The organism is Streptomyces sp. NPDC088794 (assembly GCF_044750545.1).
In the GTDB taxonomy this organism is placed as follows: domain Bacteria; phylum Actinomycetota; class Actinomycetes; order Streptomycetales; family Streptomycetaceae; genus Streptomyces.
In genome coordinates this window covers 1-112,054 of sequence record NZ_JBIVKB010000025.1, presented here as the reverse complement: position 1 = coordinate 112,054, position 112,054 = coordinate 1, and the positions used below count along the sequence as shown (strand labels likewise).

Annotated in this window: 103 protein-coding genes; 59 read left to right on the top strand and 44 right to left on the bottom strand. The window is 70.3% G+C overall.

The window, feature by feature from the left end; all coding sequences use genetic code 11:
• The first annotated feature begins 215 nt into the window (after positions 1-215).
• The 3 genes from ACIP6U_RS45400 to ACIP6U_RS45390 all read left to right on the top strand — a co-directional run bounded on the left by ACIP6U_RS45400 (position 216) and on the right by ACIP6U_RS45390 (position 2,829).
• Positions 216-854, top strand: coding sequence for a DUF3043 domain-containing protein (locus ACIP6U_RS45400; RefSeq protein ID WP_401729089.1), 639 nt, complete (start codon positions 216-218; stop codon positions 852-854).
• 47 nt (positions 855-901) lie between these two features.
• On the top strand, positions 902-1,639 hold the full coding sequence (locus tag ACIP6U_RS45395; protein WP_401729088.1) for a class I SAM-dependent methyltransferase: 738 nt from the start codon (positions 902-904) through the stop codon (positions 1,637-1,639).
• Between the two features lie 92 nt (positions 1,640-1,731).
• Positions 1,732-2,829 (top strand): S1C family serine protease, encoded by a 1,098-nt coding sequence (locus ACIP6U_RS45390; protein ID WP_401729069.1) that lies wholly within the window; start codon positions 1,732-1,734, stop codon positions 2,827-2,829.
• Positions 2,830-2,881: 52 nt separating this feature from the next.
• On the opposite strand, the gene ACIP6U_RS45385 is transcribed toward ACIP6U_RS45390, so the two are convergent.
• On the bottom strand, positions 2,882-3,094 hold the full coding sequence (locus ACIP6U_RS45385) for a hypothetical protein (protein ID WP_280877427.1): 213 nt from the start codon (positions 3,092-3,094) through the stop codon (positions 2,882-2,884).
• A gap of 114 nt (positions 3,095-3,208) precedes the next feature.
• On the opposite strand from ACIP6U_RS45385, the gene ACIP6U_RS45380 reads away from it, so the two are divergent.
• Complete coding sequence (locus ACIP6U_RS45380) at positions 3,209-4,414, top strand: bifunctional adenosylcobinamide kinase/adenosylcobinamide-phosphate guanylyltransferase (RefSeq protein WP_401729067.1); 1,206 nt, start codon at positions 3,209-3,211, stop codon at positions 4,412-4,414.
• On the opposite strand, the gene ACIP6U_RS45375 is transcribed toward ACIP6U_RS45380, so the two are convergent.
• On the bottom strand, positions 4,403-5,065 hold the full coding sequence (locus tag ACIP6U_RS45375) for a methyltransferase domain-containing protein (protein ID WP_401729065.1): 663 nt from the start codon (positions 5,063-5,065) through the stop codon (positions 4,403-4,405). The two genes, ACIP6U_RS45380 and ACIP6U_RS45375, sit on opposite strands and share 12 nt — an antisense overlap.
• A gap of 138 nt (positions 5,066-5,203) precedes the next feature.
• Here ACIP6U_RS45375 and cobT point away from each other — a divergent pair, with 138 nt between their 5' ends.
• The 3 genes from cobT (at position 5,204) to ACIP6U_RS45360 (ending at position 8,898) form a co-directional block, all read left to right on the top strand.
• Complete coding sequence (gene cobT / locus ACIP6U_RS45370) at positions 5,204-6,358, top strand: nicotinate-nucleotide--dimethylbenzimidazole phosphoribosyltransferase (RefSeq protein ID WP_401729064.1); 1,155 nt, start codon at positions 5,204-5,206, stop codon at positions 6,356-6,358.
• Positions 6,359-6,439: 81 nt separating this feature from the next.
• The gene (locus ACIP6U_RS45365; RefSeq protein WP_401729063.1) at positions 6,440-8,176 is read left to right on the top strand and encodes a phosphatidylglycerol lysyltransferase domain-containing protein; all 1,737 of its coding nucleotides are present in this window, start codon (positions 6,440-6,442) and stop codon (positions 8,174-8,176) included.
• Entirely contained in the window at positions 8,173-8,898 is a 726-nt protein-coding gene (locus ACIP6U_RS45360; RefSeq protein WP_401729061.1) for a hypothetical protein, read from the top strand. The genes ACIP6U_RS45365 and ACIP6U_RS45360 overlap by 4 nt, the downstream gene beginning before the upstream one ends.
• A 39-nt stretch (positions 8,899-8,937) precedes the next feature.
• On the opposite strand, the gene ACIP6U_RS45355 is transcribed toward ACIP6U_RS45360, so the two are convergent.
• The gene (locus ACIP6U_RS45355) at positions 8,938-9,702 is read right to left on the bottom strand and encodes a hypothetical protein (protein WP_401729060.1); all 765 of its coding nucleotides are present in this window, start codon (positions 9,700-9,702) and stop codon (positions 8,938-8,940) included.
• A gap of 60 nt (positions 9,703-9,762) precedes the next feature.
• Here ACIP6U_RS45355 and ACIP6U_RS45350 point away from each other — a divergent pair, with 60 nt between their 5' ends.
• Positions 9,763-10,548, top strand: coding sequence for an adenosylcobinamide-GDP ribazoletransferase (locus tag ACIP6U_RS45350; RefSeq protein WP_401729058.1), 786 nt, complete (start codon positions 9,763-9,765; stop codon positions 10,546-10,548).
• Between the two features lie 21 nt (positions 10,549-10,569).
• Here the strand turns inward: ACIP6U_RS45350 and ACIP6U_RS45345 are convergent, their stop codons facing one another.
• Complete coding sequence (locus ACIP6U_RS45345) at positions 10,570-11,352, bottom strand: endo alpha-1,4 polygalactosaminidase (RefSeq protein ID WP_401729087.1); 783 nt, start codon at positions 11,350-11,352, stop codon at positions 10,570-10,572.
• Positions 11,353-11,608: 256 nt separating this feature from the next.
• On the opposite strand from ACIP6U_RS45345, the gene ACIP6U_RS45340 reads away from it, so the two are divergent.
• From ACIP6U_RS45340 to ACIP6U_RS45310, 7 genes are all read left to right on the top strand, one after another.
• On the top strand, positions 11,609-13,135 hold the full coding sequence (locus ACIP6U_RS45340; RefSeq protein WP_401729057.1) for a leucyl aminopeptidase: 1,527 nt from the start codon (positions 11,609-11,611) through the stop codon (positions 13,133-13,135).
• Between the two features lie 269 nt (positions 13,136-13,404).
• Positions 13,405-14,793 carry a dihydrolipoyl dehydrogenase gene (gene lpdA, locus ACIP6U_RS45335; RefSeq protein WP_401729056.1) on the top strand — a complete coding sequence of 463 codons (1,389 nt, stop codon included), beginning with the start codon at positions 13,405-13,407 and terminating at the stop codon, positions 14,791-14,793.
• 60 nt (positions 14,794-14,853) lie between these two features.
• Positions 14,854-16,674 (top strand): 2-oxoglutarate dehydrogenase, E2 component, dihydrolipoamide succinyltransferase, encoded by a 1,821-nt coding sequence (sucB, locus tag ACIP6U_RS45330; RefSeq protein WP_401729054.1) that lies wholly within the window; start codon positions 14,854-14,856, stop codon positions 16,672-16,674.
• Positions 16,675-16,861: 187 nt separating this feature from the next.
• A complete protein-coding gene (locus ACIP6U_RS45325; protein ID WP_401729053.1) occupies positions 16,862-17,485 on the top strand; it encodes a GntR family transcriptional regulator in 624 nt (207 codons plus the stop codon).
• A gap of 285 nt (positions 17,486-17,770) precedes the next feature.
• Positions 17,771-20,473: a pyruvate dehydrogenase (acetyl-transferring), homodimeric type gene (aceE, locus tag ACIP6U_RS45320; RefSeq protein ID WP_401729052.1), complete on the top strand. Its 2,703-nt coding sequence runs from the start codon at positions 17,771-17,773 to the stop codon at positions 20,471-20,473.
• 211 nt (positions 20,474-20,684) lie between these two features.
• Positions 20,685-21,659, top strand: a complete 975-nt coding sequence (locus ACIP6U_RS45315; RefSeq protein WP_401729050.1) for a helix-turn-helix transcriptional regulator — start codon at positions 20,685-20,687, stop codon at positions 21,657-21,659.
• 56 nt (positions 21,660-21,715) lie between these two features.
• The gene (locus ACIP6U_RS45310; protein ID WP_401729086.1) at positions 21,716-22,234 is read left to right on the top strand and encodes a DUF4240 domain-containing protein; all 519 of its coding nucleotides are present in this window, start codon (positions 21,716-21,718) and stop codon (positions 22,232-22,234) included.
• A gap of 238 nt (positions 22,235-22,472) precedes the next feature.
• Here the strand turns inward: ACIP6U_RS45310 and ACIP6U_RS45305 are convergent, their stop codons facing one another.
• On the bottom strand, positions 22,473-22,703 hold the full coding sequence (locus ACIP6U_RS45305; RefSeq protein WP_401729049.1) for a hypothetical protein: 231 nt from the start codon (positions 22,701-22,703) through the stop codon (positions 22,473-22,475).
• 272 nt (positions 22,704-22,975) lie between these two features.
• Between ACIP6U_RS45305 and ACIP6U_RS45300 the strand changes: the two genes are divergently transcribed.
• Positions 22,976-24,106 (top strand): lipid II:glycine glycyltransferase FemX, encoded by a 1,131-nt coding sequence (locus ACIP6U_RS45300; RefSeq protein ID WP_401729048.1) that lies wholly within the window; start codon positions 22,976-22,978, stop codon positions 24,104-24,106.
• A gap of 118 nt (positions 24,107-24,224) precedes the next feature.
• On the opposite strand, the gene ACIP6U_RS45295 is transcribed toward ACIP6U_RS45300, so the two are convergent.
• On the bottom strand, positions 24,225-25,025 hold the full coding sequence (locus ACIP6U_RS45295) for a peptidoglycan recognition protein (RefSeq protein WP_401729046.1): 801 nt from the start codon (positions 25,023-25,025) through the stop codon (positions 24,225-24,227).
• A gap of 190 nt (positions 25,026-25,215) precedes the next feature.
• On the opposite strand from ACIP6U_RS45295, the gene ACIP6U_RS45290 reads away from it, so the two are divergent.
• Positions 25,216-26,400, top strand: coding sequence for a MarP family serine protease (locus ACIP6U_RS45290; protein WP_401729045.1), 1,185 nt, complete (start codon positions 25,216-25,218; stop codon positions 26,398-26,400).
• A gap of 12 nt (positions 26,401-26,412) precedes the next feature.
• On the opposite strand, the gene ACIP6U_RS45285 is transcribed toward ACIP6U_RS45290, so the two are convergent.
• Positions 26,413-26,901, bottom strand: a complete 489-nt coding sequence (locus ACIP6U_RS45285) for a GNAT family N-acetyltransferase (RefSeq protein ID WP_401729043.1) — start codon at positions 26,899-26,901, stop codon at positions 26,413-26,415.
• Positions 26,902-26,972: 71 nt separating this feature from the next.
• Here ACIP6U_RS45285 and ACIP6U_RS45280 point away from each other — a divergent pair, with 71 nt between their 5' ends.
• Together ACIP6U_RS45280 and ACIP6U_RS45275 are read left to right on the top strand one after the other, a co-directional pair.
• Positions 26,973-27,869: a TIGR01777 family oxidoreductase gene (locus ACIP6U_RS45280; protein WP_401729041.1), complete on the top strand. Its 897-nt coding sequence runs from the start codon at positions 26,973-26,975 to the stop codon at positions 27,867-27,869.
• Positions 27,870-28,052: 183 nt separating this feature from the next.
• Positions 28,053-29,396, top strand: coding sequence for an NAD(P)/FAD-dependent oxidoreductase (locus ACIP6U_RS45275; protein WP_401729039.1), 1,344 nt, complete (start codon positions 28,053-28,055; stop codon positions 29,394-29,396).
• A gap of 117 nt (positions 29,397-29,513) precedes the next feature.
• On the opposite strand, the gene ACIP6U_RS45270 is transcribed toward ACIP6U_RS45275, so the two are convergent.
• A complete protein-coding gene (locus ACIP6U_RS45270) occupies positions 29,514-30,950 on the bottom strand; it encodes a regulator (RefSeq protein WP_401729037.1) in 1,437 nt (478 codons plus the stop codon).
• Between the two features lie 253 nt (positions 30,951-31,203).
• Between ACIP6U_RS45270 and lipB the strand changes: the two genes are divergently transcribed.
• The 4 genes from lipB (at position 31,204) to ACIP6U_RS45250 (ending at position 34,307) form a co-directional block, all read left to right on the top strand.
• Entirely contained in the window at positions 31,204-32,001 is a 798-nt protein-coding gene (gene lipB, locus ACIP6U_RS45265; RefSeq protein ID WP_401729035.1) for a lipoyl(octanoyl) transferase LipB, read from the top strand.
• A 104-nt stretch (positions 32,002-32,105) separates the two neighbouring features.
• On the top strand, positions 32,106-33,095 hold the full coding sequence (lipA, locus tag ACIP6U_RS45260) for a lipoyl synthase (protein ID WP_401729034.1): 990 nt from the start codon (positions 32,106-32,108) through the stop codon (positions 33,093-33,095).
• Positions 33,096-33,321: 226 nt separating this feature from the next.
• Positions 33,322-33,522: a hypothetical protein gene (locus ACIP6U_RS45255; protein ID WP_401729033.1), complete on the top strand. Its 201-nt coding sequence runs from the start codon at positions 33,322-33,324 to the stop codon at positions 33,520-33,522.
• Between the two features lie 80 nt (positions 33,523-33,602).
• The gene (locus tag ACIP6U_RS45250) at positions 33,603-34,307 is read left to right on the top strand and encodes a DUF4191 domain-containing protein (protein ID WP_401729032.1); all 705 of its coding nucleotides are present in this window, start codon (positions 33,603-33,605) and stop codon (positions 34,305-34,307) included.
• Positions 34,308-34,320: 13 nt separating this feature from the next.
• Here ACIP6U_RS45250 and ACIP6U_RS45245 read toward each other — a convergent pair whose 3' ends face one another.
• The 3 genes from ACIP6U_RS45245 to ACIP6U_RS45235 form a co-directional block, all read right to left on the bottom strand.
• Positions 34,321-34,827, bottom strand: a complete 507-nt coding sequence (locus ACIP6U_RS45245) for a flavin reductase family protein (RefSeq protein ID WP_401729031.1) — start codon at positions 34,825-34,827, stop codon at positions 34,321-34,323.
• 142 nt (positions 34,828-34,969) lie between these two features.
• Complete coding sequence (locus ACIP6U_RS45240) at positions 34,970-36,139, bottom strand: acyl-CoA dehydrogenase family protein (protein ID WP_401729030.1); 1,170 nt, start codon at positions 36,137-36,139, stop codon at positions 34,970-34,972.
• A gap of 169 nt (positions 36,140-36,308) precedes the next feature.
• On the bottom strand, positions 36,309-36,776 hold the full coding sequence (locus tag ACIP6U_RS45235; RefSeq protein WP_401729028.1) for an RDD family protein: 468 nt from the start codon (positions 36,774-36,776) through the stop codon (positions 36,309-36,311).
• 197 nt (positions 36,777-36,973) lie between these two features.
• Here ACIP6U_RS45235 and glnA (ACIP6U_RS45230) point away from each other — a divergent pair, with 197 nt between their 5' ends.
• Positions 36,974-38,383 (top strand): type I glutamate--ammonia ligase, encoded by a 1,410-nt coding sequence (glnA, locus tag ACIP6U_RS45230; protein ID WP_401729026.1) that lies wholly within the window; start codon positions 36,974-36,976, stop codon positions 38,381-38,383.
• Positions 38,384-38,475: 92 nt separating this feature from the next.
• Here glnA (ACIP6U_RS45230) and ACIP6U_RS45225 read toward each other — a convergent pair whose 3' ends face one another.
• The 13 genes from ACIP6U_RS45225 to ACIP6U_RS45165 form a co-directional block, all read right to left on the bottom strand.
• Positions 38,476-39,717 carry a tyrosine-type recombinase/integrase gene (locus tag ACIP6U_RS45225; protein ID WP_401729025.1) on the bottom strand — a complete coding sequence of 414 codons (1,242 nt, stop codon included), beginning with the start codon at positions 39,715-39,717 and terminating at the stop codon, positions 38,476-38,478.
• A gap of 83 nt (positions 39,718-39,800) precedes the next feature.
• The gene (locus ACIP6U_RS45220) at positions 39,801-40,043 is read right to left on the bottom strand and encodes a helix-turn-helix domain-containing protein (RefSeq protein WP_401729023.1); all 243 of its coding nucleotides are present in this window, start codon (positions 40,041-40,043) and stop codon (positions 39,801-39,803) included.
• A 443-nt stretch (positions 40,044-40,486) separates the two neighbouring features.
• Entirely contained in the window at positions 40,487-41,971 is a 1,485-nt protein-coding gene (locus ACIP6U_RS45215) for an ATP-binding protein (protein WP_401729021.1), read from the bottom strand.
• A gap of 1 nt (position 41,972) precedes the next feature.
• Positions 41,973-42,821 (bottom strand): bifunctional DNA primase/polymerase, encoded by an 849-nt coding sequence (locus tag ACIP6U_RS45210; protein WP_401729020.1) that lies wholly within the window; start codon positions 42,819-42,821, stop codon positions 41,973-41,975.
• Positions 42,818-43,558 (bottom strand): DNA methylase, encoded by a 741-nt coding sequence (locus ACIP6U_RS45205; RefSeq protein ID WP_401729018.1) that lies wholly within the window; start codon positions 43,556-43,558, stop codon positions 42,818-42,820. The genes ACIP6U_RS45210 and ACIP6U_RS45205 overlap by 4 nt, the downstream gene beginning before the upstream one ends.
• Before the next feature lie 91 nt (positions 43,559-43,649).
• Positions 43,650-44,117: a hypothetical protein gene (locus ACIP6U_RS45200; RefSeq protein WP_401729016.1), complete on the bottom strand. Its 468-nt coding sequence runs from the start codon at positions 44,115-44,117 to the stop codon at positions 43,650-43,652.
• A gap of 207 nt (positions 44,118-44,324) precedes the next feature.
• A complete protein-coding gene (locus ACIP6U_RS45195; RefSeq protein WP_401729014.1) occupies positions 44,325-46,448 on the bottom strand; it encodes an FtsK/SpoIIIE domain-containing protein in 2,124 nt (707 codons plus the stop codon).
• A 112-nt stretch (positions 46,449-46,560) separates the two neighbouring features.
• The gene (locus ACIP6U_RS45190) at positions 46,561-47,115 is read right to left on the bottom strand and encodes a hypothetical protein (RefSeq protein WP_401729012.1); all 555 of its coding nucleotides are present in this window, start codon (positions 47,113-47,115) and stop codon (positions 46,561-46,563) included.
• Positions 47,112-47,510 carry an RRQRL motif-containing zinc-binding protein gene (locus ACIP6U_RS45185; RefSeq protein WP_401729011.1) on the bottom strand — a complete coding sequence of 133 codons (399 nt, stop codon included), beginning with the start codon at positions 47,508-47,510 and terminating at the stop codon, positions 47,112-47,114. Before ACIP6U_RS45185 ends, ACIP6U_RS45190 begins: the two co-directional genes overlap by 4 nt.
• Positions 47,510-48,385 (bottom strand): protein spdB, encoded by an 876-nt coding sequence (locus ACIP6U_RS45180; protein WP_401729010.1) that lies wholly within the window; start codon positions 48,383-48,385, stop codon positions 47,510-47,512. Before ACIP6U_RS45180 ends, ACIP6U_RS45185 begins: the two co-directional genes overlap by 1 nt.
• Complete coding sequence (locus tag ACIP6U_RS45175; protein WP_401729008.1) at positions 48,382-48,717, bottom strand: hypothetical protein; 336 nt, start codon at positions 48,715-48,717, stop codon at positions 48,382-48,384. The genes ACIP6U_RS45180 and ACIP6U_RS45175 overlap by 4 nt, the downstream gene beginning before the upstream one ends.
• A complete protein-coding gene (locus ACIP6U_RS45170) occupies positions 48,714-49,124 on the bottom strand; it encodes a hypothetical protein (RefSeq protein ID WP_401729007.1) in 411 nt (136 codons plus the stop codon). The genes ACIP6U_RS45175 and ACIP6U_RS45170 overlap by 4 nt, the downstream gene beginning before the upstream one ends.
• Positions 49,121-49,387, bottom strand: coding sequence for a DUF6284 family protein (locus ACIP6U_RS45165; protein WP_401729006.1), 267 nt, complete (start codon positions 49,385-49,387; stop codon positions 49,121-49,123). The genes ACIP6U_RS45170 and ACIP6U_RS45165 overlap by 4 nt, the downstream gene beginning before the upstream one ends.
• 575 nt (positions 49,388-49,962) lie before the next feature.
• On the opposite strand from ACIP6U_RS45165, the gene ACIP6U_RS45160 reads away from it, so the two are divergent.
• On the top strand, positions 49,963-50,355 hold the full coding sequence (locus ACIP6U_RS45160) for a GntR family transcriptional regulator (protein ID WP_401729005.1): 393 nt from the start codon (positions 49,963-49,965) through the stop codon (positions 50,353-50,355).
• Positions 50,356-50,571: 216 nt separating this feature from the next.
• Here ACIP6U_RS45160 and ACIP6U_RS45155 read toward each other — a convergent pair whose 3' ends face one another.
• Together ACIP6U_RS45155 and ACIP6U_RS45150 are read right to left on the bottom strand one after the other, a co-directional pair.
• Complete coding sequence (locus ACIP6U_RS45155; RefSeq protein WP_401729084.1) at positions 50,572-51,081, bottom strand: flavoprotein; 510 nt, start codon at positions 51,079-51,081, stop codon at positions 50,572-50,574.
• A gap of 50 nt (positions 51,082-51,131) precedes the next feature.
• Positions 51,132-52,367 carry a helix-turn-helix domain-containing protein gene (locus tag ACIP6U_RS45150; RefSeq protein ID WP_401729004.1) on the bottom strand — a complete coding sequence of 412 codons (1,236 nt, stop codon included), beginning with the start codon at positions 52,365-52,367 and terminating at the stop codon, positions 51,132-51,134.
• Positions 52,368-52,571: 204 nt separating this feature from the next.
• Here ACIP6U_RS45150 and ACIP6U_RS45145 point away from each other — a divergent pair, with 204 nt between their 5' ends.
• The 5 genes from ACIP6U_RS45145 to ACIP6U_RS45125 all read left to right on the top strand — a co-directional run bounded on the left by ACIP6U_RS45145 (position 52,572) and on the right by ACIP6U_RS45125 (position 56,154).
• The gene (locus tag ACIP6U_RS45145; protein WP_401729002.1) at positions 52,572-53,354 is read left to right on the top strand and encodes a hypothetical protein; all 783 of its coding nucleotides are present in this window, start codon (positions 52,572-52,574) and stop codon (positions 53,352-53,354) included.
• Positions 53,355-53,443: 89 nt separating this feature from the next.
• Positions 53,444-53,965 carry a hypothetical protein gene (locus ACIP6U_RS45140; RefSeq protein WP_401729001.1) on the top strand — a complete coding sequence of 174 codons (522 nt, stop codon included), beginning with the start codon at positions 53,444-53,446 and terminating at the stop codon, positions 53,963-53,965.
• A gap of 299 nt (positions 53,966-54,264) precedes the next feature.
• On the top strand, positions 54,265-54,522 hold the full coding sequence (locus tag ACIP6U_RS45135) for a hypothetical protein (RefSeq protein WP_401729000.1): 258 nt from the start codon (positions 54,265-54,267) through the stop codon (positions 54,520-54,522).
• A 127-nt stretch (positions 54,523-54,649) separates the two neighbouring features.
• Positions 54,650-55,567, top strand: a complete 918-nt coding sequence (htpX, locus tag ACIP6U_RS45130; RefSeq protein ID WP_401728998.1) for a zinc metalloprotease HtpX — start codon at positions 54,650-54,652, stop codon at positions 55,565-55,567.
• A gap of 2 nt (positions 55,568-55,569) precedes the next feature.
• Entirely contained in the window at positions 55,570-56,154 is a 585-nt protein-coding gene (locus ACIP6U_RS45125) for a hypothetical protein (protein WP_401728996.1), read from the top strand.
• A gap of 5 nt (positions 56,155-56,159) precedes the next feature.
• On the opposite strand, the gene ACIP6U_RS45120 is transcribed toward ACIP6U_RS45125, so the two are convergent.
• A complete protein-coding gene (locus ACIP6U_RS45120) occupies positions 56,160-56,438 on the bottom strand; it encodes a hypothetical protein (protein WP_401728994.1) in 279 nt (92 codons plus the stop codon).
• Between the two features lie 224 nt (positions 56,439-56,662).
• A complete protein-coding gene (locus tag ACIP6U_RS45115) occupies positions 56,663-58,003 on the bottom strand; it encodes a DUF2252 domain-containing protein (RefSeq protein WP_401728993.1) in 1,341 nt (446 codons plus the stop codon).
• 248 nt (positions 58,004-58,251) lie between these two features.
• Here ACIP6U_RS45115 and ACIP6U_RS45110 point away from each other — a divergent pair, with 248 nt between their 5' ends.
• Positions 58,252-59,436 carry a winged helix DNA-binding domain-containing protein gene (locus ACIP6U_RS45110; protein WP_401728991.1) on the top strand — a complete coding sequence of 395 codons (1,185 nt, stop codon included), beginning with the start codon at positions 58,252-58,254 and terminating at the stop codon, positions 59,434-59,436.
• A 178-nt stretch (positions 59,437-59,614) separates the two neighbouring features.
• Here ACIP6U_RS45110 and ACIP6U_RS45105 read toward each other — a convergent pair whose 3' ends face one another.
• On the bottom strand, positions 59,615-59,929 hold the full coding sequence (locus ACIP6U_RS45105) for a hypothetical protein (RefSeq protein WP_401728989.1): 315 nt from the start codon (positions 59,927-59,929) through the stop codon (positions 59,615-59,617).
• A gap of 237 nt (positions 59,930-60,166) precedes the next feature.
• On the opposite strand from ACIP6U_RS45105, the gene ACIP6U_RS45100 reads away from it, so the two are divergent.
• Positions 60,167-60,526 carry an arsenate reductase family protein gene (locus ACIP6U_RS45100; RefSeq protein ID WP_401728987.1) on the top strand — a complete coding sequence of 120 codons (360 nt, stop codon included), beginning with the start codon at positions 60,167-60,169 and terminating at the stop codon, positions 60,524-60,526.
• A gap of 129 nt (positions 60,527-60,655) precedes the next feature.
• Positions 60,656-61,354 (top strand): hypothetical protein, encoded by a 699-nt coding sequence (locus tag ACIP6U_RS45095; protein ID WP_401728985.1) that lies wholly within the window; start codon positions 60,656-60,658, stop codon positions 61,352-61,354.
• Positions 61,355-61,357: 3 nt separating this feature from the next.
• Here the strand turns inward: ACIP6U_RS45095 and ACIP6U_RS45090 are convergent, their stop codons facing one another.
• Entirely contained in the window at positions 61,358-62,245 is an 888-nt protein-coding gene (locus tag ACIP6U_RS45090; protein ID WP_401728983.1) for an alpha/beta fold hydrolase, read from the bottom strand.
• A 73-nt stretch (positions 62,246-62,318) separates the two neighbouring features.
• On the opposite strand from ACIP6U_RS45090, the gene ACIP6U_RS45085 reads away from it, so the two are divergent.
• The 7 genes from ACIP6U_RS45085 (at position 62,319) to ACIP6U_RS45055 (ending at position 69,845) form a co-directional block, all read left to right on the top strand.
• Complete coding sequence (locus ACIP6U_RS45085; RefSeq protein ID WP_401728982.1) at positions 62,319-62,780, top strand: MarR family winged helix-turn-helix transcriptional regulator; 462 nt, start codon at positions 62,319-62,321, stop codon at positions 62,778-62,780.
• A gap of 263 nt (positions 62,781-63,043) precedes the next feature.
• Positions 63,044-64,072 (top strand): glutamine synthetase, encoded by a 1,029-nt coding sequence (gene glnII, locus ACIP6U_RS45080; protein WP_401728981.1) that lies wholly within the window; start codon positions 63,044-63,046, stop codon positions 64,070-64,072.
• A gap of 347 nt (positions 64,073-64,419) precedes the next feature.
• Entirely contained in the window at positions 64,420-64,986 is a 567-nt protein-coding gene (locus ACIP6U_RS45075; protein ID WP_401728980.1) for a winged helix-turn-helix domain-containing protein, read from the top strand.
• An 81-nt stretch (positions 64,987-65,067) separates the two neighbouring features.
• Complete coding sequence (locus ACIP6U_RS45070) at positions 65,068-66,069, top strand: SDR family oxidoreductase (protein ID WP_401728979.1); 1,002 nt, start codon at positions 65,068-65,070, stop codon at positions 66,067-66,069.
• A 120-nt stretch (positions 66,070-66,189) separates the two neighbouring features.
• Entirely contained in the window at positions 66,190-67,455 is a 1,266-nt protein-coding gene (locus tag ACIP6U_RS45065; RefSeq protein WP_401728977.1) for a sensor histidine kinase, read from the top strand.
• Positions 67,440-68,093: a response regulator transcription factor gene (locus ACIP6U_RS45060; protein ID WP_124004146.1), complete on the top strand. Its 654-nt coding sequence runs from the start codon at positions 67,440-67,442 to the stop codon at positions 68,091-68,093. The genes ACIP6U_RS45065 and ACIP6U_RS45060 overlap by 16 nt, the downstream gene beginning before the upstream one ends.
• Positions 68,094-68,285: 192 nt before the next feature.
• Positions 68,286-69,845, top strand: a complete 1,560-nt coding sequence (locus tag ACIP6U_RS45055) for a DUF1996 domain-containing protein (protein ID WP_401728976.1) — start codon at positions 68,286-68,288, stop codon at positions 69,843-69,845.
• A 110-nt stretch (positions 69,846-69,955) separates the two neighbouring features.
• On the opposite strand, the gene ACIP6U_RS45050 is transcribed toward ACIP6U_RS45055, so the two are convergent.
• A complete protein-coding gene (locus tag ACIP6U_RS45050; RefSeq protein ID WP_401728975.1) occupies positions 69,956-70,363 on the bottom strand; it encodes a hypothetical protein in 408 nt (135 codons plus the stop codon).
• A gap of 115 nt (positions 70,364-70,478) precedes the next feature.
• On the opposite strand from ACIP6U_RS45050, the gene ACIP6U_RS45045 reads away from it, so the two are divergent.
• From ACIP6U_RS45045 to ACIP6U_RS45025, 5 genes are all read left to right on the top strand, one after another.
• A complete protein-coding gene (locus tag ACIP6U_RS45045) occupies positions 70,479-70,988 on the top strand; it encodes a tetratricopeptide repeat protein (protein WP_401728974.1) in 510 nt (169 codons plus the stop codon).
• Between the two features lie 74 nt (positions 70,989-71,062).
• Positions 71,063-72,985 (top strand): hypothetical protein, encoded by a 1,923-nt coding sequence (locus tag ACIP6U_RS45040; RefSeq protein ID WP_401728973.1) that lies wholly within the window; start codon positions 71,063-71,065, stop codon positions 72,983-72,985.
• A 112-nt stretch (positions 72,986-73,097) separates the two neighbouring features.
• On the top strand, positions 73,098-73,964 hold the full coding sequence (locus ACIP6U_RS45035) for a metal-dependent hydrolase (RefSeq protein WP_401728972.1): 867 nt from the start codon (positions 73,098-73,100) through the stop codon (positions 73,962-73,964).
• On the top strand, positions 73,964-75,007 hold the full coding sequence (locus ACIP6U_RS45030) for a PDR/VanB family oxidoreductase (protein WP_401728971.1): 1,044 nt from the start codon (positions 73,964-73,966) through the stop codon (positions 75,005-75,007). Before ACIP6U_RS45035 ends, ACIP6U_RS45030 begins: the two co-directional genes overlap by 1 nt.
• A gap of 56 nt (positions 75,008-75,063) precedes the next feature.
• Positions 75,064-75,753, top strand: coding sequence for a TetR/AcrR family transcriptional regulator (locus tag ACIP6U_RS45025; RefSeq protein ID WP_401728968.1), 690 nt, complete (start codon positions 75,064-75,066; stop codon positions 75,751-75,753).
• 6 nt (positions 75,754-75,759) lie between these two features.
• Here ACIP6U_RS45025 and ACIP6U_RS45020 read toward each other — a convergent pair whose 3' ends face one another.
• The 3 genes from ACIP6U_RS45020 to pulA all read right to left on the bottom strand — a co-directional run bounded on the left by ACIP6U_RS45020 (position 75,760) and on the right by pulA (position 83,229).
• Positions 75,760-76,116: a 5-carboxymethyl-2-hydroxymuconate Delta-isomerase gene (locus tag ACIP6U_RS45020; RefSeq protein WP_401728966.1), complete on the bottom strand. Its 357-nt coding sequence runs from the start codon at positions 76,114-76,116 to the stop codon at positions 75,760-75,762.
• A gap of 33 nt (positions 76,117-76,149) precedes the next feature.
• Positions 76,150-77,772, bottom strand: coding sequence for a SpoIIE family protein phosphatase (locus tag ACIP6U_RS45015; RefSeq protein ID WP_401728964.1), 1,623 nt, complete (start codon positions 77,770-77,772; stop codon positions 76,150-76,152).
• Between the two features lie 69 nt (positions 77,773-77,841).
• Positions 77,842-83,229, bottom strand: coding sequence for a pullulanase-type alpha-1,6-glucosidase (gene pulA, locus ACIP6U_RS45010; RefSeq protein ID WP_401728963.1), 5,388 nt, complete (start codon positions 83,227-83,229; stop codon positions 77,842-77,844).
• Between the two features lie 220 nt (positions 83,230-83,449).
• Here pulA and ACIP6U_RS45005 point away from each other — a divergent pair, with 220 nt between their 5' ends.
• Positions 83,450-84,067 (top strand): DUF4232 domain-containing protein, encoded by a 618-nt coding sequence (locus ACIP6U_RS45005; protein ID WP_401728961.1) that lies wholly within the window; start codon positions 83,450-83,452, stop codon positions 84,065-84,067.
• Positions 84,068-84,094: 27 nt separating this feature from the next.
• On the opposite strand, the gene ACIP6U_RS45000 is transcribed toward ACIP6U_RS45005, so the two are convergent.
• The 5 genes from ACIP6U_RS45000 to ACIP6U_RS44980 form a co-directional block, all read right to left on the bottom strand.
• Positions 84,095-85,486, bottom strand: coding sequence for an alpha-amylase family protein (locus ACIP6U_RS45000; RefSeq protein ID WP_401728959.1), 1,392 nt, complete (start codon positions 85,484-85,486; stop codon positions 84,095-84,097).
• A gap of 121 nt (positions 85,487-85,607) precedes the next feature.
• Positions 85,608-87,287, bottom strand: a complete 1,680-nt coding sequence (locus ACIP6U_RS44995) for a glycoside hydrolase family 13 protein (RefSeq protein ID WP_401728958.1) — start codon at positions 87,285-87,287, stop codon at positions 85,608-85,610.
• Positions 87,288-87,467: 180 nt separating this feature from the next.
• The gene (locus ACIP6U_RS44990; protein ID WP_401728956.1) at positions 87,468-88,364 is read right to left on the bottom strand and encodes a sugar ABC transporter permease; all 897 of its coding nucleotides are present in this window, start codon (positions 88,362-88,364) and stop codon (positions 87,468-87,470) included.
• Positions 88,365-88,377: 13 nt separating this feature from the next.
• A complete protein-coding gene (locus tag ACIP6U_RS44985; protein WP_401728954.1) occupies positions 88,378-89,373 on the bottom strand; it encodes a carbohydrate ABC transporter permease in 996 nt (331 codons plus the stop codon).
• A gap of 85 nt (positions 89,374-89,458) precedes the next feature.
• On the bottom strand, positions 89,459-90,727 hold the full coding sequence (locus ACIP6U_RS44980; protein ID WP_401728953.1) for an extracellular solute-binding protein: 1,269 nt from the start codon (positions 90,725-90,727) through the stop codon (positions 89,459-89,461).
• Positions 90,728-91,035: 308 nt separating this feature from the next.
• Here ACIP6U_RS44980 and ACIP6U_RS44975 point away from each other — a divergent pair, with 308 nt between their 5' ends.
• Both ACIP6U_RS44975 and ACIP6U_RS44970 read left to right on the top strand, forming a co-directional pair.
• Entirely contained in the window at positions 91,036-92,070 is a 1,035-nt protein-coding gene (locus tag ACIP6U_RS44975) for a LacI family DNA-binding transcriptional regulator (protein WP_401728952.1), read from the top strand.
• Between the two features lie 131 nt (positions 92,071-92,201).
• Complete coding sequence (locus ACIP6U_RS44970; protein WP_401728950.1) at positions 92,202-93,065, top strand: phosphatase PAP2 family protein; 864 nt, start codon at positions 92,202-92,204, stop codon at positions 93,063-93,065.
• A 48-nt stretch (positions 93,066-93,113) separates the two neighbouring features.
• Here ACIP6U_RS44970 and ACIP6U_RS44965 read toward each other — a convergent pair whose 3' ends face one another.
• On the bottom strand, positions 93,114-94,025 hold the full coding sequence (locus tag ACIP6U_RS44965; RefSeq protein WP_401728949.1) for a LysR substrate-binding domain-containing protein: 912 nt from the start codon (positions 94,023-94,025) through the stop codon (positions 93,114-93,116).
• 71 nt (positions 94,026-94,096) lie between these two features.
• Here ACIP6U_RS44965 and ACIP6U_RS44960 point away from each other — a divergent pair, with 71 nt between their 5' ends.
• Positions 94,097-95,095 carry a DMT family transporter gene (locus tag ACIP6U_RS44960; protein ID WP_401728947.1) on the top strand — a complete coding sequence of 333 codons (999 nt, stop codon included), beginning with the start codon at positions 94,097-94,099 and terminating at the stop codon, positions 95,093-95,095.
• On the opposite strand, the gene ACIP6U_RS44955 is transcribed toward ACIP6U_RS44960, so the two are convergent.
• Together ACIP6U_RS44955 and ACIP6U_RS44950 are read right to left on the bottom strand one after the other, a co-directional pair.
• Complete coding sequence (locus ACIP6U_RS44955; RefSeq protein WP_401729083.1) at positions 95,074-98,085, bottom strand: bifunctional [glutamine synthetase] adenylyltransferase/[glutamine synthetase]-adenylyl-L-tyrosine phosphorylase; 3,012 nt, start codon at positions 98,083-98,085, stop codon at positions 95,074-95,076. The two genes, ACIP6U_RS44960 and ACIP6U_RS44955, sit on opposite strands and share 22 nt — an antisense overlap.
• Positions 98,086-98,271: 186 nt before the next feature.
• Positions 98,272-99,186: a hypothetical protein gene (locus tag ACIP6U_RS44950; protein WP_401728946.1), complete on the bottom strand. Its 915-nt coding sequence runs from the start codon at positions 99,184-99,186 to the stop codon at positions 98,272-98,274.
• Positions 99,187-99,365: 179 nt separating this feature from the next.
• On the opposite strand from ACIP6U_RS44950, the gene ACIP6U_RS44945 reads away from it, so the two are divergent.
• From ACIP6U_RS44945 to ACIP6U_RS44920, 6 genes are all read left to right on the top strand, one after another.
• Entirely contained in the window at positions 99,366-100,106 is a 741-nt protein-coding gene (locus tag ACIP6U_RS44945; protein ID WP_401728944.1) for a response regulator transcription factor, read from the top strand.
• 83 nt (positions 100,107-100,189) lie between these two features.
• On the top strand, positions 100,190-100,702 hold the full coding sequence (locus tag ACIP6U_RS44940; protein ID WP_401728943.1) for a pyridoxamine 5'-phosphate oxidase family protein: 513 nt from the start codon (positions 100,190-100,192) through the stop codon (positions 100,700-100,702).
• A 52-nt stretch (positions 100,703-100,754) separates the two neighbouring features.
• Positions 100,755-101,195: a VOC family protein gene (locus tag ACIP6U_RS44935; RefSeq protein ID WP_401728941.1), complete on the top strand. Its 441-nt coding sequence runs from the start codon at positions 100,755-100,757 to the stop codon at positions 101,193-101,195.
• A gap of 139 nt (positions 101,196-101,334) precedes the next feature.
• Positions 101,335-102,234 carry an alkaline phosphatase family protein gene (locus tag ACIP6U_RS44930; RefSeq protein ID WP_401728940.1) on the top strand — a complete coding sequence of 300 codons (900 nt, stop codon included), beginning with the start codon at positions 101,335-101,337 and terminating at the stop codon, positions 102,232-102,234.
• 1 nt (position 102,235) lies between these two features.
• Positions 102,236-103,597, top strand: coding sequence for an MFS transporter (locus ACIP6U_RS44925; protein ID WP_401728939.1), 1,362 nt, complete (start codon positions 102,236-102,238; stop codon positions 103,595-103,597).
• Positions 103,594-104,613: a TolB family protein gene (locus tag ACIP6U_RS44920; protein ID WP_401728938.1), complete on the top strand. Its 1,020-nt coding sequence runs from the start codon at positions 103,594-103,596 to the stop codon at positions 104,611-104,613. Before ACIP6U_RS44925 ends, ACIP6U_RS44920 begins: the two co-directional genes overlap by 4 nt.
• Here the strand turns inward: ACIP6U_RS44920 and glnA (ACIP6U_RS44915) are convergent.
• Both glnA (ACIP6U_RS44915) and ACIP6U_RS44910 read right to left on the bottom strand, forming a co-directional pair.
• Positions 104,610-105,971, bottom strand: coding sequence for a type I glutamate--ammonia ligase (gene glnA / locus ACIP6U_RS44915; protein ID WP_401728936.1), 1,362 nt, complete (start codon positions 105,969-105,971; stop codon positions 104,610-104,612). The genes ACIP6U_RS44920 and glnA (ACIP6U_RS44915) overlap by 4 nt on opposite strands.
• Before the next feature lie 24 nt (positions 105,972-105,995).
• Positions 105,996-106,145 (bottom strand): hypothetical protein, encoded by a 150-nt coding sequence (locus ACIP6U_RS44910; RefSeq protein WP_401728934.1) that lies wholly within the window; start codon positions 106,143-106,145, stop codon positions 105,996-105,998.
• A gap of 160 nt (positions 106,146-106,305) precedes the next feature.
• Here ACIP6U_RS44910 and ACIP6U_RS44905 point away from each other — a divergent pair, with 160 nt between their 5' ends.
• The 4 genes from ACIP6U_RS44905 (at position 106,306) to ACIP6U_RS44890 (ending at position 111,952) form a co-directional block, all read left to right on the top strand.
• Positions 106,306-106,983, top strand: a complete 678-nt coding sequence (locus ACIP6U_RS44905) for a DUF3105 domain-containing protein (RefSeq protein WP_401728933.1) — start codon at positions 106,306-106,308, stop codon at positions 106,981-106,983.
• Positions 106,980-107,603, top strand: a complete 624-nt coding sequence (locus ACIP6U_RS44900) for a DUF305 domain-containing protein (RefSeq protein ID WP_401728932.1) — start codon at positions 106,980-106,982, stop codon at positions 107,601-107,603. The genes ACIP6U_RS44905 and ACIP6U_RS44900 overlap by 4 nt, the downstream gene beginning before the upstream one ends.
• A 238-nt stretch (positions 107,604-107,841) precedes the next feature.
• Positions 107,842-109,800 carry a protease pro-enzyme activation domain-containing protein gene (locus ACIP6U_RS44895; RefSeq protein ID WP_401728930.1) on the top strand — a complete coding sequence of 653 codons (1,959 nt, stop codon included), beginning with the start codon at positions 107,842-107,844 and terminating at the stop codon, positions 109,798-109,800.
• A 115-nt stretch (positions 109,801-109,915) separates the two neighbouring features.
• Positions 109,916-111,952: an NAD(+) synthase gene (locus ACIP6U_RS44890; RefSeq protein WP_401728929.1), complete on the top strand. Its 2,037-nt coding sequence runs from the start codon at positions 109,916-109,918 to the stop codon at positions 111,950-111,952.
• Positions 111,953-112,054: the final 102 nt, after the last annotated feature.

The window sequence follows — 112,054 nt, the reverse complement described above, 5'->3', positions numbered from 1 at the left end:
TGCATCCATTGACGCACTGTTCCGGGACGGATGCGGTCATCCCCAAGGACGACTGCGCTCGCTCCCGCTCCGGCGTAGGGAGTAGGTGTCCCCCCAGGGTGACCCCCGAGAAGTACCCAAGAGGTACCCGCCAAGGACCCGGGGCCGGAAGTACGTGCAACGTCCCCTCTGTCCCTTACAGGACGACTGGTGTTGCCGGATCGTTCCCCGCCGGGCTGGGGTCCAACCCCGGCCACCCCTTACCCTTGGGTTTTGTGTTCCGAAGCCGCGCCAAGGAAGAGAAGGCCGCGCCCGCCGACAAGGCGTCGCTGACCGACTCCAAGCAGACCCGTGACCCGCAGGCCCCCAAGGGCCGCCCGACGCCCAAGCGCAATGAGGCCCAGTCCCAGCGCCGCAGCGTCGCCAGTACGTCGATGACGCGCAAGGACGCCTCCAAGCGTCAGCGCGAGGAGCGGCGTACCGCGATGCAGCGTCAGCGCCAGGCGCTGGCCAGTGGCGACGAGCGCTACCTGCCCGCGCGGGACAAGGGCCCGGTGCGCAAGTTCGCGCGCGACTGGATCGACTCGCGGTTCAACGTGGCCGAGTTCTTCCTGCCGATGGCCGTGGTCATCCTGGTGCTGAGCATGGTGCGCGTGGGCGCGCTGCAGAGCATCGCGCTGCTGCTGTGGCTGGTCGTGATCGTGCTCATCCTGGTCGACGCGTTCGTCAACGCCTTCCGGCTGAAGAAGCGGCTCGCCGAGCGCTTCCCGGACCAGAACCGCAGGGGTGCCGTCGCCTACGCGTTGATGCGCTCCCTCCAGATGCGCCGTCTCCGGCTGCCGAAGCCGCAGGTCAAGCGCGGAGAGCGGCCCTGAGCGCGGATTCCTTCTCCGGGGGCGCGGCGGATGCCTGGCTGAGCAAGCTGGGCGGGCTGCGGGATGTCGTACGACAGGAGCTTGTCGCTCGGCAGCTAGAGGCTCAGATAACCGGGCGGTTCCCGGTCGGGCAGCGGCTGCGCGTGCTCGACGTGGGGATGGGCCAGGGCACCCAGGCGCTGCGGCTGGCCCGGGCCGGACATCAGGTGACCGGGGTCGAGCAGGACCCCACGATGATCTCCGCGGCCCGCGAGGCCGTCGCCGCCGAGCCGGAGGGCATCCGGGAACGGGTGCGCCTGGTCCAGGGCGACGGGCGGGACACGGGGGTGCACTTCCTGCCGGGCAGCTTCGACGTGGTGCTCTGCCACGGGGTGCTCATGTACGTCGGTGATCCGGACGCCCTGCTGGCGGGGCTGGCCCGGATGCTCGCGCCGGGCGGACTGCTGTCGCTGCTCGTGCGCAACGGCGACGCCCTGGCGATGCGGCCGGGGTTGTCGGGTGACTGGGCCGGCGCCCTCGACGCCTTCGACACCGTCTCGTACACGAACCGGCTCGGACTCGACGTGCGTGCCGACCGGCTGGACACCCTCACGGCCACGCTCGCGGGCATCGGGGCACCGCTGCACGCCTGGTACGGCGTCCGGGTCTTCACGGACACGGCGGCCGACGGGGTGCTCGCGCCGGACGACGTGGAGACGCTGCTGGCGGCCGAGGAGCGGGCCGGGCGAACGGATCCGTACCGGCGGGTGGCGGCGCTGCTGCATCTGTGCGGCGTGCGCGGCTGACGGCACGGGGCCCGGTCCCGGCGCGGGCACCGGTCAGCTCGTTCGGGTGAACCGGGCAAGCCGGACAATCACCCCGAAGAGACACTCGGGGCATGGATGCTTCCCGTAACCGTGCCGTCCGGCTGCTCGCTCCCGTCGCCGTGCTGTCCTGTTCGCTCGCCCTGCTGAGCGGGTGTTCCGGGTCCGGTTCGGCGGGCGAGGGCGGGACGTCGAAGGCGCGGACCGAGCAGGCCGCGCAGGCCGCCGAGGTCGCCGCGCCCGCGTCCGGCGACGATCTCCAGAACGACTACCTCAAGGTGATCAAGGACGTTCTGCCGTCGGTGGTGCAGATCCAGGCCAGCAGCGATCTGGGCTCCGGGGTCGTGTACGACGACCAGGGGCACATCGTCACCAACGCGCACGTCGTCGGGGACGAGACGACGTTCAAGGTGACGACCGCCAACAGCGAGGACGTGCTCAGCGCCAAGCTCGTGTACTCCTACCCCGAGCAGGACCTCGCCGTGGTGAAGCTGGACAAGGTGCCGGACGGGCTCAAGGCGGCCTCCTTCGCCGACTCCTCGAAGGTCGACGTCGGGCAGATCGTCCTGGCGATGGGCTCGCCGCTCGGGCTGTCGTCCAGCGTGACGCAGGGCATCGTCTCGGCGACCGGACGGACCGTCAGCGAGGGCAGCAGCGGCGGGGGTACGGGCGCGACCATCGCCAACATGGTGCAGACCTCGGCCGCGATCAACCCCGGCAACAGCGGAGGCGCGCTCGTCAACCTCGACGGGCAGGTCATCGGCATCCCGACCCTCGCGGCCACCGACCCCGACCTCGGGGGCAGCGCGGCGCCGGGTATCGGGTTCGCGATCCCGTCCTCGATGGTGAAGACGGTCGCCGACCAGATCATCAAGGACGGCAAGGTGACCGACTCGGGCCGGGCCGCGCTCGGCATCACCGGCCGTACGGTCGTGGACGGCACCTACCGGGCCGCCGGGGTCGCCGTCGTCGAGGTGAAGAGCGGCGGGGCCGCGGACAAGGCGGGCATCGAGGCCGGCGACATCATCACCAGGCTGGGTGACACGGACATCACCACCATCACGTCACTCTCGGAGGCACTGGCCGAGGACAGGCCCGGTCAGAAGACGACCGTGACGTACACACGTGACGGAGACGAGGACAAGACGGACGTGACGCTGGGCGAACAGTGACCGAGGGGGCGGCCGGTACGCCGCCCCCCTGTGTCCATGTCCCGCGGAGCCCCTACGCGTCCTGGGCGTGCAGGCTCATCGGACCGTAGATCTCCGTGGTGTCCTCGAACAGCCGCACCTGGTCCGCGCCGCCTTCGAGGAGTGCCTTCCAGTGCTCCCCGATCCACGACTCGGCGTCCCCCTGCGTGGTGAACTCCTCGGGCTGCACCGCGGGCGGGACCTCCGCCCCGTCGGTCTTCTCGAACCGCCACGTCCATGCCGCCATGTACGCCTCCCGTGTCTGAGCACCTGCAGAGCGAGAGCCGGATCTTGGTCCGGCTCCTGCTGTGCAGACTAGTCGGACGGGCAACACCTGCGCAGACACGCGAAAATCACTTCTGTGGAAGTAACACTGCTCGGCACCGGTGCCCCGGCGGGTCTGCCCCGCCCCGACTGTTCCTGCGCGACCTGCGCCACCTCCCTCGGGGAGCACGCGCGCGCGGCGACCGCGCTGCTCATCGACGGCACGTTGCTGCTGGACCTGACGCCGGGTGCGGCCTTCGCGGCGGCGCGGGCCGGGCGTTCGCTCAGCGGCGTACGGCAGGTGCTGTTGTCGCATCCGCACGACGGGCCCGCCGTCGAGGTGCCGGTGGGGCTGCCGCAGCCCGGTCGGGTGCCGGACGGGCGGGAGTTGGCGCTGCTGACGGGGCATCGGGTGCGGGCGGTGTCGATGGACGCGCCGGGCACCGGGTACGCGGTGACCGGTCCGGACGGACAGCGGCTGCTGTATCTGCCGCCGGGGGGCGCGCCGGCCGGCCTTGACGGCAACGGGGCCGTGGAGTCGTACGCCATGGTGCTCGCCGATGTCGTGGGGCGGCCGGACGCGCTCGCCAGGCTGCGGGCGGTGGGGGCGCTGGGGCCGACCACGGACGTCGTCGCCGTCCATCTGGACCATGACGTGCCGCCCGGCGCCGAGCTGCGGCGACGGCTGGCCGCGGCGGGCGCGCGGGCCGTGCCGGACGGGACGACCCTGACCGTGGGGGTGTACGAGGACGTGCCCGACGTACCGCGGCGGACGCTGGTGCTCGGTGGGGCCCGGTCCGGGAAGTCGGTGGAGGCCGAGCGGCGGCTCGAGGCCTTTCCGGACGTGCTCTACGTGGCCACCGGCGGCACGCGCGGCGGGGACACCGAGTGGGCGTCCCGGGTCGCCGTGCACCGGGAGCGCCGCCCGGGGTCGTGGCGGACCACCGAGACCTGCGACCTGGTGCCCCTCCTGAAGGACGACGGCGCGCCGCTGCTCATCGACTGTCTGTCCCTGTGGCTGACGGACGCCATGGACTCCGTGGGGGCGTGGGACGACGCCGTATGGGCGGACGGCGGTGAACGGGCGCTGCGCGAGCGGATGCGGGAGCTGACGGACGCGGTGCGCGCGAGCAGGCGGACCGTGGTCGCCGTCTCGAACGAGGTCGGCTCGGGGATCGTGCCGGCCACCGCGTCGGGACGGCGCTACCGGGACGAGCTGGGCCGGCTGAACGCCGCGTTCGCGAGCGAGTGCGAGCAGGTGGTGCTGCTGGTGGCGGGCCAGGCGCTGGTGCTACGGGGCTGAGGGCGCCCGGCGGGCGACGATTCGGGCGGTGGGGCGGAGGCGGTCCGACAACGGGCCGTTGAGGAAGGAGCCGTCGAGGAACGGGCGGTCGAGGAGTCTGCGGGGCTTCGGCGGGACGATCTCGCAGCCCTGGGACTCCAGTTCGGTGCGCAGGGCGTCCACGCGGGGGCGGGGCGTCTCCAGGAGGAGGAGGCCGCCGGGGCGCAGGAGGGTGAGGGCCGCCCGGAGGTCCTCGTCGGGGGTCGGGGGGTGGAGGAGGGTGACCACGTCGTAGCGGGCGCGCAGGGCTCGGGTGAGCTGCGGGTCCGTCAGGTCGCCCACGTACGCCTCCTCGACGCGCTCCTCCTCGCGGGCCGCCAGGACGCGCGCGGTGGGGTCGATGCCGTCGAAGGACGTGTAGGGGAACAGCTCCTTCGCCGTCGCCGGGAACTGCGCGTCGCCGGTGCCGACGTCCAGCCAGCTCTCGGGTTCGGGCTCGACTCGCAGCAGCGCGCGGGCGGTTGAGCGGTGACGGCGGCGCCGGTCGAGGTCGTCGGCACGCGCGCGTAGGACGCCGGCCCGGGCGCGCAGGGCGGTGAGAGCCGATCCGGCGGAGCGGAAGGACCGGACGGAACGTGCGGAGAGTAGGGAGAGTGCGGCGAGTGGTGACATGTGCGGCTCCCGAAGACGTATGACAATCCGCTGCAAAGCGGAACATATGGGGTCTTGATCTTGGGAGCAACGACGTCACGTGCGCGTGGTGCCCATGTGGCGCGGAACCGTTCGATCGGTGCCGGTACTGTTCGGCGAATGAGCTCGCTTAATCTCGACGACTTCTCCGATCTGATCGAGCGCCCCGACGGCGGAGTGCGCCGCGACGCCGAGGCCCGCCGGGAGCGTCAGATCGTGCCGCCCGGGTCGCTGGGCCGCCTCGACGAACTGGGTGAGTGGCTGGCCGCGGCGCAGTCCGCCGTACCGGTGCGGCCGATCGGACAGCCGCGGGTCGTGCTCTTCGCCGGTGACCACGGAGTGGCCGGACTCGGCGTCTCCGCGCGCCCCGCGGGCAGCGCCGGACAGCTGGTGCGGGACGTCCTGGAGGGCGGCCGGCCGGTGTCGGTCCTGGCGCGCCGACTGGGCGTGCCGGTGCGGGTCGTCGACATGGCCCTGGACTGCGACCCCGAGACGCTGCCGGACGAGGTCGTACGGCATCGGGTGCGGCGCGGCAGCGGGCGGATCGACATCGAGGACGCGCTGACCGCCGAGGAGGCGGAGGCCGCGTTCCGTGCCGGGATGGCGGTGGCCGACGAAGAGGCCGACTCCGGTACGGATCTGGTGGTGCTCGGCGATGTGAGCGTGGGCGGGACGACGGCGGCGGGCGTGCTGATCGCCGCGCTGTGCGGGACCGACGCGTCGGTGGTGACCGGGCGGGGCGGCCTGGCGATCGACGACCTGGCGTGGATGCGCAAGTGCGCGGCGATCCGCGACGCGCTGCGCCGGGCCCGGCCGGTGCTCGGGGAGCAGTTGCAGCTGCTGGCGACCGTGGGCGGGGCCGACCTCACCGCGATGACGGGCTTCCTGCTCCAGAGCGCGGTGCGCAAGACGCCGGTGATCCTGGACGGGGTGGTGGCCGCCGCCTGTGCGCTGGTGGCCCAGCGGATCGCGTTCCGGGCGCCGGACTGGTGGCTGGCCGCGCACGACAGCGGGGAGCCGGGCCAGGCGAAGGCCCTGGACCGGATGGCACTGGAACCGCTGCTGGCACACGGGGTGACGGTGGGCGAGGGCGCGGGAGCCCTGCTGGCGCTGCCCCTGGTCCAGGCGGCGGCCGCGCTGGCCGCCGAACTGCCGGAGAAGCCCGCGGAGCCCGAGGAGACGGAGAAGCCGGAGGAGCCGGCGACCGTCGAGGGGGCCGAGGCGTCCGGTGAGCCGGAGGTCTCCGGCGAACTGGCGAAAGAAGAGACCGAGTAGGCCTCAAAGAGCCGAAAGTCGACCGCACGTCAGACGAAAGAAGGACGGTTCGTCAGGGCATCGCCCATATGATCCTTCTCCATGGGAGATGCCCGAATTGCCTCGCGGCGGGCCGCCGCTTTCGCCGTCTGGTACCTGCGGCTCGTCGCGTTCGTCAACTTTCTGAGCGCGATCTGGGTCTCCCTCGGACAGGACGTGCGGCGGCACAACCAAGAGGACTTCTTCACCCCGTACCTGCTCACCGCCGGCTTCGCGTCCGGGGTGTTCACCGTCTTCCTGGCCATCACCATGCGGCGCCGCAAGCGCGCCGCATGGATCCTGAACCTCGCGCTGGCCGGACCCTTCCTCGCGCTGTTCTCCCTCGCGATGGCGTTCCCGGAGATGCGCGGGCACGCGCAGAACTGGATCTCGCTGGCCCTCACCGCCGCCTTCGTCGTCGCCCTCGTGGTCGGGCGGCGGGAGTTCTACGCGAAGGGCGACCGGTCCAACCCGAGGCTCGCCGCCGCCGTCGCGGTCGGCGGCACCCTGGCCTGCTCGCTGCTCGCCGCGCTGCTGGTGACGGTCACCAACCAGGCGTCGGACGCGGCCCGTTCGACGTTCCTGGAGCGCTGGCACTACGGCACCTTCCGGCTGGTGTCGGTCGCCGCGAGCGAGGCCCGCTTCCCCGGCATCGAGACGCCGAACTGGGTGAACGTCGGCATCAACGTGCTCAGCACGGCCCTGGTCCTCGCCGTCTTCTACGCCGCCTTCCGCTCCCGGCGCGCCGTCGACCCGCTCACCGAGGACGACGAGAAGCGGCTGCGCGAGCTGCTGGAGCGGCAGGGCGAGCGGGACTCGCTCGGCTACTTCGCGCTGCGCCGGGAGAAGAGCGTGGTGTGGTCGCCGACCGGCAAGGCGGCCGTCGCCTACCGGGTCGTGGGCGGTGTCTCGCTGGCCTCCGGCGACCCGATCGGCGACCCCGAGGCGTGGCCCGGCGCCATCGATCCGTGGCTGGCCGAGGCCCGCGCGCACGGGTGGATCCCGGCGGTGATGGGGGCCGGCGAGGAGGCCGGCACGGTGTACGCCCGGCACGGCCTGGACGCGCTCGAACTGGGCGACGAAGCGCTGGTCGAGGTCGCCGAGTTCACCCTGGAGGGGCGGGCCATGCGGACCGTGCGGCAGGCCTACAACCGGGTGAAGCGGGCTGGGTACACGGTGCGTATCCGGCGTCACGAGGACATCCCCGCCGACGAGTTGGCGTATCTGCTGAAGCGGGCGGACGACTGGCGGGACGGGGCCACCGAGCGCGGGTTCAGCATGGCGCTCGGCCGGCTCGGGGATCCCGAGGACGGGCGCTGCGTGATGCTGGAGTGCACGGACGCGGAGGGGCGGCTGCGGGCGCTGCTGTCCTTCGTGCCGTGGGGGCCGCGCGGGCTCTCGCTCGACCTCATGCGGCGCGACCGTGACTCCGAGAACGGGCTGATGGAGTTCATGGTGATCGAACTCCTGCGCAGGGGCCGCGAGATCGGGATCACCCAGGTCTCACTCAACTTCGCCATGTTCCGATCGGTCTTCGAACGTGGGGGGCGCCTCGGCGCCGGCCCGGTGCTGCGGCTGTGGCGGTCACTGCTGAGCTTCTTCTCGCGGTGGTGGCAGATCGAGTCGCTGTACCGGGCCAACGCCAAGTACCGGCCCATCTGGGAGCCACGGTTCCTGCTCTTCGAGAAGAGCGCGGACCTCCCGCGCATCGGCATCGCCTCGGCTCGCGCGGAAGGTTTTCTGGAGGCGCCGGGGTTGCCGAAGTGGCTGCATCGCAAGCACCTGGAGACGCACAGATGACCCACCTCGCCCGCTGGGCCCGCGCCGAATGGGGACTGCTCCACGTCACCGTGCGCGAGCCGCTGCTGAAGCGGCGTTGGCGGGCGATCCCGATGACCCTCGGGGCGGTGGGTCTCACGGCGGTCGTGCAGATCGTGCAGAACCAGTCCTGGGGCTACCAGCTCGTGCAGGACATCGGCGCGGTCCGGGCCCAGGACCCGCTGTGGCTGGCGCTGCTGCGCACCCCCTTCTCGCTCTTCGTGCCGGCCCTGGACCTGCCCGTGTGGGGCGCGCTCGCGCAGGTGCTGTTCGTCTTCGGCATCGCGGAGATCTGCCTCGGCTGGTGGCGCACGCTCGTCATCGCCTACGCGGCCACCCTCGCCGGCACGCTGTACGCGCGCGTGGGCATCTCCCTGGGCCCGGGCAGCCCGTTCGGCCTGCCCGCCTCGGACGCCCAGGTCGTCGACACCGGCCCCTCGGCGGCGGTGGTGGGCCTCGCGATCTTCCTCGGCTGGCGCTACGGCGCCTACGTCACCGCCGGCGCGGTCGCCCTGGCGATGGGGGTCGAGGTGGTGCTCAAGGACAACCTCGCCGGCAAGGAGCACCTCGCGGCGATCGTGACGGTGGCGATGCTGTGCGGGATCTCGGCGCTGCGGCACCGGAAGCGGGGGCCCGGGGCGCGGGGCCCGACGACACGAGGGCCGAGGGCGCGGGGTCCGGAGCCGGGCTCCCCGCCCCCTTGAAGCCCGCACGCCCCCTCGCCGGCGCCGATGGCGACACCGTCATCCCCGAGGCAGCGCCCGCTGCGGCTCCGGATCCGGCTTGCCGCCGATCCAGTCCTGGAACCGGCGGCTGGGGCCCGCCCAGCGGCGGTCGTGGTGGTAGGCGCGGAGCCGGGAACGGGCGCGGGCTCGCGGGCGGCGGCGGTAGAAGCGGCGGGCCCAGGGGGAGCCGGGGCGGGCCAGGCGGATCAGCCCGATCAGGCCGACCAGCGGGACGATCACGCTGAAGATCGCCATGCGGGTCTTGCCCTTGGCGAGGACGGCCAGCGCGAACACGAAGTTGACCACCACCGTCGTGATCACGCCGCCCCGGTCCTGAAGCTCCTCCTGGCTCAGGTCGTTGACCCCGAAGGGCGCGAAGCCGGAGAGGACGAGGCCGACCAGGGCCGCCGTCAGGACCACGACCTCGACGCTCTGACGACCCTCCTCGCTCCAGTACACGTCGTCGAGGTGGAGGATCAGCGCGAACTCGTCGAGGACCAGACCCGCGCCCATCCCGAAGATGACCGCGCAGACGGCCGAGCCGAACCCGTGCCGCCCGCCGGCCACCGCCCCGAAGCCGCCGATGATGGTCAGCACGATGCCCGGCACGACGTGGTGGATGTGCAGCCCGCCCGCCTTGACGTTGCCGAACGGCCCCTTGCCCGCCCGGATGAGACGGGTGATCAAGCGGGTGATCAGGAACGTCAGGACGAAGGCCGCCAGAGCGAGGAGCAACGGCAGCTTGCCGGGCTCGATGATGTTCCGATGCAACCAATGTCCCATATGTGAACTTTATCCATGCCACCCGCTTCCGCCCGCGCGACCGCCGGGTAACCTGCGCCGGTGCCCAGAACCCCCTGGCCGGACGGCCTCCGCTTCGCCTTCGGCACCCTGACCGCGCTCCCGGTCGAGGTGACCCGCTGGGACCGGGACGCGGCGCGCGCCGGCATGCTCTGCGCCCCGGCGGCCGGACTGGTGGTCGGCGCGGGCGCGGCCCTGCTCGGGGTCCTGCTGCTGGCTCTGGGCGCGGGCGCGCCGCTCGCCGCCGTCGCCTCCGCCGCCGTCCCCGCCGTACTCACCCGTGGTCTGCATCTGGACGGGCTCGCGGACACCGCGGACGGGCTCGGCAGCGGGAAGCCCGCCGAGGACGCGCTGCGGATCATGAAGCAGTCGGACATCGGGCCTTTCGGTGTGGTCACGCTGGTGTTCGTGCTGCTGGCGCAGGTGGCCGCGCTGGCGCAGGCCTTCGGCGACTCGTGGGGCCGGGGCGCGCTCGCCGCCGTCGTCTCGGCGGCCACCGCCCGGCTCGCGCTCACCCTGGCCGCCCGGACGGGTGTGCCTGCGGCGCGGCCCGAGGGGCTGGGGGCGGCGGTCGCGGGGGTCGTGCCGGTGCGGGGCGCGGTGGGTGCGGGCGTTGTCGTGGTGGCGCTCGCGGCGGCCGGGGGCGCGTTGTTCGGGACGTACGACGTGGTCCGTACGGCGGTCGCGGTGGTCGTCGGGCTGGGTGGGGCCGAACTCCTTCTGCGGCACTGCACGCGGCGGTTCGGCGGGGTGACCGGGGATGTGTTCGGGGCGCTGGCCGAGACGGCCGCGACCCTCGCGCTGCTGGTGTTGTGCCTGGGGAACTGACGGCGAGGACAGGGCCGTTGATCAGCAGGCCCGGCGCCAGGCCCCCAGTTCGTACTTCTTGAGCATCGAACTCAGCTTCAGGCGGCGGGAGTCGGCGCAGAAGCGGCTGGTGGGCAGCTCGTACTCGACGTGGAAGACCGCCTTGCCGGCCTTGACGAACGGCGTCAGGTCGGCGCATTCGCCGTACTGGGCGCACTGCTCGTTGACCGCGAAGTCGAAGTCCCCGACCAGCTGCGGGATCTGGTCGAGGTCGTTCTTCAGGCCGACCGACATGCCGCGGTCGTGGGCGAGTTTCGCGATCAGGCGGTTGTAGCGGAGCTGGTCGGCGGCCTTGAGGGGGAAGCCGGTGCGGTTCTTGTAGCCGTCCATGTTGTCCGGCTCCACCGCGTCGAAGCCCTTGTCGTGGCACATGTCGATTCGGGCCGCCATCAGCGGTTCGAGGACGTCGGTGCGGCGGATGTCGAGCCAGCGCTCACCGTCCCAGCCGTTGCCCTTGCCCAGCACCGACTTCGGGAACTTCTTCGCGTCGGGGCGCCAGTCCTCGTACGCACCGGTGGAGAGGTAGCAGATGACCTTGCGGCCCTTGGCGTGCAGCGCGGAGACGGTGGCCTTGGGCTGGTCGAAGCCGTCGATGTCGTAGACCGGCACGTCGACCGAGGTGTCGAGGCGGCCGCTCAGCTGCCACTGCCAGGCCACTCCGGGGCGCGGCTGCCAGCGGGCCGCGGCGGGGGACTCGTCGTCGGGCGCGGAGGCGCAGCCCGCCAGGAGCGCGAGCAGGGCGAGCAGCAGGGGCGGGCGGGTCAGTGTGCGGGACAAGGTGCCGGCTCCAGGGCTGGGGTGAGGTGGCCCAGGAATGATCTCCGATGCACAGGACAGGTGAACGCCCGGGGGAATGAGTGAACGCACACACGCGCGTAGGCTCGTCCCGACTGTTCGCCGCACCGGGGAAGGCCCCGCTCAAGCCGCGTTCCTAGGCCGGATCTAGGGTCGGCTGTCGGGCCCGGTCGACCCACACAGTTCGACCACCGCAACTTCACATCGGAAGCGAGATTTCACCACCGTGACTGCTCTCACTCTCAGCACCGCCGCGGCGCCCGGTCTGCGTGCCGACGCGATCGTGCTCGGTGTCGCCAAGGGCGACAAGGGGCCGGTCGTCGCCCCGGGCGCCGAAGCCGTCGACAAGGCCTACGACGGCGGGCTCGCCGGGATCCTGGAAACCCTCGGTGCCTCCGGTGCCGAGGGCGAGGTGACGAAGCTGCCGGCACCGTCCGGCTTCAAGTCCCCGCTCGTGGTGGCGGTCGGCCTGGGCGCCGAGCCCCAGAAGGACTCCGCGTACGACGCCGAGGCGCTGCGCAGGGCCGCCGGTGCGGCAGCCCGTGCGCTCACCGGGGCCAAGAAGGCCGTCTTCGTCCTGCCGATCGGCGACGCCGCCGACGTCGGCGCGATCGGCGAGGGCGTGCTGCTCGGCGCCTACTCGTTCGACACGTACAAGGAGAACGGGAAGGACGCCAAGGGCAAGAACGGCAAGGCGCCGCTCGCCGAGGCCGCCCTGCTCGGCGCCAAGCCCCGCGACAAGGACCACAAGGCGGCCGTCGAGCGCGCCACCGCCGTCGCCGAGGAGCTCAACCGCGCCCGCGACCTGATCAACACCCCGCCGAACGACCTCAACCCCGAGTCGTTCGCGGCGATCACGCAGGCCGCCGCCAAGGAGCACGGCATCAAGGTGCAGGTGCTCGACGTGAAGGCGCTGGAGAAGGGCGGCTACGGCGGCATCCTCGGCGTCGGCGCCGGCTCCGCGGCGGGCCCGCGGCTGGTGAAGCTGTCGTACACCTCGTCCAAGGCGAAGAAGCACCTCGCGTTCGTCGGCAAGGGCATCACGTACGACTCGGGCGGCATCTCGCTGAAGCCGGCCGGGCACAACGAGACGATGAAGTGCGACATGAGCGGTGCGGCGGCGGTCTTCGCGGCCGTGGTCGCCGCCGCGCGTCTGGGTCTTGAGGTCAACGTCACCGGCTGGCTGGCGCTGGCCGAGAACATGCCCTCCGGTTCCGCGACCCGTCCCGGTGACGTGCTGCGCATGTACAGCGGCAAGACGGTCGAGGTCCTCAACACGGACGCCGAGGGCCGGCTGGTCCTGGCGGACGCCCTGTGGGCCGCCTCGGCGGAGAAGCCGGACGCGATCGTCGACGTGGCGACGCTCACCGGCGCGATGATGCTGGCGCTGGGCAGCCGGACGTTCGGGATCATGGCGAACGACGACGCGTTCCGCTCCGCGCTGCACGAGGCGGCGGAGGAGGTCGGCGAGCCGGCCTGGCCGATGCCGCTGCCGGAGCACCTGCGCAAGGGCATGGACTCCCCCACGGCCGACATCGCGAACATGGGCGAGCGGATGGGCGGCGGCCTGGTCGCCGGTCTCTTCCTGCGCGAGTTCGTGGGCGAGGGCATCACCTGGGCGCACCTGGACATCGCGGGTCCGGCCTTCAACGAGGGCGGGCCGTTCGGCTACACGCCCAAGGGCGGTACGGGTACGGCGGTACGGACGCTGGTCCGGCTGGCCGAGCTGGCGGCTTCGGGCGACCTCGGCTGAGGTGACCGACGGTGAGGGGGCTCCGCGCGCGGGTAGGGCGGAAGCCCCCTCTTCCGTACCCTCCGGCGGCCGCTCAATTGAACGTGGGACGTCTCACACACCGCCCTGGCGTCTCGTCCACCCCCGACAAGTGCGAAGATGGGGCTCGGCAGGACAGGGCCCCCACCACAGGGCCGAAGAAAGAGCGGCCGGACACCAGCCGCCGACCGGTCAACCGCCCGCACGGGACAAGGCTGACCGGCGTGGCGCACATGCATGGAGGACGTGACGTGGCGAACGACGCCAGCACCGTTTTCGACCTAGTGATCCTCGGCGGTGGCAGTGGCGGTTACGCCGCGGCCCTGCGCGGGGCGCAGCTGGGACTGGACGTCGCCCTGATCGAGAAGGACAAGGTCGGCGGCACCTGCCTGCACAAGGGGTGCATCCCCACCAAGGCCCTGCTGCACGCGGGCGAGATCGCCGACCAGGCCCGTGAGAGCGAGCAGTTCGGCGTCAAGGCCACCTTCGAGGGCATCGACGTCCCCGCGGTCCACAAGTACAAGGACGGCGTCATCGCCGGTCTGTACAAGGGTCTTCAGGGTCTGATCGCCTCCCGCAAGGTGACGTACATCGAGGGCACGGGCCGTCTGTCGTCCCCGACCTCCGTCGACGTGAACGGCCAGCGCGTCCAGGGCCGCCACGTCCTGCTGGCGACCGGCTCCGTGCCGAAGTCGCTGCCGGGCCTGGAGATCGACGGCAACCGGATCATCTCCTCCGACCACGCCCTCGTCCTGGACCGCGTACCGAAGTCCGCGATCATCCTGGGCGGCGGTGTCATCGGCGTCGAGTTCGCCTCGGCGTGGAAGTCCTTCGGCGCCGACGTGACGATCATCGAGGGCCTCAAGCACCTCGCCCCTCTCGAGGACGAGAACTCCTCCAAGCTTCTTGAGCGCGCGTTCCGCAAGCGCGGCATCAAGTTCAACCTGGGCACCTTCTTCTCCAAGGCCGAGTACACGGCCGACGGCGTCAAGGTCACCCTCGCCGACGGCAAGGAGTTCGAGGCGGAGATCCTCCTCGTCGCCGTCGGCCGCGGTCCCGTCTCCGCCGGCCTCGGCTACGAGGAGCAGGGCGTCGCGATCGACCGCGGCTACGTCACGGTCGACGAGTACATGCGGACGAACGTCCCGACCATCTCCGCCGTCGGCGACCTGGTCCCGACGCTCCAGCTCGCGCACGTCGGCTTCGCCGAGGGCATCCTGGTGGCGGAGCGACTGGCCGGTCTCAAGACCGTTCCGATCGACTACGACGGTGTCCCGCGGGTGACGTACTGCCACCCCGAGGTCGCCTCCGTGGGCATCACCGAGGCCAAGGCCAAGGAGATCTACGGTGCGGACAAGGTCGTCGCTCTGAAGTACAACCTCGCGGGCAACGGCAAGAGCAAGATCCTCAACACCGCGGGCGAGATCAAGCTCGTCCAGGTGAAGGACGGTGCCGTGGTCGGCGTCCACATGGTCGGCGACCGCATGGGCGAGCAGGTCGGCGAGGCCCAGTTGATCTACAACTGGGAAGCGCTGCCCGCCGAGGTCGCCCAGCTCATCCACGCCCACCCGACGCAGAACGAGGCGCTCGGCGAGGCCCACCTGGCCCTGGCCGGCAAGCCCCTGCACTCGCACGACTGACCCTCGGTCGGCACAAGCGACGACTCAGACTTCCGCAATTCGTAAGGAGCAACCGAAACCATGGCGGTTTCCGTAACCCTTCCGGCGCTCGGCGAGAGCGTCACCGAGGGCACTGTCACCCGCTGGCTGAAGGCCGAGGGCGAGCGCGTCGAGGCCGACGAGCCGCTGCTGGAGGTGTCGACCGACAAGGTCGACACCGAGATCCCGGCCCCTGCCGCGGGCATTCTGGCCTCGATCAAGGTCGCCGAGGACGAGACCGTAGAGGTCGGCGCCGAGCTGGCGATCATCGACGACGGCACGGGTTCGCCCGCTGCCGCCGCCCCTGCCCCGGCCGCCGAGCCCGCCCCGGCTCCGGCCGAGGCTCCGGCTCCGGCCGCCGCCCCGGCCGCCCCGTCCACCGAGCAGGCGGCCCCGGCTCCGGCCCCGACCGCCGAGGCCACCACGGGTGCCTCCGGCGCCGAGGGCACGGACGTGGTCCTGCCCGCGCTCGGCGAGTCCGTCACCGAGGGCACCGTCACCCGCTGGCTGAAGGAGGTCGGCGAGGAGGTCGCGGAGGACGAGCCCCTGCTCGAGGTCTCCACCGACAAGGTCGACACCGAGATCCCCGCACCGGTCGCCGGTGTGCTCCTGGAGATCGTGGTCGGCGAGGACGAGACCGCGGAGGTCGGCGCCAAGCTGGCCGTCATCGGCGCCCCGGGCGCGGCTCCGGCCGCTGCTCCGGCCCCCGCCGCCCCGGCCCCGGCCCCCGCCGCCGCTGCCCCCGTGGCTCCGCCGGCTCCGGCTCCGGCCGCTCCGGCTCCCACGCCCGCCCCGGCGCCGGCGCCCACCCCGGCTCCGGCCCCCGCCCCGGTCGCCGCCGCTCCGGCTGCTCCGGCCCCCGCGCCGGCCGCCCCGGCCCCGGTCACCCCGGCCCCCGCCGCTCCGGCCTCCGCCGCGGTCTCCGGTGACGACGGCGCCTACGTCACCCCGCTGGTGCGCAAGCTCGCCGCCGAGAACGGCATCGACCTGGGCACCGTCAAGGGCACCGGCGTCGGCGGCCGTATCCGCAAGCAGGACGTCATCGCCGCCGCCGAGGCCGCGAAGGCCGCCGCGGCTGCTCCGGCTCCGGCCGCGGCCGCCGCACCGGCCGCCAAGAAGGCGCCGACCCTGGAGGCCTCTCCCCTCCGCGGCCAGACCGTCAAGATGCCCCGCATCCGCAAGGTCATCGGCGACAACATGGTCAAGGCGCTGCACGAGCAGGCCCAGCTGTCGTCGGTCGTCGAGGTCGACGTCACCCGCCTGATGCGCCTGCGGGCGCAGGCCAAGGACTCCTTCGCCGCGCGCGAGGGCGTCAAGCTCTCCCCGATGCCGTTCTACGTCAAGGCCGCGGCCCAGGCGCTGAAGGCCCACCCGGCCGTCAACGCCCGGATCAACGTCGACGAGGGCACGATCACCTACTTCGACACCGAGAGCATCGGTATCGCGGTGGACTCGGAGAAGGGCCTGATGACCCCGGTCATCAAGCACGCGGGCGACCTGAACATCGCCGGCATCGCGAAGGCCACGGCCGATCTGGCCGGCAAGGTCCGCGCCAACAAGATCACTCCGGACGAGCTGTCCGGCGCGACCTTCACCATCTCCAACACCGGTTCGCGCGGCGCGCTCTTCGACACGATCATCGTGCCGCCGAACCAGGTCGCGATCCTCGGCATCGGTGCCACGGTCAAGCGCCCGGCGGTCATCGAGACCGAGGAGGGCACGGTCATCGGCGTCCGCGACATGACGTACCTGACCCTCTCCTACGACCACCGTCTGGTGGACGGTGCCGACGCGGCCCGCTACCTGACCGCGGTCAAGGCGATCCTGGAGGCGGGCGAGTTCGAGGTCGAGCTCGGCCTCTGAGTCCCAGCGGTACGTATGGTGCCCCCGCCCGGAACCTCCGGGCGGGGGCACCGTCGTATGCGTGTAAGTCTCGTCTCACCTGCATGAAAGCGCCCCCGTGCGCCCCTCCCGAACGGGCCCTCGGCCTTATTGTCTAAACGTCAAACGCCCCAGGGGCCGATGGGCGGCCCCTCCCTAAGGAGCCCTCATGACCGCGCCCGTCGTCCACTCGCTGCGCGAACAGATCCGCGAGCACATCGTGGAGGGGATCGTCAGCGGGCGCTGGAAGCCGGGCGAGCGGATCGTGGAGCGGCGGATCGCGACCGAGCTGGAGGTCAGCCAGACGCCGGTGCGGGAGGCGCTGCGCGAGCTGGAGTCGCTGCGGCTGATCGAGTCCGCGCCGAACAAGGGCGTCCGGGTACGCAACCTCACGGCGGCCGACCTGGAGGAGAGCTACCCGGTCCGGGCCGGTCTGGAGGCGATCGCCGCGGAGCTGGCGGCCGCGCGCCTCGCGGAGGACTGCTCGGCGCTGGAACCGCACGTCACCGCGCTCTACGAGGCCGACCGCAATGCCGACGGCACCGGCCAGGTGCGGCACACGGTCGCCTTCCACCGTGAGCTGGTGCGGGCGGCCGGGAACTCGGTGCTGCTGCACACCTGGGAGGGCCTGGGCATCGAGGTGTTCACGGCGCTGTCGATCCGCTGGCTGGGGACGGTCCAGCAGTCGTACGCGGAGGAGCACGAGGAGCTGGTGGCGGCTTTCCGGCGGCGGGATCCACGGATCGCGGAGATCGTGAAGGCGCATGTGCTCGGTTGCGCTCCGCGTCCGTGAAGCAGTCGAGCGTCACCTCGCTCACCTGCGAGAACAGGTCAATGGAACGGCACCCGGTGCCTTTTCGCAGGGCACTCTGTGCCGACTTTCTCGGTATCAAGATATTTTGCCCTGGGAACCTTTGATCGATCATCGATCAGGGAGTTACAGTCGCCGGTGGGCCACACGGCGGAAGCCGCGCGGTGTCACAGCACCACGGCCCACCGCCCTGTCCTGCCAAAGACAAAGGGCAACCCCGAACCCTTACCGATGAGGGAACCCCCTTCGACTGAGGAAGGCGGCGACATGACCGACCCCCAGGCCATCCAGCCGAGCGAGCTCGACCAGCTCCCGGACCGCGACCCCGAGGAGACCGCCGAATGGCAGGCCTCCCTGGACGCCGTCACCAAGGCGGCAGGGCCGCACCGTGCCGCGTACCTGATGCGCCGCACACTGGAGCGAGCCGAGGGCAACGGCATCGCGCTGCCCAAGCTTCTCGAGACCGACTACGTCAACACCATCCCCACCGCCGCCGAGCCCGCCGTGGACGGCGACGAGGCGATGGAGAACCGGATCACCGCCTGGAACCGCTGGAACGCGGCGGCGATGGTGACCCGGGGCGCGAAACACGGCGTCGGCGGCCACATCGCCACCTTCGCCTCCGCGGCCTGGCTGTACGAGACCGGCTTCAACCACTTCTTCAAGGGCAAGGAGGCCGACGGCTCGGGCGACCAGCTCTACATCCAGGGCCACGCCTCCCCCGGCATCTACGCCCGCGCCTTCCTCGACGGCCGCCTCACCGAGGCGCACCTCGACAACTTCCGCCAGGAGTCGGGCGGCAACGGCCTCCCGTCGTACCCGCACCCGCGCCGGCTGCCCTGGCTGTGGGAGTTCCCGACGGTGTCGATGGGCCTCGGCCCGCTGTCGGCGATCTACCAGGCGCGCTTCAACCGCTACCTCACCGCGCGCGGCATCAAGGACGTCTCCGACTCGCACGTCTGGGCATTCCTCGGTGACGGCGAGATGGACGAGCCCGAGTCGACGGCGGCCCTCGCACTGGCGAGCCGCGAGGGTCTGGACAACCTGACCTTCGTCATCAACTGCAACCTCCAGCGCCTCGACGGCCCGGTCCGCGCGAACTTCAAGATCGTGCAGGAGCTGGAGGCCCAGTTCCGCGGCGCCGGCTGGAACGTCGTCAAGTCGCTGTGGGGCAACGCCTGGGACGAGCTGTTCCAGCTCGACACCACGGGCGCGCTCGTACGACGGCTGCGCGAGGTACCCGACGCGCAGGTGCAGACGTACCAGACGCGTGACGCGGCCTACATCCGCGCGGACTTCTTCGGCAAGGACCCGGCGCTCGTCGAGCTGGCGAAGCTGCTGAGCGACGACAAGATCCTGGAGTGTTTCCACCTCTCGCGCGGCGGTCACGAGGCCCGCAAGGTGTACGCGGCGTACCGTGCGGCCCTGTCCCACAAGGGCGCGCCGACCGTGATCCTGGCGCAGACGGTCAAGGGCCACACCCTCGGTGCGGGCTTCGCCTCGAAGAACGCCAACCACCAGATGAAGAAGCTGTCGACGGACGAGTTCAAGCAGATGCGTGACCTGCTCGAACTCCCCATCAAGGACAGCGACTTCATCGACGGGGTCGTGCCCTACGGCCACCCCGGCGCCGACTCCCCCGAGGTCCGCTACCTCCAGGAGCGCCGCGCGGCCCTCGGCGGTCCGGCCCCGGCCCGCCGCACGCACGCGATCGCTCCGCTGCCCTCCGCCTCGGAGAAGACGTTCGCGTCCTTCGACAAGGGCTCGGGCTCGCAGAACGTGGCGACCACGATGGCCTTCGTCCGCCTCGTCAAGGACCTGGTCCGCGACAAGGAGACGGGCAGGCGCTGGGTGCCGATCGTCCCCGACGAGGCGCGCACGTTCGGCATGGAGAGCCTGTTCCCGTCCCTCGGGATCTACTCCCCCAAGGGCCAGACGTACGAGCCCGTCGACCGCGACCAGCTCATGTACTACAAGGAAGCCAAGAACGGCCAGATCCTCAACGAGGGGATCACCGAGGCGGGCTCCATGGCGGACTTCATCGCCGCGTCGACGTCGTACGCGACGCACGGCGAAGCGATGATCCCCTTCTACATCTTCTACTCGATGTTCGGCTGGCAGCGCACGGCCGACCAGATGTGGCAGCTCGGCGACCAGCTCGGGCGCGGCTTCCTGGTCGGTGCGACGGCGGGCCGTACGACGCTGACGGGCGAGGGCCTCCAGCACGCGGACGGTCACTCGCCGGTGATCGCGGCGACGAACCCGGCGGCGCTGTCGTACGACCCGGCGTTCGCGTACGAGGTGGCGACGATCGTGCGGGACGGCATCCGCCGGATGTACGGCGAGTCGGCGCCCGGCGAGGACCCGAACGTCTTCTACTACCTCACCGTCTACAACGAGCCGATCCCGCAGCCCGCGAAGCCCTCCGGGCCGGGCATCGACGAGGGCATCGTCAAGGGCCTGTACCGCTTCAACACGGCGGAGTCGGCGGGGCTTTCGCCCGTTGCCAACGCGGCGCGGATCCAGCTCCTCGGTTCCGGTACGGCGATTCACTGGGCGCTCAAGGCGCAGCAGTTGCTGGCGGAGGAGTGGGGTGTGGCGGCCGACGTCTGGTCGGCGACGTCCTGGACCGAGCTGCGGCGGGACGCGCTGGAGGCGGATGCGGCGTTGCTGCGGGGCGAGGAGCGGGTGCCGTACGTGCGGCAGGCGTTGCAGGGTGCCGAGGGTCCGGTGCTGGCGGTCTCGGACTACATGCGGCAGGTGCCGGACCAGATCGCGCAGTGGGTCGAGCAGGACTACTCGTCACTGGGCGCGGACGGCTTCGGTCTCTCCGACACCCGTGACGCGGCCCGCCGTTACTTCGGCGTCGACGCGGAGTCGATCGTGGTCGCGGCGCTCGCCCAGCTGGCGCGGCGCGGGGAAGTAAAGGCGACGGCGGTGAAGGAGGCGCGCGAGCGCTACGGGCTCTAGGGCCTGTTCTCGCCCCCGCCGCCCCTACCCGTCCCATCCTTCTGGGGGCTGCCGCCCCCAGACCCCCGCTTCGGCCTGAACGGCCTCGTCCTCAAACGCCGGACGGGCTGGGTGACTCAGCCCCTCCGGCGTTTGAGGAGCGGGGTCTGGGGCGGAGCCCCAGGATGGGACGGGTAGGGGCGGCGGGGGCGAGATCCCTCATCATGAAGGCATGCGCGCTGCCCGTCTCATCAAAATGGTGCTGCTGCTCCAGTCCCGCGCCTCCATGACCGCCGCCGAGCTGGCCAGTGAGCTGGAGGTCTCCGAGCGGACCGTCACAAGGGACGCGCAGGCGCTGTCCGAGGCAGGGGTCCCCGTGTACGCCGACCGGGGGCGGGCCGGCGGGTATCGGCTCATCGGTGGGTACCGGACCCGCCTCACCGGACTGGCCCGCAGCGAGGCCGAGGCGCTCTTCCTGAGCGGGGTGCCAGGGGCCCTGCGCGAGATGGGCCTGGAAGACGCCGCATCCGCCGCCCGGCTGAAGGTGTCCGCCGCCCTCCTCCCCTCCCTCTCCGACGCCTCCCGGTCGGCGTCCCAGCGCTTCCACCTGGACGCCCCCAACTGGTTCGCCGAGCCCAAGGCCCCCGAGCTCCTCCCGACCGTCGCCGACGCCGTGTGGGACGACCGCCGGGTGACCGCGCGCTACCGGAGCCGGGAGAGCGAGGTGGAGCGCGTGCTGGAGCCGTACGGGCTCGTACTGAAGGCCGGGGTCTGGTATCTCTGCGCCCGCATCCCCGACGCGGACACCTTCCGGGTGTACCGGATCGACCGGTTCACGGAGATGGACGCCGGCGCGGAGCGCTTCGTACGGGACGAGGAGTTCGATCTGCCGGCCTTCTGGGCGGAACGGGCCGAACAGTTCGCGCGGTCCATCCTGCGGACGGAAGTGGTGGTGCGGTTGTCCCCGGACGGGGTGCGCGCGCTTCCGTACGCCGTCGATCCCGTCTCCGCCCGGGACGCGCTGGCCGCCGCGGGTCCCCCGGACGAGGACGGCACGCTGACCGTGACGCTCCCGGTGGAGTCCGAGAAGGTCGCCCACTCCCAGCTGCTCGCGCTGGGGCCGGAGGCCGAGGTGCTGGCGCCCGAGAGTCTGCGGGCGCGTTTCACGGACGACGCGACTCGGCTCGCGCGCCTGTACGGGACATAACAATCCGCCTCACTCCACGTGCGCCCCACCCGCACAGGCCCGATGCTTGACCCGTGATGGACGAGACGGAGTTCTGGGAGCTGGTGGACGCCTCCCGCGAGGCCGCGGAGGGCGACCCCGAGGAGCAGGCCGACCTGCTCGTGGACCGGCTCCTCCAGCTGGACCCCGAGCTGGTCCTCGACTTCGCCCGTCACTTCGAGGCCCGCTACAACCGCGCCTACACCTGGGACCTGTGGGGCGCGGCCTGGGTCCTGCTGGACGGCGCGAGCGACGACGCCTTCGACTTCTTCCGCTGCTGGCTGATCGGCCAGGGGCGGGAGGTCTACGAGGGTGCCGTGCACGACCCCGACTCGCTGGCCGATCTCATCGACGACTTCGACGAGGAGATCGACGGCGACGGGGAGGAGCTCGGGTTCGCGGCGGACGAGGCGTACGAACAGCTCACCGGCGCCGTCGCCGCCGACCTCGGCATCCCGCCCGCCCCCGCGGAGCCGACGGGCACGCCCTTGGACCTGGAGAACGAGGGCGTCCTGGCCGAGCGGTACCCCAAGCTGTGGGAGCGCTTCAGGGGCTAGGGCCTGTCCGGCGGATCAGGTCGGCTGTGAGGTGCTGTGATTCTTGGCCGAGTCGAGCGGGGTCTGGTGCGTGCAGCTGCAAGGCGGAGGAGGGAGTCATGGCGGAGCCATGGCGAGTGACGACAACGCCGCTGGGGGTCCCCCCACGCCTTTAAGGCAGTGGGGGAGGGCGTGCCAGACCCCGCGACGCCGGACTGATCCGCCGGACAGGCCCTCGCCCCGCCGCGCCCGCCGAGACTCAGGCCGCCTGCCTGCGGCGACTGGTGTCCGTCGGGATGTAGGCCTGGTTCTGGTCCACCCGTACCGCGTGGTGCATCGGGGCCGCGTTGGCCTGGTCCAGGGCGGACGCGGTGACGGCGGCCGGGCCGAGGACCACCGCGGCGACGGCGCAGACCACCGCCCAGGGGCCGCGCGCCGACCTGGTCCAACCGGCCGACTTCTCCGTGGTGTTGACGTGGCTGCTGGTCATTTTCCCCACCCTCCGGTCAGTGCGTGTGCATGACGATAGGGAGGCCGCCTCGGGGGACCCGATGAGCCGCCTGCGAGAAACCTGTGAGCGCCGCGCGGGTGATGGCGTTCGGGCGGCCGTCGCCGCTCGTTCGCCTGAACTGCCCGTCCGGTACACCGGACCCGACTGGGATACGGGGAGCGGGTGGGGGCGGAGTTCACAGTCGTGACGTCTTGACCCGTCCGGTGCGCCCCGGCTTACGGTGGCCGCCGCCGAACAGGAGCGTCGTGCCCATGACCAGCCCGTACGTGAAGGGGATAACCCGCCGGGAGCACCTCGACCATCTCTGGCTGCACCCGGACGCGAGCCATCTCCAGATCCCCGAGTGGGCCGATGCGAAGCCCGACTGGACGGCGGAGAGCGTCGGTTGGTTCGAGGACGACGAGATGGTCGCCGTCGCGCTCGTGCTGTACCGGGCGTTCCCCGGGACCGGGCGCTGTCTCGCCTACCTCCCCGACGGGCCCGCGATCGACTGGCACAGCCAGCGCCCGGAACGGTACCTGGACCCGCTGATCGAACACCTGGAGAAGCAGGGCGCGTTCTCCGTCCGGATCGGCCCGCCGCTCGTCGTCCGGCACTGGGACGCGGCCACCGTGGCGGCGGGCATCGCCGACCCCGCCGTACGGCATCTGCGGGACCTGCCGACGGACGGGATCGACGGGTACGCGCTGGACACCGCCGAGCGGCTCGGGCGGCTGGGGTGGCGGCGGTGCAAGGAGAACCACGGGAGCGGGTTCGGGCTCGGGCAGCCGCGGTACGGCTGTCGGATCCCGTTGGCGGGACGGTCGGTGGAGGATCTGCGCGAGGGTCTCGCCCCGCGCTGGCTACAGGCCCTGCGGACCGCCGAGGGAGGCGGGGTCGGGGTCTTCTGGGGCTCGGCCGACGATCTGGCCTCCTTCCACCGCCTGTACCGCGCGACGGCCGAGCGCGACGGCTTCAAGGCCCGCCCGCTGGACTACTTCCGGCGCATGTGGCAGGCGCTGAACGCCGAGGAGGCCGACCGCCTGCGCATCTATCTCGCCGTCCACGACGACGAGGTCCTGTCGGCCGCACTCATGATCAGCGTCGGCACCCACGTCTGGCACTCCTACCCCGCGTCCGGCCGCCGCGGCCGCGAACTCCGCCCCAGCAGCGTCCTGTTGTGGCGCATGCTGTGCCAAGCACTGGACTCCGGCGCGGAGACATACGACCTACGCTCCATCACCCCCTCCCTCGTCCAGGAGGACCGCCTCTTCGGCCGCCTCCTCTTCAAGACCGGCACGGGCGGCCGGGCAGTGGAGTACCTGGGGGAATGGGAACGCCCGGTGGGCAGCCAAGGAAAGGCCCTGCAAAGGGCGTTGGGGATCTATCTCGCCCGTAGATAAGGCCAGGGGCGCGGGGAACTGCGCGACCAGCCCCCACCGCCCCGCACCCGACACACAACCGAGCGGGGGTCCGGGGGCGCAGCCCCCGGGATGGGACGGGTAGGGGCGGCGGGGGCGATCAACGCCCTTGAAGACGAGCCGCTTCCTCCCGGATGAACGGAAGTTCGAGATACAGAGCGGCCCCGGGGCAACTCGTCATGTACCCGTCCTTGTGCCCCGCCAACACGGGAAGCCTCGCAGCCGTGCCGGAGGCATACCGGCTGAGACTGTTGCTGGACACCAGCCGGGCCATGGCCCGCGGGTCGACATCCGCCAGCCCCAACTTCCACGCGGCCACCGCCGCGATCGCCCGCGTCATCGCCGCCGGCACCTCCACCCCCGCCGTGAACGTCCCGATCGCCGCGATCCCCGCCGTACGGTGGTTGAAGCCCTGCGTGTGCGCACCGGTGACCGGCCGGTCGACACCTCCCGCGCGGCCCTCGTACACCGTGCCGCACCGGTCGACGAGGAAGTTGTAGCCGATGTCGTCCCAGTCGCGAACGCCCGTCTGGCCCGCGTAGAGGTAGCGGATGATGCGGGGCGCGTCCGCGCAGTCGTAGCCGTTGGGCGAGTCGGTGTGGTGGACGAAGACGGCGACGACCTTGTCGTCGTAGCGCGGCGGCGGCTGCGCGTGCCGGGAGAGCGCGTCCAGCCAGGCCGAGCGCGGCACGATGTGCGGCCGGACCGCGGCGTGCAGGGTGACGGGCCGGGCCGCGACCGGGTGCGGGGGCACCGACCGCCCGTGGCCGATGCCGTCGGCGCACAGCACGAGGCCCACGACGGCGGCCAGTCCCGGCACACAGGCGAGCGCGAGCCGCACGGCACGGGGTATCCGGGCCGCGACCGCCCGCCGGGTTCCCGGCGATCTTCGGACACGCATGACCTCACTCTCGGCCGGATCCGCTCCGCCCGCGATGTGTGCTGTGCCACCCGGTGGAACCATCGTCCTGGTCCGGGGCGTTTTCCGGAGTGCACGCACGCGTGAGGGCTTCGCGGCCGGTACGCGTGCGCGTGGCTGATCATCGGGACCGTCCCGCCCGTAATAGGGGGTCCGACAGAAAGGCGGCTCCGTGGACCTGCTCGACATCGTGCTGTTGCTGGTCGTGGTGGCCTACGCGGCCTCCGGCTACCGGCGTGGCCTCGTGGCCGGCTGTGTCTCGTTCGCCGGGTTCGTGGGCGGCGCGGTCATCGGCGTGTGGGTGCTGCCCTGGATGATGGATCTCGCGGACCCGGGGACCACGGCGGCGACGGTGACGGCGGTGCTGACCGTGCTGGTCCCGGCCGTGGTGGGGCACGAGCTGGCGGGGCGGCTCGCGCTGCTGCTGCGCAAGGAACTGGACCAGGGGCCGCTCCGGATCGCGGACGGGGTCGGCGGGGCGGTGGCCAACTCGGTGGCGGTGCTGATCGTGGCCTGGGTGGCCGCGAGCGTCCTGGGCGCGTCCTCCTCGTCCCTGCTGACGACGGCGATCCGGGACTCCCGGGTGCTGGGCACGGTGCAGGACGCCATGCCGGACACCACCCCGGGCTGGTTCTCCCGGGCCACCTCCGCGCTCACCGAGGCGGGTTTCCCCCAGGTCTTCAACCCGTTCGAGAACGAGTCGACGGCCGAGGTCGCCAAGCCCACCGGCGACAGCGTCACGGCGAGCGCCACGAACGCGGCCAAGCGCAGCACGGTGAAGATCGAGGGCGTCTCCGGCGACCAGGGCCGCGAGGGCAGCGGTTTCGTGTTCTCGGACGAGCACGTGATGACCAACGCGCACGTGGTGGCCGGCATCGACGACCCGACCGTGCGGATCGGCGGGGTGGGGCGGTCGTACGACGCCCGGGTGGTGCTCTTCGACCCGCAGAAGGACGTGGCGGTGCTCTATGTGCCGGAGCTGAGCGCCCCGGTGCTGCGTTTCGACGACAGTGCCGCGCGCGGGGACTCGGCGGTCGTCGCGGGCTATCCGCAGGACGGCGATCTGAACCTTCAGGCGGCGACGGTCGCGAACCGGGTGCACGCGACCGGCCAGAACATCTACAACGACGGCACGGTGACCCGCGAGATCTACTCGATCCGCTCCACCGTCCGCCCCGGCAACTCCGGCGGCCCGCTGCTCACCACCGACGGCCAGGTCTTCGGCGTCGTCTTCGCCCGCTCCACCTCCGACGACGAGACGGGCTACGTCCTGACGGCGGACGAGGTCGCCTCGGACGCCCAGCGCGCCGCCAACGCGACGGCACCGGTGGACACGGGCGACCTGGTCACCTCGTAGCGCGCCGGTCCCTCAGAGCGAGCAGCCCATGAGTACGTCGTCCACGTACTCCCCCGCCAGCAGGAACTCCCCGGGCAGGATCCCCTCCACCACGAAGCCCTCGGCCTCGTAGAGCCGGCGGGCGGGCGTGTTGTGCCCGAGCACCCGCAGGGTCAGCCGGCGTGCGCCCTGGCGGCGGGCCTCGTCGCGTACGGCCCGCAGCAGCGCCCGTCCGACGCCCGCGCCGCGCGCCTCCTCGGCGACGGCGAGACCCTGGATCTGACGGACATGGGCGTTGCAGACCAGCGGGGTCGGGTATCCGAGCCGTATGTAGCCGACGACCGTGCCGTCGAGTTCGGCGACCAGATGGTCGCGCGGGCCGAACCGCTCGTTGTAGAAGGGCTCGTAGGGCGGTTGGGGGCGCGGCTGGACGGAGTGCAGAGGGGACCAGGTGGCTCGGTCGAGGCGGCCCAGTGCCTCCTCGTCGTCGAGGGTGGCGCGGCGTATGTGCGGAACGGGCATGACGGCCACCCTACGGTGGGGCACCGGTTCCAGACCGGGACCTTATGTACGCACCGGGCAGAATGGGAATCATGGAAAGTTCAAGAATCTTGGTGGCCGGCGCGTCCGGTCTCATCGGCAGCGCCCTGGTCACGTCCCTGCGGGCCGACGGGCACGAGGTGGTGCGTCTGGTGCGCCGGGCGGCCCGCGGCGCGGACGAGGTCTGCTGGGACCCGGACGGGCGGTACGTGGACACCGCGGCGCTCGGCCGGGTCGACGCCGTGGTCAACCTGGCGGGCGCGGGTGTGGGCGACCGGCGCTGGACGGACGCGTACAAGAAGAAGATCCGCGACAGCAGGTTGCTCGGCACCTCGGCGCTGGCCGAGGCGGTCGCCTCGATGGACGTGAAGCCGCGGGTGTTCGTGAACGGCAGCGCGCTCGGCTACTACGGCGAGACCGGTGACCGGGTCGTCGACGAGAGCGCGCCGCCCGGGACCGGTTTCCTGCCGGAGCTGTGCGTGGAGTGGGAGGGCGCGACGGCCGCCGCGCGGGAGGCGGGCGTACGGACCGCGTTCGTGCGCACGGGACTGGTGGTGGGCAAGCACGGCGGCGCCTGGGGGAAGCTGTTCCCGCTGTTCAAGGCGGGGCTCGGCGGGCGGCTGGGCGACGGGCGGCAGTACTGGTCGTACATCGCGCTGCACGACGAGGTGGCCGCGATCCGGCATCTGATCGAGACCGACGGTCTTGAGGGGCCGTTCAACCTGACCGCCCCGAATCCGCTGACGAACCGTGAGATCACCGCCGCGATGGGGCGGGTGATGCACCGGCCGACGCTGTTCGCGGTGCCGGCGCCGGTGCTGAAGGCCGCGCTCGGCGAGATGTCCGGGGACATCCTGGGCAGTGCGCGGGTGGTGCCCAAGCGACTGCTGGAGTCGGGGTTCACCTTCGCGTTCCCGGACATCGAGGGGGCCATCCGGGCGGCCCTCTGAATCCCCGCACGACCGTATGCGACCGCCACGCGGCCGTCATGCGACCGCCGTGCGACCGTGCCCTGTCTCTGCGCGACTTCCCTTGACCGATCTCAGCCCTACCCTCGACCCGAACTCGGGTATTTCTGGGGCTTGTTGGGGGCATGACGTCTCCACCGGCCGCGCAACCGCGAGGAGGGGCACGTGCTTGATCCCGTGTACCAGGCGGACGTCGTCATCGTGGGAGCCGGGGTCGCCGGTCTGTCGGCGGCACATCGGCTGAGCAGGGCTGGAGTAACGACCGCCGTCCTGGAGGCCGCTCCTTACGTGGGCGGTCGGATGTCCACCGAGAAGGTCGACGGGTTCCGGCTCGACCGCATCGGCCAGCTGCTCTCCACGGCCTACCCCGAACTGCGCCGGACCCCGGGCCTGGACGCGCTCGCGCTGCGTCCCTTCGCGCCGGGCGTCCTGCTGCACAGCGACGGACGCCGGCACCACGCGGGCGCCCAGATGAGCGCGGGGGGCGCAAGGGGCGCACTCCACGCCGTACGCGCCCTGGCGAGCGCCCCCGCCAAGAGCACGCCCCGGTCGGGCTCCCCCCTGGGCACCGCCATCGACCAGGCCCGACTGGCCGCGTCCCTCGCACGACTGGCCGGCACCCCCGTCCAACGGCTCCTCGCCCGCCCGGAGTCGCCCGCCGCCCAGGCCCTCGCGGCACGAGGCGCGGCCGCCCGTACCGTCGACGGCTTCCTGCGCCCGCTGCTGGCCGCCCTGCTCTGCGACCCGGAGCTGACGACGTCCAGCCGCTGCGCGGACCTCGCCCTGCGTTCCTTCGCGGCCGGCCGCCTGTGCCTGCCGGAGGGTGGCGCCGAAGCACTGCCCGAACTGCTCGCGCGCACGCTCCCGCCGGGCACCGTGCACACCGGCGTCCGGGTCACCTCGATCGCCACGAACACGGTGACGACCGCAGAACACGGCGAGATCCACTGCCGGGCCGTCCTCCTCGCCACCGACGCCCGAGCCGCCGCCGATCTCCTGCCCGGCCTGCGCGTACCGGCCTTCCACCCGGTGACGGTGGTCCACCACGCGACGGACGAGCCCCCGCGGACGGGCGCGGCCCTGCTCCTGGACGCCGACCGCGGCGGCCCGGTGGCCCACACGGCGGTGGTCAGCGCGGTCGACCCGTCCCGCGCCCCCGAGGGCCGCGTACTCGTCTCCTCCACGGTCCTGGGCGAACCGCCCCAGTCCGTCGACACCGCGGTCCGCATCCACCTCGCCCGCCTCTACGGCACCTCCACCGCCCGCTGGGAAACCCTCGCCGTCCACCACACCCCCGAGGCGGTCCCCACCATGCGCCCACCCCACGACCTCCACCGCCCGGTCCGCCTCCTGGCCGGCCTCTACGTCTGCGGCGACCACCGGGACACGAGCACGGTCCAGGGAGCCCTGCATTCGGCCCACCGGGCAACGGCGGCAATTCTGAGGGACTTGGGAGCGGCGGGCTCGATGCACAGGGCCGACCCGATGCCGACAACGCGGGCGGCGTAAAGGCTTTTCGCCTTTAGGGCGCGGGGCTGTGTCGATTTGCGGCTCCGCCGCGTGGGCGCGACCAGCCCCCACGGTGGCGCGCAGACCACGCAACGGCCGAAACTACGGCGAATCCCCCTAGCTCAACGCCGCGACCTTGTCGCGATACCCCCGCACAGGCGCCGCATCTTTGTACGGCTCCAACCGCCGCTCAAAGTCCCGCACATACTCGATGGCTCTCACAGACCGCATCTCCGCAGCGGCCCCCGCCGCCTCCGCCCCCAACTGACAAGCCTGATCAAGCTCCCCGAGCCCAAGCCGAGCAGAGGCAAGCACCACCCGACAGAACAGCCGACTACGAGCAAACGCAGGCGCCCTCAACTGCAAAGACCGCTCCGCGTGCTGCGCGGCCGCCCGAAACTGCTGAAGATCCCGATGCGCGTGCCCGAACTCGTCCGCAAGCTGCGCCTCGTCGAAGAACCGCGCCCAGTACGGCACTTCGTCCCCCGCCCGAGCCGCTTCGAGCGCCCGCTCGGCCCGCACCAGAGAGGCGGTACAACTCCGCACCTCGCCCAACACTCCGTGCCCCCGCGCCTCGACGGCATGCAGCAACGCCTGCACCACGGGCGGCGCGTTGGTGCCCACCCCCTGCTGTGCCACGCGCGCGAGCTGCACGGCCTCCCGCCCGTGCCCGAGATAGACGGCCTGCCGGCTCATGGTGACCAGCACGTACGACCCGTACGCCCGATCCCCCGCAGCCTGAGAAAGTCGCAGCGACTGCACGAAGTACCGCTGGGCGAGACCGTGCGCCGCGATGTCGTACGAGGTCCACCCGGCCAACCGGGTCAGGTCGGCCGCGGCGGCGAACAGGCGCCGGCCGGTCTGCTCGCCGTAGGTGCCGCGCAGCATCGGCTCGCACTCGTGCTCCAGGTACCGCACGAGGGCCTGGCGGGCGTGGCCGCCGCCGTACATGTTGTCGAGGGTGCGGAAGAGCTCGCCGACCGAGCGGAGGGCCGCGATGTCGCCGGGGGTGACCTTCTGGCCGGGGCCGCGCTCGCCCTGGACGCGCTGGCGGGGGACGACCTGGCGGCCCTGGGAGGGGACCCGGGCGGGCTGCTCGCCGCGGGCCACCTTGTCGTCGGCCCGGCCGATCAGCCAGTCCCGGCTGGGCACGACGAGCCCGGCCGGGGTGAACGCGATCTTGCGGAGCTCGGCGTGGCTGCCGGAGTCCTTGCGCCACAGCCCGCCCACGATGTCGACGGCCTCCTCGGGGCTCGCGGCGAACTCAAGACCGGCGTACACCGGCGCGCACGCGTCGAGGCCGAGGTCCTGGGCGGAGAGCCGGCGGCCCAGGCGGCGGGTGAAGACCTCGGCGATGAGGGCGGGGGTGGTGCCCCGGGGCTGCTGGCCGCGCAGCCACCGGGTGACCGATGTCTTGTCGTATCTCAGATCAAGCCCGTGTTCGAGACCGAGTTGGTCCACGCGACGGGCGAGCCCCGCGTTGGAGAACCCCGCTTCTGCGATGAGCGCGGCGAGCTGTCGGTTGGGAGTGCGCTGCGCGGGTCGTTCCGTCATCTGCGGTGCGGTCTCCTGCCTTTCGGGCCTCCAGGGGCCGCTACCGGCCCTGCTGTGCCCGGATTGCCTGTGAGCAGCCCTTATGGCCTTTGTGAACGGCGCGAATGTAGCGGAGAGTGAGCAGGCGATCGCACATTTCGACGTTCGTTCATCCGATCGTGTGAGGATTGGCCGCAGGGCTGACGCGAGACGGTCGGTCGTACAGTGGCGTAGGCACGTTTCGTGCCTTACGACTTCCAGGGAGGCGCTTGCCGTGAGTGAGCTGCGGTTCGTCCGCATGGGGTTCGGTACCGAGGCCGTCGAGTACCAGGAGGCCTGGGACGAGCAACGCCGGGTGCACGCGGCGCGCTTCGCCGACGAGATCCCCGACACCGTGCTGCTCCTCGAACACCCCCCGGTGTACACGGCGGGCCGGCGCACGGCGGACAGCGAGCGCCCCTTGGACGGCACCCCCGTGATCGACGTGGACCGCGGCGGCAAGATCACCTGGCACGGCCCGGGCCAGCTGGTGGGCTACCCGATCCAGCGGCTCCCGCGCCCGGTGGACGTCGTCGCGCATGTACGACGCCTGGAGGAGGCGCTGATCCGCACCTGCGCGGAGTTCGGCCTGACGACCACCCGGGTCGAGGGGCGCAGCGGGGTGTGGGTGCTCGGCGACCCGGTCGAGCAGCGGCCGGCGCTCGGCGGGCTCTCGCTGGACTTCGACCCGCGGCTGACGGACGACGAGTTCGACCCGCGTCTCAACGGTCCCGAGTACGCGCCCTCCAACGCCGGCCAGCGGCGCGAGGACCGCAAGATCGCGGCGATCGGCATCCGTGTGGCCAAGGGCGTCACGATGCACGGCTTCGCGCTGAACGTGAACCCGGACAACAAGTGGTTCGACCGCATCATCCCGTGCGGTATCCGGGACGCGGGGGTCGCGTCACTGGCGGCCGAGCTGGGCCGGGACGTCACGATCGCCGAGGTGCTGCCCGTGGTGGAGCGGCATCTCAAGGACGTACTGGAGAACGCGGAGCTGAAGCCGCGGAAGATCGAGAAGGCGTCCGCCTGACCCGGGAATGCGCCCCTTCGGCCTGAGGTTGGCCTCAACGCGGGGGCGGAAAGCACGGGCGTACCCTGGTGTACGCCGAAGAATCGAAGCTACAGGGAGCCGATGTGTCCGCAGTCACCCCAGACGGACGCAAGATGCTGCGCCTGGAGGTCCGGAACGCCCAGACCCCCATCGAGCGCAAGCCCGAGTGGATCAAGACCCGGGCGAAAATGGGCCCCGAGTACACGAAGATGCAGAACCTCGTGAAGAGCGAGGGTCTGCACACGGTCTGCCAGGAAGCCGGCTGCCCGAACATCTACGAGTGCTGGGAGGACCGCGAGGCGACCTTCCTCATCGGTGGCGACCAGTGCACCCGGCGCTGCGACTTCTGCCAGATCGACACGGGCAAGCCCGAGGCCCTGGACCGTGACGAGCCGCGCCGCGTGGGCGAGTCCGTGGTCACCATGGACCTGAACTACGCCACCATCACCGGCGTCGCCCGCGACGATCTGGAGGACGGCGGCGCCTGGCTGTACGCGGAGACGGTCCGTCAGATCCACCAGCAGACCGCCGAGCGCGCGGCGGGCCGCACCAAGGTCGAGCTGCTGGCCCCCGACTTCAACGCCGTTCCGGAGCAGCTGGCCGAGGTCTTCTCCTCGCGCCCCGAGGTCTTCGCGCACAACGTCGAGACGGTCCCGCGGATCTTCAAGCGGATCCGCCCGGGCTTCCGTTACGAGCGTTCGCTGAAGGTCATCACGGCCGCCCGCGACTACGGCCTGGTCACCAAGTCGAACCTGATCCTCGGCATGGGCGAGACCCGCGAGGAGGTCAGCGACGCGCTCCGGCAGCTGCACGAGGCCGGCTGCGAGCTGGTCACCATCACGCAGTACCTGCGCCCGTCCGTGCGCCACCACCCGGTCGAGCGCTGGGTCAAGCCGCACGAGTTCGTGGAGCTGAAGGAGGAGGCCGAGCAGATCGGTTTCTCCGGTGTGATGTCGGGTCCGCTGGTGCGTTCCTCGTACCGCGCCGGCCGGCTCTACCAGATGGCCGTCGAGCAGCGTCATTCAGCTGCTCCGCAGCGGGGAGGCGCGTACATCGCCTCACAGGCTGTGTGAATTCAGGCACAAGAGGCTACTGAACAGTAACTCCCGTATGACCGCGGCTCTGACGCGTCCTCGCAGTTGAGGGACCCGTCAGGGCCGCGTCAACGTTTCAGGCCCGCGCATCAAGGCTTCATTGGCGTTTGACCGGTCGGTCACGCCCTGGTAACACCAAACAGTGACCCTGGTATCACAGCACGTACACCCAAGATCAGAGCCGTTCCGAGGGGGGACCTCCACCATGCAGGCCGCGCCCGTCCGCGCCACACCCATTCCGTCCTTCACCGACGCACTGCGTGCGGTCGAGTCGCTGCTCCTGAGCAGCGGCCAGCGCACCGCCCGGCGCAACGCGTGGACCTCCGTCCTGGAGGACCGTCGCCGCGCCAAGGACCGTGTCGAGGCCCAGCGGGTCCTCGAAGAGGTCACCTCCGCCCGTCTCTGAAGCTCGCGCTCCGCTTCCTCGCACCCTCCCGTCGGGCACTGCCGTCGTCGGCGCTCCCGGGGCCACGTAGACTTCACGGCATGGCGAGGAAGGACACAGCAGCGGACACCGCTGCTAACCCCGGGCGACTGAAGCAGATCGCTCTGACGTACAAGATGACCCGCAAGGCCGACAAGAAGATCGGTCTTGTACTCGCGGCTGTCGGCATCGGCATCTTCGGTGTTTTCCTCGCGATCGGCTTCTTGATCGGTCACCCCATCTATCTCGGAATCCTGGGCCTGTTGCTCGCCTTCCTCGGGACGGCGATCATCTTCGGGCGCCGGGCCGAGCGGGCCGCGTTCGGGCAGATGGAGGGCCAGCCGGGAGCTGCCGCGGCGGTGCTCGACAACATCGGCCGGGGCTGGACGACGACCCCCGCGGTGGCGATGAACCGCAGCCAGGACGTGGTGCACCGGGCCGTCGGCAAGGCCGGCATCGTCCTGGTCGCCGAGGGCAACCCGAACCGGGTCAAGAGCCTGCTGGCCGCCGAGAAGCGGAAGATGAACCGCGTCGTCGCGGACGTACCGGTGCACGATCTGATCGTGGGCACGGGCGAGGGCCGGGTCGAGCTGAAGAAGCTGCGCACGGCGATGCTGAAGCTGCCGCGCGTACTGACCGGGCCGCAGGTCACCGCGACCAACGACCGGCTGCGCGCGATGGGCGACCTGATGAGCAACATGCCGCTGCCGAAGGGGCCGATGCCCAAGGGCATGAAGCTGCCGAAGGGCGGCGGGAAGGCCCGCTGAACGTCGCCGAGCGTCAGGCCAACGTCCTGAACGCCCGGTCGTAGTACACCATCGGGGATCCCTCCCCCAGGCGCACACCCGTCACCCGGCCGATCAGGACCGTATGGTCCCCGGCCGGGTGTCGTGCGTGTGCGGTGCAGTCCAGTTCGGACAGGGCCCGGTCGACCGTCGGCAGACCGGCCGGGCTGAGGCCCAGGCCGCCGGACGCGAACTTGTCGGTGCCCTTGGTGGCGAAGCGCAGGGCGAGCGGGCGGTGGGCCGGGGCCAGGACGCTCACGGCGAAGCGGTCGCAGCGCTCGAAGGAGGGTGCCGAGTCCGCCGAGTTCGCCAGGCACACCAGGACCATCGGCGGCTCCAGCGAGACCGAGCAGAAGGAGCTGGCCGTGAAGCCGCGCGGGGTTCCGTCCTCGCAGCAGGTGGTCACGACCACGACACCCGAGGGGAAGCGGGCCATCGCCGCCCGGAAATCCTCGGGCGCCACCGCGGCTTCGGCTTCCAGTACTTCCTGACGCTCCGTCATGACGGTGCACCACCTGTTGGGCCTCCGGGAGGCCGTCGCGGGTTCGGCGGCCTCGGAAAAGGCTCACCGACGGTGATCGAGATCGTCACCCAGGTTCAGATCGACTATGCGGGCACCGTCCCGGACCGGCAACCGGGACCGCTCAGTGCACGGCTTCCGCCCGTTCCCCGCCGGACAGGGCCCAGGCGCCGTAGGCCGCGCCCGTGGTCTCGAAGGAGAGGGCCACGTGCGAGGCGGCGCTGTTCACGTCGCGCCAGAAGCGCTGGACGGGGTCGGACGAGGACTGCCCCGAGGTGCCGCCGGCGCGGAAGACCCGGTCGACGGCCGAGACCAGCAGTTCCACCGCGAGGGCCAGGTCCCGGGCGCCCCGGACCGCCGCCTCCCCGTCCGGAGGGCACTCCGTGCCGTCGGCGACCGCCGCCGTGCGCAGGATCAGCAGTTCGGCGGCGTCGATCTCGGCCGCCGAGCGGGCCAGGGAGACCTGCGTCGAGGGCTTCTCGCCGACGGCCTGGCCCCGGCGGTCGACGCGCGACCCGGTCCGCGCGATCCAGGCCCGCAGCGCGCCCCGGGCGGCGCCGACCAGCGGGGCGGCGAACGGCAGGGCGTTCACGGCGTGCATCGGGACGAGGTGGCAGCGCGCGTCCGAGGCGGGCGCCCGGCCCGCGTGCACGGCCGACCGCGGCAGGGTCCGGTGCTCGGGCACGAAGACGTCGGAGAGGAGAAGGGTGTCGCTCCCCGTTCCGCGCATCCCGACGGTGAACCAGCTGTCCTCGATGGTGAAGTCGGCCCGCGGCACCGCGAAGAACCGCACCTCCGGGCGCGCGTCGGGATCCACCGGGCCCTCGGCGGGTACGGCCGCGCAGGCCAGCGCCCAGTCGGCGAAGTGCACCCCGCTGATGTACTTCCACTCACCGCTCAGCCGCCAGCCACCGGCCACGGGCTCCGCCTTGCCGGACGGCATGAGCGCGCCGGCCAGCAGCACGTCCGGTCCGTCCGCCCAGATCTCCGCCTGTCCCTCCGCGGGCAGGAACGCCGCGTACCGCCCGGCGTAGGCGGCGAGCGAGGCCGCCCAGGCCGCCGAGGTGCAGCCCTCCCCCACCAGGCCGACCGCGGCGGTCAGTTCGGTGAAACCACCGGCTTCGCCGCCATGGGCCGACGGTACGAAGTGCCGGGCGAACCCCGCGTCCCGTACCGCCTGGACCACCTGCGGCGAGAGCCGCCTGGCGGTCTCCGCCTCCTGCGCGCACCGGGCCGCGATCTCGGCGACCCTCGGCGCCCTGGCCACGATCGTCGACTTGTCGCCTGCTGGCATCCTGCCCACCACCTCCGTCGGGAACGGCGTCAGTGTCCCGGGACCGGCCCGTGGCCGAGGTGACCCCGGGCCGTGAGTGGCGCTCAGTCACCCGCCCGGCGCGGCAAAGGGGCGCCCGGATCACTCCGGGCGCCCCTTCGTCGTACACGTTCCGGACGTGACAGTCGCTCTAGATGCGGACCTCCACCGTGCCCGCCAGCCGGTCGTGCAGGCCGCGGCCGTCGCGGTCCCAGATCAGGGCAGGGATCGCGACGCAGAGCAGGGCCGTGCGCAGCAGGGCGCGGGCGGGGCTGACGCGGCCGGTGGCCAGGGCGGCCACGCGCAGGCCGAACAGGCGCTTGCCCGGGGAGAATCCGACGGTGCCGACCGTCAGGGCGCTCATCACGAAGAAGACGAGCAGGGCCCAGTTTCCGGTCGCCTGGTCGTAGCCGTGCGTGATGAGGCCGTATGCGATCAAGAGGCTCAGGCCCCAGTCGACCACGAGGGCCCCGAGCCGGCGGCCCGGGCGGGCGATCGAGCCGGGTCCCTCCTCCGGCAGACCGAGCTGCTCGCCCCGGTATCCGAAGTCGACACCGGCTTGCTCGGCGGCCGCGCGGGGGCCGGAGAGCCACGAGCCGATTGCATCCCTGTTGTCCACGCGTCCACGGTACTGCCCGCGTTTCGGGATACGGACGGGTGGGGTCAACCGGGCGAGGTCCGGTTAACTTGTGTGAAACAAATGGGTCACGCCCGAGAAATCACGCGTCCCTAGGGTCGGAAACAGCGTGTGCCACCGCACTGGCAGCACGAACGAACTACCACCCCGGCGGGACGGTCGGGAGTAGGAGGAGCTGGATGTTCCAGAACGCCGACGAGGCCAAGAAGTTCATCGCGGACGAGGACGTCAAGTTCATCGACGTCCGCTTCTGCGACCTGCCGGGTGTCATGCAGCACTTCACGGTGCCCGTCGAGTCGTTCGACCCGGACGAGGAGCTGGCCTTCGACGGATCCTCGATCCGCGGCTTCCAGGCCATCCACGAGTCCGACATGGCGCTGCGCGCCGACCTGTCGACGGCGCGCGTGGACGCGTTCCGCCGCGACAAGACGCTGAACATCAACTTCTTCATCCACGACCCGATCACGGGCGAGCAGTACTCCCGCGACCCGCGCAACGTGGCGAAGAAGGCCGAGGCGTACCTGGCCTCGACCGGTATCGCGGACACCGCGTACTTCGGTCCCGAGGCCGAGTTCTACGTCTTCGACTCCGTGCGCTTCGCGACCACCGCGAACGAGTCCTTCTACCACATCGACTCCGAGGCGGGCGCCTGGAACACCGGTGCGCTGGAGGACAACCGCGGTTACAAGGTCCGCTACAAGGGCGGTTACTTCCCGGTCCCGCCGGTCGACCACTTCGCCGACCTGCGTGCCGAGATCTCCCTGGAGCTGGGCAGGGCCGGCCTCCAGGTCGAGCGCCAGCACCACGAGGTCGGCACCGCGGGACAGGCCGAGATCAACTACAAGTTCAACACGCTGCTCGCCGCGGCCGACGACCTCCAGCTCTTCAAGTACATCGTGAAGAACGTCGCCTGGCGCAACGGCAAGACCGCGACCTTCATGCCGAAGCCGATCTTCGGTGACAACGGCTCGGGCATGCACGTCCACTCGTCGCTGTGGACCGGTGGCTCCCCGCTCTTCTACGACGAGGCCGGCTACGCGGGTCTGTCGGACCTCGCCCGCTACTACATCGGCGGCATCCTCAAGCACGCCCCGTCGCTGCTGGCCTTCACCAACCCGACGGTGAACTCCTACCACCGTCTGGTGCCGGGCTTCGAGGCGCCGGTCAACCTGGTCTACTCGCAGCGCAACCGCTCCGCCGCGATGCGTATCCCGATCACGGGCTCCAACCCGAAGGCCAAGCGCGTCGAGTTCCGCGCGCCCGACTCCTCCGGCAACCCGTACCTGGCGTTCTCCGCGCTCCTCATGGCCGGCCTGGACGGCATCAAGAACAAGATCGAGCCGGCCGAGCCGATCGACAAGGACCTCTACGAGCTGGCCCCCGAGGAGCACGCGGGCGTCGCCCAGGTCCCGACCTCCCTGCCGGCCGTCCTCGACCGCCTGGAGGCCGACCACGAGTTCCTGCTCGCGGGCGACGTCTTCACGTCCGACCTGATCGAGACGTGGATCGACTTCAAGCGCACGAACGAGATCGCGCCGCTCCAGCTGCGTCCGCACCCGCACGAGTTCGAGCTGTACTTCGACGTGTGACATCACCCCAGGTCAGAGCGGGTAACCGCTCCCCTGGGCCGTCTCTGGGCCGTCGGCCGGCTCTCCACCTTCAGGAGAGCCGGCCGACGGCTTTACGCAGCGTCTCGTTGCCCACCCTGGAACACCTGATCAATGGCATTCCGGGCCCGCTGTTGGCTGTTCGGCAGCAAGTGCGTGTAGGTCCGAAGGGTGAAACCTGGGTCAGAGTGCCCTAGGTACTCGGCCAGAGCCTTGATGTTCTCCCCAGCGTCCAGCAGTACAGACGCGTAGTAGTGCCGGAGGGCGTGCATGCCGTGCTCGCGTGACTGTCGGAAGTGTTCGCCTGGCGACCGCTCCGGGATGACATCGGCAGAGACCAAGGCCGGCTTCCACAGGTACATGTTGAAGTAGTTGCGGTTCAGAGCCTTACGCTCGCGCGAGTAGAAAAGCAGCTTGGCGGTGACGAGAGGCCCGTCGGGGGTCTTCCACGGCAACGTGACGTCGATAGGGGGACGGCGTGTGATGTGGGCGGCGAGCGCATACGACACGACGTCGGCCATCGGTACATCACGCAACTTGCCGCCCTTCGGAGGGGCAAAGACCATGTCTGAGCCGATCAGTTTGACCTGTCGCACGACATGAATCACGCCCCCATCGAAGTCGACTTCATCCACGGCAAGCCCGAAGATCTCACCTTGTCGTAGACCGCATCCGGCACCGACGTCGACCGTGGTTGCGTAGTGCACGGGGAGCCCATCCCGCACCGCAAAAACGCGGTCACGCGTCCATGGCTTGATCCTCCGAGCATCCAGCTTGGGGGCTTTTACTGAGCCAGCGCGGCAAGGATTGCGACCGATGATGCCGTCGTCTACAGCAGCGCCGAACACGGCCGATACGTTCGCGAACACTGTCCGCTGGTATGACGCCGCCATCCCCGAGTCCTTGAGAGCTCGTGCCCATGTACGGATGTGGCCAGGTTGAAACGTGTTCATTGCTCGGGAGCCGATGTACGGAAAGGCGTGCAGTCGAAACCGCAGCTCCATGTTCACGATGGTTGAGGGGTCTGTGGTCTGCGAGGCCAGCCATTGGGTGGCAAAGCCTTTGAAAGTCACCTTGCCCTCTGATGGATCGACGTACAGCCCTCGCGTCATGTCCGCCTCGATCCCGGACAGCCACTTCTCAGCAATGCGCTTCTGGCCATCGCGGAAGCTCTTCGACTTCTCGGTACCGTCGGGGCCCACGTAGCGGGCGCGGTAACGCATGCCGGTCCCGTGGCGGTCGGTCTTCACACGGCTAGCCTTACCGCCAGCGGTCGTTTCGGTTTTGTACCAACGGTCTTGGATGTGGCCTGCCACGCGGGAGGTCCCTTCTGAACATGAGAAGGGCGGGCCACAACGTGGCCCGCCCTTGGGTTCCGAGCTGATCGGATGTGGCCGTATCAGGCGCCGGTGCGGTCGTGGGTCTTGCGCTGAGTGATGTAGGCGCGGACGTCGGCGGGGTCGTAGCGCACGTACTTGCCGATACGAAAGCCAGGCGGACCGGTGCGCTTCTTGCGCCACTGGTAGACGGTCTCTTTGGGCACCTTGAAGATCACGGCGATGTCTTCGGGGGTGAGATAGCGGTCTGGCAACCCGGCGCGAAGCGTGGCGCGCGGGTCTGCCTGTTCACGTGCAGTGCTCATGACGGTCCTCCGTGCGCGGGCAGAGATCTTGCTCGGGGGGCGTGTCTGTCCGAAGTTCGGATTTCTGCGTCACCGCGTCACCAGCGTCATCTGAGGCTATGACCTGCGGTTTTTGGTGACGCGGTGGAGCGGGGCTGCGTCACCCGTGCGTCACCGGGTGACGCAGGTGACGCAGGTGACGCACGGGTGACGCAGGGCCGACTGTCTGCGTCACCGTTGTCGACGCAGGTCAGTGGCCGTTTTCCGGCTCGGGTGACGCAGGTGACGCAGCGTCTTCCTACTTAGGACAAAGAAGGGGCTGCCGGTGGTACTTGGGTGCGGCTCACAGAGCGAATGAGGGGCCGCTGCGCGGCGCGACCCTGGGGCGGCGTTCCGCCGAACAGCAAGAGGAGCACCCGGCGGCGTGCTCCTCTTGCTGTTCGCGTGAGCGCGCGGGCCACGGGTCAGAAGGCCGGTGTCTGTTCGTGCGGTGGCAGGGTCCGGGCGACCGTGCGGGTCATTTCGAGGTAGCGGCCGGCCTTGGTGCGGCCGGAGTCGATGAGGACGCCTCGGGCCGCCAGGGTGGGTTGGAGGCGCTTGAGGCGGTCGGAGAGGACTTTCCCGGTGGTGGGCCACCCCTTGGGCAGCGGACGGCAGTCGTCGCCGCTGTAGAGGCGACTGAGGCAAGACAGCCACTCGGTGGACGTCATCTGCTGCGCCGTGCTCGGCTCGATCGTTTCAGCGTGCCGCAGGACGGTCTGCGCCAACAGGTCGCCCTCGATTACGTCGTCGTTCAGGTCATCCAGACTGGCCCGGTACGCGGCCAGGGCCCCGAGCCCGGTGGCGGCATCGAGCTGCGCGCACAGGTGCGCGAAGTCCGCCATCCGCAGGTCGGTAGGGGTTTCCGCCTGCACGGCGCGCACCTTGACCGTGAGGTCCAGGAGCGAGCCGAGGACCACGGGCAGGACTTCCTCATAGTCGATCCACAGATCCGCTTCCGTGCGCCGGATGCTGGGACGCTCCAGGCGGAGCGGCAGGAGCCGTTCGGCGAGGTCGGGCCGGATGACCCCGACGTCGATACCGGTCAGCAGCAGCGGCCGGCGGTAGCCGACGCGGAAGACGTCCCCGTCGGTGAACAGCGCGCGCTTGACGCTCTCCGCGCCGGTGACGATGCAGCACATGGCGTCGGAGAGGTCCGGCGTCATGTGGGAGAGGTTGTCCAACGCGGTGACCCATCCCGCCGCCACGGCCGCGATCAGGTTCTCCTCGTCCTTCGGGGCCCGGCGCAGGTCACCGCTCATGCCCTCGATGATCCGCACGAGCATCCGGCCCCCGGTGGACTTGCCGGCGCCCTGCGGCCCGGTGAGGAACGGCGCGGGGACGGGCACGGACGGACCGAGACAGCCGATGAGCCACGCGATGGCCAGGCATTCGGTCTCCGCGTTGGCGAAGTTGCACAGCCGCATCAACAGGTCGATGCCCTTGCCGTCGGTGTCCTTTGCCGGCAGCGGGAGTTCCCCGGTGAGCTGAGTACGTCGCCAGCACACCTCGCGCGGGTCGGGGGTGAGGATGTCCCAGCCGGACGGGTGGATGCGGACGGACTGTCCGTCATCGCGTCCCAGGTCCAGCCAGGTTGCCCCGTCGAACCCGGGAGCGACCCGGATGTGCACCGGCTGCACGTCCTCGGAGAGGGCGAGTGCTTCGATCAAGTCCAACGCCTCCTTGAGAGCCGACCCGTTGAAGGTGCCGCAACCGTCCCGGTACAGGCCGACCATGAGTTCTTGGCGGTGGCTTCCGGTGGTGCCCTGGGAGCGGATCGGGCGGGCCACGGGGTGGTCGTTCTTCTGCGCGTACACGGTTCCGTCGGCGGTGCGGAAGTAGCGGAAGTGGGATTGCGCGTAGTCGGCGATGACCTTGCGGGCCGGGGTTTTGTCGTCGTCCTCGGACATGTCACAGTCCCAACGTGGTGCGGGCGTTGGTCCACGCGTCGTTGCAGTGCCGGGGCGATTCGCCCTTGGCCTGCGCTGCGTTGAACAGCCGCGCGGTGTGCGCGTCGGTGAGGCAGCCGCACCGCCCGTGTGTGGACAGCACCGCGAGGAACGTCCGGTACACCGTGGCGTGCACCGCGTCCCGGGCGCCGGTGATGCGCTGCACGGCCATGGCGATGCCACGGTCCAGATAGACGGGGGTTCGGTGCGGGCATGGGCCGCTTTGCCCCGTTAGGGGCGCTGGGTGCGTCTCTGGCGCCCTACGGGTGGTGGACGGCTCCTTTACTGCCAGGGCGCGCACCACGTCCGGGAGAGCGGCCGTGACGCCGGTACCGGGACCGAGCCAACGGGCGTACGCCATAAGGGACTTGATGTCCACGCCGGGCCGGACCGCGTTCACGGACTGCATGGTGCCCTGGTAGATCCAGTGCTCACCCCGCGTCGTCGGCACGGTCCGCGTGGCTGGCAGGCTCACACGCGCCCACGTGATGGCGTCCGCGTTGTCGAGGTCGACCACGGTCAGCCCGGCGCCGCCGGGGTGGTATCCGACCGCTGCCGCCTGCCGCCATGCGGTGGCCCACCGGGAGGAGTTGAGGACGTTCGGGTCGGTGGTGGCGGCGGCCCACGCGTGGCAGACGCCGGGGCAGGTGCAGGGGCCGGGGGTCTTCATGTTCGGCCTGCCACCGCACGCGTTCTTCGCGCAGACGCGGCAGTTGCCGAACGGCACCTTCCCCGCCCGCAGCGGCAGCGGCGGCACACCGCGCGCGGCCAGCATGCACGCGGTGTCCAACAAGGGCAGGGCGGCGGTCATGCGGCCACTTCCAACCTGGGGGCGTGGGTGGCGAGGAAGGCGTGTCCGATCCACTCCGTGTACGCGGGCGGCAGGGCCTCCCGTAGGCGCAGGTGATCGGTGGACCAGTCGATGCCCTTGGCCGTGCGGATCTCGTCCACGGTGGCTTTGCCGCCGCCCTCGCCGTACGCGGCCACATACGGCCCCTCGCGGTACTCGCCGTGACGCCAACCCCGCACGTAGCCACGGTGCTTGGGGTGCGCCGGTTGCACGGCCGTCCATCCTCCGAGTTCGAAGTAGCGGTGCATGATCACCCCGAGCCCGAACTGTTCGCCGCACAGCCGGATGTCTTTGCGGACCTCGGAGCCGGCCACGTTCTCCATCACGTACGGCCGGCCCGTGGCCTCCAAAGCGGCCCGGGTCGGGGCGATCAGCCGGGGATAGGTGCGGCCGATCGCCCGGTTGCGCGCCCTGTTGGTGCCCTTGGTCGGGGCACCCTCGCCCTGGCAGGGCGGTGAGGCGTGGATGAAGTCGTACTCGTGCCCGTGGGCGTGGATGTACTCGATCGCGTCGCCCTGATGGAACGCGTCGCCCCGGTAGTCGGGTTGGGCCTGGATGTCGACGCCGGTGACGTGGACACGGGGGCCGAACGCGCGGCGGTATCCCTCGGCCCCGCCGCCGATGCAGGAGTAGGCGTCCAACACTCGGAAGGGTTCGGGCAGAGCGAGCAGTCGCCCGATGTCGGTGGGTTGGGTCATGCTGGATGTCTCCAGTTCCTTGGTAGGTGACTGGCTGACAAGGGCGACCCCGGATTCATTGGCGTGAGTTGAGGGGTCGCCCTTGGCGTAGCTAGCTGTGGAAGTGGTTGCGCTTGAAGATCGCTTTGCGGATGTTGACCGTGGTTCCGCTGCCGTGATCGCGGGTGCTGAACACCTGCACGGCGATCCACCCTCCGAAGATCACGCCAGCCAGAATGATCAGTTGGTGGATGAATGCGGCGAGTGCAGCGATGAACGAGGTGAGCAGGAGGAGTCCGCCGCACACGGCGAGGAACCCGACGCCTCCGAGCGCGGTGTTCACGGCCGCGCGGGAGACGGCCAGCTTGACCGTGGCCACCGGGTCCGGCTGCACGGGTGTGATCGCATAGCCGGTGACCACGCGGCCGTCGGGCAGGACGATGCTCGCCACGGCCGGCACCGTGCCCGGCTGCATGGGAACGAGTGGCGCCGGCTGCACGACGACGGGCGTGATCGGCGTGGGGTGGTGGACGTCCACGGCCCGTTGCGGGGTCGTGCGGGAGACGTGTTCGGGGTACATGCGGAATCCCTTCCGGTACGCGGTTGGGGAGGCGGATGCACCCCCTGCCGGGGGCGCTGTGAGGGGGGTTTCGGGGGTGCTGACCTGCGCGCCTCCCCGCCTCCCCGAAACGATGTTTTCGCTGATCAACGCGGGGGATGCGGTCCGGGGAGGCGGTTGGGGAGTTCTCCCCGCCTCCCCGGCGCGGACGGGTCTGCCTCCCCGGGTTCAGGAGGCGGAAGCGGAACCGTCCGTGTCGCGGTTTTCGAGGGCGGTGGCGATGTCCTCGCGGCGCACGACCATGCGCCCGTGGGACTTCTTGGCCTCGGTGCCGGCCGCGTCCAGAACGCGGGTGAGGTCGCCGAACGACCAGGTCCCGTAGGCGTCCTGGCTCAGGTTCCCGAGTCGGCGGATGACGTCCTGGGTGAACACCCGCTTCTCGTCTCCGAGCACGGTGAGGATGTCGGCGAGCGGGTCACGCTCCTCACCGCGCTCGATCACGGTCAGCGTGGTGATGCCGCCGCGCAGGGCCCGCGCCCGGGCGGCGATCTCCTTGGCGGGGTCGTCGTCGATGAAGTGCGTGCGCACGGTGATCGAGGACTGGCCCTTGGGCATGTCGATGCCGTCCGAAGCGACCACCAAGGTTCCCTTGTCCAGGCCCTGACGCAGCATGTGCGGGGCCGCGCCGTCCTCGACCGCCTTGTCGCCCAGCGCCATCTTGGCCTGAGACTCCGAGCCCAGCACGAGGGAGGCCCGGGTGTGGGCGCCCTCGCGGACCATCTTGGGAAGGTTCTGGTCGGTGGGGTCCTGGGTGCCCTGCCACAGCAGCACGTCGACCGCACGGCCCTGGTTGTGGATCGTGCGCGTGGCCATGAAGTACCGGGACGTGGCCTTGGAACCGCCGTAGGGGCGCTTCTGGTCGTCGACGGCCGGGCACATGAACGCCTTCTGCGCTTCGTCGACCAGCACGATCAACGGCCGGAAGACCACGCTCGGATCGTTCTTACGGACCTCGATCCGACGGTTCATCTCCGACACCGCGTCCTCGACCATCTCGGTCGCCTGAATGCAGTGGTCGTCGGCGGGACCCTCGATCAGCACGTCCGCGATGCCGTTGACCATCGACCAGTCCCCGACGCCCTTGAGGTCGGCAACCCAGAACTGCACCGACCGGTCCAGGGCGAGCCACAGCACGAGGGAGCGCAGGGCGGCGGTCTTTCCCTGGTTGGAGCGGCCGGTGATGAGCAGGTGGCGCTGATACACGCTCAGTTCCGCCGCGTCGCCGCGCAGGTCGCGGCCCCACGGGGCTTTGCCGGTCTTGTAGTTGGCGGTCATCGTCTCGTCGGTGACCAGCGGCGAGGGCCCGATCGGCTCATCCAGCGCCCCGGAGTCCGCGATCCACAGACGGACCGTGCGGGCGGCCTGCGGGATGGCGATGTACACCTCGTGCTCGTGCCGGTTGAGGTTCTCCGCGAGCTTCCGGCGCCGTTGCTGGATCTCGATCGTCGACACCCCGGACGGGAGCGTGACATCGACCTCGACACCGCACCCCGCGATCACGATCGGGGACAGCATCGACGCGCCGGCATCCCCCATGTCCTTGATGGCGCTGCGCAGCGTGGACACTCCGAGGTCGCGCAGGGCCTTGACGACGATGGACGGGGTGATCGGCTCGCCCTCGTTCGATCGGGCGTTGGCGGGGAGCGCCCACTGGGGTGCGGCTTTCTGGTGGGCGCCGACCGACCACAGGGCGAGCAGGGCGAGGAACGGACCGATGGTGATGGCCGGTCCCCACACCACCTGCACGATGGTGATCATCAGGTTGATGAAGTTGATGACCGCCATGAGCGGGGTGACGACGTCGGCGGGGTCCTTGGTCGCGACCGCCATGGCGATGCCGAGCAGGACCAGGCCACCGATACCTGCCCCGGTCCCGACAGCGGCGCCTTTGGCGATGTCGATGGGGGAGGTGAGCAGGTCCATGCGGCGGCGGTGGCGTGCCTCGCGGAAGCGCTGCCCGCGCTCCTCCCACTCGCGGGCCTCTTCCAGGTTCCCCGCGGCTTCAGCGGCGCGCATGAGCCGCTCGTAACGGGCGGGGGTGCGCGCCTCCCAGGTGCGTCGGGCGAGGATCCGTCCGCCGCCGTAGACGTAGAGGGCGTGCCGGGCCGTGGTGCGGGCGGTTGTCTTGGTGACGTCGTGCGTCACGGCCGTACGTACCGCCCGCCCCGAGCGGATCCACAGCGGGGCCGGACGCGGCGGCGCCGGGTCGGGGACGACAGTGAGCACGGTCGGGGCGTTGGATCCGTTGGGCGGGTCGGTGGGCTTGTGGAGGCTGATGACGTTCTCGGACATGCTGGAAGAGCTCCTGACTGCCCCTGTGGGGGCGGGAGTTGAGGGAGACCGGCCGGGGGTGGCGTGGATCCGTGGCAGGGGAAGTGCCACCCCGGGCCGGGACGTGCAGAGTTCAGGAGTGGGCGCCGGGAACGAGGTGGTTGGCCAGGTGCTCGAACCCGTATGCCTCTGCCTCTTCCTGGCGGATGAGGCGGTCGTTTTCGCGGGTGTGGCGCCAGGACTGCCGCTCGATCCGCAGCCGGTCGCGGACGTTGCGCACCGCGCGTTCGATCACGCCCTTGCGGCTGAACTGCATGACGTGGGTGAGTTCGTGCACGAGCGTGATTGCGAACTCCGCCTCGCCGGGGTGGCGGTCGATGTTGACCAGGACCAGCGCACTGCCGTCGGGGCGGGGAACCGCGCAGGCTTGCACGTCGCGGGCGGTGGTGCGGGCGGCTCGTTCGGCCCGACGCAGGACGCTGCGGTCCACGGTGCCGGCGAGCAACACATCGGCACTCGCCATGAGTTCGGCCATGCCCCGCTCGTTGGTCAGGACAAGGTCGACGTCGGTCATGCGGCCGGGCACGCGCCGGTCGACGACCTTGACGGCCTGCTCGGTCAACCGGGTCGCGGTGCGCAGGGTGCCGGAGTAGCCGGAGATCTTGTGCGTGCGGACGGACGTCTTCACAGTGCCTCGCCTTCACTGGCAGGAGTGGGGAACGCGCACGGCACGCACATGCCGAGCGAGCGGGGCATGCAGTAGTCGTAGGTGAGCTGGCAGTTTGGGCAGGTGCGGCGGGCGAGCATGGCCAGGGCGAGGGCGCCCCACTTCCGCGAGGTCATCGGCCGCACGGGCTTGGCGAGGTCGATGCGGTACAGGTAGGCGACGCGGACACCGCCGGCACGGCGGTTGATCCGCATGACCTGCGCGGCTATCGGCTGACCTCCCGGACGAAGACCACGCGCCCGCAACTGGCGGCGCGTGGCGAACTGGTCATCGTCCGGGGCGAACTTCCACGGGTAGGTGGGCACCCCGTACAGGGCTCCGGTGGGGTCGAAGCACTTGCCGTAGGTGGCGGACATCAGGCCCCCACCGCACGCTTCCAGGCCGCGCGCAGGCGGACCTCCGAGGCGGAGTGACCGGCCCCCCGGAACAGCGTTGCCACCTCTCGGTAGGAGACCGACCGGCCCTTTTGGGCCTCCGTGTGGATGATGTCGGCGACGACCCACTCAAGGTCGGTGTCGGTCAGTGCGGGAGCCGACTCCAGCGCCGGCGCGCGGGCAGGCTCGATCGGTCCCCACACGGGCAGGTCCCAACGGGCTGTGACGCCGGGCGTGACGGGACTCGTCACGCTGGTCAACGCCCTCCCGGTGTCCTCGCCCTGACGGGCCGTCTCCAGCGTCGACCACGCCCTTGACAGCCGCTTGGCGGTCTGCGCCTGCACTCGTGCGACACGCGCCCCGGCAGCCGTCACGGCCGCGAGGCGGGTCTCCTCGGTGGTGGCCTCGGCTCGCAGTCGGGCACGGGCCACGGCCGCCTCATCGCGGGCCTCTTGCTGAATCCCCCGGATCGCGTCCAACGCGACCGGGGTCAGTGCGGTGCGCTCCCACAGTCCGTGGACCAGCCACAGGGACTTGGCGGCGATCGGCAGCCAGGCCACGGCCAGCCACGCGCCGGCCGCGTGATCGGCGGTGAGCGCGTGCGCGACCAGGACACCGGCGGCGAGCAGGCCGAACGACCAGCCCACAGCGGTGACGATGCGGTTGTGGTCGCCCTGCGCAGCAAGGCGGCGCTCATAGGCGAGAGTGGCCAGCCATCCCCCGTCGATACCGAGACCGACGACCAGGGCGACCGGCCACGGAACCGCGGTACCGAGCCACATCATGACCACGGCGAGGGTGAGGACCATGGACACCGCCGTCATGGCGACAGCGGGCAGAACGGTCTTGGTCTTCATGCCGCAACTCCCTGCTCGACAGGCACGGTGGCGTAGGCGGTCAGTTCGATGTCCACGCCCCCGTACGTGCCACGGCCGTTGAGAACGGCGGTGCGTCGGTTGCACTGGATGTGGAAGTCGACCGCGTCGGGCGCGATGCCCAGCGCGGGGCGCCACTGCTCGAACGCGGCGAAGCTGTCGTACGTCGTCTCGTGCAGCGACAGCCGCAACACCTTCGGGTAGAGCGGCGTCACGTCCACGTTCGGAGCGGGCAGGTGCGGGAAGTCGACCGCGAGCAATCGCAGCACCCCAAGGGGCCCGGTCAGCGCGTCCAGCGTCAGGCTCTCGTTCATCGCGACCGCCGCCGTCCCGCGCGCCGGTTGTCCTGGCGCTCCATCCGGCGTGCGGCAGCGTTCAGCTCGTACGCCTGTGCCTGCAAGGCGTTGGCCTGCTCGCGCACCGAAGCCCAAGGCGTGCCGTGGATCGTGGACAGGATCAGCGCCCGGTGCTCCTCCAAGAGGCGTTCGGCCTGTTGCCGCAGTGCGGCCGGGGTGACCGTCGGCCCGAGGTGCGCGGCCTGGGTGGGGCGGCGGCCGGCCAGCCGGCCGGCGACCTGAAACGCGAACCCGACAGCAGCGATGCCCATCAGGTGGCGGTTGCCGGTCGCCAGGGTGGCGATCACACCACCGGTCGCGATGACGATGCCCGCGAAGACCAGGGCGAGCGCGCCACCCTGCGGGGTCGAGGTCCGGGCGGTCATGCCGCACCGCCGGGGATGCTCGCGGCGGTGTGGTTGAGGAGGACGACGCGAGCGGCCAGCGCCCGGCGGCGGGCCCGCCGGATACGGCGGTTGTCCAGCTCGGTCGGGACGCGGTCGAGGGTCGTGATGTGCGCGTCGAGGAGGTCGACGTCTGCGAGGATGACCGGCATCTCGGTCTCGATCGCGTCCAGTTCCGCGTTCGTCGGCTCCATCCAGGGCTCGAACGCGGTAACAGCGTCCTGAACAGTAACGATGTGGTCCATTGGGTCGTGGTCCTTCCACAGGTGAACGGCCCGAACAGCGGCTCCCGGGAGGCACCCCGGGAGCCGCGCGCCGTTGGAGACAGAACTTCCGACTCCCCGCGCCCCGGCCGTACGGACTCCGCAAGGTGCGGGACCGCACGGTCGGGGGAGGCAACCGGCGCAGCGTGAGCCGCTGCGAGGGCTGGAAAGCGTGGACCGAGTTACTGCACAGGCGAGGCCGGCCGGTCCATCACGGCGACGCCCAAAGCTGTCGTTAGCGCATCGGGACTCCTCGGTCGAAGGGGCACGGAACATCACTGCAAGGGGGATCAACTCCCCACACTCCGGCCGTTGCTCGCGGTCACCGGGCCACCTCGCCAGTACGGGCCGAAACCCTGTTCCATCTGGCCTTTAGCGGGATTGCAGCGTCCCCGCCCTCTGCATTCGTGCAGGTCAAGCACCTAAAACCCGCCGTTGGTGAAGCCCTTCCGGGTTCGCGTTCCGGCGTGAGTTCAGATTGACCTATGTCAATCTGAGTGTCAAGAAGATTCGCTGAACGATCTGAGATTGACCTAGGTCCGGTTACCCTCGGGGTCATGGATCTGAGTCCCGAAGCGCCAAAGCAAACGGCCAAGGAGATCGCCGCTGAGTACCGCGCGAAGATCGCGGACCCGCACAACGAGGACTACTCGCCGGGGAAGCGACTGCCGGCCGCTCGCCAGCTCGCCAAGGAACTTGGAGTGCAGCTCATGACCGTGCAGAGTGCGTACGGCCAGCTCCGTGATGAAGGCTTGGTTCTGACCCAACAGGGGCGAGGGACGTTCGTACGCGACCCATCGGCGCCGCTTGGCACCGAGCCCGGCAGTAGCCCCGCCTTCGCCGCCCTGGCAGGAGAGCTCAGCTCGATCCATGACGCTCTCCGACTTCTCGCTGAGCGGTTGGACCGGCTTGAGGAGACCGTGAGTAGCCAGACGCCACCTTCGCGGTGAGTACGTCCGCGCGCCTCAGCAGCCCTTCGACCGTGGCGCGTGCCTCGCCCAAACTCGCTTTGATCGACGCGAGTTCAGCGGAGGTGAGGTCCGCTAGCCCGTTCTCTTGCTCAGTGATCCCTGGCATGCAGCTGAGCATGGGCGCGCGAACGGCAGAGGACCCGGACAGACTGTCCGGGTCCTCTTTCTTTGCAGGTCAGGGGTGTTGACGAGTCGTCACCGGGTCGCTTCGTCCACGGCATCCAGTACCGCAGCCCACGGGAGCTCTCGCCCCGGCGGTGCGGCTCGGGGCTCGTACAACGGCCACACGTCCGGCCCGTAGACCAGTCGAACCCCTGCTTGGCGCAAGGCGTCGATGTGGCGCTGCCACGCAGGGTGTCGAGCATGGGCCGCATTGACGCGGGGAAACACGACCACCGGCAAACCGAGGGTCCCCATAGCCTCGCCCACCTGCGTCAAGGCCTGGTTATCCATGAGGCCGCTCGCGAGCTTCGCGACCATGTTGGCTGATGCAGGTGCCACGACGTAGCAGTCAACGGCCGGGTGCGGCCGGGCCTCGCCAGGGAGGCGAGGTTCGTCACGGACAGGGAGCCCGGTCAGTTTCTCCAGTCGCTCGGTCTCCCCGCTCATCCGGAGCCAAACTCCCGCAGTCGGTGTCAGCGTCACGGCCGCCTGCCACCCACGTTCCATCGCAGGCTCGACCAGACCCGTACGGAGTGATTCCACCCCGCCGGCCGCCGAACCGACGACTCCCAGAACCCCGCGCTTGGTCGAACTCACTGCACCGCCCTGCACCGCTGAGCCATCACGAACACCTCGGACGAACGAGAGCCGCCGCTCACGGGCGATTGTTTGATCAGATCCCGCAGCGTCTCGCGCACCCTGGGATTGTTGCGCACGAGCTGTGGGGCTGCCCGTTCAGCGGTGCGCAGCTCGGAAAAGGCCTCATCGCCGTGTCCGGCGAGCGAGAGAGCGCGGCTGTAGTCAATGCGGTGCGAGACGCTGCGCTCCTGTGGCATGTGGTCGACGTCGATCCGGCCGTTCTCCACCACGTACGACACGTTGTCCAAGTCAAGCTCGATAGACAGCCGGTGGAGGATCACGTTCGTGGGACCGAAGCCGGTCTGCCAGTAGTTCTCATCCGAACCGAGATCGTCAGCGAGTTCCTCGGCACGGTCAAGGAGGCGGGTGGCAGTCGGGCGATCCTGGTGCCGAGCCGCCGCAACGGCTGCCCGTAGGTGAATCATCCCGAGCAAGCTCAGCGCAGACGGATCGTTCTCCGCCACCTGAGAGGCCAACCATGTCGCCGTGGTGTTGCCCAGCTCCATTGCGTCTTCGTACCGACCGTTTGCAAGCAGCGCGTGCGTCCCGGACCGGGCTGCCGAGGCGAGAACCAAGGGGTCATCGGACTCGTCCGCCGCACGCATCGCCCTCTCGGCAGCCAACCACGAGACGTCGGACTCTCCGACCTTCGCGAGCGTCGTGGCCGCGAGGTGATGCGTGCGGGCAGAGACCGCCCAGCAGTCGTGGCGGTCCTCTCCCCGACGCCCCGCACGATCCTCTAGCTCCTGTGCCGTCTGGAGAAGCGCCGGAAGTGCCGCAATCACGCTGCCGAGCCGGCCCGCCTGGTAGTCGTTCCAAGCGTGTTCCACACGCACTGCCACTGGGGCAGGAGTGGGGAGCTGAACGTCTGCCTCGGGACCGAAGAGCAAGCGCGAGAGTCGACGGGGGCTCATGAGCGCGTCCCGCACGGCCGGCACGTCGTCCTGATGCTTCTCGTCCTCAACCAAAAGGGTCTGACCGAGTAGGTCGCCAAGTGGCACACGCAGGATGCGCGCTAGCTCCGCGAGCATGTCGATTCGCGGCGGCTTCCGACGGCCGGTCTCTGCCTTCGCGAGCCAGTCAGTGCTACGCCCCACCAGGCCAGCGAGCACTTCTTGCGTATAGCCGCGACGCCTCCGGTAGAACGCGATGCGCTCACCGACGCTCAGGTGATCTCCAAGACCACGCATTACGTGCTGCCTCCTGCTAGTTGGGGGCTGGATCTACGGTACCGAGGCGGTGACGCGACTGGTAGTTGGCGTCAGCGGACGCTCGGTGAGAACCAGAGTCGACGGTCGAGAGCCACGGGACCCGGACACTTTGTCCGGGCTCTGAAGGAGGAAAATGACCAATAGCTCTGCTCAGTGACCTGCGTTGAGTGCATCATCTGGAACATGACGACACCAGGGAGCCCCTCAGGCCAGCAGACAAACCTCCGAAAGGTTTTCTACCAGTGTCAATTAGGGAAAAGCGATCTCGATAGCCTGTTCGCAATGGCGTGCGAGGGAATGATGTCGGCGCAGGTGAAAATATCGACTAATGCGGGAGAGACTCTTTTTTGGAAACCCTCGTTGGCGGAACTAGTAGAGAGTGTGCAGCGTGACGCACCCGAAATTCACGGGGATTGGGCAAACCTTACGCTTCAAGCTGATTCCCCCTCTCAAGAGAGGGGGGTAAAAATAACCATAGACAAGGAGCGCACAGAGGTTAATTTCTCAGGTATCGACAAAACGTGGGCGTTCGGCCAAATAGCTAGGGTTGAGAACTTCCTGGTTTCACGAGGGGCAGTATTCAGTTCTCCCAGGTATGAAAATACCGTCTCCTTCATTTCCCTTGCCTTCTTTGTTGGGCTCGGAGCATTCTTCCTGATTCATGGCGTTGGCGACGAAACTGTTGCGGATTGCATGGAGCGCGCGAAAAAGGCTTCAAGAAATGACACATTCTTCAATGTCTTCATGGCGGTGACTTTCTCATTCGGGCTACTGTTTCCCTTCTTCCAGTTCTTGAGGCGTCGAGCGTCCCGGGCGAGATTGAAGGTGGATGTCGACGTTTCCAGAGATTCTTGGTGGTCGCGACTTTCAAATGGGGAACGGATCGCCGCCGTGGTGGTTCCGCTGACCGCACTGGGGGCGATTGGCACCATAGCCACAGCTGTTCATAATCTATGGGGTAATTAGTTGACCGACCAAAATTGAATTGTGTCGCCCTCTCACTGGACTCACTTCCGTCAAAATCTCCCTTCTAGAGTCAATGTCTGGGGTATCCCGTGGACATGCCCACCTTTAATACCGTGTGGCCAGTTGCATCTTTTATACTTGGCGCGACCCTGGCACAAGCCAACGCCTCTTTATCTGAAAAGAGACAAAGGGATAGAGAGCGGGAATCCAGGGAGTACGAGTCTCGCAGGAAAATCCTTGAAGGAAAGAAGAGTTTCGAAGTTGAAGTACTGAACGATTTGCACAAGTCACTCATTTCTTTGCGTGAATCCGCTGATTCGCTCACCCGGTGGCATGGGACCGATGAGGCGGATCGCTCAGTGAGCGAAGCCGAAGAAATCTGCGTGCGGATGCGTATCGAGATGGATAATTTCTGGCGCCTTGACGGACTCCTATTTGACCCAAACCTGAGCAGGTTTTTGAGTGGGCGTGTGGGGATTGCGCTTTTCCCTGATGGAGGGACAGTGATCCCATCTCGGCAGGCTCTAGAAGGTTACGGAGATAGCGTCTGGGATGCACACAGCGCCGTAGCTCAGCGACTCAAAGAGCTCTACGATGCGGTGCGGGATTAGCCCACATCATCGGCCGATCTCGCTGGCTATGAGCCGTCGACGCCGGGCCGTCTGTGGGCCGTCCGAGGGTGGCCCACAGCGACCAACGACGACCAATGCCGACCGCTCGATTGCAGGTCAGCGCTACGCCAACGTCGATCGTGTGAGGTCGCTCCGGGGCAATGTCACTTCTTCGACGTGTGATCGAGCCCACGCCGTGAGGCGACGCCCCCGTTCCCGATTCACAGGGACGGGGGCGTCGTCGTATCGTTCTTGCACAGCTGTTCGACAGAAGTGCAGAGGCGACGGGGGACACGGGGATGCCCGAACAGGACGATGACGAGCGGGAGTTCGACATCAGGTGGGCGGACGGCGCCGAGCACAAGGAGCCCTCGGCACGGGCCCGGATGCTCGCCGCGCGGTGGAAGGAGAACCCGCCCGCACCGCAGCCCTTCCGCGCCGACCCCGGTCCGGCCGGTCCGCGCCGGTCCTCGTGGCTGTCGACGGCGATCGTGCTGGGCAGCGTCGCCGCGATCATCCTGCTGCTGGGGTACGCGCAGTTCCGGGCGCCGTACTAGACGCGGGCCCCGCGGCCCGTTTCACAGCCGGGCTTTGCTGCTCCTAGGCCTGATCGCGACCGCTTCATGGGAGTGGCCGGGTGCACACTGGCGGTAGGGACGAGTGCCTTACTGCGGGGTGATGCACATGCAGAGCCGATTCCGGAGCGACCGGCGGTTGACCGTGCGGATGACGGTCACCATGTTCCTGCTCGGATTGTTGTACGTGGCTTTCGTCGGCGCGCTGATCGTGCTGCTGAAGTCGTGGGTGCTGGTCGTCGTCATCATCGCCGCGATGTTCGTGGCGCAGTTCTGGTTCTCCGACCGGATCGCGATGTTCGCCATGCGCGGCCGGGTCGTGGAGCGCGAGGAGTATCCCGAGCTGCACGCGGTCGTCGACCGGCTGTGCGCGCTCGCCGACATGCCCAAGCCGGTGGTCGCCGTGTCCGAGATGGACATGCCGAACGCGTTCGCGACCGGGCGCAGCCCCGAGCACGCCGTGGTCTGTGTGACCACGGGGCTGCTGCGCCGGCTGGAACCGGCGGAGCTGGAGGGCGTCCTCGCGCACGAGTTGTCGCACGTGGCGCACAAGGACGTCGCCGTGATCACGATCGCGTCGTTCCTCGGAGTGATCGCGGGACTGATCGTGCGGTTCGCCTTCTACTCGCAGATCTTCGGCGGCGGACGCCGGGACCAGAACACCGCGATGATCTTCGCGGCCGTGATGGGCGTCTCGGCGGCGGTGTACGCGATCAGCTTCCTGTTGATCAGGGCGCTGTCGCGGTACCGGGAGCTGGCCGCGGACCGTGCGGCGGCGCTGCTGACCGGGCGGCCCTCCGCCCTGGCCTCCGCGCTGACCAAGGTCTCCGGCGACATCGCGAGGATCCCGACCAAGGATCTGCGCACCGCGCAGGCCTTCAACGCCTTCTACTTCACCCCGGCGACCGGCAAGGAGCCGGGCATCGAGCGGCTGTTCTCCACCCACCCGTCTCTGGAGCAGCGGCTCGACCAACTGGGGCGGATCTCCGCCGAGTTGGGTGAGGCGGCGACCCCCGGAAAGGCGTGAGAATGGGGCTGCTGGACATTCTGCTCGGCCGTACCAAACCGGCACTGCCGGATCTCGACCGGCTGTTCGCGCTGCCGTCGGCGGCCGTGACCCTGGAGGCCGCGGCCGGTTTCACGCCGACCGGCGGCGGCGCGGTGTGCTTCGCCACCGTGGAGGGCGCCGCGTTCGAGCAGACGCACCGCGAGGTCCAGGCCCTGCTCGACGCGGACGCGGACCGGGACGGTCCGCCGGTGGAGCTCAGCCAGGACGGGTTCGGCTACTCCTGGCTGGTGTCCCGGCGCGCCCCCGACCAACTGTCGCAGCTGGTCAACGACCTGCACGCGGTGAACAGCTCCATGGAGGTCAACGGCTTCGGCCCGCAGCTGCTGTGCTCGCTGGCCGGCTTCGGTGACGAGGCCGGCCGGCGGCTCGCGCTCGTCTACCTCTACAAGCGCGGCACGTTCTATCCGTTCGCGCCGCTGCCCGGCGACGGACAGCGGCGCGACAACGCGCTGGAGCTGCAGGTGAAGGCGGCACTCGCCGGTGACCTGCGGATGGAACAGGATCTGAGCCGGTGGTTCCCGGTGTGGGGTGCCCCGGGTCTGTGACCCGCTCAGCTCTTGTCGCGCGTCTGGCGGCGGGACTCCAGGGGGCGCTCGCGGCGGTAGCGACGCTCCCACCTGGCCTGCTCGTCACGGCGCTTGCGGTAGGCCTGGTACGTCTGCGGCATGGATCCCGACGAGCCCCCGCTCGACGCGGACCGCGAGGCGGTGCCGCTCCGCCCGTACTGCAGGTACAGGAAGAGCACGGCGGCCGCGGCCAGCCACCAGACGTGGTTCTCGAATCCTAGAAGGACCAGGACGACTGTCCCGGATATCAGCATGGTGCCCATCACGGGCCTCCGTGGGCGTGGGTTTTCGAGCGGTGTGGGTGTGCCGACGAGACGCTGGGGGCGGACGTCCGTCGAGCGGTGCGTAGAGACTAGCCCCGGGTCCGCGGGGTGATGCCCGTCCTGCGGAAAGCGGTGGTGGCCAGCTCCGTAACGTGTCTCCAGAGTAGGGACACGGTCACACGGAGTGCATCTCCTTTTCCCGCACCCGGAGTCGAGCGGTCGCCTCACACCTCCGGCGTCGCGCGCACCACGCCCGCCGCGACCGCCGCGCCCAGCGCCGCGTGATCGGCGGTGGTCTGGTCGGCGTAGGTGAACGCGAAGTCGGCGACGGCCCGTTCGAAGGTGTCGGCGCCGCCCAGGTAGGCGGCGATGGCGACGCGGTCGCCGGAGCGGGCGTGGGCGCGGGCCAGGGCGGTGCCGCACAGACGGGCGTAGCCGAGGAGATCGGCGGGGCTCATGCCGGCGACGTCGGCGGAGCCCTTCATGTCGCGTAGTTGGCGCCAGTAGAAGGCACGGCCCTGCGGTCCGGTCATCCAGCCGAGGAAGATGTCACCGGCGGCCTGCAGCAGCCGCTGCCCGGCGACGACCCGGTGCCCGGGATGGACGTAGGGCCCGTTCGGCAGATGCTCCTCCAGTACGGACTTCCGCGCCTCCTTGATCTGGAGGAACAGCGGGTCGTCCTGGTCCCGTCCGGCGAGCAGCACGATGAAGCAGCGGGTGCCGACGCTGCCGACGCCGACGACCTTGCGGGCGGCGTCCACGAAGCGGTAGCGGTCGAGGAGGAGCCGGCGTTCCTCGGCGAGGGTGGAGCGGTAGTCGCTGAAGATCTTGCGCAGAGAGGCCATGTCGGAGGCGCCGGCCGGTTCCAGGAGCGGTGGGTCGTGGACGATACGGCGACGGCCGTCGACGGTCTCGGTGAGCTTGCCGACGGCTTGCAGGCTGGTGCGGCGGCGGGCGCGGGTGAGGCTGGAGGCGACCGTGCGGCGCCGGCGCGCGGAGCGGACCAGGGGCAGCAGGTTCTCGGCGTCGATGTGCTCGTACCAGACGGCCAGTTCGCCCTCCCGGGCGAGCCGCCGCATGGTGGCGCGGTACGCGGCGCCGGACTCCACCACGGCCCGCCGCACCTTCGCCTCCGGGTGCCCGTTCTCCCGCCCGGCCACGGCGACGGAGGCGGCGAGCCGTTGTACGTCCCACTCGAAGGGGCCGGGGAACGTCTCGTCGAAGTCGTTGAGGTCGAAGAGCAGGGTGCGTTCCGGGGAGGCGTACAGCCCGAAGTTCAACAGGTGGGCGTCGCCGCACAGTTGCACGGTCAGCCCGGTGTGCGGCCGGGACGCGAGATCGCCTGCCATCACGGCGGCGGACCCGCGCAGGAAGGCGAACGGCGAGGCGGACATCCGCCCGTACCGGATCGGCAGCAGCTCGGGCAGCCGGTCGCGGCCCTGTCGTTCCAGTACGGCGACGGGGTCGGGCCGGTCGACGGGCGGGATCCAGTGGGCGTGCGCGGAACGGGAGACGCGCTTACGGGCGGCCCGGCCGCGTTCGGCACGGCCGGCGGGCGTGGTCATGGCAGCCAGCCCTGCATGCCGAACCTGCCCATCGCGGCTCCTTCGTCTGCGGTCGTCTCCACTGCGGGCCTCGATGGCAGTCAAGGCGGGCGTGGGGCGGTGCGCATGCCGGGTACGGCGATGGAGTGAGAGAAGGTGATATCTGGGTGAACGGGAGGTGGCGGGACGGGCGGCCGTCGGGGGTCGTTGTCAGTGGCGCCCGGCAGGATGGGGCTGCCGGTCGGTGTTCGGGGTGGGTGGAGGCAGTGATGGGTGACGCGGTGCGGTACATCGGGCCGGTCGAGCGGCGGGCGCGGCTGGCGTCGCGGCAGCGGCTCATCGGTCCGGCGCGGGCGTCGAGCCCCGAGGAGGTCGCGGCCTCCCTGGTCGCGCTGCACGGCTCGGACCCGGCGACGGTGTACCTGGCCCTGGGTGCGCGCCTCACGGACGCGACCCGAACCGTGCCGGCCACCGAGCGGGCGCTGTACGAGTCCCGGTCCCTGGTCCGGATGCACGGCATGCGGCACACGGTGTTCGTCTTCCCCACGGATCTCACGGCCGTCGTGCACGCCTCGACCGGCCTCGCGGTGGCCGCGCGCGAACGGGCCTCGCTGCTCAAGGACATGGCGAAGGCGGGCGCGCCGGACGCGGCCTGGCTGAAGGAGGTCGAGGAGTCGATGCTGTCCGCGCTGGCGCTGCGCGGCCAGGCGACGGCGACCGAACTGGCCGAGGACGAGCCGCGGTTGAGGGAACGGTTCGTGTACGCGGCCGGCAAGAGCTACGAGGGCGTGCACACGGTCTCGACCCGCCTGTTGCGGGTGCTGGGCGTGGAGGGCAAGGTCGTCCGGGGCCGGCCGCTCGGTTCCTGGACGTCCGGCCAGTTCCGTTGGGCGGTCGCTCCCGAGCACCCCGAACTCGACCTGGCCGAGGCCCAGTCGACCCTCCTGGCCCACTGGCTCAGGGCCTGCGGCCCGGCCACGGAGGCGGACCTCAAGTGGTGGACGGGCTGGAAGGTGACCGACGTACGCCGTGCGCTGGCGGCGATCGGAGCGCGGGAGGTGTCCCTGGACGAGGGCCCGGCATACGTGGTGGCCGACGACGTCGACCCGGTCGCGGACCCGGCGGAGCCCTGGGCGGCCCTGCTCCCCGCCCTCGATCCCACGGCGATGGGCTGGCAGCAACGGGACTGGTACCTCGCCCCCGAACTGCGCCCCCACCTCTTCGACTACAGCGGCAACGTGGGACCCACGGTGTGGTGGAACGGCCAGGTGGTGGGCGCCTGGGCCCAGCGCCCGGACGGCGAGATCGCATGGCGGGTGCTGGCCCCGGGCGGGGTGGGCCGAGAGGCGGAGACGGCGATCGGGGTGGCGGCGGAACGGTTGCGGGGGTGGGTGGGCGAGACGCGAGTGACACCCCGTTTTCGGACGCCGGTGGAGAAGGAGTTGGCGGGGTAGGGGGTTTTGCCGGGCGAGGGCTCCCTTCCAAGCGCCGGCCTGCGTGTTTTTCAGCCCGTCCGGCGATTGAGGACGAGGCCGTTCAGGCCGAAGCGGGGGCCTGGGGGCGGCAGCCCCCAGATCCGACGGCAACGCAAGCGCGGGGTGCCGAAAAAGACACGTCACCCCGCGCGAACGCTCACCGCGTGTACCGCATCAACGCCCGCACCATGTGACACGTCGTGTCCGACGGCGGATGCACGCCGATCACCTCCGCGGTGCTCCGAATCGTCTCGTTGCGCGCCTGGTTGGGCATGTAGACACCCGAGTCGAGCAGCGCGATCGCGAGCCGCATCGCCTTGAGACGACGGTTGTGCGAGACGTACCACTCGCGCGGGCGCCCCGGCGGCAACGGGCGCTTCTCCACCGGGTCGTACGGCAGGTCGAGCAGGACGGGGCGCTTGGCAGTGGACTGCATGGGCAGGGGCTTCGGCTTCAGGGCGGCAGCGGGCACAGGCATCCTCCTGTCGCGTCAGGGCGTCCACCGGGGACCATGACACCCCCGGCGATTCCCTCGAACACTGCTTCCAGTTTACTACCCGCCACTGACATCCACACTGCCGCCGCAGCCCACCAACCTCCCAGGTCAGCAAGGTAATTGTCGGCACGTTACGCCAGGTCCGCGAGGCGTGCGTGAGGCGGCTGAGAATTCGAACAAACCGCTGCTCCCCTGCTCCCGTACCGTGAACCCATGGAGATCTGGATCAACCCCGCCTGCTCGAAGTGCCGCAGTGCGCTGAACCTGCTGGATGCCGAGGGCGCCGACTACACCGTCCGCCGCTATCTGGAGGACGTGCCGGGCGAGGACGAGATCAGGGACATACTCGCGCGCCTCGGTCTCGAACCGTGGGACATCACCCGCACCCAGGAGCCGGCGGCCAAGGAGCTCGGGCTCAAGGAATGGGCGCGGGACGACAGTTCGCGGGAGCGGTGGGTCAAGGCGCTGGCCACGCACCCGAAGTTGATCCAGCGTCCGATCATCACGGCGGACGACGGAACGGCCCTGGTCGCACGCACCGAGGAGGCCGTGCGGGAGGCCCTGTCCCGCTGACGCGGGCGCCCCCTCGGCGACTCCTCTGTGACGTACGTTACATCGGTGACTCCTGTCACCGATGAGTAACTCCTGTTCGGTATTTCGTAAGTAGCGACGAACCACCCCCTAGCTCTTCAGGAGTCGCGGATGTCGCGCAGGAGAACTCTCGGCACGAAGAAGAAGATCGCGCTACTGGTCACCGCAGCGGCGGTGGCGGGCGGTGGCGCCTTCGCAATGGCGACGACGTCGAACGCCTCGCAGAGCCCCAAGACCTTGTCGTCCGCGGCGGATTCGACCGTCTGCCTGGGGCTGGCCACGGCCCTCGGCAACAACCAGACGTTCATCGACGGACAGCGGACGAATCCCGACGCGCAGTCCGAGGCGCGGATCGCCAACCGCGAAGCGGTCATCGCGCAGATCAAGGTCCAGCAGGAAGCGTCCGGTTGCACCGTTGGGGAGTCGGCTCAGGGCTCCCAGACGTCGCAGCCGCCCGCGCAGGGTGGACAGCAGGACGACGCGGCGGCTCAGCCTTCGGAGCCCGCGGCGAGCACTCCGCCCGCGGACGACGCGGCCGGTGACGACGCCGCCGCCGGCACCGGACAGCAGGTCTGCAACGGCTCGACCGTGACCCTGTCCGGCGAGGCCGGCGCGCCCGCCGCCTCCAGCAACCAGTTCCCGGCGGGAACCACGCTGCGGGTCACCAACCTGGACAACAACAAGTCCACGACGGTGAAGGTGACTTCGGTCTCCGGCAGCTGCGCCCTGTTGAACAACGCGGCCTTCGAGCAGGTCCGCGAACCCGGCAAGTTCTTGATCCGACGCGCGCTGATCGAGAAGGTGGGGTGAAGCTCAACGAGATAGGAACTCCGTGAGGCGGCGGCCGAGTTCGGCCGGTGCGGACTGCGGCAGCGCATGGTGCGAGACATCCGGAAGCACGACCGTCTCCACCCGCGGCAGCAGCGCACCCGCCCTCGCCGCCACCCGGTACGTGTCATGTGTCCTGCTGTTCCCGGCCAGGAGCAGCAGGACCGGCATGTCCAGGCCGCGCAGCGCGTCCGGCGCGGGGCGCGGGCCGGTCACCGGCTTCGACACGGAGGGGAAGCCGGCGGCCGCCTCCTGAAGGCGGAGCCAGTCGGGGTCGAGGCGCACTCCCCCGCACTCCCACTCCAGGAAGGCCCGGACCCGGCCGCCCGTCGGCCGCAGCAGCATCGGCAGGGCGTGCAGCAGGTACGACGCCCGGAAGCCGGCGAAGCATCCGGTCGGATCCAGCAGGCACAGGCCGCGGACGCGTGCGGGTGCGTGCAGCGCGTAGTGGAGCGCGATCCAGCCGCCGTACGAGTGGCCGACCAGGTCCGGCCGTCCCCCTTCTTCGATGCCGAGACCCTCGACCACCGCGTCCAGCCAGTCGGTGAGGTCCGCGACCGTACGAGGATGCCGGTCGGCGGCGAGAGTGCCGCGCCCCGGGGCGCCGACCAGGTCGACGGCGTACACGCGACGGGTCGCGGCCAGCTCCGCGGCCTGGGCGTACCAGGACGCCGAGGTCGCTCCCCCGCCGCCCGGCAGCAGCACGAGCGGCGGGCCGTCGTGCGGGCCGCACGCGTTGACGTACGCCGTGCCGAAGGGCGTGGGGACGGTGATCGCCTCCCGCGGGGCCGGCCACTTGGCCATGACCTTGTCGTACGCGGCGAGGAATCCGTCGGTGTCATAGGTGCCGCGGGTGTCGTCCGTGTCCTTCATTCCGTTCACCTCTCCCCTATTATCTCGTCGAGCGAGATACTCGGTCAACGAGATGATAACCGGAGGCGAGCCCGTGCAGAAGCAGCCGCAGCCCCAGGGGCCGGAGTTGGAGATCGTCCATCTGCTGCGTGCCGTGACCGTCGAACTCGGCCTGCACAGCGCCCGGTTCGCGAACCGCAACGGCATGCACCCCACGGACGTACGCGCCTTGATCGCTCTCATGAACGCCTCGCGGGCGGGTGAGGAGATGACGGCCGGGCGACTGGGGGCGGCTCTCGGGCTCAACTCGGCAGGTACGACAGGTCTGTTGGACCGGCTGGAGCGGCTCGGGCACGTGCGGCGGGTGCGGGGCGAGAGGGATCGACGCAAGGTCGTGATCGAGGTGGACGCGGCGGCGGTCGAGCTCGGGTGGGCCTTCTTCGGGCCGTTGATCGGGCGGACGGTGGAGCTGCTCCAGGGCTACGACGAGCGGGAGCGGGCCGCGATCCGGGGGTTCCTGGAAGGGGTGCGGGAGGCCGCGGGCGAGGACGCCTGAAGCGGACGTCCGTGCCCAACCCCATCGCATACGAGCCGTCGTACCCCCTCCGCTCTGCGACTGCGAACGGCCGGTCCCGGCCCCGTGGCCGCCCGTGCCGCGTGAGGCGTGCCACAGAACGCCCAGGTAACACGGGGTTCACAGTCGGGCAATGATCGGGAAATCGCCTGTTGACAGGCTGCCGGGCATCGAACGCGGCGTCCCGGTGCCGCAGCGCCGCAGCACCCGCAAGCGCGTAGACACATCCCCGAAGGAAGTGGCCCGTGACCTTCAAGGCTGAGTACATCTGGATCGACGGCACCCAGCCGACGGCGAAGCTCCGCTCCAAGACGAAGATCCTGGCGGACGACGCCAAGGGCGCCGAGCTGGGCATCTGGGGCTTCGACGGCTCGTCGACCAACCAGGCCGAGGGCCACGCGTCGGACCGTGTCCTCAAGCCGGTCTTCACCTGCCCGGACCCGATCCGCGGCGGCGACGACGTCCTCGTCCTGTGCGAGGTCCTCAACATCGACTTCACGCCGCACGAGTCGAACACCCGAGCCGCGCTGACCGAGGTGGCCGAGAAGTTCGCCGCGCAGGAGCCGATCTTCGGCATCGAGCAGGAGTACACGTTCTTCAAGGACGGCTACCCGCTCGGCTTCCCCAAGGGCGGCTTCCCGGCCCCGCAGGGCGGCTACTACTGCGGTGTCGGCGCCGACGAGATCTTCGGCCGTGACATCGTCGAGGCCCACCTGGACAACTGCCTCAAGGCCGGCCTCGCGATCTCCGGCATCAACGCCGAGGTCATGCCCGGCCAGTGGGAGTTCCAGGTCGGCCCGGTCTCCCCGCTGGAGGTCTCCGACCACCTGTGGATCGCCCGCTGGCTGCTCTACCGCACCGCCGAGGACTTCGGCGTCTCCGCGACGCTCGACCCGAAGCCGGTGAAGGGCGACTGGAACGGCGCCGGCGCGCACACCAACTTCTCCACCAAGGCGATGCGCGAGGGCTACGACGCGATCATCACCGCCGCCGAGTCGCTGGGCGAGGGCTCCAAGCCGCTCGACCACGTCAAGAACTACGGCGCCGGCATCGACGACCGCCTGACCGGCCTGCACGAGACCGCCCCGTGGAACGAGTACTCCTACGGCGTCTCCAACCGCGGTGCCTCGGTCCGTATCCCGTGGCAGGTCGAGAAGGACGGCAAGGGCTACATCGAGGACCGCCGCCCGAACGCCAACGTCGACCCGTACCTGGTGACGCGGCTGATCGTCGACACCTGCTGCTCGGCGCTGGAGAAGGCCGGCCAGGTCTGATTCCCGTCTCCTCTCCCTGAGGTCCGTCTCCTCGCAAGGGGCGTCCACCGTTCGCGGTGGGCGCCCCTTCTTGGCGATCGGGAATGTCCAAGCTGTGAGAGGAGGCTCCTCGTGACGGCCGGTGTCTGCTTCAATGTGGGTATGGCCAGCTTCCAGAGGTACACCGCGACGGGTCGCCACGACCTGGAGCCCTTCTGGCCTTCCCGTCAGCACGACGACTTCGACCGGGTGTGTTGCCGCGCTACGAACGCGTCGGCCCTCTAAAGCCGTACCACCCGGCCTTCGGCCCGCGCGCCACGACGTACGTCCTTCCCGACGACCTCCTCGCGCGAAAGAGCTGACCTCTCATGGCGACCACTCATTCCCTGCCCTCCCTCCCCGTCACCTCCCCTGCCCGGCCCCATCTGCGCGCCGTGGACCGGGACGAGGTGATCGACGTCGCGGAGTTCCTGCCGCCGGGCGCCACCTGGCTGCCCGCACCCGCGCACACCCTGCCCACCCTGCCGGGGCAGCCGCCGATGGTCGGCTACCTCGTCCTCATCCCGGCCGACGGCCCGCACCTCGCCGCCCGCCCGGGCCTCGCCGAGGCCCCCGCCCTCCCCGAGGCGCCGGACGCCGCCGACCCGCTCGTCCGCATCGACCCCGTGCAGCGCACGGCCGCGGTGGACGGGGTCGAACTGGACCTGACGTACCTGGAGTTCGAGCTGCTCGCCCACCTCGTGGCGTTCCCGAACCGGGTCCACACCCGCGACCAGCTGGTCACCACGGTGTGGGGGTACGGCCATGTCGGGGACGGCCGCACGGTCGACGTGCACATCGCCCGGCTGCGCCGCAAGCTGGGCGCCGAGCACCGCAGGGCGATCCAGACCGTGCGCCGGGTCGGCTACAAGTACACGCCGCCGACCGGCCGTTGAGTCATCGAGCCGCTGAGCCGTTGATCTGCTGACGGCAGAGCACCGTTCCGTCCCGCGGGCGAACCGGGCAGAGTCACCGGTATGAGACTTCTGGTGCTGGGTGGTACGGAGTTCGTGGGACGGGCCGTCGTCGAGGCGGCCCTCGGGCGCGGCTGGGACGTGACCGTCCTCAACCGGGGACGGCGGGTACCCACGGCCGGGGTGCGGTCACTGCGAGGTGACCGCACCGCCCCCGACGGGCTCGCCGCCCTCACGGAGGGCACGTGGGACGCCGTCGTCGACACCTGGTCGGCGGCGCCACGGGCGGTGCACGACGCGGCACAGCTGCTGCGGGGCCGCGTCGGCCGGTACGTCTACGTGTCGAGCTGCTCCGTGTACGACTGGGCCCCGTCGGCCGGGTACGCCGAGGACGCGCCGCTGGTCGAGGGCGCCGAGCCCGACGCGGACGCCACGGAGTACGCCCGCGACAAGCGGGGCGGCGAGCTCGCCGCCGTCGAGGCCTTCGGCGCGGACCACTCCGTGCTCGTCCGGGCCGGGCTGATCCTCGGCCCGTACGAGAACGTCGGACGGCTGCCGTGGTGGCTCGGCCGGATCGCCCGCGGCGGGCCGGTACTGGCGCCGGGGCCACGGGAGCTGCCGCTCCAGTACGTCGATGCCCGCGACCTCGCCGAGTGGTGCCTGGGCGCGGTGGAGCAGGGGCTGAGCGGGCCGTACAACCTGATCAGCGCGCCGGGGCACACGACGATGGGCGAGCTGCTGGAGGCGTGCGTCCGGGTCACCGGCGGTCCCGCCGAGCTGCGCTGGACCGCGCCGGAGGTGATCCTCGACGCCGGCGTCGAGCCGTGGACGCAGCTGCCGGTCTGGGTGCCACCGGGGTCCGACATGCACGACGCGCTGCACAGCGCGGACGTGTCGCGGGCGCTGGCGACGGGACTTTCGTGCCGTCCGGTCGGCGAGACCGTGGCGGACACCTGGGGGTGGCTGCGGTCGATCGGCGGGACGGTGCCCGTGCGGCCGGGCCGTACGCCCCCCGGGCTGGACCCGGAGGAGGAGGCGAAGGTGCTGGGACTGTCCGCTTCCTGAGTCACGCGCCGGTCCCTGAGCCGGGCCCCGGACGAAAAAGACGGGGTGGGGCTGGCACCACCCCCCTCCGGGTGGTTCGGCCCCGTGACCGGGGGCGGGGCGCTCGGCGAGACTGGCGGCATGGAGACCAAGAGCGGGAACAGCAGGGCGCGGTCGGTCGCGGTGGACGGGTTCAGGGCGCTCGCGCTGGCCGTCGTGTCGCTGGCCGGCTCGCTCACGCTGCTCGTCCTGTCGTTCGTGTCGAACCTGCTCATCGTGCTGGGCGTCGGAATCGTCACAACCCCCTGGGTACTGACCGGCGTGCGGGCCTTCGCGGACTGGCGGCGGGTGATGGCGGCCGAGTGGTGCGGGGTGCGGATCCCGCCGGCGTACCGGCCGCTCCCCGAGGGCGCGAACCCCTGGGCCCGCACCTTCGGGATGCTCCGCGATCCGGCGACCTGGCGGGACCTGCGCTGGCTGGTGGTGGACATGACCGCGGGATTCGTGACCGCGCTGCTGCCTGCGGTGCTGCTGCTGTACCCCTTCGAGGGCTTCGCGCTGGCGTTCGGGCTGTGGCGGGTCTTCACCGACGGCACGTACGTCGGCTGGTGGTACGGGTTCGTGCCGGTCAGCGGGCAGGCCTCCGCGCTGCTCGCGGGGCTGCTGGGCGCGGTCCTGCTGGTCGGTGCCTGGTTCCTCACCCCGGTCCTGCTGCGCTTCCACTTCCTGCTGACACGCTCCGTTCTCGCCTCCGGACAGGGTGAACTCGCCGAGCGGGTACGGGTGTTGACCGAGACGCGACGGGACGCCGTCGACACCTCCGCCGCCGAGCTGCGCCGGATCGAGCGCGACCTGCACGACGGCGCGCAGGCCCGGCTGATCGCCATGGGCATGGATCTCGGCACGATCGAGGCGCTGATCGAGAAGAACCCGGCGAAGGCACGGCAGTTGCTCGCGCAGGCCCGGCAGAACTCCGTGGACACCCTCGCCGAACTGCGCGACCTGGTGCACGGCATCCACCCGCCGGTGCTCGCCGAGCGCGGACTGGGCGACGCCGTACGGGCGTTGGCGCTGCGGCTGCCGGTGCCGACGGACGTCACCGTGGAGTTGGCGGGGCGGGCCGACGCGCCGGTGGAGTCGGCGGCGTACTTCGCGGTGAGCGAGATCCTCACCAACACGGTCAAGCACGCGGACGCCGAGCGCGTCTGGGTCGACCTGCACCACACCGACGGCATGCTGCGGATCACGGTCACCGACAACGGAAAGGGCGGCGCGGCGGTCGGCGCCGGCTCCGGACTGACCGGGGTCGAGCGGCGGCTGGGTACATTCGACGGCGTCCTGGCCGTCAGCTCTCCCGCGGGCGGTCCCACCATGGTGACCATGGAGATCCCTTGCGTGTTGTCCTAGCCGAAGACCTGTTCCTGCTGCGCGACGGTCTGGTCCGCATGCTGGAGGCGTACGACTTCGAGATCGCGGCGGCCGTCGAGACCGGCCCCGAGCTGGAGCGGGCGCTGGCCGAGCTGGCGCCGGACGTGGCCGTGGTCGACGTACGGCTGCCGCCCACGCACACCGACGAGGGGCTGCAATGCGCGCTGCGGGCCCGCCGGGACAGACCGGGGCTGCCGGTGCTTGTGCTGTCGCAGCACGTGGAGCAGCTGTACGCGCGGGAGCTGCTGGCCGACGGGACCGGCGGGGTCGGCTATCTGCTCAAGGACCGGGTGTTCGACGCGGAGCAGTTCATCGACGCGGTACGGCGGGTCGCGGCGGGCGGCACGGCGATGGACCCGCAGGTGATCCAGCAGCTGCTGTCCCGGCGGGCCGCCGACGACCGGCCGCTGGGGCGGCTGACACCGCGCGAGGTGGAGGTCCTCGAGCTGATGGCACAGGGCCGGTCCAACGCGGCGATCGCGGGTCAACTGGTCGTGACGGAGCGGGCGATCGCCAAACACACGTCCAACATCTTCACCAAGCTGGATCTCGAGGTCTCGGACGACGACAACCGGCGCGTACTGGCCGTACTGGCCTATCTCGACCACGGCCGCTGACCACTTCGGGTGAGGTCGCGGCAACTCCTCGTAGGGTCGCGGGAGTTGAAACCCGAGTTTCCCATCAACCTCTCATTAATTTGTGAGAGCGCTGAACACCTCGGAGGCCCCTTGCGTATCAAAGGGCGCCGCTTCACTCCTGTCGGGCGCCTTGATGCCCCGCCAAGCCCGCAAGGAAGTCAGAGGAGTTCCATGGGACGCAACAATCGCAAACGCCGTACGCCGCTGGCCACCAAGGCCATAGCCGCATCGGCGGCCCTAGCGCTCGGTGGGGGCGGGCTGATCTGGGCGAACTTCTACGCCTCGGCGCATGAGTCGAACAACTCCGGTCAGAACCAGACCAAGGCCGCCAACGCCTCGTCCGTGGCCACGATCTCCTGCCCGGATGTCGGCCAGAAGCTGACGAACGTGCCGCAGGCCGCGCGCAACGGCGTGGCGAAGGAGCTGGCGCTCCTCGACAAGCAGATCACCGAGGCCTACGCCCGGCTCGCTTCCACCCGGCAGGCGCAGGCAGGCGACGCGAACTTCGTGCAGAACGCGATCGTCGGCCCCCTCAAGGAGAAGCGGACCGCGACCCTCAACCGGATCCGGATCGACATCCAGCGGGTGGGCGGCCAGGTCGACGCGGCCGGGCTGAGCGCGCTCGCCGCCTGCACGACGCAGACCGCCAACCAGACCACCGCCGGTGGTGGCCGCGGCAACAACAACGGCCAGAACAACAACGGTCAGAACAACGGTGGCCAGAACAACAACGGCGGCCAGAACAACGGCGGCCAGGCCACGGCCGCGCCGAGCGCGAGTGCCAGCGCGCCCGCCAACATCGGCGGACAGGCCGGCAACGGTCCGGTGGCCGCGGACTTCGTGGACATCACGAAGGTCGCGAACAACGTCCTGGCGAAGCCGCAGCAGCAGCGCGCGGGCTCCACCGGCACGTTCACCGCCAAGTGCGGTGTGAACGCGAACAAGAACCACAACACCGACAACGTGATCGTGGCGCCCGGTGTGGCCAACGGCGCGCACCACCTGCACGACTACGTCGGCAACCAGAAGGTCAACGCCTTCTCCACCAACGACTCGATGGCGGCGGCGCCGACCTCCTGCCAGAACCAGAGCGACCTCTCGTCGTACTACTGGCCGGTCGTCCGTATCCAGGACGGTACGCAGGACTTCGACCAGAACGCGGACGGCGGTGGCAAGGAAGGCAACGTCGGCAAGATCCTGACCGCGCAGTCGGCCGAGATCAAGTACGTCGGCAGCCCGGCCAGCAAGGTCACCGCGATGCCGCAGTTCCTGCGCATCATCACCGGTGACGCCAAGACCACCACCAACGGTCTGGCCAACGCCAACGCGCACTGGAGCTGCACCGGCTTCGAGAACAAGGTGCAGCTGACGGAGCAGTACCCGATCTGCCCGCGCGGCAGCAACGTGGTGCGCCTCTTCGCCTTCCAGAGCTGCTGGGACGGCACGAACATCGACAGCGCCAACCACCGTACGCACGTGGCCTTCGCCGACAAGGCGAGCGGTGTCTGCCCGCCCGGATTCAAGGCGATCCCGCAGCTGACGATGAAGCTGGTCTACAAGATCAACCCGCCGGTCGTGCAGAACGGCCAGGTGAAGAACGCCTACGCGGTCGACGGCTTCCCGGAGCAGCTCCACAAGGCCGCCACCGACCACGACGACTTCATCGCGGTCTACAAGAACAACCTGGCGAACAAGATCGCCAACTGCATCAACCGCGGGCAGAAGTGCTAGTGGCGAAGTGACACCGGGAGACCGGTGACCGGTAACAGGTGAAGAAGCGGGCGGTGGGAGATTCTCCCACCGCCCGCTTCGCCGTTGTGTCCTGGTGTGCGCCGAGCCGTTCAGCTGGTGTGCTTGCTGTGGTCGGTGCCGATCTCCTCCTCGCCGCCCAGCGTGCCCTGCAGCGCCTTGACCGTCTTGTCCTCGCCGACGGCGACCCACTTGCGGCCGACGAGGTAGAAACCGCCGTAGTCCTTGGCGTCGTTGATCCACTCGCGCTGGCCGCGGTCGGTGGCGAAGGTGGCGAAGACGAACTTGCCGGCGGAGGTCTTGCAGATCGCCTGCCGGACCTCGTCGGAGTCGATCTGCATGTCGGGGGTGCACTTCGCCTTGGCGGCCAGGCTCTCCAGGCTGCCGGTGGCGGTGACCGGCACCTTGGCCGCCGCGTCACTGTCGCCGGATCCACAGCCCGCCAGCGCCAGGGTGGCCGCGGCGCCCGCCACGGCGAGCATCGGTCGGGTCAACCTCATCTGTTCCTCCGGTCGCTCTGCTGGCCCAGGGGCCCGTCCCCTTCGATACGGCTGTGAGGCGCGGTGCGCTCAAATCCAGTGTCGTCGTGGGTACGCCTGTGCGAACGTATGCCCCGTGAACCAAGACTGGGAAGATCGTGTGACCGCCGCCTGGGCAGGCTTCGACGACTATGCCGAGGAGGAGGCCGCCGATTTCCGGGCCGTGATCGACGCCCTCGCCGCCGAGCTGCCGGACGGCAGCCCGCTGGGCCCCTTCGAGCGGGCCTGCGCCTGGGACTCCACGGGCCACTCGGACCAGGCGGTGCCACTGTACCGGGAGGCCCTGGCGGGCGGTCTGAGCGAGGCCAGCCAGTACAAGGGCCGGCGCGCCAAGATCCAACTCTCCAGTTCGCTGCGGAACATCGGCCAGGCCGAGGAGGGCGTCAAACTGCTGACCCCCGAACTGGACGCGCCCTCCGACGAGTTGGACGACGCCGTACGGGGCTGTCTCGCGCTGTGCCTGTCCAGCCTCGGCCGCGACCGCGAGGGCCTCTCGCTGGTCCTGGGCGCACTGGCCCCCCATCTGCCGCGCTACCAGCGGTCGATGGCGAACTACGCGCGGGCCCTGGTCGAACCGGAGGCGTAGCGGCCGTCGTCCGACTCGACCCCTGGTCACCCGGGCGGCGGTGACCAACCCACGATTCGCTCGTTTTGCTGAACGTGCAGCCACAGGATGTCGCCCCGCGCCCCGCAGCCTCCTCCGCCGACCCGGTCGTCGATGTCGAGCAGGCCGAGGCCGCGCTCGTCGAGCACTACCCGCGCCTGGTCCGGCTCGCCTATCTGGTGCTGCCGCCGAGCCTGGGCCGCAACCGGCGCGTGGTGACCGCGCACTCCCTCGCCCAGCGCGCGCTGCCCCGGGGCCGGGCGTCGGCCGCCGCGGTGATCCCGGCCCAGTCCAAGGGCCGGGACGGCGATCCCGGGTACGCCTTCGTCCGCCTCCAGGTGCTGCGCACGGCGCTGGAGGCCGGGCAGCCGCTGCGGTTCACGGCACTGCCCAAGCGGTCCCAGCTGCCGCCGCTGCTCCCCCAGGTGTGGGGCCTGCGGCTGTTCCCGCGCTCGGGCGGCGCCGACGAGCTCACCCTGGACCAGCGGCTGTCCGCCCTGTCCGGACCGGCCCGCGCCGCCTATGTGCTGCGCGGCCTGGAGCGCCTGCCCGACGGTGACGTCACCAAGGCCCTGTCCGCCGCCGGGGTCGCCGACCCCGCGGCCGCCCTGCGCGAGGCCGACGAGGTGCCGGCGCAGTACGCGCTGCTCGGCTCGCCCGAGTTCGACCCCTGCGCGCTGCACGCCCGGCCCACCGACCTGATGCGCCGCCGCCAGCACGGCAAGGCCGCCCTGGCCGCCGCTGCGGCGCTCGCCGTGTGCGGGGCGCTGCTCGGCCTGCCCGGCGACGGCTGGGCCCCCGACGGCGCCGCTGCGCCCGTGTACGCGCAGAACCCGGCCGCCGAGGCCGCCCTCGACCCGGCCAAGCTCACCAGGGTCGCGCCCACCGCCTGGGAGTCCGCCGCGCGCACCGACTTCTCCGTGTGGCCCGCCCGCGGCGACCTCACCGGCGACAAGGCACTCCTGCGCCGCGCCCTCGCCGTCTGGGCCCGCCCCGGCGAGAGCGTCCAGGTCTCCGCGACCCCGGGCACCCCGTCCGGCGGCCCGGCAGGACCGCCCCAGCTGCTGTACGCGGGGACCGTGGACAGCGCGCACGTGGTGATCCTCTACGACGGTCTGCGCATCGCCCGCTACGCGGAGCCGGCCGACGGCACCAAGGGCGCCGCCCTCGACTTCGCGCGCGTGGACGGCGCCGACCGCACCGAGGCGAGCGCGCTGGTGCTGGGCCGCGCCGACGGCAACGTGCGCTATCTGACGGCGCCCTGGGTGACGAAGGCCGTCGAGCGGGACCTGATGAAGCCGAACGCGGGCGCGATGGACCTCGACCTGGCCAAGGGCATCACGGCCCCGATGGCCGGCGCGGCCCAGCAGACCGGCGCCTGCACCTCGTGGAACGTGCTCCAGCTGACCGACGCCACCGGCACCCGGCTGCTGACCGACCTCGGCGAGCTGATCCCGGCCCACCTCACCACCGGCCGCCCCGGCTCGACCAAGGAGGCCTCCGGCGCCGAGGCGCTGCGCACCTGGGCGCCGTACGCCTGCTCGCTGGGCGCGGTGCGCTCGGCGGGGGTGCGCAGCGTCAACGCGTGGGCCTACGCCGACCAGTCGCTGCCCGACGCGAGCGGGACCGCTCACTGGGTGTGCACGCGCGCGGAGACCTGGCGGGGCGGCGGCACGCGCGTGCTGGCGCAGTTCCAGACACCGGGCGGTACGTACGGGGCGGTCGCGGCGAAGGCCGAGAACGTGGCGGCGTGCGGGCCGAAGGACCCGAACGTGCTGGCCGGGGTGCTCTGGAAGTCGGAGGCGGGCGGCTGGTACCTGCTCGCGGCCGGCAGCCGGGGCACTTCGTCGATCAGCGCGACGGGCGGCATCAAGGCAACCGCCCAGGGCGGGCAGCTGGCGGCCAGGACCCAGCAGGGGGCGCAGGCCGAGCTCAAGGGGACCCTGGCGGACGGGCGGACGATCAGCGGGCTGCGGTAGGAGGCTGCCGAGGAGCTGCCGGAGGGCCGGCCGGCAGCCCTAGCTGACACTCGCGTCAACAAGTCCTCGCACAAGGGTTCCTCTGGGACTTACTCGTCAGTACATTGACGCCATGTCTAACACGCCGCTCAAGGCCCGGAACGTGTCGTTCTCCTGGGAGGACACGCCCCTGCACTGGGTGCCGGGCGATCCCTACACCACGCACACCATCAACGTGCTGCATCTGCTGCTGCCGGCCGGTGAGCGGTGGTTCGTGCATGTGTACAAGCAGGTGCTGCCCTACATCCGGGACGAGCGGCTGCGCGAGGACGTCATCGGGTTCATCGGGCAGGAGGCGATGCACTCGCAGGCGCACGACGAGGTGCTGCCCCATCTGCGGGAGCAGGGGCTCGATCCGACGCCGTACACCGCGCAGGTCGACTGGCTCTTCGAGAAGATGCTGGGCGACCGGACGCTGCCGCCGGGCCGCGCCCGCAAGTGGTGGCTCCTCGAGCGGGTCGCGATCATCGCGGCGATAGAGCACTACACCGCGTTCCTCGGCGACTGGGTGCTGAACGCCGAGGAGTTGGACCGGCGCGGCGCCGACCCGACCATGCTGGACCTGCTGCGCTGGCACGGCGCGGAGGAGGTCGAGCACCGGTCCGTCGCCTTCGACCTGTTCATGCACGTCGACGGGGACTACCGGCGCCGGGCGCGGACCTGGGCCACGGCGTTCGGGGCGCTGGTGTTCCTGTGGCAGCGCGGGATCCGCTTCTTCATGGCGAACGACCCGACCCTCGTCGACGGCAGGGCCTCCTTCAAGGAGTTCTACCGGTGCGGCAGGCGCGGCACCCTGCCCGCGACCGGGGACGTGCTGCGGTCCGTACCGCGCTATCTCAGCCGCGCCTACCACCCCTCCCAGGAGGGCTCCACCGAGCAGGCGCTCGCCTATCTGGCCTCCTCCCCCGCGGCCACGGCGGCCGAGAAGAGGGCCGTGTGATGCCGAAGCCGCTCGGTGTCGTGGTCGTCGCGGGGACCGCCCTGCTCGTGCGGCGGGCGATGCGCCGCCGGATCCAGGCCTCGCCGCTGTGGCCGATGCCCGCGCTGGAGCGGCCGGTCTCCGGGCAGCCGCGTTCGCGGGTGCTCAGGCTGCTGGTGGCCGGGCACGAGACGGTGGCCGACGGGGTCGTGCAACTGCGCCTGGAAGGACGGGACTTGCCGCGGTGGGAGCCGGGCGCGCATCTCGATCTGGTGCTGCCGTCCGGGCTGGTACGGCAGTACTCGCTGTGTGGTGATCCGGCGGACACCTCGTCGTACACGGTCGCCACCCGGCTGGTCGAGGACGGGCGGGGCGGTTCGCGCGAGGTGCACGAACAGGTCCGGGAGGGCATGGAGTTGGAGGTGCGGGGGCCGCGGAACCGCTTCCCGCTCGTCGACGCCCCGGCCCATGTCTTCGTGGCCGGCGGCATCGGGATCACGCCCGTGCTGCCGATGCTGCGGGCGCTCGGGGACGGTACCGAGTGGCGGTTGCTGTACTGCGGGCGGACGCGTGCCTCGATGCCGTTCCTGGCCGAGATCGAGAAGCTGGGCGGGGGCGGCCGGGTGACCGTCGTCGCCGAGGACGAGGCCGGACTGCCGGATCTGGACGGGCTGTTGGCGGAGGCCCCCGAGGACGCGGCCGTCTACTGCTGCGGTCCCGAGGGGCTGATGGCGGCCGTGGCCGAGCGGATCCCGCGGGTCCACCTGGAGCGCTTCGCACCCCGCGTCTCCAGTGACGGCAACAGCGAGTTCGAGGTCGAACTCCGGCGCAGCGGACGGACGTTGACCGTTCCCGCCGACTCGACCGTGCTGGCCGCCGTGCGCGCCGAGCTGCCCGACACGGCGTACTCCTGCGCCCAGGGATTCTGCGGAACCTGTCAACAGCGGGTACTGGAAGGGGAGGTGGACCATCGGGACGAGTTGCTGACGGACCCGGAGCGGGCCGACTCGATGCTCATCTGCGTGTCGCGTGCGCGAAGTGATCGTCTCGTGTTGGATATGTGAGCACGCCCGGCCGGACCGGCCCGTTCCCGGCTGGATCCGATCGGTAAGGTGTTCGCATGACTACCGGGGTACGCCGCAGAATGGGAGTCGAGGAGCGGCGGCAGCAGTTGATCGGCGTCGCCCTCGAACTGTTCAGCCAACGCTCGCCCGACGATGTGTCCATCGACGAGATAGCGTCGGCCGCGGGCATCTCGCGCCCGCTCGTCTATCACTACTTCCCCGGCAAACTCAGCCTGTACGAGGCCGCGTTGAAGCGGGCCTCGGAGGATCTGGCGGCCCGTTTCGCCGAACCGCAGGAGGGTCCGCTCGGCAACCGGCTGCTGCGGGTGATGCGCCGCTTCTTCGACTTCGTCGACGACCACGGGCCGGGCTTCTCGGCGTTGATGCGCGGCGGTCCGGCGGTCGGTTCGTCGGCGACGAACGCGCTCGTCGACTCCGTACGGCAGTCCGCGTACGAGCAGATCCTGTCGCATCTGGGCGTCGAGGAGCCGCCCGCGCGGCTGGAACTGGTCGTCCGCTCCTGGATCTCGCTCGCCGAGTCGACCGCGCTGATCTGGCTGGACGGCCGGCGCATTCCGCGCGGTGAGCTGGAGGCGCAGCTCGTGCACGACTTCGCGGCGCTGGCCGCGGTGAGCGCGGCCTACGACGAGGAAATGGCCACGCTGGTACGCGAGATGGCGCTGGGCGAGCCGGCCGACAGCCCCTTCACGGAGCTGGCCACCCGGCTCATCGCCCTTGCCTCCTGAGCCCGCTCAGCGCTCGAACTTGCGGTAGGACGCGTCGAGTTCGCGTACCTCGGCGGAGGCGTGCAGCACGAACCCGTCGTCCTCGATGTACTTGCGCAGCAGCTCGAGGACGGCTTCCGTCAGCTTCGCCTTGGTCTCGTCGGTGCGCCCGGCGAGCAGGCCGATGGTGACGTGGATGACCGCGTGCCCGGCGTCCAGCGGGTCCTCGTAGCCGAACGCGGTGACGGTGCTCTCGCGGAACTGCGTCTTGCACGCCTCGGGCTTGGCGGCCGCGATCTCGACCGTCGCGGTGTGCAGGTCGCGGGCGAATCCCTCCTGGTCGAAGAAGAGGGCGGCCGAGTGGTCGACGGTGATCTGCGGCATGGGTACTCCCCGTTCTAAGGTGTCGGACCCACCTTATTTCGTCAGGCGCAGGGCGAGCATGGCGATGTCGTCATCGCGGTCGTGGCCGAAGGAGGCCAGCAGGGTGTCGCAGAGGGCGTCCAGGCCGGGCAGGGCGCCGGTGGCGGTGGCCCGCAGCTGTTCCATCGAGACCTCGAGGTCGACTCCCCGGGTCTCGATCAGCCCGTCGGTGACCATGAGGAGCCGGTCGCCGCGCTCCAGGAACAGCTCGGTGGGCGTCGGATGGGGCAGGCCCAGACCGAGGAGCGGTCCTGAGGCCTTGGCGTACTCGGCGCTGCCGCTGTCCCGCAGGATCAGCGGCGGGATGTGCCCCGCGTTGGCGATCCGGATCCGCCCGGTGCCGGGGTCGAGTTGGACCAGGCAGACGGTGGTCGTGAGTTCGGGGTGGTAGCGGCGCAGCATCCGGTCCAGGCGCTCGGCGAGGACGCCGGGGTCGCTCTCCTCGACGCAGTAGGCGCGCAGCGCGTGCCGTATCTCGACCATGACGGTGGCCGCGTCCAGCGAGTGCCCGACGACGTCGCCGACCGCGGCGAGCACACCGTCGTCCAGGCGCAGCGCGGCGTAGAAGTCGCCGCCGATCTCGGTCTCCCGGGAGGCGGGCACGTACCGCACGGAGACGTCGACGCCCGGCAGGTCGGGCAGCTTGTGCGGGCGGGGCAGGAAGCTGTGCTGGAGGGTGAGGGCGACATGCCGCTCGACCTGGTACATGAGCAGCGGTTCGGCGGCCAGCGCGGTGGCCTGGGCGAGCTGGGCCAGCAGGGCCTCGCCCTCGGGACCCAGGCGGCGCATCCCGCGCGCGGGGGCGGCGAGGCAGACCGGGGCCCGGCCGTCCTGGGTGAGGACCAGTGCGATCCGTGCGTCGTGCTGCACACCTGGCCGGAAGAAGCCGGTGGGCCACAGCGGCGCGGGCACGGTGGTCAGCTGGAGGTCTGACTGGCCCCGGGTGAGCCGGCGCAGCAGCGTGGACACGGCCCGGTGGGCGCCCTCGTCGGGCAGCGCGACGGCGGTGCGGTCCCGCGACAGGCCGCGGTAGAGCCGGTCGTCCTGGTCGAGGACGAAGACGGCGGCCGGGGTGCCGGTCAGCCGGGCCGCGCCGTCGGCCGCCGCGTCGGCGAGTTCCTGCGGGGTGCGCGCCGACTGGATGGCGACGATCGTCTCCGACTGGAGGGTCAGCCGCCGCACCAGCGCCTGGTTGTCGGCCCGCAGCCGGGCGGAGCGCACGGCGGCCCGGACCACCGCCTCGATCTCCTCGGGCTCGGCGGGCACCGTCAGATACGCCTCGTCGCCGGTGTCGAGGCCCTGGCAGCGGACGGCCGGGGCCACGAGCGCGGCCGAGAAGTGCACGACGGGAATGCCCGCCGTGTACGGCTGCTCCTTGAAGCGGCGGCACAGCTCGAAGCCGCTCATGTCCGGCAGGCCCACGTCCACCAGGGCCACATCGGGCAGGGTGCCCTTGCGCTGCCGTTCCGCCAGTTCGTCGAGGGCCTCGCCGCCGCTGGCCACCGCGACGACCCGATGGCCGGCCCGGCTCAGCACCGAGCCCATGGCATACCGGCTGGCGGCCACATCGTCCACGACCATGACCGTCGTACCTGTCGGCTTCTCGTCGACGTCCATCTGCCCCGCCCTGGACCCTCACCGTGGGGCAGACCCGGGTTCAAGGTCTGCCCCACCAAGGTAATGCCCTTATCGCGGGCTGCGGGAGAATACGGTCACGGTTCGGGCAGGAACTGTGAACGTGCCCGATTCCCGCTCGTACCTGGCGGACTTCACCACCGCGTCCGCCCCCGCCGCCTGCACCGGATGCAGCCGGTAGCCGGTGCCGGCCAGCGCGCCGACCCGCTGCTCCTGCTCCTTCGGCGTCGCGTTGAACACGACCACGAGATCACCGAGTTCCATGGTGATCACGCCGGGCGTCTCGTCCTTCCCGGACAGCGGGAAGGAGAGCTTCGCGCGCACCTGTCCGGCCGTGTCGAGCGAGAAGACGGGCTCCGTCGTACGGATCTTCAGCAGATCCCGGTACGCGGCCGAGGCGCCCTCGATCTGCGCGCACCCGACCTCGACCGTGCTCAACAGAGGCTTCGCGTACGGCCACTTGGACGCGTTGTCGGCCGCCGGCGGCAGCCCCCGTCCGAAGCCGTTGCCGTCCGCGCAGTTCCAGTGGATGGCGTTGAACCAGTCCCCGCTGTCGAAGGAGTTGCGGTCCAGGGACTTGGAGCGCAGCAGGTCGGTGCCGGCCTGGGACAGGGCCGGGCCCTGCGAGAGGGTGGCCGTCGCCATCGCCAGGACCTGCATACGGGCCCGGTCGGCGGCGCTCGTCGAGGCGGGCAACTTGTAGGTCAGGGCGTCGAAGAGGGACTCGTTGTCGTGCGCGTCGGCGTAGGCGAGGGCGTCGCCGGGGGCGTCCGCGTACCCGGCGGGCTGTCCGTTGTAGTCGACCTCGGCGCCGGTGACCTCCTTGCCGTCGGTGTCGGTGAAGGTGAAGGCCTTCAGGTTGCCGGACAGGCCGACCTTGATCAGGTCCTGGTAGTGCAGCAGCCGGGCCTTCTGTTCGGCCGAAGTGCCGTTGCTGGTGGACGAGTTGGGGTCGGTGTAGAGCCCGGACGCAAAACCCTGGACGCCCGGGTCCTCGTCGAAGGGCCCGCCGCCGCGCACCGCGTCACGGGCCCGGTCGGAGAAGGTGGCGATGCCGGTGCCGGCCATGTTCTTCTGGGTGGCCTGCACGAAGCGGGCGTCGTCGGCGACCTCGCCGAAGTTCCAGCCCTCGCCGTAGAGGATGATCTTCTTGCCGTCGACGCCATCCTTGGCGAGGGTCAGCGCGTCCAACGCCTTGCGCACGGCGAGGATGTTGGCCTTGGGCTGATGCCCCATCAGGTCGAAGCGGAAGCCGTCGACCTTGTACTCCCTGGCCCAGGTGACGATCGAGTCGACGACCAGTTTGCCCATCATGGCGTTCTCGGTCGCGGTGTTGGCGCAGCACGTGCTGTTCGCGACCGAGCCGTCGGCCAGCAGCCGCTGGTAGTAGCCCGGCACGACCTTGTCCAGGACGCTGGTGTCCGCCTGTCCGGCCGCCGCCGTGTGGTTGTAGACGACGTCCATGACGACCCGCAGACCGTCCTCGTTCAGCGACTTGACCATCTGCCGGAACTGCACGGTACGGGCCGTGCCGTCCGGGTCGGTGGCGTAGGAGCCCTCGGGGACCGTGTAGTGGTACGGGTCGTAGCCCCAGTTGTAGGCGTCCGTCGCGGCCGACTTCGCCACGCACGCCTGCTGCTGGTCGGAGTCGGCGGGGTAGGAGGCCAGGTCGCAGTCGGGGCTCGCCTGGTCCGCCTTCCTCTCGGGGATGGTGGCGATGTCGAAGGCGGGCAGCAGATGCACGTACGACGTGCCCGCGTGCGCCAGCTCGCGCAGGTGCTTCGAGCCGTCGCTGCCCTTGTCGGTGAAGGCCAGATAGCTGCCCCGGTCCTTCGCCGGCACGGTCGCGTCCGCGACGGAGAAGTCCCGGACGTGCAGCTCCTGGATCTGGGCGTCCTTCAGCGGTACGGCCTTGGGCTTGGTGTACGTCGACCAGCCGCCCGGCGCCAGGGACCTGTCGGCCAGGTCGACGACGAGGCTGCGCTCGGAGTTCGCGGTGAGGGCGACCGAGTAGGGGTCGGTGACCTTGTTGGTGACGACCTGCCGGACGGTCGGCGCCCACACCTTCACGACGTACCGATAGGGCTTGTTCTTCCAGGACTTGGGGCCGGTCACGGACCAGACGCCGGTGGCGTTGTCACGCTTCATCGTCTTCACCGAGCCGTCGAGCTCCAGCGCCACGCTCTGCGCGGTCGGCGCCCAAACGGCCAGCGTGGGACGGCCGTTGTGGAAGGTCGGGCCCAACTCGGCCTTCGTGGCGGCCGGGTAGAGGTCGTCCAGTAGGCCCGCGATCTGCACGCCGGTCGCCGCCAACACGGCCCCGTTCGCGGCGCGTTGGGAGGCCACGAGTTGGCCGTCTAGGGCACCGCGCACCCGGTCGCGGTCACGCGGATCCACCGACCAGGCCGTGTAGTCCTTCAGATGCGGGAACCTGGCCTTCTGGGCGTCGGTGAGGGTGGTCTTCGTCAGCCGCAGCCAGCGCTCGTCGTCGCTGGTCAGCGTCCCGTCCCGGACGGCGATCGAGCCGTCGTGGGAGTACAGGAGCTGGGTGGAGGCGGCCGCGTCGGAGCCGTTCCAGGCGACCGTGTCCCGGTCGATCCAGACCGCCTTGGAGGTGGTCAGGTCGAGGGCGGCCGCCGAGCCCGCCGGCTGGGGCAGGAGGTACTTCTCCTGGCCGTTCAGGAGCCACACCTCATGGCCGTCGGACTTGAGGTCCAGCGACTGGTCGGTGGGCAGGTCCTTCTCGTCGCCCTTGTGGAGGATGTAACTGAGGCTGGTGGCACCGGCGTTGAGCGGCACCTCGAAGACAGCGCCATAGGCGTCAGTCTTCACCGGCTTGAGCGGGCTCGACCAGTCGGTGGGGTTCGCGGCGCCCGTCCAGACGTGCAGGCCCCAGCCGTCGTAGTTCCCGTCGGTGCGGTGGTAGTGCAGGACCGCCTTGGTCGTGTCCTGCGCCGGGTAGTCGGGGCGCGTGGTGCGAACGGTCTCCTTGCCCTGCTCGATCCAGACCTCGCCGGTCTTGGTGACGTCGATCGAGCGGTCGGCGGAGACGTCCTTGTTGCCGTCCTTGTCGATGACGAGGAAGCCGACGTTCGAGGCGCCGGGCTTCAACTTGACGTAGGCGAAGGCCCCGTAGGCGTCCCGGCCGACGAACGGGTGACTGTCCGGCCAGTTCGTCGCCTCACCGTCGGCGAGGTCGCCCCAGGCGTACAGGCCCCAGTCGGCGTAGTCGCCGTCGGTGCGCTGGTAGTGGACGACCGCGTAGTCGCGGGAGGAGGCGGAGGGGACCTCTTCGACGGGCGGGGTGCCGGAGACGGAGGCGGCCGTCGCGCTCGCCGTGCGTCCGGTCGAGTCGACGACAACCGCCTTGTAGCGCAAGGCGGTTCCGACCGGTACGTCCTTGCCCACGGCCTGGGTGACCTTGTACGGGGCGTGGTCGGCGGAGCCGAGCGTGCGCCACTTCCCGTTGCCGGTCTGGGCGGCGAAGACGACCCGGTTGAGACCGCCGCCGGTGACGTCGGCGGAGACCTCGACCGTGCCGGTGGCACCGGTGTCGGGGGCCTTGAGAGTGATCGTCGGCGCGGTGGCCGGCTTGGCGGGCCTGCCGGCCGCCTTGAGGACGATCGCGGAGCCGGCCGGGACGGTGACCGTGATCTGCCGGTCGGCGCCGGAGGTGACGGTGGCCGAAGTGCCGTAGATCCCACGGAAGTTCATGGCCGCCGAGCCGGTCGCGAAGGTGGCCGACTTCGCCTCGCCGGCGTTGTTGAAGGCGACGACGTACTCGGTCCTGTCGGCACCGGAACCCGTGGCGTTGCGGGAGAAGGCGTAGATCCCCGAGCCGTCGGCCGCGTAGCGCTCGGTCTGGACGCCGTCGGTGAGCGCGGGGTTGGCCTTGCGCAGTTTGCTGAGAGCGCTGATCTGCTCGTAGAGCGGTGCGCTCGTGTCGTACGCGTCGCTCGCGTGGGTGCGGTCGGTGCCTATCTCGTCGTCGTCGAGGTAGTCGGCGACCTTCGAGGCGAACATCGTCTGGCGGGCGTCCTTGTCGCCGCCGGAGCCTGTGAAGCCCTGCTCGTCGCCGTAGTAGACGACCGGGTTGCCGCGGCTGAGGAACATCAGCTCGTTGGCGAGCCTGTCCTTGGCCAGGATCTCGGCGTCGGTGGCCTGCGGGTTGTCCTGCTCGAGGAAGTACCCGACGCGGCCCATGTCGTGGTTGCCGAGGAAGGTCACCTGCTCGTAGGCGTTGGCCTTGTCGGTCGTGTACTTGTAGTCGTCGCCGAAGACCGACGCCAGCTTCCGCGCGCTGCCGCCCTGGGAGGCGTAGGAGCGGGCCGCGTCCTGGAAGGGGAAGTCGAGGGTGGCGTCGAGGCGGCCCTGGGTGACGTACGGCGAAGTGATCGACGTGTCGGCGGAGTAGACCTCGCCGAACATGAAGAAGTCCTTACGGCCGTGCTGGGCCGCGTAGGTGTCGAGCGCGGTCGCCCACTGCGTCCAGAACTCCATGTTCACGTGCTTCACGGTGTCGATCCGGAAGCCGTCGACGCCGAAGTCCCGTACCCAGCGCTGGTAGATCTTCTCCATGCCGCTGACGACCTCGGGCCGCTCGGTCCACAGGTCGTCGAGGCCGGAGAAGTCGCCGTAGGTGGCGTTCTCGCCGGCGTAGGTCGAGTCGCCGCGGTTGTGGTACATCGTCGGGTCGTTCAGCCAGGACGGGACCTTGACGTCCTTCTTGGCGGCGGGGACGGTCGGCGTCCGCGGGAAGGAGTCGGCGTCCACGGCGGGGAACTCCCGCTTCCCATCGGCGTAGTCGGCGTCGTCGAAGGGCTCGCCGTCCTTGGTCAGGTACGGGAAGGCGCCCTTGGAGAGGTAGTCGTAGGACTTCTCCTCGTAGTCGACGACGTCCGCCGTGTGGTTGGTGATGACGTCGAAGAAGACCTTCATGCCCTTGGCGTGCGCCTTGGATATGAGGGTCGTCAGGTCCTGGTTGGTGCCGAAGTGCGGGTCGACCCGGGTGAAGTCGGTGATCCAGTAGCCGTGGTAGCCGGCGGACGCGTCACTGCCGGTGCCCTGCACGGGCTGGTTCTTGAAGATCGGGGCCATCCAGATGGCGGTGGTGCCCAGGCCCTTGATGTAGTCGAGCTTGTTCGTCAGGCCCTTGAGGTCGCCGCCCTGGTAGAAGCCCTTGTCGGTGGGGTCGTAGCCGGTGCTGAGGCGTGAACCCGTAAGGCCGCCCCGGTCGTTGGCCGTGTCGCCGTTGGCGAAGCGGTCCGGCATGACGAAGTAGAACTGCTCGCGGGTGTCGTCGTGCCGGGCGGGCTCGGCGGCCAGCTTCGCGTCGGACGGGGGTGCGGGCGGGGTCCCGGCGTGGGCGGCGAGCGGCTGCACCAGCGCGAGGGCGAGGGCAGCGACGGCGACGGCCGCGACGCGTCTGACATGGATCACCGGTGTGAACTCCTTGCGATGACGACTCTGTCGGGTCCGACCCCGGCGCGACCGTATCGCTGGCGCAAGGGTTGCAGCAATAGTCGTGAAAGCAACGGAAAGAACTTTCAGATCCCGGTGGTCGATTCTCCTGCGAACTTCTCCGAACAAAACCGCCGCACCGCGCATCGGACCTTGTGTACGGGAACAGAGGAACGAGCAGGAGTGGAGCACCATCACCATGAACGAGCACCCGAACGCCGCCGACCGGACCACCACCGACCGGCCCGGCACCGCCAAGCACCGCGCCGAGCGCAGGTTCGGCCGCCCGGTGCTGGCCGTGGCCGCCGTCGCAGGGCTGGGGCTCGCGGCCTGGGCCGGTACCGCACAGGCCGCGACCCCTGGCGCCACCAGCGCCGCGAAGGCCACGCCGACCTGCTCCGCCGCCGCCCTCAAGGCCTCCTTCGGCAAGCGGCTCGCCGGCGGGATGAACCACCAGGGTGTCGTCATCACGCTGCGCAACCTCAGCGGGAAGACCTGCGCGCTGCGCGGCTACCCGGGCCTGGGCCTGGAGAACTCCGCGCACAAGAAGCTGACCACCCACACCCACTGGGGCAACACGTGGTACGCGCACAACCCCGGCAAGAAGACCCTCGTCCTCAAGGACGGCCAGAGCGCCGAGGCCGTCCTGGCCTGGACCCACGCCAACACCGGCACCTCGGGGGCGACGCGCGCCTCCTTCCTGGAGATCACCCCGCCCGCCGCGACCCAGCACAAGACGCTGGCCTTCCCCCAGTGGGTCGACCACGCCGACCTCTCCGTCACCGCGCTGGCCAGGCACATCAACGTCAGCTCCTGACCTGGCACAGCGCGGAACACGACGGCGTCAGCAGGACGTCTTGCCCACGTAGATCGCCAGTGCCGTGTTGGAGCCCAGGGTGGCGGTGAACTGCCCGGCGGAGTTCACCGTCACCGTCGTGTTGTTCTGCACGTTGCAGTACGTGCCCGCCGCGAGCGACGTCTGGTAGGTGCGGGACAGGCTGCTCGACTCGTGGTTGAGGGCCACATAGCCCTTGCTGCCGCGCCCGAAGGCGATGGCGTCGTTGCCGTTGTCCCACCAGTCCGTCATGGCCTGTCCGCGGGTGGTGTTGCGGAAGGCGACCATGGACTTGATCTCCGGCCAGGCGTGCTGACACTTCCAGCCGTCCTGCCAACAGGCCGTCACCGAGCCGCCGTTGGGCGGTCCGGCGTCCGCGTTGGACCACTCGTAGCCGGAGTTGATGTCCGGGGCGCCGTAGGGATAGGCGAGCATGAAGACGTTGGCCAGCGTGTAGTTGGCGCCGTCCTTGTAGTTGAGTGTGGAGCCGTTGCGCTCGGTGTCGTGGTTGTCGACGAAGACACCGGCGACCGAGCTGCTCAAGTACCCCCAGCCCTCGCCGTAGTTCTTCAGGTAGGCGAGGTTCTCGTTGTTGAAGACCCGCTTGAGGTCGTAGGCGTACCGGAACTCCTGCACGTCACCGTTGCCCGTGTACTCGGTGGGCTGGACGGCCTCCCCGCTGCCGTAGATGACCTCCTGCTTCCAGTACGCGGAGGGGTTGGTCAGCCGGGACTTGATGTTCGCCAGGTCGGCGGTGTCGATGTGCTTGGCCGCGTCGATGCGGAAGCCGTCGACACCGAGCGTGAGCAGGTCGTTCAGGTACCCGGCGATCGCCGACCGGACGTAGTCCTCACCGGTGTCCAGGTCGGCCAGGCCCACGAGTTCGCAGTGCTGCACGTTCCAGCGGTCCTGGTAGTTCGAGACCTGGGAGGTGCAGTCGTCGAAGTCGTAGGAGGAGTACAGGCCGGGGTAGTTGTACTTCGTGTACGACGACCCGCCCGTGCCGGTGCCGCTGCCCGCCGACATGTGGTTGATGACGGTGTCGGCGACCACCTTCACCCCGGCCGCGTGGCAGGTGCTGACCATGTTCTGGAAGGCCGTGCGGTCACCGAGCCGGCCCGCGATCCTGTACGACACCGGCTGGTACGACGTCCACCACTGCGAGCCCTGTATGTGCTCGGCGGGCGGGGAGACCTGGACGTAGCCGTAGCCGGCCGGGCCCAGGGTGTTGGTGCACTCCTTGGCGACCGAGGCGAAGTTCCACTCGAAGAGGACGGCGGTGACGTCCTTGGTGCCGGGCGGCGAGGCCTGTGCGGGCGTCGGGGTCATGACAAGGGAGAGCGAGAGGGGGAGAGCCGCGGCCGTGAGGGCGAGGCCTCCGGAGAGGGTTCTGCGTGCCATGCGGGGGCTCCTTCACCATTGAAGGTTCTTGCTGAAAACTTTCAACTACCTTGCGGTGACGGAGATGTTAAAGGCCCGCCGCCCAAAAGGGCAGCGGGCCGTGTGAAGTTGCTGCAAGAAATTACGGCGTCGTGGTCCACCACACCGTCGTGTCGGCGGGCACCTTCGCCTCGCCGTCCGCCTCGGTGATCTCCCCGCTGGCGAGCAGGACCCGCCCGTGCGCCGGAGTCGTCACGGACTCCCCACTGGTGTTCGCGACACACACGAACTCACCGCGCCGGAAGGCCAGTACGCCCTCGGGCGCCCGCAGCCACTCCACCGAGCCGCCCGCGCCGAGGTCGGGCTGGGTGCGCCGGGCGGCCAGCGCGGCCCGGTACAGCTCCAGGGTCGAACCGGCGGTCCCGGTCTGCGCCTCGATGCTCAACTCCCCCCAGCCGTCGGGCTGCGGCAGCCAGCTGCCCCCGTCGCCGAAGCCGTACGACGAGCCCTCGCGCGTCCACGGGATCGGCACCCGGCAGCCGTCACGGAAGCCGTCCTGGCCCGCGCCCCGGAAGTACGCCGGGTCCTGGCGGACCTCGTCCGGCAGGTCGACGACGTCCGGCAGGCCGAGCTCCTCGCCCTGGTAGACGTAGGCGGAGCCGGGCAGGGCGAGCATCAGCAGGGTGGCGGCGCGGGCCCTGCGCAGGCCCAGCTCCCGGTCCCCGGCCGTGCGGATCTGGGTGCCGAGGCCGGGCGGGTTGGCGAAGCGGGTGGCGTGCCGGGTGACGTCGTGGTTGGACAGCACCCAGGTGGCGGGGGCGCCGACGGGACGCATGGCCTCCAGCGTCCGGTCGATGACCGTGCGCAACTCCTTCGCGTCCCATTCGGTGCTCAGGTACTGGAAGTTGAAGGCCTGGTGGAGTTCGTCGGGGCGGACGTAGTTCGCGGTGCGCTCTACGGTCGGGGTCCACGCCTCGGCGACGAAGACGCGCTCTCCGGCGTACTCGTCGAGGACCGTGCGCCACTGCCGGTAGATCTCGTGCACGCCGTCCTGGTCGAAGAACGGCATGACATCGTTGCCCAGCAGCTTCAGCTGGTCGTGCGAGCCGAGGTCGGGCAGACCCGGCGCCTTGACCAGGCCGTGGGCCACGTCGATGCGGAAACCGTCGACGCCCATGTCGAGCCAGAAGCGCAGGATGGAGCGGAACTCGTCGCCGACGGCGGGGTGTTCCCAGTTGAAGTCGGGCTGCTCGGGGGCGAAGAGGTGGAGGTACCACTCGCCCGGGGTGCCGTCCGGTTCGGTGACCCGCGTCCAGGCCGGGCCGCCGAAGATGGACTCCCAGTCGTTGGGCGGGAGTTCGCCGTTCTCGCCCTTGCCGGGGCGGAAGTGGTAGCGGTCGCGCGACGGTGAACCGGGGCCCTCCGCCAGTGCCCGCTTGAACCACTCGTACTGGTCGGAGGAGTGGTTGGGCACGAGGTCGACGATGATCCGCAGCCCCAGTCCGTGGGCGTCCCGGATCAGCGCGTCCGCGTCGAGCAGGTTGCCGAACATCGGGTCCACGGCCCGGTAGTCGGCGACGTCGTAGCCGGCGTCGGCCTGCGGGGAGGCGTAGAAGGGGCTGAGCCACACGGCGTCCACGCCGAGGTCACGCAGGTACGGGAGTCGGGAACGTACGCCTTCCAGGTCGCCCATGCCGTCGCCGTTGCTGTCGGCGAAGCTGCGCGGATAGACCTGGTAGATCACCGCGTCTCTCCACCAGTCGCTGCGCGTGGCCTTGGCGGAGTTGGATGCCGGGGCGATGACGTCGTGCTGCTGGGTCATGGCGTCCTTGGTACGTGACGGGGTTCTGGTCATGGGGAGTTGGAGACGAGGCGGCCATGGTGTCAGCGGGGTCGGATGGACACCGTGGCCGCCTCAGTTTTTGGGTGCGGCGCCGTCGTGGCTGGTCGCGCAGTTCCCCGCGCCCCTTAAAGCTAAAAGACGGGGCGTCGGCGGACCCTGCTATCCCTTTGTGCCGCCGGCCGTCAGGCCGGTCACCAGGTTCTTCTGGACGAGGTAGAAGAACGCCGACACCGGTATCGCGATCAACACCGCCGTCGCCGCCATGAGGTTGCGTTGGGCGTCGTGTTCGCTGACGAAGCTCTGGAGGCCGACGGCGAGGGTGTACTTCTGGTCGTCCAGCATGAACGTCGTGGCGAAGGCGACCTCGCCGAAGGCGGTGATGAAGCTGTAGAACGCGGCGACCGCCAGACCCGGCTTGGCGAGCGGCAGGATCAGTCGCGCGAACGTGCCGAAGGGGCTCAGCCCGTCGACACGTCCGGCCTCGTCGATCTCGAACGGGATGGTGTCGAAGTACCCCTTGAGGAGCCAGGCGCAGTACGGCACCGCGGTCGAGCAGTAGACGAGGATCAACCCGAGGTAGCTGTCGATGAGTTGCAGGTCGGCCAGGATCTGGTACATCGGCACCATGAGGACGGCCACCGGGAACATCTGGGTGACCAGCAGCACCCACATGAACTTCCGGTAGCCCGGGAAGCGCATCCGGGACACGGCGTAGCCGGTGGTCGCGGCGACGAAGACGCCGAGCAGCGTGGTGCCGAGCGAGACGATCAGCGAACTCTTCAGCCAGTCGAAGAAGTTGGTGTGCTGGAGGACGAACGAGTAGTTGTCGAACGTCATCTTGGACCAGATGCCGCCGGGGTGCAGATAGTCGTCCTTGTCCGGGCCCAGCGACAGGAACACCAGCCAGGCGACCGGGAACAGCGCGACGACGCTCGCGCCGAGCAGGATGCCGTGGGAGGCGAGGGCGCCGGCGCGGCTGTTCTCGCCGCGGCGCCTGGTGCGGACCGGGGCCGGCGGCGCGACGGTGGCGGGGGTCTCGACAGTGGTCGTACTCATGGAAGCTCCCGCCTCAGATCGCGAGTTGCTGGTCGTTGCGGCTGAGCCAGCGGCGGTAGAAGGAGGTGAAGACGATCAGGATGGCCAGCAGCAGGATGCCGTAGGCGGCGGACTGCGCGAAGTCGCGCGGCTGTTGGCCGAAGCCGAGGTAGTAGGCCCAGGTGACCAGGATCTGCGCGTCGGGCGCGGTGTTGCCGAACAGCAGGAAGATGACGGCGAACTGGTTGAAGGTCCAGATGATGCCGAGGAGTACGACGGTGGAGCTGACGGACCTCAGGCCCGGCAGGGTGACGTACCGGAAGCGCTGCCAGGCGGTGGCGCCGTCCATCTCGGCGGCCTCGTACAGGGTGCCGTCGATGGACTGGAGGCCGCCGAGCAGGGAGACCATCATGAACGGCACCCCGCACCAGGTGTTGACCATGATGGCGGCGAACCGCTGCCAGAAGGTGTCCTCCAGCCAGGCGGGACTCGGCAGGTGCAGTGCGTCCAGGGCGGTGTTGATGATGCCGCCGTCCGCGAGCATGAACCGCCAGCCGAAGACGGTGACGAAGGTCGGCACGGCCCACGGGAGTACGAGGACCAGCCGGTAAAGGGTGCGCCCGCGCAGCTTCTGGTTGAGCAGCAGGGCCAGGCCCAGGCCGATCGTGTAGTGCAGGGCGACGCAGAGCGCGGTCCAGACGATCGTCCAGATGAAGTGCGACCAGAAGCGGTCGTAGGACGTCGGGCCGAACAGGATGTCCTTGTAGTTGTCGAGCCCGATGAACTTGTAGGTGGCGTCGATGTGGTTGACGCCGATCGTGCGCGCGGTGTTGAGGCTGTTGGCGTCGGTGAGGGTCAGGTAGAGGCCGTACACCAGGGGGTAGAGCACGAGGACGCCGAGCACGATCGCCACCGGGGCGATCATCGCGTACGCGTACCAGTACTTCTGGTAGCTGCGCCTGAAGCGCCCGTCCCGCGGCGCGCGGTCACCGCGGCGCTTGCCGGTCGCGCGGTCGATGGCGACTGTCATGGGTCAACACCTTCTGAAAGACAGGCCGGTGACCGCCGGATCGCTCCCCCGGTGCTGACAGGGCGATCCGACGGTCACGCGGGGCTCACTTGCTGAAGTCCGGCACCAGCTTGGCGATGGCCAGTTCAGCGTTGCTCAGGCCCTTGTCCAGGGACTCCTTGCCGCCGGCGATCTTCGGCAGCTCGGTGTCCAGCGGGGTCCACAGGGAGCTGTACTCCGGGAGCGCGGGCCGCGGTTGGGCGGCGGGCAGCACGGTCTGGAAGCCGGCGATGCCCGGGTCGGCCTTGACCTCGGCGGTGTAGGCGTCGTCGCGGGTGGGCAGCGTGGAGTTCTTCAGGGCGATCTGCGACTGGGACTTGGCGGAGGTCATGAAGTTGACGAACTTCAGGGCCGCCTTCTGGTGCTTGGCGTCCGAGCCGGCGTAGACCGACAGGTTGTGGCCGCCGGTCGGGGCGCCCGCCTTGCCGGTGGAGCCGGCCGGGACGGTGGCGATGCCGAGGTTGGCCCTGTCCTTGAAGGCGCTGCCCTTGTAGAAGTTCGTGATCTCCCACGGGCCCTGGATGATCGCGGCGACCTTGCCGTTGACGAACGCGTCCTGGATGTGGGCGTAGGCGTCTGCGGTGGTGTCGGCCTTGTGCAGGCCCTTGCCGGAGAACAGCCCCTGCCAGGTGCCGTACGCCTTCTTCGCGGCGGCCGAGTCGACGGTGATCTTCTTGGCGGCGGCGTCGACGGTGTCGGTGCCCTCGCCGTAGAGGAAGCTCTGCGCGTAGTAGGCCTGGGTGGAACCCCAGTAACCGTCCACGCCCGTCTTGGACTTGATGGTGGCGGCGGCGGTCTTGAGGTCGTCCCACGTCTTGGGGGCCTCGATGCCCGCCTTCGCGAAGAGGGCCTTGTTGTAGACCAGCGCGAGGGTGTCGGTGACCAGCGGGACGCCGTAGGTCTTGCCGTCGAACTGCGCCTGCGTGATCAGGTTGGACTGGAACTTGGCCTGGTCCGCGAGGGCTTCGGTGCCGTCCAGCGGCAGGAAGTAGCCCTTCTTCGCGAAGGCGGGGGTCCAGCCGACCTCGGAGCGCAGCACGTCCGGGGCGCCCGTGGCGCCGGCGGCGGTGTCGAACTTGTTCTGCGCCTGGTCGAACGGGACGTTGACGTACTTGACCTTGATGTCCTTGTTGGCGGCCTCGAACTGCTTCACCAAGGCCTGGTAAGTAGGCGCCTCGTTGGTGGCGTTGGAGGTGTCCCACCAGGTGATGGTGACCGGGCCGTCCGCCTTGTCACCGCTGTCGCTCCCGCCGCACGCCGTCGCCGCGAGAGCGAGGGACGCCATCAGCGCGGTGGCCGCTATGCCACGCCGCATGAGTTCTCCTTGAGGGTGAAAGCCCGTGTGGTGCTGCCGACTGCGCCGTTGCGGCGGCCGGGCGATTGGGAACGTAACAGCGTTGCAAGGAAGACGAAAGACCTTGCAGCAAAAAATTGCAAGACGGCCGGAGAGTTACCCGCACGTGATCAGACCTTGATCCCCTGAAGGCACCTATTGAAGGGGGTGAGCGGGTCGGGGACACTTGTGCAAGACTCTGCAAGCTCTTGCCGTGTACCGACCAGGACATGAGGATCGCTATGAGGCAGCAACCCGCGGCGGGCCGACGGCCGGTACAGTCCACCCCCGTGACCACACGGCTTGCCGACATCGCCGCCCAGGCGGGGGTGAGCGAAGCGACGGTCAGCCGGGTCCTCAACGGCAAGCCGGGCGTCGCCGCCACCACCCGCCAGTCCGTGCTCGCCGCGCTGGACGTGCTCGGCTACGAGCGTCCGGTCCGGCTGCGCCAGCGCAGCGAGGGCCTGGTGGGGCTGATCACCCCGGAGCTGGAGAACCCCATATTCCCGGCCCTGGCCCAGGTCATCGGACAGGCGCTGACCAGGCAGGGCTACACCCCCGTGCTCGCCACCCAGACCCCCGGCGGGTCCACGGAGGACGAGCTGACGGAGATGCTGGTGGACCGTGGGGTCGCCGGCATCATCTACGTCTCCGGACTGCACGCCGACACCACCGCCGACATGGAGCGCTACGACCGGCTGCGCGCGCAGGGCGTGCCGTACGTGCTGGTGGACGGCTTCTCGCCGAAGGTGCAGGCGCCGTTCATCTCCCCCGACGACCGCGCGGCGATGACGCTGGCGGTCACGCATCTGGTGTCGCTGGGCCACACCAGGATCGGACTCGCCCTCGGGCCGAAGCGGTTCGTGCCGGTGCAGCGCAAGATCGAGGGCTTCGTGCGGGCGGTGCAGGACCTGCTCGGCCTCGGCGCGCAGGAGGTCGAGTCGGAGCTCGTCCAGCACTCGCTGTACACCCTGGAGGGCGGCCAGGCCGCCGCCGGCGCGCTGATCGACCGCAACTGCACGGCGGTGGTGTGCGCGAGCGACATGATGGCGCTGGGCGCGATACGGGCGGTCCGCCAGCGCGGTCTGGACGTCCCGCGCGATGTCTCGGTGGTCGGCTTCGACGACTCCCCGCTGATCGCCTTCACCGACCCACCGCTGACCACGATCCGCAAGCCGGTGCCGGCGATGGGCCAGGCGGCGGTGCGCACGCTCCTGGAGGAGATCGGCGGAACCCCGGCACCGCACAGCGAGTTCGTCTTCATGCCTGAGCTGGTGGTACGGGGTTCGACCGCCTCGGCACCCGGAGAACGCGGTCGTCCCTAGGGCGGAGAACCCGGGGTCTCGACCGGTTCGCAGGTAGGAGCACGGGGGGTCTTCCCGTCGTAGGACATGCGTCCTGAACCAGCCCAGGGGATGATCGGTCGAGGAAGGCGTTTCTGGCAGACTTTGTGTCTATGGGTGAGTCGACCGTGACCAGTCTGGAAGACCGTGAGCAGACGGCTGTTCCCGACCCCGGCACGGCCGGACGAAGGCCGGGGTTCCTGCGTCGGCTGCGTACTCCGCGCCGGCCGCGGCTGTGGTTCGAGATCCTGCTGATCGGCGTCAGTTACTGGACGTACTCGCTGATCCGCAACGCGGTCCCGGAGCAGCGCGGCGAGGCGCTGCGCAACGCCGACTGGATCTGGAAGGTCGAGCACCACCTCGGCATCGCGGTCGAGGAGTCGATCAACCACGGTGTGAACTCGGTGACTTGGCTCGTCGTCGGCATGAACTACTACTACGCGACACTGCACTTCGTGGTGACGCTGGGCGTGCTGGTGTGGCTGTACCGCAGCCACCCGGGCCGTTACGCGGCGGCGCGCATGGTCCTGTTCGCCACCACCCTGGTCGCGCTGGTCGGTTACTACCTGTATCCGCTCGCCCCGCCCCGCCTGATGAACGGCAGCACGTTCGTCGACACCGTCATGGTCCACCAGACCTGGGGCTCGATGGCGTCCGGCGACCTGAAGCACATGTCGAACCAGTACGCGGCGATGCCGTCCATGCACATCGGCTGGTCCCTGTGGTGCGGCCTGACCATCTTCGCCCTGGCCAAGGTCCCGTGGGTGCGCGTACTGGGCCTCCTCTACCCGGCGGCGACCCTGATGGTCATCGTCTCCACCGCCAACCACTTCTGGCTCGACGCGGTGGGCGGCATGCTCTGCCTCGCCTTCGGCTTCACGGTCGCCCGCCTCTGGTACGGGGCGCTGCCGTACTCCCTGCCCCAGCTGCCTCCGGCGCGGGCCACGGGCAGGCGCCTGCTGCCGACAAAGGCGTAGCCGTACCCGCACACGCAACGGCTACGGGATCAGCCACACCCGGCAGTTCTACGAGACCCACGCCGCCCCCGACTCCCCCGCCGCCGCCCTCAGCGCCTCCAGGAACGTCCGCAACGCAGGCTGCACCGGTGCCGACTCCCGTACCGCCGCGCTGATCGTGCGGGTCGGCTCGGGCCCCCGCACCTCCCGCAGCACCACCTGCGGATGCCGGCCGCCGCCCAGCCCGAGCCGGGGGATCAGGCTCACCCCGAGGCCCGCCGCGACGAAGCCCTGTGCGGTGACGTAGTCCTCGCTCTCGACCACGAACCTCGGCCGGAACCCGGCGGCCTCGCAGGCACTCAGCTGGGCGTCCAAGCAAGGCCCCGGCCACTCGCTGCCGACCCAGGGCTCCTCGGCCAGCTCCGCCAGCTCCACGGTCCGCCGGGCCGCGAGCCGGTGCCCCTCGGGCAGGACGGCCAGGTAGGGATCGTCGAGCAGGCGCAGCAGCCGTACGCCGGTGGCCTGCCGTTCGCCGCCGACCACCAGCGCGAGATCGGCCCGCCCTTCCCGCACGTCCGGCAGCGGATCCTCGGGGTCGGTCAGCTTCAACTCGACCTGTACGTCGGGGTGTTCGGCCCGCACCCGAGCGACCGCCGGAGCGACGAGCGCCGACCCCGCCGTGGCGAAGTACCGCACCGACAGCCGCCCGGTGCGCCCCGCGAGCAGATCGGCCAGCGCCGTCTCGGCCTCGGCGACCTGCCGGCCGATCGCGTCGGCGTACTCGGTGAGCAGCAGCCCCGCCGCCGTCGGCCGCACCCCGCGCCCGGACCGCTCGAGCAGCGCCGTACCGGCCTCCTTCTCCAACGCGGCGACCTGCTGGCTCACCGCGGAGGGCGTGTACCCGAGACTCGCCGCGGCCGCCGTCACCGACCCGCTGCCGACCACTGTCCGCAGCACCTGCATCCGTCGCACATCCAGCATGCAGGAGAGCTTAACAGTGCCTGCACTATCTTTCACTTGTCCTTATTCCATCCCCGGGCCACCGTAGAGCCATGTCGCTGGCCTCCTCCCTCCGCATGGCCGTCCTGGCACTCCTCTGGGGCTCCGGGTTCCTCTGGATCAAGCTCGCCCTGGACCATGGCCTCACCCCGGCCCAGATCACCATCGCCCGCTGCGCCCTGGGCACGGCGGTCCTCCTGCTCCTGGCCCGCCGCGCAGGTCAGTCCCTGCCGCGTTCCCGCACGGTGTGGGGTCACCTGGTCGTGGCCGCGCTCTTCTGCAACGCGCTGCCCTTCGCGTTGTTCAGCGTCGGCGAGCAGACGGTCGACTCGGGCGTCGCCGGCGTCCTCAACGCCACAACTCCCTTGTGGTCCCTGCTGATCGGCGTCGCCCTGGGCACCGACCGCGGCCTGACCCGGACCCGACTGACCGGCCTGTTCCTCGGTTTCGCCGGTACGGTGCTGATCTTCGCGCCCTGGCACCGCTCGGGCCTGTTCGGCTGGGGCGCCCTCGCCCTGCTGGCCGCCGCCGCGAGCTATGCCATGGCGTTCGCCTACATGGCCCGCCATCTCACCGCCCGCGAGGCCCCGTTGGCCGTCTCGGCGGCCCAACTCCTCACAGCCACCGCCTGGAGCACGCTGGCCCTCCCGGTCGCGGGCCCCCTGCACCCCGACCCCACGGCCCTCCTCGCGGTCACGGCCCTGGGCATCCTCGGCACGGGCGTCACCTTCTACCTCAACTACCGCCTCATAGCGGACGAGGGCCCGACCAACGCGGCGACGGTCGGCTACCTGCTGCCGGTGGTGTCGGTAACGCTGGGCGCGCTGGTCCTGGACGAGCGGGTGGGGTGGAGGGTGGTGACAGGAATGGCAGTGGTCCTGACGGGCGTGGCCCTGTCCAGCCGACGCCACCCTCTTTCAGACCGACGCCCCATGGACGCGCCCCAAAGGGGCGCGGGGCTGTATCGATGTGCGGCTCCGCCGCGGGGCGCGACCAGCCCCCACCGGCAGGCACCCGACGAACAACCCACCTACACAGCAGCCGCTCCATAGAACAGCTCATCCACAACGCCCCGCGCCCGACGCGCCGTACGGCGATACGCATCGAGCATGTCCCCCGCATGCCCCGGCCCATACCCCAAGTACCGCCCCACAGCGGCAAGTTCCCGACTCTCCGAAGGGAACGTATCCCCCGCCCGCCCCCGCACCAACATCACCGCATTCCGCACCCGCGTCGCCAACACCCACGCCTCATCCAGTATTTCGGCATCCTCACCCGACACCAGACCGGCGGCGCACGCCGCGGCCAACGCCTCCCGAGTACGCGTAGTCCGCAACCCCGGCTCCACCCACCCGTGCTGCAACTGAAGCAACTGCACGGTCCACTCCACGTCGGACAGCCCACCGGGCCCGAGCTTGGTGTGCAGCTTCGGGTCGGCCCCGCGAGGCATCCGCTCCGACTCCATCCGCGCCTTCAACCGCCGGATCTCCCGCACCGCGTCGTCCCCGAGCCCCTCGGCCGGATACCGCAACGGATCGATCAGCTCGATGAACCGCCGCCCCAACTCCGCGTCCCCGGCCACGGGTTCGGCCCGGAGCAACGCCTGCGACTCCCACCCCAGAGACCACCGGCGGTAATACGCCTCGTAGGAGTGGAGCGTCCGCACCAGCGGCCCGGACTTCCCCTCGGGGCGCAGGTCGGCGTCGATCAGCAGCGGCGGGTCCGCGCTCGGCACCTGGAGCAGCCGGCGCATCTCGGAGACGACCTTGTTGGCGGCCTCGGAGGCCTCCCGTTCCGGCACGCCCTCGCGCGGCTCGTGCACGAACAGGACGTCCGCGTCGGAGCCGTAGCCGAGTTCGTGACCGCCGAAGCGGCCCATGCCGATGATCGCGAACCGGGTCGGCAGGGTGTCGCCCCAGCCGCCCCGCACCACCGCGCGCAGCGTCCCCGCGAGGGTCGCCGCCGTCAGGTCGGAGATCGCGCCGCCGACCCGGTCCACCAGGGCGCCCTGGTCGGCCTCGACGGGGTGGGTGTCGGTGCCGTAGGAGGCGACGATGTCGGCGGCGGCCGTACGGAACAGTTCCCGGCGCCGTACCCCGCGCGCGACGGCGACCGCCTGTTCGGCGTTGTCGGCGCGCCCCACTCCGGCGAGGACCTCCTGTTCCAGGTGGGCCCGGTTGCGCGGCTCCAGGCCGCCCCCGTCACCGCCGCCGTCACCGAGCAGCGCCACCGCTTCCGGGGCCCGCATCAGCAGGTCGGGGGCGAGGCGTCCCGCGGACAGCACACGGGCGAGGTTCTCGGCGGTGGCGCCCTCGTCCCGCAGCAGCCGCAGGTACCACGGCGTCTTGCCCAACGCGTCCGAGACCTTGCGGAAGTTGAGCAGTCCCGCGTCCGGGTCGGCGGAGTCGGCGAACCAGCCGAGCAGCACCGGCAGCAGGGTGCGCTGGATCGCGGCCTTGCGGCTCACCCCGGAGGCCAGCGCCTCCAGGTGCCGCAGGGCGGCGGCCGGGTCGGCGTAGCCGAGGGCGACGAGTCGCTCGCGGGCCGCCTCGGGGCTCAACCGGGCCTCGCCGGGGGCGAGTTGGGCGGCGGCATCGAGCAGCGGACGGTAGAAGAGCTTCTCGTGCAGGCGGCGCACGACGGACGCGTGCCGGCGCCACTCGCGGGTCAGCTCGGCGACCGGGTCGGCGCGCAGGCCGAGGGAGCGGCCGATGCGGCGCAGGTCGGCGTCGTCCTCGGGCACGAGGTGGGTGCGGCGCAGCCGGTAGAGCTGGATGCGGTGTTCCATGGAGCGCAGGAACCGGTAGGCGTCGTCGAGTTGGACGGCGTCGGCGCGTCCCACGTAGCCGCCGGCGGCCAGGGCGTGGAGCGCGTCCAGCGTGGTGCCGCTGCGCAGGGAGGCGTCCGCCCGGCCGTGCACCAACTGGAGGAGCTGCACGGCGAATTCGACGTCTCTCAGTCCACCCGGCCCGAGCTTCAACTCGCGGTCGACCTCACCGACCGGGATGTTCTCGACGACCCGGCGGCGCATCTTCTGCACGTCGGCGACGAAGTTCTCGCGCTCGGCCGCCTGCCAGACCATGGGGGCCAGGGCGGTGACGTACTCCTCGCCCAGCTCCAGGTCGCCGGCCACCGGGCGGGCCTTGAGCAGGGCCTGGAACTCCCAGGTCTTGGCCCAGCGTTGGTAGTAGGCGAGGTGACTGCTGAGGGTGCGGACCAGGGGGCCGTTGCGGCCCTCGGGGCGCAGGTTGGCGTCGACGGGCCAGATGGATCCCTCGACGGTGGTCTCGGAGCAGATCCGCATCATGTGCGAGGCGAGCTTGGTGGCGGCCCTGATCGCCTTGCCCTCGTCGGCGCCCTCGACGGCCTCGCCGACGAAGATCACGTCGACGTCCGAGACGTAGTTCAGCTCGTGGCCGCCGCACTTGCCCATCGCGACCACCGCGAGCCGGCACAGCGCGGCGTCGTCGGGCGCGGCGGCGCTCGCGATGGCGAGGGCGGCGCGCAGGGTGGCGGTGGCGAGGTCGGCTAGTTCGGCGGCGGTCTGGGCGAGGTCGGTGGTGCCGCACACGTCACGGGCGGCGATGGACAGCAGACAGCGGCGGTAGGCGACGCGCAGGGAGACCGGGTCGGTGGCCTCGGCGAGCCCGCGCTCGAACTCCTCGACGCCCGGGTGCAGATCGCGCGGCTCGTAGGTGACGAGCGCGTGCCAGTCGTGCGGATGCCTGGCCAGGTGGTCGGCGAGCGCGGAGGAGGCGCCGAGCACCCCGAGCAGCCGGTCGCGCAGCGGCTTGGCCGCTATCAACGTGTCGAGCAGCGTCCGCCACGCGGTGGTGTCCGGCTGGGCTTCGAGCAGCCGGACAAGACCGAGCAGGGCGAGATCCGGATCGGCGGTGGCGCCCAGCGCTTCCAGCAGCACCGGGTCATTGCGCACGGGCGTCAGCTCACCGCTGTCCAGCAGCCGCTCCGCCGCCGAGGGATCGGTGAAACCGTGCCGCAGCAGCCGCGAGAAGGTACTGCTCCTGCGCCCCGGCACCGTCATCCCGGCCTCCCGTCCCGTCCACCGCCGCACGCCCCTCGGATCAGGGCCGTACGAGATCAAGGTCATGCGAGATCGAGCCTAACCGGAGAGCCTGGGGGAAGCGCCGGGGTGGAAGGGCGGTTTCGGCGGGCGGAGGACGTCGGCCCCAGCCGTTCAGGGACCGCTCCCCTCCTGCGAACCGCCCCCTCAGCGGGCGACCACCACCGTCGCCGGGCGGGTCGGGTCCAGGAGCACCCGGTCGCCCGGGTCCGCCGCGGTGTCGTCCGTCGGGGGCAGGCAGGCGGATGCGGCCGGCCGGCCGGCGAGCGGGACGCGCACCTGACGGACCGTTCCGGGGCGGGCGCCCGGGCGGGTGGCGTACTGGATGTCGAGGCACAGGTCGCCCAGCCGGGTGAGGGCGTCCGGGACGGCCGTGCCCGCCGCGATGTCCGGGAGGACCGCGTGCCGGGCGGTGTCCGGGTCGACGCCGGCGCAGGCGCTCGTGTCGGGCGGCGGGACGGGCTGTCCGGACCGACCCCCGTGCGGTCCGGACAGCGTGAGCACCGTGGGATCGCCGACGGCGGTGGCGTTGGTGGCGTCGACGCGGAGCGTGTCGCGGCGCAGCCACCGCAGCGGCTGTCCGTCGAGCTCGGCCCGCACCCAGCTCGCGGTGTCGACGAGGAACCCGGTCTCCACCGCGGACTCGTCCGGCGGCAACAGCCCGGGCGCCCGCCCCCGCGAGGCCCGTGCCGCACCGGAGTCGGGCCAGTGCCGCAGCACCACCAGCACCTGGTCCGGGGGCCGGTCGAACCGGTGCGTGCGACCGCCGGCCACGGAGAAACTCCCGGCCGCGCCGACCGCCGCGCGCGAGCCGCCGGTGAGCCGGACGCCACCGCGGGAGTCGAGCGTGAGACGCAGCGAGGTGAATCGCGGGGTGGTGGAACCCGAGGTCGAGCCGGCCCTGTCCTCCTGTGCCGAGGCGGTGGCCGGCGACGTCGTTCCGTCGCAGCCGGTGGTGAGGAGGGCAGCGGTCAGAACGGCGGCGGCGCCGGTGGCGAGGGCCGCGGTGCGGTGGGAGTGCGGGTACGGGTGCGTGCGGGTGTCTGGAGCGTGGTCGCGCATGAGTGTCTCCGTTCGAGCCGGCCCTCCCGGTGGTCGTGGCGGGGGCCGATGGGTCGTACGGGTCGACACTGGACGCTTCGATCGCCGTATCCCATACGGCATTTGACGAATCCCTCGCGAACCGGGCGCTCGGGGCGCGTAGCGTCGTACGGCACGTACGACCGGCCGGGGAGGCCGCGATGACTCCACCCTTCACCACCGCCGAAGCCCATCTGCGCCGCATGGCGGACGTCCTGGACGAGGCCCGGCAGGACCTCGCGGAGGGCGTGCCCCCGATGTCCCTGCTCCACGGCCTGCAACGGCTGATCCCGTGCGACTGCGCGAGCTTCTCGGAGCTGGACATCCCGACCAGGATCAGCTGGAACGACCGGGACACCCCGGACGGCGAGGACCAGGGCCCGATGGAGGAGTACTGGCGCTGGCGCCACCAGCACCTCCAGTGCGAGCAGGTCTCGCGCCCGCACGACACCCCCGAGACCACGCAGATGGCGGACTTCGTGTCGGCGCACCGACTGCGGAACCAGCCGATCTACACCGAGTTCCTCCGCCCGTGCCCCACCATCGCGGACATCGCCCTGCCCACCGCGCCGGGCCGCACCCGGGTCTTCCAGTTGTTCCGCACGGACGGGCAGCCGTTCAAGGACCACGAGATGACCACGCTGCGGCTGCTCGCCCCGCACCTGTACGAGATCTACCTGGCGGCCGTGCGCAGGCGCCGCCCCCCGGTCCGGCTGACCCACCGCGAACTGGACGTCCTGCGCTGCGTAGCCCTCGGCATGAGCACGCCGCAGATCGCCGAGCAGCTCTGCGTGGCGCCCAGCACCGTCCGCAAGCACCTGGAGAACGCGTTCGGCCGGCTCGGTGTGTCCAGCCGTACCGCGGCGGTGGCGCGGGTGTTCCCGGAGGCGGAGGTGGTCTGACCGGCCGACCGATGAGTTCGCGCCGCGGGCACGGTCCCTTCTTCATGCACGGTCCTTTCTTCATACGTCGATGAGGACGCCCCATGACGAACCACGCCCCGCAGACCCGTCTCGACCCCCACTACAGCGACCCCGCCGCCACCGCCACGGAGTGGACCGCGGCCGAGGAACGGCTCGGCGCGGCCGAGTTGTTCTGGATCTCCACCGTGCGGCCGGACGGGCGGCCGCATGTGACGCCGTTGCCCGCGGTGTGGGCGGACGGCGCGCTGCACTTCTGCACCGGCCCCGAGGAGCGCAAGGCGCGGAACCTGGCGGCCAACCCGCAGGTCGTGCTGACGACCGGCACGAACACCTGGGACAAGGGACACGACCTGGTCGTCGAGGGCGAGGCGGTGCGGGTCACGGACGAGGACCGGCTGCGGGAGCTGGCCGCCGCGTGGGAGACGAAGTACGGCAGTTTCTGGCACTTCGAGGTACGCGACGAGGCCTTCCACCACGGCGCCGGACACGCTTTCGTCTTCGCGGTGGCGCCGCGCACGGTTTTCGGCTTCGGTAAGGGAGAGCCGTTCAGCCAGACGCGGTGGCGCTTCGAGTGACGTACGCGCGAGGTTCCGCCGGCGTACGGCAGCCCGCGACAAAGGAGTCGTTATGGACATGACCCTCGAAGTGATCCTGATGCCCGTCACGGACGTGGACCGGGCCAAGGAGTTCTACCGGGACAAGGTCGGCTTCCACGTGGACCTCGACGGAGAAGTGATGGAGGGCGTACGGATCGTGCAGCTGACGCCGCCGGGCTCGGGGTGTTCGATCGCCTTGGTCGACGGGCTCCAGGTGCCGACGGGGACCCCGCAGCCGGGGACGTACCACGGGATGCAGCTGTGCGTGACGGACGCGAAGGCGGCGTACGAGGAGCTGACCGCGCGCGGTCTCGACGTCACCGAGCCGCAGCAGTTCGCGCCGCAGGACGGGGCGACCTTCATGTACTTCAAGGACCCGGACGGCAACGGGTGGGCGATCCAGGAGTACCGCAAGCGGGAGGCGGAGCCGCTGCACCAGGTGATGGCTCAACTGGCGGCCGGGCGGGAGTAGTTCGCCCGTCTTCCGGGTGGGAGTAGTTCACCCGGTCTTCATGCTTCCGGTTGGGTGAGGTGGGGCGGGAGAATCTTGGCGTGCGCATGCTCAATCCGTACCGCCGCCCCCGCCCTTCCCCCCACCACCGGAGGTAGACGTGTCCGGCAGCTCCGCCCCTTCGACGTTCCGCCGCAGCCGTACCGCCGTGGCCGCCGCGCTCGCCTTCACGGCGACGGCGGTCGGTCTGTGGACCGGCCTCGGCGGCTCCCCGTCCGCGCATGCCGCGGCCACCGTGCCGAACCCGGACCACGTGGTCGTGGTGGTCTTCGAGAACCACGCCTACAGCCAGGTGATCGGCTCCTCCAGCGCGCCGTACATCAACTCGCTCAGGACCGGCGGCGCCGGCCTCAGCCAGTCGTACGCCGAGACCCACCCGAGCCAGCCCAACTACTTCGCCCTGTTCTCCGGTTCCACCCAGGGCGTCACGGACGACAGTTGCTACACCCCCGGCTTCTCCTCGGCCGCCAACCTCGCCTCCGAGGTGCTCGCGGCCGGCGGCACCTGGGCCAGCTACAACGAGACGCTGCCCAGCCAGGGTTCGACGACGTGCAGCAGCGGCGACTACGCGCGCAAGCACAACCCCTGGTTCGGCTTCAGCAACGTGCCGACGTCGACCGCGAAGACCTTCGCGCAGTTCCCTACCGACTACGCGACCCTGCCCGACGTGTCCTTCGTCGTGCCCAACCTGTGCAGCGACATGCACGACTGCTCGGTGTCCACCGGTGACACCTGGCTGAAGAACAAGCTGAGCGCGTACGCGAGTTGGGCCAAGACCCACAACAGCCTGCTCGTCGTCACCTTCGACGAGGACAACCGGCTGGCCGGCAACCGCATCCCGACCGTCCTGTACGGCCAGCCGGTCACGGCGGGTTCGACCTCGGCCACCACCTACAACCACTACGACCTGCTGCGCACCCTGGAGGACTCGCAGGGCCTGACCACCCACGCGGGCAACGCGGCCTCGGCCAAGGACATCACCGGCATCTGGACGTCCTGACGTGTACGCAGCGGACAGCCGCGCGAGCACTCCGACGGCGTCCGTGGCAGGGACCGCCACCCGACGCGTGGGCGGCGGGATCGCCCCCACCGTCCTCGCGCTCGGCACGGTCAGCCTGATCACGGACGTGTCCTCGGAGATGGTGACGGCGGTCCTGCCGCTGTACCTGGTGACGGGCCTGGGCCTCTCCCCGCTGGGCTTCGGCCTCCTGGACGGCGTCTACAACGGCTTCTCGGCGCTCGTCCGGCTGGCCGGGGGCCACCTGGCCGACCGGGGCGGGGGCCGGCACAAGTGGGTGGCGGGCCTGGGGTACGGCATCTCGGCGGCCTGCAAACCCCTGCTCCTGCTCGCCCACACCCTCACCCCCATCGGCCTGATCCTGGCGGCCGACCGCACCGGCAAGGGCCTGCGCACGGCCCCGCGCGACGCGCTGATCTCCCTCTCCGCCACCCCGGAGACCCGCGGCCGCGCCTTCGGCGTCCACCGCGCGATGGACACGGCGGGCGCGCTGCTCGGCCCACTGGCCGCGTTCCTCATCCTGCGGGCGACGGTCGACGGCTACGACGCGGTCTTCACGGTGAGCTTCTGCGTGGCGGTGTTGGGGGTGGTGGTGCTGGTGCTGTTCGTGCCGGGGGGTCCGACGGGGAGGCCGGCACGGGAGCCGTCCGGTTCGACGCGGAGCCAGGCGCCGGTGCCGGACGGACCAGCACCGGCACCGGCACCGGCACCGGCACCAGCCCCCTCGCCCTCCCAACGCCCCACCCTGCGCGCCGCGTTGGCCCTCCTCACCCACCGCGACCTGCGCCGCATCACGCTCTGCGCGCTGCTCCTGGGCCTGGCCACGATCAGCGACTCCTTCATCTACCTCCTCCTCCAGCACCGCCTCGGCGTCCCCGACCGCTGGTTCGCGCTGCTCCCGCTGGGCACGGCGTCGGCATTCCTGCTCCTCGCACTGCCGCTCGGGCGGCTGGCGGACCGGATCGGCCGCCGCCGCGTCTTCGTGGCCGGCCACGGCGCCCTGCTCGTGGCATACGCCCTCCTCCTCACCTCCTGGCACGGCCCCGCCCTCCCCTACGCCGTCCTGCTCCTGCACGGCGGCTTCTACGCGGCGACCGACGGCGTGCTGATGGCGGCGGCGTCGGAGAACGTGCCGGAACGCCTGCGCTCCTCGGGCCTGGCCGTGGTCCAGACGGGCCAGGCATTGGCAAGGTTCGTCTGCTCACTCGGCTTCGGCGCGGCCTGGACCCTGTGGGGCGACCGCACGGCGCTGCTGACGGCGACGGTGGCGCTGGCGGCGTGCGCGACGTTCTCGGCGCTGGCCCTACGCCCGGTTCCGGCGACGAAGGAAGGCCTCACGACATGACCGTACGCAACCGCCTTCTCGTCCTCTTGGCGGCGATCCTCGCTCTCGCCGCGGTCGCCGGGGCGTCGATCCTCCATGCATCAGCCCGCGCGGACCGCAGGAACGAAACCCAGCCCGACGGCCCGAAGGTCACGTCAGGCCGCCTCGCGCTCACCACCCCCGCCCACATGATCTTCCGCAACATGGCCTGGGGCCCACACAGAGACGAGCTGACGACGGTCCCCACATCGGCCCCCGCCGGCCCACGGATCGCCTCGGGCGTGAAATGCCTGCGCTTCTACGCGGCCGCCGGCACCGGCGTCTGCCTGCAAGCCGTCCACGGCCCGGTCTCCGACACCTATCGCGCGCTGATCCTCGACACTCACCTCAAGGAGAAGGCCCACTACGACGTCCCGGGCATCCCGTCCCGCGCCCGAGTCTCCCCCACGGGCCACTTGGCGGCCTGGACGGCGTTCGTAGGCGGCGACTCGTACGCGGGCACGAACTTCTCCACGCGCACGGCGATCGTGGACGTACGCACGGGCGACCTGACCCCGACCCTGGAGTCCTTCCGCGTCATCAAGAACAACCGCCCCTACCACTCGGCGGACGCCAACTTCTGGGGCGTGACGTTCGCGCCGGACGACAGAACGTTCTACGCGACGCTGGCGACAAAGGGCCGGACGTACCTGGTCAGGGGCGACCTCCGGACGAAGACAGTCACGACCCTCCACGAGAACGTCGAATGCCCGTCCCTCTCCCCCGACGGCACGAGCATCGCGTACAAGAAACGGGTCCGGGGCCTCCCGAAGGACGCCCCCTGGCACCTGTACGTCCTGAACCTGCGCACGATGCACGAAACCCCGCTGTCCGAACCCCGCAGCGTGGACGACCAGGCGGTATGGAGGGACGCCCACACCCTCGTCTACGCCCTACCCGGCGACTACGGAGCGGACCTGTACGAGATCCCGTCGGACGGCACGGGAAAGCCGCGGCGCATGAGCACCGCGGCTGTGTCCCCTGCGTTCGTCGACTAGAGAACCGGCAGGTTCTTCCGCAGCTCGAACGCCGTGACCTCGCTGCGGTACTCCTCCCACTCGCTCTTCTTGTTGCGCAGGAAGAAGTCGAAGACGTGCTCGCCCAGGGTCTCGGCCACCAGGTCGCTGCGTTCCATCAGCGTCAGGGCCTCGCCCAGGTTTTGCGGGAGCGGCTCGATGCCCATCGCTCGGCGTTCCGCGTCGGAGAGGGCCCAGACGTCGTCCTCCGCGCCCGGCGGGAGCTCGTAGCCCTCTTCGATGCCCTTCAGGCCGGCGGCCAGGAGGAGGGCGTAGGCCAGGTACGGGTTCGCGCCCGAGTCAAGGGAGCGGACCTCCACGCGAGCCGAGCCCGTCTTGCCGGGCTTGTACATGGGGACGCGGACCAGGGCGCTGCGGTTGTTGTGGCCCCAGCAGATGTACGAGGGGGCCTCGCCGCCGGCGCCGGCCGTGCGTTCCGAGCCGCCCCAGATGCGCTTGTAGGAGTTGACCCATTGGTTCGTCACGGCCGAGATCTCCGCCGCGTGCTTCAGCAGGCCCGCGATGAACGAGCGGCCGACCTTGGAGAGCTGGTACTCCGAGCCGGACTCGTAGAACGCGTTGCGGTCGCCCTCGAAGAGGGAGAGGTGCGTGTGCATGCCCGAGCCCGGGTGTTCCGAGAACGGCTTCGGCATGAACGTCGCCTGCACGCCCTGCTCCAGCGCCACCTGCTTCATGACCAGGCGGAACGTCATGATGTTGTCCGCCGTGGAGAGGGCGTCCGCGTAGCGGAGGTCGATCTCCTGCTGGCCCGGGGCGCCCTCGTGGTGGGAGAACTCGACCGAGATGCCCATCGACTCCAGCATGGTGATCGCCTGGCGGCGGAAGTCCATGCCGATGTTCTGGGGGGTGTGGTCGAAGTAGCCGGAGTTGTCCGCGGGGGTGGGGCGGCTGCCGTCCAGCGGGCGGTCCTTCAGGAGGAAGAACTCGATCTCCGGGTGGGTGTAGAAGGTGAAGCCCAGGTCGGAGCCGCGGGTCAGGGCGCGCTTGAGGACGTAGCGCGGGTCGGCGAAGGACGGGGAGCCGTCGGGCATGAGGATGTCGCAGAACATCCGGGCGGTGCCGGGGGCCTCGGCGCGCCACGGGAGGATCTGGAACGTCGACGGGTCGGGCTTGGCGATCATGTCGGACTCGTAGACCCGGGCGAAGCCCTCGATCGCGGAGCCGTCGAAGCCGATGCCCTCGTCGAAGGCCTGTTCCAGTTCGGCGGGGGCCACGGCGACGGACTTCAGGAAGCCCAGCACGTCCGTGAACCACAGGCGTACGAACCGGATGTCGCGCTCCTCCAACGTGCGGAGCACGAACTCCTGCTGCTTGTCCATCTTCCGATTCCCCATCCTTGCTGGTCAGGCCGCCTGCCCCAGGTCGCGCGGGAGGCGGTCGGGCACCTGAGCATCCCACCACAACAGCATTTCATGCGCGTTGCCGACCATGATCGGCCGAGCGACCGAGGCCTGAACGGCTCCGGTCCGGCAGGTGTACGACTCTCCCGCCATCTTGCCTGCTCGCACCGGTATCCGTAATGCCCGGCCCGTACTGATCCGACGGAGACGGGCAAGTCAAGGGGTTGGCTGTGACCCGCCTACGAAAGACTTCCCCTCCCCCACTACGATCAGCGGACCGATCGGCCACCTTTTCCCCAGAAGGACACACCTCATGGGTTCCGCCAAGGCGAAGAACAGCAACAGCGCGGCCCGCAAGGCGCGTATAGAGGAGATGCAGCGTGCGGAGCGGGCCCGGGAGCGGCGCGCCCGGATCCTGACGATCGGCGCGAGCGTGGTCGTCGTGGCCGGGCTGATCGTGGGTGGCGTGTTCGTGGTGAAGTCGCAGAGCGACAACGGCGACAAGGGTGACACCGCGTCCGACGCGAAGGCCTCGGGGCACTTCGTCACCGGCAAGGACGGGGTGAAGACGTGGAAGGGGACGCTGGGCCGCACCCACGTCGCCAAGACGGTGAAGTACCCGACCGAGCCGCCGGTCGGCGGCAACCACAACCAGGTCTGGATGAACTGCAACGGCGACGTCTATTCCAAGGCGCTCAACAACATGAACGCCGTGCACTCGCTGGAGCACGGCGCGGTCTGGGTGACGTACACGAGCAAGGCCTCGAAGGCGGACGTGGACGCGCTGGCGGCGAAGGTGAAGAAGACGCCGTACACGCTGATGAGCCCGGACGACAAGCAGCCCGATCCGATCATGCTGACCGCGTGGGGCAAGCAGCGCACGGTGACGAGCGCGAGCGACCCGAACGTGGACAAGTTCTTCGCGGAGTTCGTGCAGGGCAAGCAGACCCCGGAGCCGGGGGCCGCGTGCACGAACGGTCTGTCGCAGTGAGGCAGGCCGGTCTGATCGCGGGGGCCGCGGTGGCGGCGCTGATCGCGGCCGGCGGAATCACCTACGCGGTCGCCGAGGACGGCGGCTCCTCGTCGAGCCTGCCGGCCGCCGACTCCGCGGACGCCGGGTTCGCCCGGGACATGGCGGTGCACCACCAGCAGGCCGTGGAGATGTCGTACATCGTGCGCGACCGCACGAAGGACACGGACGTACGCCGACTTGCATACGACATCGCGCAGACCCAGGCCAACCAGCGGGGCATGCTGCTCGGCTGGCTGGACCTGTGGGGGCTGCCGAAGGTGTCGGCGGATCCGCCGATGACGTGGATGGGCATGGGCGACATGGCGTCCGGCAAGGACGGCTCGCTGATGCCGGGCATGGCGACCAACACCGAGATGAAGAAGCTCGGTGAACTCAGCGGCAAGCAGGCGGAAGTCTTCTATCTGCAGTTGATGACCGACCACCACAAGGGCGGGATCCACATGGCCGAGGGCTGTGTCGCCAAGTGCTCGGTCGATGTGGAGAAGCGGCTCGCGCAGGGCATGGTCGACGCCCAGCAGTCGGAGATCCAGTTGATGGGGGACATGCTCAAGGAACGGGGCGCGAAGGCGCGTTCGTAACCTTCCGGAAAGATCGGGAGCGCACCAAAGCCTCAAATCCCCCATCCTGGGCGTTCCTTGAAGGTCTCTTGGCATGGGCAGAGGTTCTCTTGGCTTTCGCATTCCCCTGGCATGAACGGTTCATCGAAAGAGTGACCTCTACCGTTTGATCCAATTCCGTGCCCCCGCCGCGGCGCGGTTCTCCGAGGATCAACGGAGACCGACCACACATGCGAAGAACCGCATCGCAGGGGGTTCCATGAGATCCAACCGCGCCAAGTCGCGTGCCGTGGTGAGCATGGCGGCAACACTGCCCATGCTCGCCGGCGCGCTGGCGCTCGGCATACCCGCGGCCCACGCCGCGGACAACCCGGGCCGCGACTCGCTGGCGGGCACCAAGCCCGCCTGGGCCACGGCCAAGGCGGACAAGGGGGCCACCTCCAACGGCTCCCAGGTCTCGCTGCGGGTGTACCTCGCAGGCAAGGACGCCAACGGCCTCGCGGCCTACGCGAAGGCCGTGTCCGACCCGAACTCGGCGGCGTACGGCAAGTACCTGAGCGCCAAGCAGGTGCAGGCCCGCTTCGGCGCGACCAAGGCCCAGGTGGCCGCGGTCAAGTCGTGGCTGACGTCCACGGGCCTGAAGGTCACCGGCGTCACGCAGCACTACGTCTCCGTCACCGGTGACGTGGCCGCCGCGGAGAAGGCGTTCAGCACCCAGCTGCACAACTACGCCAAGGGCGCCAAGACCTACCGCGCGCCCTCGAAGTCGGCGTCCGCGCCGGACAGCCTGAACGGCGCCGTCCTGACCGTCACCGGCCTGGACAACGCTCCGCACAAGGCGGACCACGACGACCAACTGCCGGGTCCGACCGCGGTGTTCAAGAACGCGGGGCCGTTCTCCTCGTACTACGGCTCCAAGACCGCGACCTCGCTGCCCAGCGCGTACGGCAAGAAGATCCCGTACGCCGTGCAGGGTTACACCGGCAAGCAGCTGCGCGCCGCCTACGGCGCGGGCAAGTACACCGGCAAGGGTGTGCGCGTCGCCATCACGGACGCCTACGCCTCGCCGACCATCGCCTTCGACGCGGCCACGTACGCGAAGAAGCACGGCGACGCCAAGTGGAAGACCGGTCAGCTGCACCAGGTGCTGCCCGCCAACTACACGAACACGGGCGCCGACGAGTGCGACGCCTCGGGCTGGTACGGCGAGGAGACCCTCGACGTCGAGGCCGTGCACGCGGTGGCGCCGGACGCCGACGTCACGTACGTGGGCGGCGCGTCCTGCTTCGACGACGATCTGCTCGACTCGCTGAGCAAGGTCGTCGACAACCACCTGGCCGACATCGTCTCCAACTCGTGGGGCGACATCGAGGCCAACCAGACGCCGGACCTCGCGGCCGCCTACGACCAGGTGTTCCAGCTGGGCGCGGTCGAGGGCATCGGCTTCTACTTCTCCTCCGGTGACAACGGCGACGAGGTCGCCCACACCGGCACGAAGCAGGTCGACACCCCGGCCAACTCGGCGTGGGTGACGGCGGTCGGCGGTACCTCGCTGGCCGTCGGCAAGGGCGACAAGTACCTGTGGGAGACCGGCTGGGGCACCGAGAAGGCCTCGCTGTCCGACGACGGCAAGAGCTGGACCGCGTTCCCGGGCGCCTACACCTCGGGCGCGGGCGGCGGCACCAGCAAGACGGTGTCCGAGCCCTACTACCAGAAGGGTGTCGTCCCGAACGCGCTCGCCACGGCCAACAACGCCGCCGGCAACCGCGTCGTGCCCGACATCTCGGCGATCGCCGACCCGAACACGGGCTTCAAGGTCGGCCAGACCCAGACCCAGGCCGACGGGTCGGAGTCGTACAGCGAGTACCGCATCGGCGGCACCTCGCTGGCCTCGCCGGTGATCGCGGCCGTCCAGGCCCTGGCCCAGGAGGCGCGCGGCGGCAAGGCGATCGGTTTCGCCAACCCGTCGATCTACGCCAAGTACGGCTCGAAGGTGTACCACGACGTGACCGACAACCCGACGGGCTCCGGCCTGGCGGTGGCGCGCGTGGACTTCGCCAACGGCTACGACGCCACCGACGGCCTGCTGACCTCGGTCCGCAGCCTCGGCAAGGACAGCTCGCTGTCCGCGGTGAAGGGCTACGACGACGTGACCGGCGTGGGCACGCCCGCGGGCGGCTACGTCCAGTCGTTCGTCAAGCCCAAGGGTCACCACTGATTCCTCAGTAGGGACAAGGGTCAGTAGGGACACGGGTCACCTGTAATGGGGTGGCGTGGGGCGCACCACTCCCCACGCCACCCCATTGCGTCGCTGTGACGATTACACTGGGCCCGTGCCTCCACTCAACTTCCGGTCGCTCTACCAGCACGGCTTCGCCCGCGTCGCCGCCTGCACGGGCCACACCGTCATCGCGGACCCGCACGCCAACGCCGAGGCGGTGCTGCGCCACGCGCGCAGGTGCGCCGAGGAGGGCGTGGCCGTCGCCGTCTTCCCGGAGATGGTGCTGTGCGGCTACTCGATCGAGGACCTGCTGCTCCAGGACGCCCTGCTCGACCAGGTCGAGGAGGCGCTGCGGGACGTGGTGACGGGGTCGGTGGACCTGCTGCCGGTCCTGGTCGTGGGCGCCCCGCTGCGCCATCGCGACCGGGTCTACAACTGCGCGGTGGTCGTGCACCGCGGCCGGGTCCTCGGGGTCGTCCCCAAGTCGTACCCGCCCAACTACCGCGAGTTCTACGAGCGTCGGCAGATCGCCTCGGGCGACGCCGAGCGCGGCGGCGCGATCCGGGTGGACGGGGAATCAGTGCCGTTCGGCGTGGACCTGCTGTTCGCGGCGGACGACGTGCCCGGTCTGGTGCTGCACACGGAGATCTGCGAGGACATGTGGGTGCCGGTGCCGCCGAGCGCCGAGGCCGCCCTGGCGGGCGCGACCGTCCTCGCCAACCTCTCCGGCAGCCCGATCACCGTCGGCCGCGCCGAGGACCGCAAGCTGCTGGCCCGCTCGGCGTCCGGCCGCTGCCTGGCCGCGTACGTCTACGCGGCGGCCGGCCTCGGCGAGTCCACCACCGACCTGTCCTGGGACGGCCAGACCCTGATCTACGAGAACGGCGTGTTGCTGGCCGAGTCCGACCGTTTCCCGCTCGACGACCAGTACGCGGTGGCCGACATCGACCTCGACCTGCTGCGGCAGGAGCGGCAGCGGATGGGCACCTTCGACGACAACCGCCGTACGCACGCGGCCCGTACGGCCGACTTCCGCACGGTGTCCTTCGAACTCACCCCGCCCACCGCCGACTTGGGCCTGCGCCGACGGGTGGAGCGGTTCCCGTTCGTACCGGCGGACGCCGACCGGCTGGCCCTGGACTGCTACGAGGCGTACAACATCCAGGTCGCGGGCTTGCAGCAGCGGCTCGCGTCGATCGGCGGCCCGAAGGTCGTCATCGGGGTGTCGGGGGGCCTCGATTCGACACACGCGCTGATCGTCGCCGCGCGCGCGATGGACCGCGCCGGGCGTCCGCGCAGCGACATCCTCGCCTGGACGCTGCCCGGGTTCGCGACCAGCGACCACACGAAGGACAACGCGCACAAGTTGATGGCGGCGCTCGGGGTCACGGCGGCGGAGCTGGACATCACGCCGACTGCGCGGCTGATGCTGAAGGAGATGGGCCACCCGTTCGCGGCGGGCGAGCCGGTGTACGACATCACGTTCGAGAACGTGCAGGCGGGTCTGCGTACGGACTATCTGTTCCGGCTGGCCAACCAGCGGGGCGGGATCGTGCTGGGCACAGGTGACCTCTCGGAGCTGGCGCTGGGCTGGTCCACGTACGGCGTGGGCGACCAGATGAGTCACTACAACGTCAACTCGGGTGTGCCGAAGACGCTGATCCAGCATCTGATCCGGTGGGTCATCGAGAGCGGGCAGTTCGGCGAGGAGGCGGGGAAGATCCTTGCCGCGATCCTCGACACGGAGATCAGTCCTGAGCTGGTGCCGGGTGAGGAGATGCAGTCGACGGAGTCGAAGATCGGGCCGTACGCGCTGCACGACTTCACGCTCTTCCACGTGCTGCGGTACGGGTTCCGGCCGTCGAAGATCGCGTTCCTGGCGTGGCATGCGTGGCATGACGCGGAGGGGGGTGCGTGGCCGCCGGGGTTCCCGGAGGGGAAGCGGGTGGCGTACGACCTGCCGGAGATCCGGCGCTGGCTGGAGGTCTTCTGCCGCCGCTTCTTCGCGTTCGCGCAGTTCAAGCGCTCGGCGATGCCGAACGGGCCGAAGGTGTCGGCGGGGGGTTCGCTGTCCCCGAGGGGGGATTGGCGGGCGCCGTCGGACAGTTCGGCGACGGTGTGGCTGCGGGATCTGGCCCGGTTCGACTAGGCGGTTGTTCGCCCCCGCCGCCCCTACCCGTCCCATCCTTCTGGGGGCTGCCGCCCCCAGACCCCCGCTTCGGCCTGAACGGCCTCGTCCTCAAACGCCGGA

Excerpts from the sequence above, each read along its gene's own strand:
- ACIP6U_RS44920 (WP_401728938.1), top strand. The coding sequence starts at position 103,594 with ATGACCGTACGCAACCGCCTTCTCGTCCTCTTGGCGGCGATCCTCGCT.
- ACIP6U_RS45240 (WP_401729030.1), bottom strand. The coding sequence starts at position 36,139 with ATGCCAGCAGGCGACAAGTCGACGATCGTGGCCAGGGCGCCGAGGGTC.
- ACIP6U_RS44895 (WP_401728930.1), top strand. The coding sequence starts at position 107,842 with ATGAGATCCAACCGCGCCAAGTCGCGTGCCGTGGTGAGCATGGCGGCA.
- ACIP6U_RS45055 (WP_401728976.1), top strand. The coding sequence starts at position 68,286 with ATGGGACGCAACAATCGCAAACGCCGTACGCCGCTGGCCACCAAGGCC.
- ACIP6U_RS45170 (WP_401729007.1), bottom strand. The coding sequence starts at position 49,124 with ATGACCGCCCGGACCTCGACCCCGCAGGGTGGCGCGCTCGCCCTGGTC.
- ACIP6U_RS45095 (WP_401728985.1), top strand. The coding sequence starts at position 60,656 with ATGTCGCGCAGGAGAACTCTCGGCACGAAGAAGAAGATCGCGCTACTG.
- ACIP6U_RS45365 (WP_401729063.1), top strand. The coding sequence starts at position 6,440 with ATGGGAGATGCCCGAATTGCCTCGCGGCGGGCCGCCGCTTTCGCCGTC.
- ACIP6U_RS45005 (WP_401728961.1), top strand. The coding sequence starts at position 83,450 with ATGAACGAGCACCCGAACGCCGCCGACCGGACCACCACCGACCGGCCC.
- ACIP6U_RS45090 (WP_401728983.1), bottom strand. The coding sequence starts at position 62,245 with ATGAAGGACACGGACGACACCCGCGGCACCTATGACACCGACGGATTC.
- ACIP6U_RS45280 (WP_401729041.1), top strand. The coding sequence starts at position 26,973 with ATGGAAAGTTCAAGAATCTTGGTGGCCGGCGCGTCCGGTCTCATCGGC.
- glnA (WP_401729026.1), top strand. The coding sequence starts at position 36,974 with ATGTTCCAGAACGCCGACGAGGCCAAGAAGTTCATCGCGGACGAGGAC.
- ACIP6U_RS45120 (WP_401728994.1), bottom strand. The coding sequence starts at position 56,438 with ATGGGCACCATGCTGATATCCGGGACAGTCGTCCTGGTCCTTCTAGGA.
- ACIP6U_RS45295 (WP_401729046.1), bottom strand. The coding sequence starts at position 25,025 with ATGCGTGTCCGAAGATCGCCGGGAACCCGGCGGGCGGTCGCGGCCCGG.
- ACIP6U_RS45015 (WP_401728964.1), bottom strand. The coding sequence starts at position 77,772 with ATGGACGTCGACGAGAAGCCGACAGGTACGACGGTCATGGTCGTGGAC.
- ACIP6U_RS45285 (WP_401729043.1), bottom strand. The coding sequence starts at position 26,901 with ATGCCCGTTCCGCACATACGCCGCGCCACCCTCGACGACGAGGAGGCA.
- ACIP6U_RS45325 (WP_401729053.1), top strand. The coding sequence starts at position 16,862 with ATGACCGCGCCCGTCGTCCACTCGCTGCGCGAACAGATCCGCGAGCAC.
- ACIP6U_RS45145 (WP_401729002.1), top strand. The coding sequence starts at position 52,572 with ATGACGACACCAGGGAGCCCCTCAGGCCAGCAGACAAACCTCCGAAAG.
- ACIP6U_RS44995 (WP_401728958.1), bottom strand. The coding sequence starts at position 87,287 with ATGACCCAGCAGCACGACGTCATCGCCCCGGCATCCAACTCCGCCAAG.
- ACIP6U_RS45070 (WP_401728979.1), top strand. The coding sequence starts at position 65,068 with ATGAGACTTCTGGTGCTGGGTGGTACGGAGTTCGTGGGACGGGCCGTC.
- ACIP6U_RS45250 (WP_401729032.1), top strand. The coding sequence starts at position 33,603 with ATGGCGAGGAAGGACACAGCAGCGGACACCGCTGCTAACCCCGGGCGA.
- ACIP6U_RS44935 (WP_401728941.1), top strand. The coding sequence starts at position 100,755 with ATGGACATGACCCTCGAAGTGATCCTGATGCCCGTCACGGACGTGGAC.
- ACIP6U_RS45270 (WP_401729037.1), bottom strand. The coding sequence starts at position 30,950 with ATGACGGAACGACCCGCGCAGCGCACTCCCAACCGACAGCTCGCCGCG.
- ACIP6U_RS45135 (WP_401729000.1), top strand. The coding sequence starts at position 54,265 with ATGCCCGAACAGGACGATGACGAGCGGGAGTTCGACATCAGGTGGGCG.
- ACIP6U_RS45200 (WP_401729016.1), bottom strand. The coding sequence starts at position 44,117 with ATGTACCCCGAACACGTCTCCCGCACGACCCCGCAACGGGCCGTGGAC.
- ACIP6U_RS45390 (WP_401729069.1), top strand. The coding sequence starts at position 1,732 with ATGGATGCTTCCCGTAACCGTGCCGTCCGGCTGCTCGCTCCCGTCGCC.
- ACIP6U_RS45000 (WP_401728959.1), bottom strand. The coding sequence starts at position 85,486 with ATGGCACGCAGAACCCTCTCCGGAGGCCTCGCCCTCACGGCCGCGGCT.
- ACIP6U_RS45385 (WP_280877427.1), bottom strand. The coding sequence starts at position 3,094 with ATGGCGGCATGGACGTGGCGGTTCGAGAAGACCGACGGGGCGGAGGTC.
- ACIP6U_RS44945 (WP_401728944.1), top strand. The coding sequence starts at position 99,366 with ATGACTCCACCCTTCACCACCGCCGAAGCCCATCTGCGCCGCATGGCG.
- ACIP6U_RS44980 (WP_401728953.1), bottom strand. The coding sequence starts at position 90,727 with ATGCGGCGTGGCATAGCGGCCACCGCGCTGATGGCGTCCCTCGCTCTC.
- ACIP6U_RS45210 (WP_401729020.1), bottom strand. The coding sequence starts at position 42,821 with ATGACCGCCGCCCTGCCCTTGTTGGACACCGCGTGCATGCTGGCCGCG.
- ACIP6U_RS45175 (WP_401729008.1), bottom strand. The coding sequence starts at position 48,717 with ATGAACGAGAGCCTGACGCTGGACGCGCTGACCGGGCCCCTTGGGGTG.
- glnA (WP_401728936.1), bottom strand. The coding sequence starts at position 105,971 with ATGGACAAGCAGCAGGAGTTCGTGCTCCGCACGTTGGAGGAGCGCGAC.
- ACIP6U_RS45220 (WP_401729023.1), bottom strand. The coding sequence starts at position 40,043 with ATGAGCACTGCACGTGAACAGGCAGACCCGCGCGCCACGCTTCGCGCC.
- ACIP6U_RS45160 (WP_401729005.1), top strand. The coding sequence starts at position 49,963 with ATGGATCTGAGTCCCGAAGCGCCAAAGCAAACGGCCAAGGAGATCGCC.
- ACIP6U_RS45165 (WP_401729006.1), bottom strand. The coding sequence starts at position 49,387 with ATGGACCACATCGTTACTGTTCAGGACGCTGTTACCGCGTTCGAGCCC.
- ACIP6U_RS44985 (WP_401728954.1), bottom strand. The coding sequence starts at position 89,373 with ATGACAGTCGCCATCGACCGCGCGACCGGCAAGCGCCGCGGTGACCGC.
- ACIP6U_RS45300 (WP_401729048.1), top strand. The coding sequence starts at position 22,976 with ATGACCAGCCCGTACGTGAAGGGGATAACCCGCCGGGAGCACCTCGAC.
- ACIP6U_RS45065 (WP_401728977.1), top strand. The coding sequence starts at position 66,190 with ATGGAGACCAAGAGCGGGAACAGCAGGGCGCGGTCGGTCGCGGTGGAC.
- ACIP6U_RS45310 (WP_401729086.1), top strand. The coding sequence starts at position 21,716 with ATGGACGAGACGGAGTTCTGGGAGCTGGTGGACGCCTCCCGCGAGGCC.
- ACIP6U_RS45050 (WP_401728975.1), bottom strand. The coding sequence starts at position 70,363 with ATGAGGTTGACCCGACCGATGCTCGCCGTGGCGGGCGCCGCGGCCACC.
- ACIP6U_RS45255 (WP_401729033.1), top strand. The coding sequence starts at position 33,322 with ATGCAGGCCGCGCCCGTCCGCGCCACACCCATTCCGTCCTTCACCGAC.
- ACIP6U_RS44990 (WP_401728956.1), bottom strand. The coding sequence starts at position 88,364 with ATGAGTACGACCACTGTCGAGACCCCCGCCACCGTCGCGCCGCCGGCC.
- ACIP6U_RS44955 (WP_401729083.1), bottom strand. The coding sequence starts at position 98,085 with ATGACGGTGCCGGGGCGCAGGAGCAGTACCTTCTCGCGGCTGCTGCGG.
- ACIP6U_RS45355 (WP_401729060.1), bottom strand. The coding sequence starts at position 9,702 with ATGGGACATTGGTTGCATCGGAACATCATCGAGCCCGGCAAGCTGCCG.
- cobT (WP_401729064.1), top strand. The coding sequence starts at position 5,204 with ATGAGCTCGCTTAATCTCGACGACTTCTCCGATCTGATCGAGCGCCCC.
- ACIP6U_RS45125 (WP_401728996.1), top strand. The coding sequence starts at position 55,570 with ATGGGGCTGCTGGACATTCTGCTCGGCCGTACCAAACCGGCACTGCCG.
- ACIP6U_RS45025 (WP_401728968.1), top strand. The coding sequence starts at position 75,064 with ATGACTACCGGGGTACGCCGCAGAATGGGAGTCGAGGAGCGGCGGCAG.
- ACIP6U_RS45075 (WP_401728980.1), top strand. The coding sequence starts at position 64,420 with ATGGCGACCACTCATTCCCTGCCCTCCCTCCCCGTCACCTCCCCTGCC.
- ACIP6U_RS45305 (WP_401729049.1), bottom strand. The coding sequence starts at position 22,703 with ATGACCAGCAGCCACGTCAACACCACGGAGAAGTCGGCCGGTTGGACC.
- ACIP6U_RS44905 (WP_401728933.1), top strand. The coding sequence starts at position 106,306 with ATGGGTTCCGCCAAGGCGAAGAACAGCAACAGCGCGGCCCGCAAGGCG.
- ACIP6U_RS45360 (WP_401729061.1), top strand. The coding sequence starts at position 8,173 with ATGACCCACCTCGCCCGCTGGGCCCGCGCCGAATGGGGACTGCTCCAC.
- ACIP6U_RS45375 (WP_401729065.1), bottom strand. The coding sequence starts at position 5,065 with ATGTCACCACTCGCCGCACTCTCCCTACTCTCCGCACGTTCCGTCCGG.
- ACIP6U_RS45030 (WP_401728971.1), top strand. The coding sequence starts at position 73,964 with ATGCCGAAGCCGCTCGGTGTCGTGGTCGTCGCGGGGACCGCCCTGCTC.
- ACIP6U_RS45180 (WP_401729010.1), bottom strand. The coding sequence starts at position 48,385 with ATGAAGACCAAGACCGTTCTGCCCGCTGTCGCCATGACGGCGGTGTCC.
- ACIP6U_RS45215 (WP_401729021.1), bottom strand. The coding sequence starts at position 41,971 with ATGTCCGAGGACGACGACAAAACCCCGGCCCGCAAGGTCATCGCCGAC.
- ACIP6U_RS44940 (WP_401728943.1), top strand. The coding sequence starts at position 100,190 with ATGACGAACCACGCCCCGCAGACCCGTCTCGACCCCCACTACAGCGAC.
- ACIP6U_RS45115 (WP_401728993.1), bottom strand. The coding sequence starts at position 58,003 with ATGACCACGCCCGCCGGCCGTGCCGAACGCGGCCGGGCCGCCCGTAAG.
- ACIP6U_RS44960 (WP_401728947.1), top strand. The coding sequence starts at position 94,097 with ATGTCGCTGGCCTCCTCCCTCCGCATGGCCGTCCTGGCACTCCTCTGG.
- sucB (WP_401729054.1), top strand. The coding sequence starts at position 14,854 with ATGGCGGTTTCCGTAACCCTTCCGGCGCTCGGCGAGAGCGTCACCGAG.
- ACIP6U_RS45185 (WP_401729011.1), bottom strand. The coding sequence starts at position 47,510 with ATGTCCGCCACCTACGGCAAGTGCTTCGACCCCACCGGAGCCCTGTAC.
- ACIP6U_RS44950 (WP_401728946.1), bottom strand. The coding sequence starts at position 99,186 with ATGCGCGACCACGCTCCAGACACCCGCACGCACCCGTACCCGCACTCC.
- ACIP6U_RS45035 (WP_401728972.1), top strand. The coding sequence starts at position 73,098 with ATGTCTAACACGCCGCTCAAGGCCCGGAACGTGTCGTTCTCCTGGGAG.
- ACIP6U_RS45100 (WP_401728987.1), top strand. The coding sequence starts at position 60,167 with ATGGAGATCTGGATCAACCCCGCCTGCTCGAAGTGCCGCAGTGCGCTG.
- ACIP6U_RS44970 (WP_401728950.1), top strand. The coding sequence starts at position 92,202 with ATGGGTGAGTCGACCGTGACCAGTCTGGAAGACCGTGAGCAGACGGCT.
- htpX (WP_401728998.1), top strand. The coding sequence starts at position 54,650 with ATGCAGAGCCGATTCCGGAGCGACCGGCGGTTGACCGTGCGGATGACG.
- ACIP6U_RS45110 (WP_401728991.1), top strand. The coding sequence starts at position 58,252 with ATGGGTGACGCGGTGCGGTACATCGGGCCGGTCGAGCGGCGGGCGCGG.
- ACIP6U_RS45315 (WP_401729050.1), top strand. The coding sequence starts at position 20,685 with ATGCGCGCTGCCCGTCTCATCAAAATGGTGCTGCTGCTCCAGTCCCGC.
- ACIP6U_RS45150 (WP_401729004.1), bottom strand. The coding sequence starts at position 52,367 with ATGCGTGGTCTTGGAGATCACCTGAGCGTCGGTGAGCGCATCGCGTTC.
- ACIP6U_RS45205 (WP_401729018.1), bottom strand. The coding sequence starts at position 43,558 with ATGACCCAACCCACCGACATCGGGCGACTGCTCGCTCTGCCCGAACCC.
- aceE (WP_401729052.1), top strand. The coding sequence starts at position 17,771 with ATGACCGACCCCCAGGCCATCCAGCCGAGCGAGCTCGACCAGCTCCCG.
- ACIP6U_RS45195 (WP_401729014.1), bottom strand. The coding sequence starts at position 46,448 with ATGTCCGAGAACGTCATCAGCCTCCACAAGCCCACCGACCCGCCCAAC.
- ACIP6U_RS45020 (WP_401728966.1), bottom strand. The coding sequence starts at position 76,116 with ATGCCGCAGATCACCGTCGACCACTCGGCCGCCCTCTTCTTCGACCAG.
- ACIP6U_RS44965 (WP_401728949.1), bottom strand. The coding sequence starts at position 94,025 with ATGCTGGATGTGCGACGGATGCAGGTGCTGCGGACAGTGGTCGGCAGC.
- ACIP6U_RS45245 (WP_401729031.1), bottom strand. The coding sequence starts at position 34,827 with ATGACGGAGCGTCAGGAAGTACTGGAAGCCGAAGCCGCGGTGGCGCCC.
- ACIP6U_RS44910 (WP_401728934.1), bottom strand. The coding sequence starts at position 106,145 with ATGGCGGGAGAGTCGTACACCTGCCGGACCGGAGCCGTTCAGGCCTCG.